Here is a 108,506-nt window from a genome sequence, read left to right as displayed (position 1 = left end):
GCCGCACTGGGGCATTCACGGCACGCCCAACCCCGCGCAGTTGGGCCGTGAGGAAACCAACGGCTGCATCCACATGACGAACTGGGACGCGCAACGTCTGGCCAAGCTCGTGAAACCGGGCTTCGAGGTCGACATTCGGCCCTGACTTCGGCTGCAAGGCAGGTTGCACGCAATGACACTCCTACCGCCTCGCCACAGCGTGTCCCACGCGGCAATGGCCTTGCTGCTGGCCTGCGCCAGCGCTTGCAGCGAGCGCCGCGCGTCAGTGCCGCCGCCAGTCCAACCTCAGGTGACCGCGCCGGCGGTGCGGGTCGAGACGCCCGCTGTGCCTTCGTCCTGGCCTGCAACGGCGGTCACACCCGCGTCAGGCCCGGTGGACGTCGCCGTCACGCCTGCCGACATCGCCGACCTGCAGGGCCGCGATTTGTCCATTCCGCTACCCGGCGTGTGGGCTGCCACCCTGACGGATACCTTCGGCGACGGCCGCACGAAAGGTGCCCATGAGGCGCTGGACATCCCGGCCCCGATGCGCACGCCGGTGCTGGCGGTGGAAGACGGCGTGGTGGCCAAGCTGTTCACCAGCCAGCGCGGCGGCCTCACGGTTTACCAGTTCGACCCCGCGTCGCGCTACGCCTACTACTACGCCCACCTCGACGGCTACGCGCCGGGCTTGGTGGAAGGCCAGTCGCTGCGCCGTTGCCAGTTGGTCGGCTACGTGGGCCTGACCGGCAATTCGCCGGCCGGTGCACCGCACCTGCACCTGGCGATCTTCAAGCTCGAGCCGAAGCCACGCTGGTGGCGCGGTGCGCCGGTGAATCCGTACAACGTGCTGCGCGGCTCGCGGCCTTGCTCTGCGGGCGGCTAAGCCAGCACCACTCGCTCAGTCCCTGACAGCTAAGCCAAGGCCGGGTTGCCGACGATCTGCCGCAGCACTCGCTCCTCCAGCTCCGCAAACCCCGCCGCCGTGCGCGAGCGTGGGCGAGGCAGCGAGACCGTCGCATCCAGCGCGATGCCGCCGCGGTCGATCAGCAGCACGCGGTCGGCCAGGGCCACGGCCTCGGCGACATCGTGGGTGACGAGCAGGGCCGTGAAGCCGTGATGGCGCCAGAGCTGCTCGATGAGGCGGTGCATCTCCAGCCGGGTCAGCGCATCCAGCGCGCCCAACGGCTCGTCAAGCAGCAGCAGGCGAGGGCGGTGCACGAGAGCGCGGGCGAGTGCCACGCGCTGGCGCTGGCCGCCTGACAGCGTCGCCGGCCAGTCGCTGCCGCGGCCGGCGAGGCCAACCTGGGACAGTGCCTCCATCGCGCGGTCCCTGGCATCGGGGCCGGCGAGGCCGAGCGCGACGTTGTCGACAACGCGCTTCCAGGGCAGCAGGCGGGCGTCCTGGAACATCAGCCGGCGCTCGCCCGCCGTCCCCGCTTCGACAAGGCCGGCGCTCGGCGAGTCCAGCCCGGCGATGAGCCGCAGCAGCGTGCTCTTGCCGCAGCCGCTGCGGCCCACCAGCGCGACGAACTCGCCCGGCGCGACGGTCAGGTCCAGGTCCTGCAGCACATGGCGTGTGCCGAAGGATTTGGCAACGCCGCGCAGTTGCAGCGCCAGGCCCTGCGAGGTGCTGCGCGCCGGCGTATCGGCAACCACGGGCTCACGCGGCAGCACGGGCGTGTCGAATTCAGTGAGCCACATGGTCAGTTCCCCTCGGCGGCATAGCCGCGGTGCCAGGGCAGCCAGGCCTTCTCCAGCCCGCGCGCGACGACGTCGGCCAGCTTGCCGAGCACGGCGTAGAGCAGGATGCCGACCAGCACGATGTCGGTCTGCAGGAATTCGCGCGCATTCATCGTCAGGTAGCCGATGCCGGCCTGGGCCGACAGCGTCTCGGCGACGATCAGCAGCACCCACATCAGCCCGAGCGAGAAGCGCAGGCCGACGAGGATGGACGGCAAGGCGCCGGGCAGGATGACCTGCCGGTACAGCTGGAAGCCCGACAGGCCGTAGCTGCGCGCCATCTCGATGAGGTCGCGGTCGACGTTGCGGATGCCGTGGAAGGTGTTGAGGTAGACCGGGAAGAACACACCCACGGCGACCAGCACCAGCTTGGCGGCTTCGTCGATGCCGAACCACAGGATGACCAGGGGGATCAGCGCCAGCGCGGGGATGTTGCGCACCATCTGCAGCGTCGTGTCCAGCAGCGTCTCGGCCGCGCGCCAGGTGCCGGTCAGCAGGCCCAGCAACAGGCCGAGGCCGCCGCCGATGGCCAGCGCCGAGAAGGCCCGCGCCGTGCTGACGGCGACATGATGTGCCAGCTCTCCCGAGCGCAGCAGCTGCCAGAAGGCGGCCAGCACCGCGGCGGGCTCGGGCAGGATGCGCGCAGACAGCACCCCGCTGCGCGAGGCGATCTCCCAGGCGACGAGGAGAGCTGCGGGCAGCAGCCAGGGGATGAGGCGGCGCAACATCGGTTCAGCTCGCGGAAACGGCCTTGGGCACGTAGCTGTTGGCCACGACTTCGCCGAACGGGCCGGTCAGCACGGGCGCGGTGAGCTTCTCGCGCACGCCCAGCGGCAGCAGCGGGAACACCAGTTCCGCAAAGCGGTGGGCCTCGTCCAGATGCGGATAGCCGCTGAGGATGAAGTACTCCAGGCCGATGTCCGAGTATTCCTTGATGCGGTCCGCCACCTGCTGCGGGCTGCCCACCAGGGCCGTGCCCGCGCCACCGCGCACCAGGCCCACGCCGGCCCACAGATTCGGCGCGATCTCCAGCCCCTGGCGCACATCGGCCTTGTTGAACTGGCCACCATGCAGCTCGGCCATGCGGCGCTGGCCGACCGAGTCCATGCTCTTGAAGCGCGCCTGGGCCGCGGCCACGGTGGCTTCGTCCAGCTCGGACAGCAGCTCGCCGGCGGCGCGCCAGGCTTCATCTTCGGTCTCGCGCACGATGACATGCAGGCGGATGCCGTAGTGCAGGCGGCGGCCTCGTGCCGCAGCGCGCTCGCGCACATCGGCGAGTTTTTTCTCGACCTCGGCCGGCGGTTCGCCCCAGGTCAGGTACGTGTCGACCTGCTCCGCAGCCAGGTCGTGCGCCGGGCCTGAGGAGCCGCCGAAGAACACCGGCGGGTAGGGCTTGTTGATGGGCGGGTAGAGCACCTTGCCGCCCTTGACGCTGAGATGCTCACCATCCAGGTCCAGCGGCTCGCCGGTGTGCGAGCGGGCCAGCAGTTCGCGCCAGATGCGGATGAACTCGGCGCTCTGCTCGTAGCGCGCCGCGTGATCGAGGAACTGCCCGTCGCCGGCCAGCTCGTCGGGGTCGCCGCCGGTGACAAGGTTGACGAGCAGGCGGCCGCCCGAGAGGCGGTCCAGCGTGGCGGCCATGCGGGCGCTCTGCGACGGCGCGACGAGGCCGGGCCGCAGCGCGACAAGGAACTTCAGGTGCTTGGTGGCGTCAATGAGGCTGGCCGCGACGATCCACGAGTCTTCGCAGCTGCGGCCGGTGGGCAGCAGCACACCCTCGTAGCCGAGGCTGTCGGCGGCAATGGCGATCTGCTTGAAGTAGGCATGGTCGGCCACGCGGGCGCCGCGCGAGCTGCCGAGATAGCGGCTGTCGCCGTGGGTGGGGATGAACCAGAAGATCTTCATGCTTTCACCTGTGCAATGGCATCGGCAACGCGGATGGGGCGGGGGATCAGCGCGAGCTCGGCGAAGGCGTCGGCCACCTGCTGCTGCTCGCGGACCAGGTCGGGCGTCAGCGGTCCGACGGGCGCGGCACCGCGGCGCTCGACCATGCGCTGCACGATGGCCACGGGCAGGCCGGCGAATTCGGCATAGCGCTGCACCGCGTCCTTGCGATCGGTGCGCACGCGCGTGTCGGTGTCGGTCAGGGCCTGGAACAGCGCCTTCACCAGGGCCGGCTGCTGGCTCAGCGCGCGCGACGCCAGATAGAAGGTGTTGTTGCTCGTCAGGCCGCGGCTGGTGGCCAGCGCGCGCAGCTCGCCGCTGATCTCGGCGGCGGCGTAGTAGGGGTCCCACACCGCCCACGCATCCACCGAGCCGCGCTCGAAGGCAGCGCGAGCGTCGGCCGGCGGCAGGTAGATGGGCTGGATGTCGGCCCAGGCCAGGCCAGCCTTCTTCACAGCCTGCACGGTCAGGAAGTGGGCGCTGCTGCCCTTCTGCAGCGCCACGCGTCGGCCCTTCAGGTCGGCCAGCGTCTTCAGCGGCGAGTCGGGCTTGACGAGCACGGCCGAGCTGTCCGGCTTGGGCGGCTCGGCGCCCACGTAGACAACGTCTTTGCCCGCGGCCTGCGCGAACACCGGTGGCGCGTCGCCGGTGGCGCCGAGGTCGACGCTGCCCAATGCCAGTGCCTCCAGCAACTGCGGGCCGGCGGGGAACTCGGTCCACTGGATGCGGGTGCCGGGCAGGCGCTGCTCCAGCAGGCCGTAGCTCTTCAGCAGGGCGAGGTTGAGCGAGCCCTTCTGGAAGCCGATCCGAAGTTGCTGGGGAGCCTCGGCCTTGGCGCGCGTCCAGACCGCGGCCGTCGTGGCCAGGATGGCGATGGCCGCACGGCGCGTGGCGTGGGCGCTCATCGCGCGGCCTCCGCAACGGTGGTGGCGGGCAGCGCGTCGGCGACGCGGATGGGCTTGGGAATCAGGCCGAGGGCGTGGAAGGCATCGGCGATCTTTTGCTGCTCGGCGGCGACGGCCGGGGTCAGCGGCTTCACGCCGAACTGGTAGCGCGTCAGGCTCTTCTCGACGACCTCGGGCTCCAGTCCCTGCAGCGGCGCGATGACAGCCGCTGCGGCCTTGACGTTGGCCTTTACATAGGCGGCCTGGGCCTGGTTGTCGTCAAACAGCGCCTGGATGACCTGCGGGTGCTGCTGTGCGAAGCCGCGCTCGGCCAGGTAATAGGCGTAGTTGTTGACCAGGCCGCGGCCGTCCTGCAGCAGCCGCGCGCCGCTCTGCTTCTCGACGGCGGCGAGGAAGGGGTCCCAGATCACCCAGGCATCCACCGCGCCGCGCTCGAAGGCGGCGCGTGCATCGGCCGGCGGCAGGTAGACGGGCTGCACGTCGCTGTACTTCAGGCCCTGCTTCTCCAGCGCCTTCACGAGCAGGTAGTGCACGTTGCTGCCTTTGTTCAGCGCGATCTTCTTGCCCTTCAGGTCGGCCAGCGTCCTGATGGCGGAATCCTTGGGCACGACGATGGCTTCGGCTTCGGGCGCGGCGGGATCAAAGCCGATGTAGACGAAGCGCGCGCCGGCGGCCTGCGCAAAGATGGGCGGCGCCTCGCCAACAAAGCCCACGTCGACGGCACCGACGTTCAGGCCCTCGAGCAGCTGCGGGCCGGCCGGGAACTCCACCCACTTCACGGCGACACCGAGGGAGCTGAGCTTCTTCTCGAGCGAGCCCGAGGACTTCTGTAGCGTCAACAGGCTGGCGGATTTCTGGAAGCCGATGCGCAGCGTTGTCTGGGCAGAAGCGTGCAGGCTGGTGGCCGCGATCAGCAGCGGCGCGGTCCAGCGAAGGACATGTCGAAGAGAGCGGAAAAGCATGAAGAGCGTCCTGTGCAAAAAGATCCCGGCGCTCGGGCGCACCCGATCAGCGCCCGAGCGCCGGGATGAAGTCGCCGGTCCCGTGCGGGAGGCGAGGAGACAAGCGGTGGTGAAGCTGGCCTTGCGGCGTCGACAGCTGAGTGGGCTCTGGCGAGTTCCGCATTCGTGGCGTCAGCGGAGCGAGGGCACGGTCCAGCCGTGCAATCAGATCGGGCTCCGGCACGAAGCCGCCGGCCTCATGACGGCGCAATTGAGCGTCAGTGGCGAACACGCCGTCCAGCACGTGGCGGGCGCCCAGGGCCGACAGCACGGGCTTGAGGGCGTAGTCCAGTGCCAGGAAATGAGCCGCGCTGCCACCCGTGGCCAGCGGCAGCACGACCTTGCCTCGCAGCGCATCGGGCGGGAGCAGATCGAGGAAGACCTTGAGCAGGCCGCTGTAGGCCGCCTTGTAGATGGGAGTGCCGACGACGACCAGGTCGGCCTGCTCGACGGCCTGCACGGCGGCGGCTATGGCCCGGTCCTGCAGGTCCGCCGTCAGCAGCGCTGCGGCGGGCAGCTCGCGCACGAGGATGTCGTCGTGATGCGTGGCGCGGCCTTCCAGGCGCGTCAGCGCGAACTGCGTGAGCCAGGCGGAGCGCGAGCGTTCGCTGGGGCTGGCTGAGAGGCTGGTGATGTGCATGGCGGCCGATATCGGTTGATGCCTTGCACGATAGGGAACCCGCCTTCCTCGCGGAACGAAGGAAAGCGGGGATGCTTATTCGCAGAGCGTTGGCGCGTGTTTGGCTGGCGGCCCGTGCACGACGGTTGCGCCACAGCACCGCGGGCCTAGCCGCCGCCGCGTTCAACAGGCGCGCAAGCCCCCTCGAGGGTGTCGATCAGCTTCGCGAGCTGCACCTGTCTGGCCCGTTCATCGCGCGCCGTCAGCAGCTTCAGGATCCATGCGTACTGGCGCGTGCGGCCGAGCGACTCGAACGCCGCGCTGGCGAGCGGGTGGCTCGCCAGCGCGACGGCCAGGTCGTGCGGAATGCCGGCGGTGCGCTGCGGCGCATAGGCGGCGGCCCAGCGGCCGTCGGCCCGGGCAGCATCGATCTCGGCCTGGCCCGTGGCCCGCATGCGGCCCGCGGCGGCCAGCACCGCCACCTTGTCCACATTGATCTGCGACCAGCGGCTGCCCGGGCGGCGAGGCACGTACTTCTGCAGGTAGTGGCGCTCGTCCAGCGCCCTGCGTTGGCCGGAGATCCAGCCGAAGCAAAGGCCCACGTCGACCGCCTCGTCGCTCGTCAGTGAGGGCAGGCCCGACCCCTTCCTGGCGATCTTGAGCCAGACGCCTCCCTGGAGATCGACATGCGCCTCCAGCCAGGCCTCGAATTCGGCGGCGTCGCGAAAAGCGATCACCGGTGCTTCAGCCATGGCCGTCGTCCGGCGCCTGCCGCCAGGCGAGCACGATGAGCAGGGTGAACGCAATGCCTGCCGCAATCGTGCAGGCGGCATGGGCGATCCCCTGGGCACGCGCCGCGCGCAGCGCCTGCGCGGCCACCCCGCCGCTGGCGTGGTTAGCAATCAACACCAGCACCGCGAGGCCGACGGCCGCACCGATGCCCGAGGCGGTGGAGACGATGCCCGAGGCCACGCCTTGCCGGTCGTCTTGGACACCCTGGGCAGCCGCGATGAACATGGCCGTGAACATGGCGCCATCGCCGAGGCTGACGACCACCATGCCAGGCAGCAGGTCCAGGTAGCCGGCGTCGGGCCGGGCGGCCAGGCCGATCATGAGCGCGCCGGCGGCGCCCACGAGCAGCGCGCCTGCCATCGTGCGGCGCAGGCCGAAGCGGGTGGCCAGCCGACCGGCTGCCGCCGACGCCCCGGTCACGACGGCCGTGGGCACCAGGAAGGCCAGGCCGGCGTGCAGGGCGTCGTAGCCGAGCACATCCTGAAAGAAGAGGGACAGGAAGTAGAGCAGCGTGCCGAAGGTGGCCATGAACAGTGCGGCGGTGACCGCGGCGAGTGCAAGCCAGCCGTTTCGCAACAGGGCCAGCGGCAGGATCGGGTCGGCGCTGCGCCGCTCGACGGCGACGAAGGCCCCGGCCAGCGCGAGCCCGGCGAGCAGGGCTGCGAGGATCCATGGCGATGTCCAGCCCAGCTCGGGCCCCTGGACCAGGGCCAGGACGATGAGCGTGACGCAGGCCGTGGCGCTGATTGCGCCGGGAAGGTCGAACGGCCGCGACAGGTCGAGCGGACCGTCGTGCGCGATCAGCGCGAAGGTGGCCGCCAGCGCCGCGCCGGCAAGGGGCACGTTGACGAGGAAGACGGCCCGCCACCCGAAGCCGCTGGTCAGCGCCCCGCCCGCCAGCACGCCGACCACCAGCCCAGCCGCGCCCGCGCCGGCCCAGAAGCCGAGTGCCTGGTTGCGGGCCGGGCCTTGTTTGAACAGCACGTTGATCAGCGCCAGGGTACTGGGGAACACGAGGGCGCCGCCGAGGCCCTGGAAGGCACGGGCCACCAGTTGTTGCGCCGTGCCGGTCGCCAGGCCTCCGGCCAGGGACGCCAGGCAGTACAGCAACAGGCCCACCGCCAGAACCCTGCGCCGGCCCAGCAGGTCCGACGCGCGGCCGCCGAGCAGCAGGAAACCGCTCGACGCAATCGCGTAGGCACTGATGACCGATTGCAGTGTCTGGGACGAGTAGCCCAGGTCCCGGCCGATGTCCGGCAGCGCAACCACCACGATGTACTGGTCGAGCGAGACGATGAACATGGCCAGCGACAGCAGCAGCAGGACGGCGCGTGTTCGCCGGCGTTCGTCGTGGCTGCTCACAGCCGCTCCCGCAGCACCAGCACGACGCTGCGTGGCTCGGTGCCGCGCCGCATGCCCAGCGTGATGCGATCGCCATCCGCCCGGGTGCGCAGCAGCGCCCGTGTCGCGGACAGCTCATCGGCCCGCGCCGCCCGGCCATCGAGGGTGAGGAGCCGGTCACCGACGGCAACCCCTGCTGCCTCCGCCGGGCCGCCGGGAGAGACGTGGGCCACGACGAAGTCCTCGTCGGCCGCGTTGAGCCACATGCCCGAGCGATCGAAGCGGCCCGCGTCGACAGGCGGCGGCACGATGGGCTTGAGGTACATGCGCTGGCGCGAGTAGTCGAAGCTGGTCACGAAGCGCTTGAGCAGCCCGCTGCCGATGTTGCCGTCGAAGTTGGCGTCGCTGAAGGAGCCGGCCCTGGCGCCTGACAGCGCCGCCACCGGCGCGGTGATGGTGACCGGCCCGAGCGACAGCGACGGCAGCCGCACGACCTCCGACATCGAGGGGCCGCCGACGCCCCAGCCGGTCATGGTGGAGACGGCGCCGGGGAAGCGTTCGCGCAAGCGGCGAGCGGCGACGAAGGGGCTCGTGAGGTCCACCTCGCTGCGCGAGCCGGTGTCGATGTCGAACAGCGCCGGGATGTCGCCCACGCGGCCTTCGACCTGCGGCAGGTGGTCGTAGAACTTGAAGGGGATGGCCGTGCCCGCGTCGCCGGCATCGAAGGCGTCAAAGCGGCTGAACGTCAACGTGCTGTGCTGGTAGTCGATGCGCAGCGCCAGGCGGCGCAGCAGCTCGAAGCCGACCATGCCGTCGACCCGGATGCCTTCGACAGCCGGGTCGTAGATGTCCATGGTGATCGCCGTCTGGTCTTGCATGCGGACCGGGCCGAGCGCGATCTCGCGCACCTTCGCATAGCCGCTGGTCGTCGTCTTCTCGCCGGCGCCCGCCGACGGTGAGGCGCCCTGGGCGTTCAGGCCCGCCTCGGCTACCACGCGGGACGAAAGGATGGTGTGGCCGCCCGTGTCGACGATGAAGGTGTAGGGGCCGTGGCCGTTGACGTGCGCCTCGACGTAGATGTGGTTGTTCAGCAGCCGGAACGGCACGCTGGCCCGGCGGGCGCCGTCGGCCAGGGTGACGCCCTGCGGCGGGTCGGGCGGCATGGCGTAGGCGGTGCGGGGCCGCCGCGGTGGCGAGCTGACGTCGAGCAGCCGCATCGTCGCCAGGCCGGACTCGCCGGTGCCGCCGTCGACGATGACGCGGCCAGCCACCTGCGCGCCGCCCTGGCGGACGTAGTCCTCGTAGGTCGTGCGGGTGTCGAAGAACATCTGGCGCTCGGCGATGCGGGCGAGCAGCCCGCTGCCGGCGTCGAACCAGGCGTCAAAACGCAAGCCGCCGCGAGGCGTCACGGCGAGATGCTCCAGGGCGCGGCCGTCCAGCGTCTCGCGGCCCAGCGCCTCGATGCGGGCGCCGCCGCGATCCCGGCGCCACCACAGGTTGGCCAGGCGGTAGGCTTCGTTGATCGCCAGGCGCACGCGGTCGCCGCCCTGCTGGGGCGTGCAGGCGCCCGAGATGTCGCGCATCCACGGCAGGCGGCCGTCGAAGCCGTTCGCCACCGTGATCGGGCCGAGTTCACTGTCCGTGACGAAGGCGCCGCTGGCGGTGTCGAACCGCGTGACGACGGTGCCAACCAGCCCCTGGCCCGAATAGGCGTAGCGCAAGGCCAGGCTGCCTGCCTTGGCGGGTTCACCTGTCGCCGCCCGGTGCGCGGCCAGCACGTGCTGTGCGGTGGCCGCACCCGACGCGCATGGCAGGGCCAGCAGGGCGGCGGCCGTCCACCAGGCGCGCAAACTCGAAAACATGGTCATGCAGGCATCCCTCAGAATGAGGCCAGTTTGTGGCCGATTGCATAGCCTGTCTTGAACCGAATTCACCTGCCAAAGGGAGCACCTGGCGGACCCGGCGCGCCCGGCGCCTGCCGCCCGCTGACCGCCGGGCCGATGCGCCATCCGCCGCGCGAGCGGCTGGGCCGGCACCGGCATGACGAAGCCTTCGTCGCCCTGGTGCTCGCCGGCGGCTATGTCGAGGCGGGCGACACGGGGCGGCACCACTTGCGGGCGGGGGATGTACTCGCCCACCGCCGCTGGGAGTACCACCTGGACGAAGTGGCCGGCAGTGGCGCCCAGGTGCTGATCCTGCCCTTGCCCACCGCCTGGGAAGCTGCCACCCATGCCGCCGCCAGCGATCCGGACGCGGTGGTTCGGCTGGCGGAACGGGACCTGCATGCGGCGCTGGACCTGCTGACCGCCAGCCTGACGGAGTTGCCGATTCCCGCTTCGGACTGGCCCGACCTGCTGGCGGCACGGCTGCGCCAGGATCCCGATGCACCGGTGGCTTCGTGGGCGCGCGAACTCGGCCTGCACCCGGGCAGCCTTGCGCGCGGCTTCCGCCAGGTCTTCGGCGTGACGCCGGCGGCTTACCGCCTGTTCCAGCGCACCCATCGCGCGCTCGGCCACATCGCCCGGGGCGACGCCGGCCTGGCCGCCGTGGCCGCCCAGTGCGGCTTCGCCGACCAGGCGCACTTGAGCCGCGCCATCCGCCGCATGACCGGGCTGGCGCCCTCCCAACTGCGCGGCACCCTTAGTGGTGGGGGCGACCGGCCGACGGGATGATGTCTTGCTGGCTCAGCGCACGCCCTGCAGCGCGGCGCCGCGAGCCCGCACGACGGGCCAGTTCGCGACGATCTTGGTGGGAGTCAGCTGGACCTCGCCCTTTTCCTCGGCAGCCAGCACGGCCTCCTCGGATTTGAGTGTGTGCGGCGTGACGTCGGGCTTCCAGCGCACCATGACCAGCACCCACAGCGGGCTGTAGGTCGCGTCGGCATTGGCGCCGCCCACGGGCCTCGGGATCGAGGGCAGCACGGTGGCCTGCTCGTCGCCCGGGAACTTGTAGGCCTTCTCGACGGGCATGCCGGGCTTGAGCGTCTGGGCCAGGGCGGGCACGTAGTTGATGCCCTGCTTCTTGGCGATGCCGGGGTCGGAGATGTCCGTGCTGACGTAATGCACGATCTCGCCCTCGAACCACGCTTCCTTCAGGGGCAGGGTGACTTCGTCGGCTGCCCAGCTGGTGGCTGTGCCCAGCAGCAGGGCAGCACTCAGTGCACGGATGACGGGTTTAGGCATTGCGGTTCCTCGTAGAAGGCGAGACGCGATTCTTGCGCACTGGCGGCAGCTCTGATCGAGCGCCTGGACCTCAAGATTGCCGGACGATCTCAACACCCACGTTGACGAGGATCAGTTGCCCACCCATCAAGCGGCGGATTTCGCATTGAGCCGCCTGTCATCGATGCCCGGCGGCCCGGGCAGCCAGCTGTGTCTGCAGCTGCGTTGATACAGCCGAGTGAACTCGCGCCCCTTCTGTGCCTTTGCAACAGCGTGGGCGGTGCCTATCGTGATTCATCGCTTTCGAGCCTCACGAAGGAGCACCCATGCAACGTACCGCCACCTTGTTCCAAAAATCTGCCGTCACCGGCTCGACGTCGCGCTTGGGCGCATGGCTGCTGAACCTGAGGGACGCGTTCACACGGGATGACGACGAGCGCTTTCTTAGCGAAGCCCGGGATCTCGCCGATCTGGAAAGACGGCTGCGACGCCTGGAACAGGGCCGCTCAGAGCGCTTTGGCCCGCTTCCTGGCGTTTTGTGAGGCCGCATCGATGCTTCGTGGTCCCTCCGACAGGAATCGAACCTGTATCTGCCGCTTAGGAGGCGGCCGTTCTATCCATTGAACTACGGAGAGCACCGTTGGCGCCGTGAAGGCGCCGGTCAGGCGGCGCGCATTCTCGCATGGGGTCTCGCGGGCTTTCTGGCAGCATCCGCCTACTCAAGGAGACACGCGACATGACGCACCAAGGAAGCTGCCACTGCGGCCACATCAAGTTCGAGGTCGAGGGCGAGATCGGCTCCGCCTTGTCCTGCAACTGTTCGATCTGCCAGCGCAAGGGATCGCTGCTGTGGTTCGTGCCGCGCAGCGCATTGAAACTGCTGACGCCGGAGCAGAACGCCAGCAGCTACACCTTCAACAAGCATGTCATCCAGCATCGCTTCTGCCCGACCTGTGGCATGCATCCCTATGGCGAAGGCAAGGGGCCGGACGGCTCGGCGATGGCAGCCATCAACATCCGCTGCCTGGAGGACATCGATCTGAAGGCCGTGCCCGTCACGGAGTTTGACGGGCGCTCGAAATAGGCCTTTAGAACTGCGCGACCAGATGGGGCTGGCCGGCCACCCGCGTCAGCACGCGGCGGGGCTGGTGCAGGGTGCCGCCACGCGTCGCGCGGGCCACGGCGGCTTGGACGGCGTCCAGCAGGGCGGTGAGAAGCGGGCGCTCGCCATTGCAACGCGAGCGGGGAATGACCAGGGCGAGGTCCATGGCCTCGCTGCCTTGCAGTTCCAGGCTGGCGTGAACGACCAGCGTGGACGGGGTACTGAGGGAGACGTCGAGATCGGCATCGACAAGATCGGCGGCGACCGGCAGATGGGGCAGGGTCTGCGCAGAAAGTGAGTCTGTGAACATGGCCGGAATCCTCGCGGAGGGTCTTGGCGCCCGCTGTCGGGCAGACCAGGGTGGGGCTGTAGGACGGCGCCTGATTGCTCAGGAATGCATCACCGGCAGGGCCTGCTTGACGGTCGGTTTGTCGAACAGTCGGCCGATCAGTGCCCGCGCAAAAAAGTAGTCGTTGCGCAGCTTGTCGCCGAGGGCATCAAGGCCGACGCGGCCCTGGCGGTCGCAGGGAATGTCCAGGCCGGCGCCCTGGTAGGTCAGCGGCTCGAAGTGCAGCAGATGGGTGAGCTCTGGCTCAGCCCGCAGGGTTTCGGCGATGGTCGCCTTGTGCGCGGACTGAGGAAGCGGCAGCGAAGCGGGTGCTGTTGGCGTAGTGAGCTGGACCTGGGTCATGGTGAACCTCCATCGGAATCAACAGGGGTTGATGAAACAACTTTGGTCTCAACGGGGTTTCAGATGTGTAGGCAGGCCGGGATGGCGCAGGGGTGCGCCATCGCGTCGCCTTGTAGGAGGCCGCTGGCTCTCAGCAGATACAAAGCCGGCCCGGATGCGGCTTTGTCTGACAGGCTGGAGCTCGTGGCGCATGGGCTGCGGGCCGAGCGCCGGGCCGCTCCCAAGCCGGCCCGCGGGCGATGTCCTTGCGGCTCAATGCCGCAAGCATCGCCGTCCCCTAGGGGGCTGAGGCCGGACACAGCGGACCCGGTGGGTCCGCTGTGCCTGCCGAAGAGCTGCGTCATTGACGCAGCGCGGTCTGCAAGACCGGTCAGGCTTGAACGCGTTCAGCGGCAAGACTGGACGAGGGGCTCCAAATCAATCCCATTTCCACTGCCAGATGAGATCGAGCGCGTTGTCGTCCCCACCTTGGGCCCGCAGCGTGAAGCGCTGGGCGATGCGGTAGATGAGCTGCCAGGAGCCCGTGGTGGCATTCAGGCCGCGTTCATAGCCGACATACCAGCGCCGCGAGATCTGCTTGCCCAGGCGCACGATGGTGGCCTTGGTGTCATCGTCGCTCTGCGACAGCGAGAGCTCATCCAGCCCCAGGTTGCGCAGCACCTTGCCTGTCGGGCCTTCGCCTTCGCCGCTGAGCAGGGCCAGGGCGGCGCGCTGCAGCAGGGCCGTGTCGGTGCGGCCCAGGCCATCGGGGCCGCGGCCGAGCAGCAGCCAGGAGAGCTTGTCGGTGTCGCTCATCTCGGGCGAGGAGTACAGGCTCACGCGCGGCGCCAGCGCCGTGCCGCCCACGTAGACGCCGACGCGCACATCGAGGTTGGGCCGCACGGCCAGCAGGTCCAGCGACGGGTTGTCGTAGGCGCCGGTGAAGCTGATGTCGCCGCGCTCGATGTCCAGCTTCTGGCCATAGGCCGCGTACTGGCCGCCATCGGCGTCGAGCTTGCCCGTGACGCGCAGCGGGCCGTTGTTCTGGCTGACCTGCAACTGGCCGCGCAGCGTCGTCGCCAGGCCCCGGCCGCGTACCTTGAAGTCGCGGCCGAAGTCCAGCGCGACGTTGACGACGCTGTTGCGCGCGGCCTTGGGTGCGGGCGGCGCGGTGGGTGCCGCGTCGCGCGGGCCGCGCAGCACGGTCACATCGTCGGCCAGCGCGGGCGCGTCGCCGCGGCTGAAGTCGAACAGGCCTTCGTCGGCGCGCAGCTTGCCTTCCAGCTTGAGCCCCTTGGCGTCGAGGTCCAGCGCCGCCTGGCCGCTGGCGACGAGGCGGCGGTCCACGCGCGACAGCACGCGCAGCTTGTCGGCCGTCATCTCGATGTGGGCCTTGGGCTGGGCACCCAACTCGGCCGTGCCGCTGGCGCGCAGCCAGCCATCGCCGCCGCGCGCTTCGAGCTTGGAGAGCTCGGCATGCTGGCCCTTCAAGTCGAGCGTGAAGCGGCCCTCGGTCACATCCACGCCGAACAGCAGATGGCGCAGCGCCAGGTTCTCGCCTTCGGCGCGGCCATTGAGGTCGGGGGCGCCCAGACGGCCGGAAAGCTGCACGGTGGCCGCCGCGCGGCCGCCCAGGCGCCAGCCGGCCGGCACCCAGCTGCCCCAGGTGGCGAGGTTGGCGATATTGGCCTGCAGCACGCCTTGCACGGGCGTCTGCGCGTCAGGCCAGAGCTTGGCCGGGCGCAGCGTCACCGCGCCGCCCAGGCTGCCAAGTTCGCTGCCGGCCACACCCTGCGCGAACTGCCACAGGCCGTCGCGCACATTCACCGCCAGGCGCAGGTCGGTCAGTCCCAGCGCACGCTGGCCAAACTCGTCGGTCACGCGCAGGTCGCCGCTCTGGCGTTCGATGAGCAGTTCGGCGGTGAGCCGATCATTCAGCAGCAGCGAGGCATGGCCCGTCACGCGCAGGTCGCCGCCCCAGCCGAAGTCGGGTTGCCAGCGCGCCATCAATGGCGCGGCGGCCACGTCCTCGAGCTGCAGTTCGGCGCGGGCCTCGGGGCGTTCGCCGCCGGTCCAGCTCAGGGCCTGCCAGCGCACGAAGGCGCCGCCCACCTCGGCGCGGCCGGGCTCGGCCTGCAGGCGTGGGCCGTCGCTGGCCCAGCGCAGGCCGATGTCCTTGGCCGCCAGCAGTGGCGGCGTGTTGGGGCGCAGCGGGCCGATGGCTATGCGCGCAACGCGGCCGCTCCAGGCCTGCCCATCCCAGCGGCCGCGGGCCTGGAGCTGGGCGTTCAGCGTCAGGTCTTGCGAGTCGCGCGCCGATGCATCTCGAATGATCTTGCCGCTGACCTCGGCCTTCACATCGTGGGCACTGCGCCGGCCTTGCAGGTCGAGCTTGGCGCTGGTCAGCTGGGCGAGCGGGTCGCGCAACTGGCTGATGTCCAGGACCAGCGCAACCGGGCCATCGCCGTCGGCGCCGGGCAGGGGCAGCTCCCAGCGCGCCTTCAGGGCGGCGATGCTGGTGCCCAACGCCTTGGCGGAGGCCAGCGACAGCTTGCCGCTGCCGCCGACCTGCCAGCCTTTGATGCCGCGCACCAGTTGGAAGCTGCCATCACCCTCGCCCTGGCCGGCGATCGGCTGCTGGTCAAACAGCGCCAGCAGCGGGTTCAGCTCGGCCAGCGCGCCGGCCTTCAGTGCGGCAGTGCCGGTGATGGCTTCGGCCCGAGCCTGGCCGCTGGTCTGCACGCGGTTGTTGCCCAGGCGCCCGTCGATGTCGAAGGCCGCCGGGTCGGCGGCGCGTTCGCGCTGCAGCTTGATCCGGCCTTCGAGGGGCAGGCCGGCGAACTGGCTGGGCAGCAAGCGGGCGTAGACGTTGCCACTGAGCGTGGCGAGGGTCTTGCCGCGCACGTCCACATCGGCCTCGGCACTGAGTCGTGTCGGGCCGGGCAGGCGAGCCCAGGCCGAACCGGGTGCGCCGCGCCACAGCAGATGCGGGTCGAACTGGCGTAGCTGAACCTTGAGTTGCGCGGCACCGGCGGTGTCGACGCGACCGCTGGCCTGCAGCGTGGCGTCGCCGCTGGCCAGTTGGGCGTCCTCGATCTGCCACTTCGTGCCCTCGCCCCGGGCTTTGGCCTTCACGCGCAGCGGGCGGTTCTGCACCGTGCCGGCGAGGTCAAGCCTGGCGCTCAAGGGGCCGGCCTTGCCGCCCGCGAGCGTGAGCGGCCCATCCAGGCGCGCCGGCGTGGCTCGCGCGTCCAGCGCTTCGGGGCGCAGGCCCTGCACGCGGGCGTCGAGCTGCCATCGGCCATCGGCCTCACGCGCTCCCTTGCCTTGCACTCGACCACCGCCGGGCAGTTCGGCGTCCAGCGCGGTCAGGCGCAGGCTGGTGGGCTGGTCAGGCCGGCCGGCGAGCGCGATGACCAGGCGGTTGACGGGCAGGGCGCCCTGGTCCCATCGGCCGGCAGCGGCGTTGTGCAGGTCGGCCTGCAGCGTGGCTTCGGCGTCGCGGGCGGGCGCCTTCAGCTGGGCGTCGCCGCTCAGCGCCGTGCGTGGCAGGCCAGGCATGAGGGCCGCCAGGTCGAGCTTGTCGGCCTTCAGTTGCAGCGCGTTGACGGGCCAGGGCGCAAAGGGCTGGACCTCGCCGTCGGCCTTCAGCGTCTGGTGGGCGGCTTCCAGTTCGGCTTTGGCCTTGAGCCTGGCCAATGGGCCGGTGACTGCAGCGACGGCTGACCACGGCAGGTCGGTCGCTTCGGCCTGCTGCACGCGCAGCGTCGCGTCGGTCTGCAGCGGCGCGGCACTCTCGATGCGGGCCTTGCCGGCCAGCGTCAGGTGTTGCCAGCGAGCAGCCTTGAGCTCGATGCGATGGGTGCCGCGGCGGGGCAGGTCCAGCTGGGCGTCAAGGCCGAGCAACGGTGCCTGATCGGGCGCCCAGCTCAGCTTGGCGATGCGCAGACTGGCGATCTGCACGCCTAGTGGCAGTGTGAGGTCCGGCGGAAGGACGATGGGCTTGTCGCTGGCCTGGCTGCGGATGACGACCTCGTCCACGGCCAGCTCGCGCGCCAGCAGCAGGCCGGCGCTGGGGCTGACGCCCAGGCCCTTCCAGCGCAGTCCGAGCAATTCGGCCGAGCCACCGGCCCAGGTGAGGATGAGGCGACGCGCGCTGAACTCGCCCATCAGTGAGCCCTCGGGGGCCTCGATCTGCACACCGGGCAGATGGGCCAGCAGCCAGGCGCCACCCGCAGGGCGTTGCAGCAGCCAGGCGACGAAGCCGGCGATCAGCACCAGCACCAGCGCCAGCGCGATCAGGGCGGCACGCAGGATGCGCAAGGATCGCCTCACAGCGTGATCCCCACGCTGTTCGACAAAGTCGCAGCGTCTAGCTTCACAGCGTGATCCCCACACTAAAGTGCAACCGCCACTTGCCGGTTTCCTGCGCACGCGCCAGGTCCACGCGCAGCGGGCCGACGGGGCTGCGCCAGCGCACGCCGGCGCCATAGCCGACGACGGCGCGGTAGTCCTGCCAGCGCGAGGCAGCATTGCCGGCATCGACGAAGACGGCGCCCCACAGGCTGGGGAAGCTCGGCATGATGGGGTGCGCGATTTCCAGGCTGCCGGTGGCCAGCACGCGGCCGCCGACGGTCAGGCCGTTCTTCTGCGGGCCCAGGCTGCGGTAGGCATAGCCGCGCACCGACTCGTCGCCGCCCGCCAGGAAGAGCAGCTTCTCGGGCACGCCGACCTGTTCCTTCGATACCACCTGCGCCACCTCGGCGCGCGCCGACGCGAACCAGCCACCGAAGGGCTTGTAGACGCCCAGCTTGAACTGCATGCGGCCGAAGGGACCGCTGTCGTCGGTGCCGCCGCCCTTCGCATAGCCGAAGCCGACAAGGGCCAGGGCCTGGTGGCCGTCGGTGGGCAGCAGGGTGCTGTCCAGGCGGCGGCGTATCCACTGCTGGTTGATGGAAAGGGCCAGGTTGGTGTTGACCTCGCTGCCGGCGGTCTCGCGCGCGCGCAGCAGCTCGACATAGCTCAGGCGCTCGTCGCGCGTCGACTCGTAGAGGCGGCCCAGGCGCACGCCCAGGTTGGTGGCGATGGTGTCGCCGGTGCGGTCCTGCTCGTACTGCAGTGAGGCGAGGTTGCGTTTCAGGTCGGGTTGGGGGTGGGAGCTCAGTTCCAGCTCGGCGCCGCGCAGGTCGCGGCTGAATTGCAGCTTGGTGCGGGCGCGCACGGGCAGGTCGAAGGGGCGACGGTGCAGATGCTCGACGCTGATGCTCTGGCCGGTGTTGCTGTGATAGCCCACCGCCACCGTGGCCTGTTGCAGGGCCGACTCGGTCAGCGTGACTTGCACGGGCGTGGTGCCGTCGGCGTTCGGGGCCTCGGGCAGCAGTTGCACGCGCACGGCGTCGAAGAGCTGGGTCTTGGCCAGGCGCTCCTGGAACTCGGCGAGCTTCTGCTCGGTGTAGTCATCACCGGTGTCGAAGCCGGCGAGGCGCTCGACGGCATTGCGGCTCTGGCGCTTGAGCCCTTCGATGCGCAGCGCACCGAGCTTGGCACGGTTGCCGCTGGCCAGCACGAGGTGGAGCTCGGCGGTCTGCGTGTCGGGATCGACGCGGGCGGCCGTCTCGGCCCAGCGCGCCAGCGGATAGCCGCCATTGCGCGCGCGCAGCAGCAGATCGCTCTTGGCCGAGGCCCATTGCGACTGCGTGAAGGCGGCGCCGTTCTTCAGCGTCCAGGCGCTGCGCAGGACTTCCCGCAGGGCCTGGGCCTGCTCGTCGGCCAGGCCTTCGGTGAACTCGAGCTCGAGCTTGTCGACCCTTGCCACCGGCCCCGGCTTGACGGTGAGCAACAGCCGCGTCTCGTCTGCCGGGTCGCGGTCCACGTCGGCCTTGGCGTTGAAGTAGCCCTCGGTTTCCAGCAGCGTCTCGGCCTGCGCGGGCGCCGCAGCGGCCAGGCGGGCCAGCTCCACCCGGCTCAGCGCCGCCTCGCTGGCGCGGTAGCGGGCAAGGTCGAGGTTCTGGGCCAGCAGCGTGCGCAGGCGCGCGGCCTCGCGGCTTTCGCCGTCGATGCGGATGTCGACGCTGTAGACGGCCGGCGCGTCGGCCGGGATGTCCGGCGCCGGTGGGGCGGGTGCCTGCGGGGGAGCCTGCGTGGCACAGGCATTCAGCAGCACTGCGACGAGCAGTGCAAAGAGACGCTTCATTTGCTGAGCAGCCGCATCGCGCCTTCGAGTCCGGAAAGGGTCAGCGGGAACATGCGCTGCTGCATCAGCTGCTGGATCAGCGCGATGCTCTGCCGGTACTGCCAGACGCCTTGCGGCTCGGGGTTGATCCACGCGTACTTGGGGAAGGCGTGGGTGAGCCGCTGGATCCATTCGGCGCCGGGCTCGTCGTTGTTGTATTCGACGCTGCCGCCGGCCTGCAGGATCTCGTAGGGGCTCATGGTCGCGTCGCCGACGAAGATGAGCTTGTAGTCGCGGTTGTATTTGCGGATCAGGTCGAAGGTGTTGAGCTTCTCGGCGAAGCGCCGCCGGTTGTTCTTCCAGACGAAGTCGTAGACGCAGTTGTGGAAGTAATAGAACTCCAGGTGCTTGAACTCGGTCTTGGCGGCGCTGAAGAGTTCTTCCACGCGGCTCACGTGTTCGTCCATCGTGCCGCCCACGTCCATCAGCAACAGCACCTTGACCTTGTTGTGGCGCTCGGGCTGCATGCGGATGTCCAGCATGCCGGCATTGGCGGCGGTGCCGTGGATGGTGCCGTCCAGGTCCAGCTCCAGCTCCGACCCTTCGCGCGCAAAGCGGCGCAGGCGGCGCAGCGCCACCTTGATGTTGCGCGTGCCGAGTTCCAGCGTGTCGTCGTAGTCGCGGTAGGCGCGCTGCTCCCAGACCTTGACGGCGCTCTTGTTGCCCCCAGAGCCGCCGATCCGGATGCCTTGCGGGTTGTAGCCGCTGTTGCCAAAGGGACTGGTGCCGCCGGTGCCGATCCAGCGGTTGCCGCCCTCGTGGCGCTCCTTCTGCTCCTCGAAGCGTTTCTTGAGCGTTTCCATCAGCTCGTTCCAGCCCATCTTCTCGATGGCAGCCTTCTGCTCGGGCGAGAGTTGGATCTCAAGCTGTTTGCGCAACCACTCCAGCGGCACGTCGGCCGTGAAGTCGGTCAGCATCTCCACGCCCTTGAAGTAGGCAGCGAAGGCGCGGTCGAACTTGTCGAACTGGGTTTCGTCCTTGACCAGGGACGTGCGGGCCAGGTGATAGAAGTCGTCGATGCTCGCCACGCCGCCGTTGTCGGGGCCGCCGATGACGCCGGCCTGCAGGGCTTCCAGCAGCGTCAGGTACTCGGGTACCGTCACCTTGAGCTTGGCGGCGCGCAGCGTGTAGAAGAACTGGATCAGCATCGGTGCGGACTCGGGGACTGCAGGTCGAAAACGATTATGCAGCGCGAGTCTCGCCGGAGTTAGGGATGCCGTCTTTCGGGCCGAGCGCCGGGCCGCTCCCTAGCCGGCCCGCGCTGGCGATGTGCTTGCGGCTCAATGCCGCAAGCATCGCCGTCCCCTCGGGGACCGGTCAGACGCGCCGCGTTCAGCGGGGTGCGGCTGGACGAGGGGTATCAGTTACAGGGCACCACGCGGAACTCGACACGCCGGTCCAGGGCATCCACCGCGTTGTCGCTGCCGCTGCCGACCAGGTTCTCGCGCCAGCCCATGCCGCTGGCCTTGACGCGCTGGGCCAGGGGCGAGGCTTCGGCCGCCAGGCGCTGCTGGATGAAAGTGGCACGTTGCAGCGAGAGCGCGTCGTTGGTCTGCTCCGAGCCGGTGTGGCTGGTGTGGCCGACGATGACCATGCAGACGCGGGCGCCGGCGCCCTCCTTGGCGATCTGCCTCAGCCACATCGGATAGGCGCCGCTGACCTTGGGGTCGGACCAGAACTCCGTGCTGCCGGGGTTGAAGAGGAACTTCACGTCCAGCTTGTTGGAGCGCAGCCCGTAGGCCACGATCTGGCCAAAGGCCCACTCGGCCTCGGCGGTGCGCCCGAGCTTGACGTTGTTGAGATAGATGCCGTTGAGCGTGCGCAGTTGTTCGCCCCCAGCCTGGGTGCGGGCCTCCTGGTACTTGGCCAGCGATTCCTGATAGCGCTCGGTGTTATAGAGGGAGCCGGCCTCGTTGATGACGCTGGCCACCGCGACGCGCTCCATGTACACGCCATTGGCCGCGCTGCCCGGCGCCGTCGACGACGTGCTGATGTAGCCGTCGATCACCCGGTCTTTCACCAGCACCGGGCTGTCCTGGTAGATCGCCAGCGGCGTGTGGTTGAGGCCGTCATCGCGGGCCAGTGCCGAGGCTTGCGCCACCACCTGGCCCGTCTTGATCTCCACCAATGCCAGGTTGATGTTCAACGGCCGCTTGATCGCGGTGCCCGGCTGCCGGGTCAGCGTACCGGTCAGCAGGTATTGCACCTTGGACAGGTTCTCGGTCTTGAAGGGCAGCAGGTCAAAGCCACCTTCCTTGCGCGCGGCCAGGCGCTCGCCAATGCGGCGCTCGAGCAGTTGCGTGGTCTGGGTCTGCTGGCCGCTGGCCGCGTCGATCATGGGGTCGACCACGACGTTCTTCCTGACGATCTTGGACTCCATCTTCGCCAGGAAGGCGGGCAGCTTCTGAGTCTGGTTCACCAGGCCATCGGTCGCGACGACGACAGCCTCGCTGAAGGAGAGCTCGTTGGTCGATACCGTGGGCTGTGTCGGCGCCGTCGCCAGGCAGCCGGCCAGCAGGGCCATGCAGCCCAGCATCGCGGCACGCCCCAGTTGCACTGAAAAATTGATGCGATTCGTGTGGCCAGCGCTACTCATCGACATTCCTTTTTCAGGTAAGCGGTCTCACTCGCCGTCAGCGGTTCCAGTGAGGCTTTTTGCAGAATATCACTGCACTTTGCGCCCTTCGCCTCGGAGGGCGCAGGAGCGGTCACGGCAGGGCGCGGCTTGGGTGCCGCCGGCGCCACGGCGATGGGCGTCGGCGCTGAGGCTGTGGGTGCCGGCACGGGAGCCGGTGGCACGGGGGCGGTGGAGGCGGGCGTGTCCGGTGCAGAGGCCGCCGAGGCAGCCTGGACTGGGCTGGAAGCGATCGGCGCTGGAGCTGGAGCCGCAGCGGCGGCCGACGCCGGCGCGGGTGGCGGCGCCAGCTCGGCGGGCGCCGGTGCCCAGAGCAAGGCATATCCGCCCCAGGCGGCCGCGGCCAGGCCCACCACGCCCGCCGCGCTCAGGAGGAGAGCGCGGCGCGGCGGGGCCGGCACGGACGCCTGTGCAGGCACGGCGCTGGACGCTGGAAGAGCTGTCGGCGGGGGCGGGGCAGGCAGCACCGGGGGCGGCGCCGCCGCAGGCAGCTGCGTGCGAGCCACGGCGGGCGGCGGCGGTGGTTCGGGGCGTGTCGGCTCCCGCGGCGCGAGCAACGGGCTGATCGATGCGACCTGAGTCGGGTCGAAATCCGGCAACAGCACCGTTTCGTCGCCGGTCGGGAGGCCCAAAGCCTGCAGCTCAAGCAGATCGATGACCTGCGTGTCGCCGGCAGTGAGCAGGGTCCGGAACTCGGCAATGGATTGCGGGCGGTCCTTGGGGTGGATGGCCAGCGCACGGTCGACGGCCGCGAGGAAGGCGTTGCCACAGCGACCCGCCGCCACGGTGGCCAGCGGTTGCAGCTGGTCGTTGAGCAGCCGCTCGACGGAAGCCACCGTGCGGCGGCCGCTGATGGCTGCGTAGAGCACGCTGGCCAGCGCGAAGATGTCGGTCCATGGGCCCTGGGTGACGCCAGGCATGTCCCCGTATTGCTCGATGGGCGCAAAGCCCGGCTTGAGCATGGCGGTCAGCGCATGCGTGAGATCGCCGATGACGCGGCGTGCGGCGCCGAAGTCCAGCAGCAGCGGCCCGTGGTCGGTGAGCAGGATGTTGTCCGGCGCGATGTCGCGGTGGTAGCAGTGCTCGTTGTGCAGCACTTCCAGCGCATCCAGCAGCGGCATCAGCCAGGCGCGCACCTCGGTTTCGGTCGACGGCCGGCCGAGCCTGGCCAACGCCTCCTTCAGCGTCTGCCCCTGGTAGTAGGGCATGGCCATGTAGGCGGTGCCGTTGCCCTCCCAGAACTGATGCACCTTGAGCAGCGCCGGGTGGTCGAAGCGGGCCAGCAGCTTGGCCTCGTTGACAAAACTCCTCAGCCCGATCGCAAAGGTCTCTGCATGGTTGGGCGACTTGACCAGCACTGTCAGCGAATTGCCGGCGCGTGCTGCCATCGACGAGGGCAGGTATTCCTTGATGGCGACCTGCCGCTCCAGGGCGACGTCGGTGGCGAGATAGACGATGCCGAAACCGCCTTCTCCCAGCACCCGGTCAATGCGGTAGTCGTGGATGCGCGTGCCGGGCGGCAGGGTGTGGCCCGGCGTCAGCTGGACCTCCACGGCGATGGTGGGCTCTACCGGGTCTTCTGGGGTTTTGCGCCCGGGTGGACCGCCAGCCGCTTCGCTCATTGCTGCGGGCGACCGGACGGCGGCGCTTCATGCAAGGCAGGCAGCGTGCAGCAGAACTGGATCAGCATGGAGCACAGCATGGAGCAGGGCCGGGATCGAAGTTCTGCGGATTATGCAGAGCCGACACCGTCTCGCCCGCCTGCTGGACGTCGGGCTTGTCCTAGGCGGTGTAGCGGGCCAGCCAGTTGAAGAACTCGCCGTACCAGAGCCGGCTGTTGCGCGGTTTGAGCACCCAGTGGTTCTCGTCCGGGAACCAGACCAGCCTCGAAGGCACTCCCAGCGATTTCAGTGTGTTGTAGTAGGCCAGGCCCTGGGCATCGGGCACGCGGTAGTCCAACTGGCCGTGCATGACGAGGGTCGGCGTCTTGAAATGCTTGGCAAAGGCATGCGGGCTTTGTGCCGCGACGCGGGCCGGATCATCCCAATAGGCCGCACCCAGCTCCTTGCGATGCCAGCTGTAGGCGTCGTCGGCGTACATGGCCTGCCAGTCGTAGCAGCCGGCGTGGCAGACGTAGGCCTGGTATCGCCCGGCCTTCACGTGGCCGTTCATCCAGGCCACCATGTAGCCGCCATAGCTGCCGCCAGCGGCGACGACGCGCTTGCGGTCGACCCATGACTTCTTCAGCAGCCAGTCAGTGCCGGCCTCGACATCCTGCAACTCGTACTCGCCCCAGTGGCCAGTGATGCTGTCCAGGAACTCGTGGCCGAAGCTGGATGAGCCGTGGTAATTCACGCAGGCGACGACATAGCCCTGGCTGGCGAACACCTGGTGGTTCCAGCGCCAGTGCCAGCTGTCACCGAAAGCAGTGTGCGGGCCGCCGTGGATGACGTGCATGACCGGCCACTTCTTCTTCGGATCGAAGCCCGGCGGGTAGGTCAGCCACATCTGCACGTCGTCGCCGCGCGCACCCTGGATCGTGACCTCCTCGTGGCGGCCGAAGTTGTGGGCCGCGAGGCGCTCGTCGTTCAGCGACTCGATGCGGCGCAGGCCATCGTCGGCCAGCACCGACAGCCGCGGCGGGAACTGCATGCCGTCGTGGTTGACGACGAGGAAGCCGGCCGACAGCGCGAAGCTGCCGACATGGCCTCCCTCGAAAACCCGTTCGGCGGTGCGGTCGCCCAGCGCGAACTGCCAGAGGTGGCGACGGCCACGCTCCTCGGCGGCGAAGTACACCGCCTGGTCGTCCTCGGCCCAGCGCAGCGGTGCGCTGACCTCATGGTCCCAATCCTCGCTGAAGACGGCCCAGCGGCCCTGCTGGTCCAGCACGGCGAGCTGGTTCGGATGGTTGTGGCCCAGGGCCTGGTGGCTGGCCAGGAAGGCGAGGTGAGCGCCGCCATGGCTGTAGCGCGGCGCGGCGAAGTCCCAGTCGCCGTCCTGCAGCAGCGTCTGGCCCTGGCGCGTTCTCACGTCGATCTCGGCCAGCGCAAAGCGGCCGTCCAGCTTCTTCTCGGCGGTGGGGTCGAACGCGAAGGCGATGCGCCGGCCATCGGGCGACACGTCGAAGCAATTCACATCCGGCTCGGCGCGGCTCAGCTCCCAGGCCGTGCCCTCGAACAGGTCGCGCACCTTGCCCGTCTCGACATCCATCACATGCAGGTGCGGCACACGGTCCATCGGCAGGTGGTGGTCCCAGAAGCGGTAGAAGGCCTCGTCGGTGACGTAGGCGCTTTCCTTGCGGCTCTTGAAGTCGCGCAGCCGCGCAGCCTGGGCTGCGCCCTTCAGATCGGGCCAGACCCAGGACACGAAGGCGATGCGCCGGCCGTCGGGGAACCACTTGAAGGACTCGACGCCCGTGGGCACTTGGCCGACGCGGCGCGCCTCGCCGCCGTCCGGCGGGATCACATAAAGCTGCGTCTCCTCGTCTCTCACGCCGGCCTGTTCGCGCTTGGCGGTGAAGGCGATCAGGTCGCCACGCGGGCTCCATTGCGGGTTGCCGTCCTTCTCGCCCGCTTCGGTCAGGCGGCGCGGCTCGCCGCCCAGTGTCGAGAACAACCACAGGCTGCTCTGCGCGCGATTGGCCTCCATCGAGTAGCGCGTGACGCCGGCGGCGGCCTGGGCACCATCGGGGCTGAGGCTGGGTTCGCCGATGCGATCCAGGGCCCAGAGTGCATCGACGTCAAAGGCCTTGGATTGTCTTTTCATGTTCGCTGTCGAGTCAGTTGCCAGTTCAGGTGCGCCTTGACCTCGGGCCATTCGCCCACGGTCAGGCTGTACATGACGGTGTCGCGCACCGTGCCGTCGCGGCGCAGCGCATGGTGGCGGATCACGCCGTCGCGCCTGGCGCCCAGGCGCTCGATGGCGCGCTGCGAGGCGTGGTTGAAGTTGTCGGTGCGCCAGCCCACGAGCTTGGCGCCCAGGGTTTCGAAGGCGTGGGTCAGCAGCAGCAGCTTGGCGGTCGTGTTGACGGCGCTGCGCTGCATACGCTGGGCATACCAGGTGTAGCCGATCTCGACGCGCTCGATGGCCGGCACGATGTCGTGATAGCTCGTTGACCCCAGCACCTCGCCGGTGGCGGCATCCAGCACGGCGAAGGGCAGGCGGTGGCCGGCGGCCTGCCCGGCCAGGGCCGCTTCGACGTAAGTGACGGCCTCGTCGGGCGCAGGCACGCTGGTGAAGCGCAAGTTCCACAGTTCGCCGTCCGCGGCCGCGGCCTGCAGGCCGGGCACATGGTCCAGCGTCAGCGGCACGAGGTGGATGGGGCCGGCGGCCAGCGTCACGGGCAGGACGGGTTTCATGGCTTGTCCTTCAGCATCAGCCGCCGCGCCAGTAAGCGGCCGCCGCCGCAGCCGGCGACGATGAGCAGCAGGCCGACGAGCTGCTGCGCATTCCAGTCGGTGCTGGCGATGAAGTCGATGCCGAACTGCCGGCCCAGCCACCAGCCGGCCAGCGCGCCAAGCACAAAGCCGACGGCATCCGCCAGCCCTTCGCGCATCGCGCGGTCGAAGTCTTGAGCCATCAGCGGCGCTCGGCCGTCCGGAGCCGCTGGGCGCCCCCTCGGGGGGCAGCGGGCGTAAGCACGCGTGGGGGCTGCATCATCTGTTATTGCGCTGCATGAAGACGAGCTTCTCGAAGAGCGTCAGATCCTGCTCGTTCTTCAGGAGCGCCCCCACCAGCGGCGGGATGCTGACCTTCTCGTCCTTGGCTTGCAGCGCGTCCACCGGGATGTCTTCGGCCAGCAGCAGCTTGAGCCAGTCGATCAGCTCCGATGTGCTGGGCTTCTTCTTCAGGCCGGGCAGGTTGCGCACGTCGTAGAAGTTCTTCAGCGCGGCGGCCAGCAGGTCCTTCTTCAAGGTCGGGAAGTGCACATCGACGATCTTCTTCATCGTCTCGGCGTCGGGGAACTTGATGTAGTGGAAGAAGCAGCGGCGCAGGAATGCGTCGGGCAGTTCCTTCTCGTTGTTGGACGTGATGAAGACCAGGGGCCGGTGTTTCGCCTTGATGAGTTGCCGGGTCTCGTAGACATAGAACTCCATGCGGTCGATCTCGCGCAACAGATCGTTGGGGAACTCGATGTCCGCCTTGTCGATCTCGTCGATGAGCAGCACGACCGGCTCGTCGGCCTCGAAGGCCTGCCACAGCACGCCTTTGACGATGTAGTTCTCGATGTTGCGAACGCGCTCGCTGCCCTCGATGCCGGCGAGCTGGCTGTCGCGCAACCGGCTGACGGCGTCGTACTCGTACAGGCCCTGCTGGGCCTTGGTGGTGCTCTTGATATGCCACTGCAGCAGCGGCATGCCTAAAGCGCCGGCCACTTCCTCGGCCAGCATGGTCTTGCCGGTGCCGGGCTCGCCCTTGATGAGCAGCGGCCGCTGCAGCGTCGCCGCGGCATTGACCGCGAGCATCAGGTCGGCCGTGGCGACGTACTGGTCGGAACCTTGGAATTTCATTGGGAAAACCGGGGCAAAACCCGAACTGAAGAGGGGCCGGACCAGTATAGGAGGCCTCCTATAATCGCCGCCGCTCCGGAACACGACACCAACCCGAACCTCTTGGGACCATGAAAAAACTGCTGCAGATCTCGCTCGCCCTGGCCACCGCCTTTGCTGCCCTCGCAGCCCAGGCCCAGGACGTGAAGGCCGGTGAGACCAAGGTCGCGATGTGTATCGGCTGCCATGGCATCGTCGGCTACCAGGCCAGCTTCCCCGAGATCCACAAGGTGCCGATGATCGCGGGCCAGAACGCCAAGTACATCGTCTCGGCCCTGCAGGCCTATGCCAAGGGCGACCGCAAGCACCCGACGATGCGCGGCATTGCCGGTTCGCTGAGCGAGCAGGACATGAACGACGTGGCCGCTTTCTACGAGCAGCAGGCCAAGCTGCCGGCGGTGGCCGACAGCATTCCGGCCGCGCCTGCCAATGTGGCCGAGCTGCTGACCAAGGGCGCTTGCGTGTCCTGCCACGGCGCCAACTTCAGCAAGCCCATCGACCCGAGCTACCCCAAGCTGGCTGGCCAGCACGCCGACTACCTGACCGTCGCGCTGAAGTCCTACAAGACCGAGAAGAACCCCGGGGTGGGCCGCAGCAACGGCGTCATGGCCGGCCAGGTCAAGCAGTTCAGCAACGCCGAACTGAAGGCCATCGCCAGCTACATCAGCACGCTGCCGACCGAACTGGCCACCGTGCCGCAGGGCAAGTTCCGCTGATCCGGCGCGACCGCCGCCCGACCGAGCCGCCTTCAAGGCGGCTTTTTGTTGCCCGCGGCAAAAGCGTGCAGGGCTGCACGATCGTTGCAAGGCCTTGCCTGCGTCACGCACGGATACTGGTGCGCATAGACGACGCTGTCATGTTGAAGAAGATCTCGACCTCCGACGTGAGGCTGGGCATGTATCTCCAGGCGATGGAGGGGGCCTGGCTCTCTCATCCGTTCTGGAAGACCAAGTTCGTGCTGACCGATGCCGCCGACCTTGCCGCCCTGCAGGCCAGCGGCGTGTCGGCCGTCTGGATCGACGTCAGCAAGGGCGGGGATGTGGCTGCGCCTGCGCCAATCGCCGCCGTGACCGTCGCTTCCCCGCCCACGCCGCCCGCCACAGCCGCCCCTCAGCCGCGCGTCAGCATGGAGTCCGAGCTCGACCGCGCCACCCAGGTGCTGGGCCGGGCCAAGGTGGCCGTCATGGCGCTGTTCAACGAGGCGCGGCTGGGCAAGGCCATCGACACCGAGGTCTGCCTGCCCATCGTCGACGAGGTCACGTCCTCGCTGGCGCGCAACCCGTCGGCCTTCCTCAGCCTCGCGCGGCTCAAGGACAAGGACACCTACACCTATATGCACTCGGTCGCCGTCTGCGGCCTGATGGTGTCTCTGGGCCGGCAGATGGGGCTGTCCGATGCCGAAGTGCGTGAAGCTGGCCTGGCCGGGCTGCTGCACGACGTCGGCAAGATGCAGATGCCCATGGAGGTGCTGAACAAGCCCGGTGCGCTGACCGACGCCGAATTCGACGTCATGCGCGGCCACCCCGAGCGCGGCTTCGACCTGCTCAAGGACGGCGCCAAGGTGCCGGCTTCCGCCCTGGACGTCTGCCTGCACCACCACGAGAAGATGGACGGCAGCGGTTACCCGCACAAGCTGGCCGGCGACCAGATCAGCCTGCTGGCGCGCATGGGCGCGGTCTGCGATGTCTACGACGCCATCACCTCGACCCGGCCCTACAAGAACGCCTGGGACCCGGCCGGCTCGCTGCAGCGCATGTCACAGTGGAAGGGGCAGTTTGACCCGAGCGTCTTCCAGGCCTTCGTGAAGAGCGTCGGCATCTACCCGACCGGCACCCTGGTGCGCCTGCAGTCGGGTCGCCTGGCGGTGGTTGTCGAGCAGAACGCCACTTCACTGGTCGCGCCGCGCGTCAAGGTCTTCTACTCGACCAAGTCGAGCATGCCCATCCCGTTGCAAGTCATCGACCTGGCCACGTCCACCGACCGCATCGCCGGCCGCGAGCCGCCCGAGGACTGGAATTTCACCCACCTGGACGAGCTCTGGAACCCGAACGCCAAACGGTAACGAAGGGGCTTTGACGGCCTCCTAAACTGCCAGCCCTGCAGTTGGGAGATGGCAATGAAGCGATGGCTGGGTGTAGCTCTTTTGGCATGGACCTGCGGTGTGTCCGCGCAGACGCTGCGTTGGGCCAGCCAGGGCGACCCGCAGACCATGGACCCGGACTCGCAGAACGAGAGCCTGACCAACATGGTCAACGGCCAGATCTACGAGCGGCTGACGAATCGCGATGCCAAGCTGAGCCTGGTGCCGGGCCTGGCCACGGAATGGAAGCAGACCGGGCCGCTCGCCTGGCGCTTCAAGCTGCGCCCCGGCGTCAAGTTCCATGACGGCACGCCGCTGACGGCGGATGACGTCGTCTTCTCGGTACAGCGCGCCAAGGAGCCCACCTCGCAGATCGCCGTCTGGGCCAATGCCGTTGGCACGGCCAAAAAGGTCGACGAGCTGACGGTGGACTTCCAGCTGACCACCTTCAACCCCATCTTCCTGCAGCACATCGACCAGCTGTGGATCATGAGCCGCAAGTGGTGCGAGGCACACAAGGCCACCAAGCCGCTGGACTTCAAGAACAAGGAAGAGAGCTTCACGGCGCTGAACACCAACGGCACTGGCCCCTTCATGCTGGCCAGCCGCCAGCCCGGCATCAAGACCGTGCTCAAGCGCAACCCGAACTGGTGGAACAAGTTTGAAGGGAACGTCCAGGAGGTCGTCTACACGCCCATCGCGACCGACGCGACCCGTCTGGCCGCGCTGGTGTCGGGCGAAGTCGATTTCGTGCTCGACCCCGCGCCGCGCGACATTGCGCGCCTGCGCAACACCGCTGGCGTCAAGGTCATCGAGGGGCCGGAAAACCGCCTCGTCTTCATCGGCATGGATCAGTCGCGCGACAAGCTGCTCTATGGCAACGTCCCCGGTGACAAGAACCCCTTCAAGGACGTGCGCGTGCGCCGGGCGCTGTACCAGGCCATCGACATCGACGCGCTCAGGACCAAGCTGATGAGCGGCCTGTCGGTACCCACCGGCGCGCTGACCCCGTCCGGCATCGCCTCCTTCGACGACCCGGCCCTGCAGGCCCGCCTGCCGCACGACCTAGCCGGCGCGAAGAAGCTGATGGCCGACGCGGGCGTTGTCGACGGCTTCGAGGTGACGCTGGACTGCCCCAACAACCGCTACATCAACGACGAGGAGATCTGCACGGCCCTGGCCTCGATGTGGGCCCAGCTGAAGATCAAGGTCAAGGTCAATGCCATGCCCCGCGTCATCTATTTCCCCAAGCTGGAAAAGTACGACACCAGCCTCTATATGTACGGCTGGGGCGGCTCGGTGACGGATGCCGAGAGCATCCTGACGCCGCTGTACCGCACGCGCGGCGACAAGGGTGTGGGCAACTACAACTTCGGCGGCTTCCGCAACGACAAGGCGGACGCGCTAGCGGCTCAATCGAGCGTCGAGCCGGACGCCAGGAAGCGCGAGCAGCAGATCCGCGGCGCGCTGGCCGAGCTGCGCGAGCAGGTCAACATCATCCCGTTGCACCACCAGGTGGTGCCGTGGGCGGCGCGTGCGAATGTCACGGCCATCCACCGGCCCGACAACTGGCTGGAGCTGGCCTGGGTGCAGATCAGCCGCTGATTTCGGCCCTTTAACGGCCCACCACCCGGTGGGCTGGCGCGGCACACTGGCCCAAGCCCAGATTCACGCCCGCGCCATGCTGTACCGCCTTGCTGCTTTTGCCCTGACCCTGCTGCTCGCCTCCTGCGGAGGCGGCGGTGGCGGTTCGGACACGCCTGTGCTGGACAAGCCGCCCACGTTGCGCGGCGTTGCCGCCACGGGCGCGCCCCTCGTCAATGCGCAGATCAGCGTCGTCGACGGACAGGGCAAGGCGGTTGGCACGGCCACCACCCATGGCGCCGACGGCAGTTACAGCCTGACGCTGAGCACCACCAGCCCCGCCGCGCCCCTGCTCATCCAGGCGCGCGGCATGGATGCTGCCGGCACCATGCAGGTCCTGCATTCCACCGTGCCAACCATCAGCGCCGCCATGGTCGGCCATGTGACGCCGCTGACCAATGCCGTTGTTGCGCTGGCCCTCGGCACCGAACCCGCCCCGGTGTTTACGGCTGCTGCCACCAGCGCCAGCCAGCTCAGCCAGATGGCCAGCGCCGCACCCGCTGCCGGCACCTTCCTGAAGACCCTGGTCAAGACCCAGGTCAGCGACCTGAAGATCACCGACGCCGCGGCTCTGGACCTGCTGGCGGATTCGACCTTTGCCGCCAACAAGGGTGCTCACGACCTGCTCATCGAGAGCGTGCGCATCGACCTCGCACGCTCCAAGCTCAACGTGCCGGTGCTGCAGATCGGCAACAAATTCCTCGCCGCACCGACGGCCGAAGTCGTCGTCGAGCTGCCCACGGCGCAGACCGAGCTGCTCAAGGCCAGCGGTACGCCGGCCACCGCCATCACCTCCACGCTGAAGGCCGCGACCAGCGCGACGACGCTGCTCAGCACCTTGTCTGGCCTGGACGACCTCGGCGCGGCGCTGAACCAGCTCATCGCCCAGGGGCGCGACGTCAGCACGCTGCTGAACTCCGTCCTCGTCACCGGCTACGACAAGCACAACGGCCGCAGCAAGGCCGACATCGCCGGCATCCTGTCGACCTATACGACGGGCAACCGCCAGTTTGGCCGCTTCCAGCTGCTGGGCTGCGCCGACGATGCACCGACCGCCGGCAACTGCGCCAAGGTGCTGGTGGGCGCCGTCATCAGCGATTCCACCGGTGCAGTCGTCGACCTTTTCAGCGACGCGGTCAGCTACAACAAGTCGGCCACGACGACCAACAAATGGAACCTGATCGGCAACGGCAAGAAGCTGGCCGTCGGTGTGTATCCGCTGGGCTTCCTGGCGCTGAATGCCGATGGCACGGCCAGCGGTGCCGTGGTGCCCAACCCGGGCATCGGCCTGCAGGTTGAGGTCCAGGCGCAGACGGCCGATCCCGTGCCCGGCATTCCGGCCACGCAGCTGCTCAGCTCGGCCACGGTGCAGCTACCCGGCGGCTTCAGCATTCCCTTCGGCTATTGCAACCGGCTCCTGCTGTGCGTGTCGTCCACGCCGGGCGCCACCAACCTGATCCCGACGGGCGGCGTGGGCGACATCGCCATCCAGCGTTCGGCGGTCGGCTGGATCGGCAGCGCGGACAGCGTGCGTGGTGCCAAGTTCATCGCCAGCTACACGATTTCCGGCGTGGCCGAGACGCGCAACGCCTGGCTGCGCGCCGACGTGCTCGGCGAGCCGGCTGCCACGCGCTTCCCGAGTGTTGACAGCGTGTCTGCAGCCAGCCCGGTGTCCGCTGCCTCGCTGCAGAGCGGCAGCCTGGTGATCAACTGGGCCGCCTGGGCCGCTGCCAACCCCGACCTGCGCCTCATCGAGATCAAGCGCGTCTTCACGCCGACCGCCGGCGGAGCGCCCACGGTGCTGGACACGAGCGTGCCGCTGCCGCCCAAGACGGCGGCGACGCTGAGCACGGCGTACACGCCGGTGGGCAGCGTCACATCGGAGCTGTGGCTGCAGGCCATGGACGCGCAGGGGCGACGTTTCCATACCCGTTACACCGGCAAACCGTGAATTGAGTCGCGGACCGGCTCGCAACCGGCGTTGTTGTGAAATGTGACAGCGACTGCGGACGGGGCCAAAGCTAAGCTTTCGGCACCGTTTCCCATCGCCGCCGACGTCTGCCGGCGACCGCCCTTGTGAAAAGCCGCCTAATTGCGCTGGCGTGGTTGTCCACGCTGGCCCTGACTCCAGCGGCTCAAGCCGCTCCAGCCGCCGCCGATGCCTCGGACGACCAGGCGCTCGAAGCGCTTCTGAAACGGGAAGTGCAGGGTCCGTCCCGCTATGCCCAGAGCCTGATGGACGCGCCGGCATCGGTCAGCGTGCTGGAGCGGGGTGTGTCCGATGCCCTTGGCCACCAGACCGTGGGTGACCAGCTGGCCCGCCTGCCGGGCGTCTACCTCAGCAACTCGCGCACCTACAGCGCCCTGGGGCTGCGCGGCTTCAACCGGCCGGGCGACTACAGCGCCCGCCTGCTGATGGCCATCGATGGCCAGCGCGTCAATGACGCGATCTTTGACCAGGGGCTGCCGCAGCTGGAGCTGCCCATCGTCGCCGAATGGGTCAAGCGGGTGGAGCTCGTCCACGGCCCCGGCTCCTCGATCTACGGCAGCAATGCGCTGCTGGGCGTCGTCAACGTCGTGACGCTGAATGGCGCTGACGCGCCGGGCCTGACGGCCCAGGGCAGTGTGGGCGAGAACGGCACGCGCCGCGCCGAGATGCATTACGGTGCTGCCGCGGCGGACAGTGATTTGTTCATCGGCCTCAACCTGCAGCGCACCGCCGGCGAGGACCTCTTCCTGCCCGAACTCGGCACGGCCGATGGCTGGGTGCGCGGTCTTGATGGCGAGCGGCAGGTGGCGCTGCTGGCCAAATACCGCAACGGCCCCTGGCGGGTCGCGTTGAACGCGGTGCGCCGCGACAAGGATGCCCCGACCGCACCCTACGGCACCGAGCCCGGTGTGCCCGGCACCCACTACACCGACAGCCTGGTGCTGGGCGAGCTCAGCTACGACGAAGGCTGGCAGGGCGATGTACGCCGCTCGGCGCGGCTCAGTGTGGCGGGCTATGAATTCCGTGGCCGCTATGTCTTCGGGCCGGCGCCTCAACTCGTCAACAAGGACGAGGCTCGCGCCCAATGGACGACGCTGGAGGCGCGCATGCTTTGGCGAGGCCTGCTCAACCATCAGCTGATGTTCGGCGCCGAGCTGCGCACCTCGCCCCAGGGCCTGCAGCGCAACTACGACGTCGACCCCTATGCGCTGCGCCTGGATTCGCACGTCACCCAGGACGCCGCGGGCGTCTACGCGCAAGACCAGTGGCGGCTTTCATCGGTGCTGCAGCTGACCACCGGCCTGCGCCTGGACCATGTGAGAGGCTTCGCGCCAGCCATGTCGCCGCGCGCCGTGCTGGCGCTGCGGCCCGACGAGCGGGAGTCCTTCAAGCTGATGTGGGCGCAGTCCTTTCGCACGCCCAATCTGTACGAGCGCTTCTACGACGACGGCGGGGTTTCCCAGCTGCGCAGCAACGACCTGAAGCCCGAGCGCCTCAACTCCGTCGAAGCTGCCTGGGAGTACGTGCTCCACAGCGGCCATGCGCTCAGCGCCAACGCCTACTACACGCGCATGAACCGCTTGATCGAGCAGCAGCCCGTCGGCAGCGAGAGCGAGGCGGTGGTGCAGTACCGCAATGTCGGCAGCGTCAGGTTGCGGGGCGTGGACGTTGGCGTCGAAAGGCGCGCGACGGACGGCTGGCTCTGGCACATCAGTGCGTCCTGGATGGACGGCCGCGACGACGCCGGCCAGCGCCTGAGCAATTCGCCCTCGTGGATGTTCAAGGGCGACCTCGTCTCACCGGTGTGGCAGCGCTGGCAGCTTGGCACGGAGTGGAACCTGCTCGGCCGTCGCAGCGGCCGCGTCGAGGTGCCGACCAGCGCCCTCGTCAACGCCCATCTGCGCTATCACGTCGATCCGCGCCAGAGCCTGGCCCTGCACCTGAGCAACGCGCTGGACCGCCGCATTTTCGACCCGTCGACCCCCGACACGTCGCTGAGCGCCATTCCTCAGCCCCGGCGCGCCTGGCGCCTGGACTGGCGCTTCACGCTCTGAGCCTGGCCATGCGCGGCAGTCGAGCAGCGGTGAAGGGATGGGCGGGCTGGCGTGCCGGCTGCGCGATCCTGCTCGGCCTGCTGTCGGCCCAGCCGGCCGCGGCGCAGAGCGCCAGCCCGGAAACCTTGAAAGCCGAGGTCGTCTACCGCCTGCTGATGTTCGTCACCTGGCCCGCCGACCGCGAGCTGGCGGGGCGGCCGCTGCAGCTGTGCACCGTCGGCGAGGGCCGCATGAACAGCGCGCTTCAGTCCCTGGCGGGTCGACCGATCCGGCACCTCACCGTCGATGTGCGCCATCAGGCCCGCGCCGACCAGCTCGCCGGCTGCCATCTGCTCTACCTGCCCACGCCGCAGCCGGCGCTGCGCCCGGTGTTGGCCGACCTGCCGGTGCTCGTCATATCGGATGTGGCGGTGATGCTGGAGCAGGGTGCCATGATCAACCTGCAGATTGAAGACGGCCGCATCGTCTTCGACGTGGACCTCGACGCCGCGCGCCGCGTCGGCCTGGCCATCAGCACCAAGCTGCTGCGCCTGGCCCGCTACGTTCGCCACCAGACGACATCGCCGTGAAGCCGCAATTTGCCGATGCCTTCGATCGCCTGCGCGAACTCGTGGTCGCGCTGGCCGCCTTGCTGGTCTTCGCACTGCTGCTCAGCGTGCTGCAGTACTGGCGATTGCATGACCGCCAGCTCGAGGACCTGCGCACCCAGGCCGACATCGTCGCGCAGACGGTCTCGGCGGCGCTGGTCTTCGACAGCCGCAGCGATGCCGGCGAAAGCCTGGCTGCCCTGCAGCAGAGCCCGTCCATCGTGCATGCCCGCCTGCTGAAGGGCGATGGTGCCGTCTTCACGCAGTTCTCGCGCACCGCGGCCGAGGTCACCTGGTTGCACGAGGCCGCCGGCACGGCGAGCGTGCAGGTGCCGGTCATGGCCGACGGCCGGCGCGTCGGCATGCTGGTCGTGGAGGCCAGCCGCCTGCCGATGTGGATGGACGTGGGCCAGTTCCTCGCCGCCACCATGGGCACCCTGCTGGCCACCGCCGGGTTGGCCTGGTGGCTGTCCAAACGGCTGCGGGTGCAGATCAAGGAGGTCGAGCGCCGCACTCGCTATCTCGCGCGCTTCGACGCACTGACCGACCTGCCCAACCGTGAGCACCTGCGCGGGCTGCTGGAGCGTGTGCTGCACCAGCACGGCCGCACCACCTTGCTGATCCTGGACCTCGACGATTTCAAGCGGATCAACGATCAGCATCGCCACGCCGCCGGCGACGCCGTGCTGCAGGCCATTGGCCAGCGGCTCAGGCTGCTGCGCCGGCCCGGCGACCAGATTGCCCGCCTGTCCGCCGACGAATTCGCACTGCTGCTGGTGCCGGGCCTGGAAGACGAGGCGCTGCGCAGCCATGTCGCCCAGTTGCAGGCCGAACTCACGCAGCCGGTGCTGCACGACGGCCATTGGCTGCATCTGCATGTCTCCAGTGGCGGCGTCTCGTTGCCCGAGCACGCGCGTGATGCGAGCGAGGCCTTGCGCAGTGCCGATGCAGCGCTGCGGCATGCCAAGCAGATCGGCAAGGACAGCTTCCAGCTCTTCACGCCGCAGATCGGCGAGGCCCTGCGCCTGCGGCTGGCGCTGGAGCACGATATACGCGAAGGCCTGGCGCAGGGGCAGTTCTGCCTAGCCTACCAGCCGCAATATGACGCCGCGCGCCGCATCCACGGCTTCGAGGCGCTGGCGCGCTGGCACCACCCGCAGCGGGGCTGGGTGCCGCCGGCCGAATTCATCCCGGTGGCAGAGAACTCGGGCCTGATCGTCGAGCTCAGCCTGGCGCTGCTGGCCGTGTTGCGCCGCGACCTCGACGGCCTGCGCGCCCGAGGCCTGGCCTGCCCGCCGGTGGCCGTCAACCTGTCCTGGGAGCAATGCCGCAAGCCCCAGCACCGCGAGCGCTTCCTGCAGCAGCTCAAGACGCTGCAGCTGGGGCCGGACGAGATCGAATTCGAGTTGACGGAAAGCGCCGGCTTCGAGGACATCGACAAGCCGGATTCCTTCGTCTTCACCTTGCAGGGCCTGGGCTACAACCTGGCCATCGACGACTTCGGCACGGGCTACAGCTCGCTGGCCTATCTGCGCCGCATCCGCTGCCGCAAGCTCAAGATCGACCGCCTCTTCGTGCACGGGCTGTCTGGCAATGCCGACTCCCACATGTTGGTCGAATCCATGGTGCGCGTTGCGCACGCCATGCGCATGGTCGTCGTGGCCGAAGGCGTGGAATTGCCGGCGGACGAGGCGGCTCTGATCGCAATGGGCTGCGACCTGATGCAGGGGTTTGGCTTCTGCAGGCCGGTGCCGCCGGACGAGATGCCAGGATTGCTGTCGGTCGACTGATCCGGCAGGCCGTTGCTCCCATCGGGTCGTCTGTCCGGCCGATCTGCGGTTCGTCGCCTGGCCGTTGTCGATCTCAAGCGTGCTCAACAGAATTGCGCGCACCGCCACCCCTCCGACCTGCAAGGATGCGCAATTGAACAAGCTGCTACGCAACGATCAGGGCCGCCTGCGCAGCGGCTGGTGGATCCTTCTCTTCATGGCCATCTTCCTGGCCAGCCAGTGGGTGTACCGGCCGGTGTCTCACGGCTTGCAGCAGATCGGCGTCGCCAAGGCGTGGCTGTCGCCGCTGCCGGTCGTGTTTCTGCTGGGGGTGACGTGGATCTGCATGCGGCTGCGCCGGCAGCGTCTGGCGGGCGTGGGGCTGGCGCTGGATGGGTCGTGGGGGCGGCAGTTGCTGTTGGGCGTGGCTTTCGGGGCCGCGCAGATGGCGGCGGTCACGGCGTTGATCTTGCTCGCGGGCGGCGTGCGCTTCGAGCTGGACCCGGCGCGCAGCCTCGCGGCGCTGGCTTATGGCGCCTGGGTATTCCTGTGTGTGGCCGTGCTGGAGGAGCTGCTGTTCCGCGGCTTCGTGCTGCAGCGCCTGGTGGAGGGCCTGGGGGCGCGCTGGGCGCTGGCGCTGATGGCCGCGCTCTTCGCCGTCGCCCACCTGGGCAACCCAGGCATGGACGGCATCACGGTCGCGACGGCGACGCTGGACAACGCGCTGGGCGCCCTGCTGCTCGGCCTGGCCTGGCTGCGCACCCGCAGCCTCGCCCTGCCCATCGGTATCCACTTCGGCTGGAACTGGATGCAAGGCTCGGTGCTGGGCTTGGACGTGAGTGGCCTGGCCCAGGCCGGATGGCTGCACCCCCAACTGCTCGACCGGCCGCAATGGCTCAGCGGCGGCGCCTTCGGACCGGAGGCGAGCGTCTTCGCGGTGGTGGTTGACCTGGCCGCGGTGCTGTTGCTGTGCCGGTGGAAGGGCATGGCGCGCAGGCCGTCCGCGGTGGCGGCTTGAGCGTCAGCGCTCGGATTTCATCGGCCCCGATGCCGCCAACCCACGCTCGCAGGCAGCCTTCTCACTTGCGCTGCTGATGGCCACGCACCGCGCTGCGCCCTCGTTCACACGACCGGGCACGCTGCCGACAGGCGCCGATGCGGGAATGGCAGCGAGGGGCATGACGTTCTTGTTCCTGAGCGGGATGGAGATCTGCGGAATCACCCGTTCCTCGGGGCGCTGGTTGCCGGGCTCCTTGGCGTTCTCGGACGCCGTGATGGCCGCGTTGCGGGTCGGAACCTGTCTTGAGGCTGCGGTCATGGGCGCCGAAGCCGGTGCAGACGCCGGCAGTGGCGCGGCCGGTTGAGCGCATGCAGCACCCGCGACGACCGTTGCCAGGATGCCGCCGAGGAGGGAGTCGAAGACGAATCTCATGGGGCACCGCACCGGCAGTTGCTATGTGGCAAGTTTGGTTCCGTGGTTGGGCGGCGTATGTAGGAGGCCGCTGCGAAACGCTGTGCGTGACGCCCGGTTGCACGAAATGATGTGTACGGCCCCTCGTGCGGCCCGTTTCCTGGCTAGGCTCATGGGCGCACCGGCTTCCGGATAAATCCAATGAAACGCAGAGACATCCTCCAATGGTCCGCCTCGGCGGGCGGCCTGAGCCTGATTGGCGGCACGCCTTCACCAGCATCGGCGGCGCTGCCCGTTCCCAAGCCCACGCTGCCGCAGAAGGCGGACCTGCTCAGCGCGGCGGCGCGCCGGCTCCAGCTCGTCAGCCAGCAGGCGCTGTACCTCTGGACAGAATCCCACCTCAACCTCGCCGGCGTGCCGATGGCGACCGTGGTGCCGGCGGGCGAGCTGCCGACGCTGGAACATCAGCTCAAGACGTCGGCGCTGGCAGTTGAGGCGGTCACCAATCTGGCGGCCTCGATGGCGCCCAGCGGGCTCGCTGCCAGCAGCCTGCAGACGCTGGATGGCTTGAGGAGCCGGCTCGCGGCCGCGCAGGCGAGCTTCGACAGCGTCTCAGCTGCCAACGCTGGCGTGCTGAGCCTGCCCGCGGCCGTGCTCTCGCTGCTGGCCAACCTCACGGCGGCCGTGGGCGACATCGCGACGCAGCTCCGGCAGATCCACTACCAACTCACCGTGCAGGTCACCACGGCGCCCCAGCCCAAGACGGTGGCGCAGTACGACGCGCTGTTCGTGACGCTGGACAAGCCGGCGATAGCGAGCCTGCTGCATGACGACGACACCTTCGCGTACATGCGTGTGGGCGGGCCCAACCCCATGCTGATCCGGCAGGTGGCTGCGCTGCCGGCCAAGTTCCCGCTGAGCGATGCGCAATACCGCCAGGCGATGGGTGGTGAGGGCAACAACGACAGCCTGCTCGACGCCGCCGGCAGTGGCCGGCTCTACCTGCTGGACTATGAAAGCCTGGGCGGCATGGCGCCGGCCGGCCCGGTGAACAAGCCGCTGACGGGCGCCGGCTACGGCTATGCGCCCATCGCGCTGTTCGCGCGCCCCCAGGCCGGCCGCTCGCTGGTGCCGGTCGCCATCCAGTGCGGGCAGGACCCGGCCCTCAGCCCCCTGGTGCTGCGGGCCACCGATCCGGCCAACGCCAACGCCTACTGGGCGTGGCAGTCGGCCAAGACCGCGGTGCAGGTGGCCGACTTCAACTATCACGAGATGTTCGTGCACCTGGGCCGAACGCACCTGATGTCCGAGGCCTTCGCGATGGCCACGCAGCGCCAGCTCGCGGTCGTGCACCCGCTGAACCGGCTGCTCGCGCCCCACCTCGAGGGCACGCTGTTCATCAACGATGCGGCCGCGCTGGTCATCATGGGGCCGCTCACCACGGGCGACACCATCCTGGCCGCGTCCATCGAGACGCTGCAGCGCGAATGCGGCCGTGATCGCCTGGCCTTCGACTTCTACGACAACATGCTGCCGAACGATCTGCGCGCACGCGGCGTGGATGACGCCGGTCGGCTGCCGGACTACCCCTACCGCGACGACGCGCTGCTGGTCTGGAATGCCATCCAGCAATGGGTGAGCGAATACCTCGCCGTGTACTACGCCAGCGACGCCGACGTGACGAGCGACTACGAACTCAAGGCCTGGGCCAGCGAGCTGGCCGTGAGTGGCAAGGTCAAGGGCTTCCGGCCCATCACCACGCGCAGCCAGCTCGCCTTGGTGGTGACGGCCATCATCTTCAATGCCAGCGCCCAGCACGCGGCCGTCAACTTCCCGCAGTCCTCGTTGATGACCTACGCCCCGTTCTACGCCGGCATGGGCGGCGCGTGGGCGCCTGCCGGCGCGGTGGGGCAGAGCGAGGCCACCTGGTCGCAGATGCTGCCCAGCCGGCTGGCGGCGCAGGAGCAGATCCTGCTGTTCCACATCCTCGGCGGCGTGTACTACCGCATGCTGGGTGAATACCGCGACAACGCCCCCCCGTATCCGCCAGTGCTGCTCGACCCCGCCATCACCCGGCCCGGCGGCCCGCTGGAGCGCTTTCGCAGCGCGCTGGCCGGCGTCGAGAACACCATCCGGCAGCGCAACCTGGCGCGCACGCGGCCGTATGAACACCTCCTGCCGAGCCGCATCCCGTCGAGCACCAACATTTAGCGTGACGCGAGGCGGTCGCGGGCGTCGCGTCAGTTCGACCCGTGCCCGTAGCTGAAGGCGCGCGTGATCGTCCAGGCATTGCCCTGCTGGCGCCACAGCATGGTGAACTCGGCGCGGCCCTCGCAGGGATGCGTCGTGCCGCCCGGCTTGTAGTGGCAGAAGCGATGCTCGCCGCGGGCCAGCGCACCGAAGCCCTTGATCGGCCACACCTTCAGCGTGCCCGGCACCAGTTCGCGCTGGAACTTGCCGCAGACATGGGCCCGGGTCTGCGCGATCATCACGTCGCGCGTCCACGTGACGCCGCCGAGGTCGTGATAGAACTCCACGGCAGGGTCGAAGAAGCTCGCGTATTTGTCGAGCTGGCCGGGTGCCTCGCAATGGTTGAAGGCCTCAAAGGCCGCGGTGTCGAGCACGGCGATCGTGGCACTGAGATCGGCCTCGGCCGGCGAGGGCTCCGCCGCGTGGGCGGCCATGGCGACGCCAGCGAGCGCGCACACGAGAAAGCGGTGGCGTAGAGAGTTCATCGGTCTGCCTTGGGACGCGTGAAGAAGGCCGCATCCTCGCGATGGCCTGCCGGTGCCGCCATCGTGCTGCGACAGTCGGTGGCAGGGCGCCGACAGGCCGTCGATGGGGCACGACGAAACGTGCCGTGCAACGCTCCATCCGTTCGGCAGCGCCACCAAAGCGCCTCGCGCTATGGCTTGGCTCCGAGCACAACCGGCACCGTGTCGATCAGGCGGCGAGACACCACCATGGGCGAGGTCGATTCAAAGAACTTTCTGAAGTGCGCGGTCTGGATGTGCTGTGCGTAAGCTTGCTCGTCTGCATAGATCTCGAAGACGCGTATGTGGTTCGGCCGGTCCCGTTCGGCCACGGCGTAGAGGGCCAGGACTTTGGGCTCGGTCCGCACAGCGGCTTCGACGCCCTCCGCGATGGCTGCCTTGAAAGCCTCGAGTTGCGCCGGATCAATCTCAAGCTCGGCGATTCTGATGAAGGGCATCTTCGACTCCACGGCGTTTGCGACGCTCGAAAGGACCAGCATGGAAAGTGTCGATGCGACGGCAATCGCGGCGGCGCGCGTGCTCATGAGTGACGGCTTGCGATTCCACACGGCGTCCATCCCTTCTGTCGGCGTTCTGCCTGCGCGTTCAGCGCTCGGAACTCATGTCAGCGGGCGGCCCTCAGCGGACTGAAATCGTAGGTGGCCACCCGCGATGCCATTGGAGAAGGAAAGTCGCGGCTGATGTGCCGCCACTTCTACAAGGTCTGGGTCTTCAAGCGCTCAAGAGGCGCTAGCGTTCGACGGCGCCCGGAAGTTTGGACACCAGCGTGTCGATCGCCAGGCGCAGACGCAAGGGCATGTGCTGGCTGACCGGCCAAAGCGCATGGCATTCAACCGACGCATGCGGGCGCTCCTCGAAGAGCGCGACGAGGCGACCGTCTTGCAGACTGTCCCGAACGAGCCAATGCGGCAGCCAGGCGATGCCGAGCCCGGCCGCAGCCGCGTCGGCGACGACGGCAAGGTCATCGAAACGGAAACGGGAACTCAAGGTGACCTCGATCAACTTGCCTTCGGCGTCCGGCAGCGTCCAGGGCTGCACATAGTCGGCCCGCCAGTACAGCAGGGCGTCATGCCCATCGAACGACAGGGTGTCGGCGGGATGGCCGCGAGCCGCGAGGTAGTGCGGCGAGGCGCACAACACCTTTCTCTGGCTGCTCAGCCGGCGACTGCGAAGCTGCCCCGTCGCCGGCCCCAACTTGCCGTTGCGGATCGCGAGGTCGATGCGCTCGGCAACGATGTCCGTCGGGCGGTCACTGAAGCACAGGTCGAGTTCCAGCTTCGGGTGTTCGCGCGCGAGTTCCAGCAGGATGGGTGCCACGCAAAGCCGACCGAACAGCACGGGCATCGCGACGCGCAGCCGCCCGCTGACCTCGTGCCGGCCGGATTCAAGCAGCGCCTCCGCTTCGCGGAGCTCATCCATGGCGCGAACGCAGCGCTCGTAATAGATCTGGCCGTCTTCGGTCAGGCTCAGCGCCCGCGTCGTGCGGTGAAAGAGCCGCACGCCCAGCCGGGTTTCGAGCCGTGCAATGGCCTTGGCGACAGCGGAACGCGTCAACGCCAGCCGCTCTGCGGCGCGCGCAAAGCCACCGGCATCCACCGTTTCCACAAAAACCGCCACGCCGTCGAGTCTGTCCAGCATCGTTCTATTGTCGAATTTTCGGAATCATAACCAAGACGTTAATGCGCCACTGGCGAATTAATGGAAACCGTAGCATGCCGCGAGCGCCCCGCCACGGGGACCGGCCTGATCCGTTCTTCTACAAAAGACCACTCATGAAACTGCTTTGCCTCGACATCCCCCAGCCCGGCGCCACGCTGGAACAGTACCAACCGCACCTGCAGGACGAAGCCCGCCACGGCTGGCAGCTCTACAAGAGCGGCATCGTCCGTGACATCTATTTCCGCCAGGACCGCCCGGGCGTCGCCATCCTCGCCGAGGCCGAGTCCGTGGAAGCCGCCAGGAAGGCCCTGGCCGAGTTCCCGCTGGCCAAGGCCGGCCTCATCGGCTGGGACGTCATTCCGCTGGGCCCCTTCCTGAACTGGGAAATGCTTTTCGCCGCCGGCAACGCCTGATTCCTCATGCTCCAAGCCGTCTCGTTTGCGAATCGAGCGATCCAGCTCTCAGGGCACCTTCACCTGCCGGACGACTTCCGGGAAGACAGGCAATACCCCGCCCTCGTCGGCATTCACCCCGCCGGCGGCGTGAAGGAACAGACGATAGGCCTGTATGCCAGGAGGCTGGCGGCGCATGGCTTCGTCGTCATCGTCTTCGACGCCTCCTACCAGGGCGCGAGCGGCGGTGAACCCCGCCTGCTGGAGGACCCGTCGGCGCGCGTGGAAGATGCCCGCGCGGCTGCCGACTTTCTCTCGACGCTGCCCTACGTCGACGTGGAGCGCATGGGGGTCTTCGGCGTTTGCGCCGGCGGCGGATACGCGCTCGCCGTTGCCCAGTCGGAGCGCCGCTTCAAGGCGGTGGGCGTGGTCAGCGCCACGCCGATGGGCGAGGCAGCCAGGACCATTGTTGGCAACCCCATCCCTGTTGCTGCCTTGATAGGAACACTGCAAGCGGCGGCGCAGCAACGCACGGCCGAAGCCAGGGGTGCAGAGCCTCTCTACGCTCCGTTCGTTCCCGAACGGCTGGAAGACATCGACGACAACACGCCGACCTTTCTTCGCGAAGCCTACGACTACTACCGCACACCGCGGGGCCAGCACCCCAACTCCAAGGGCCGCTTCCTGATGACCAGCCTCGACAAGATGCTGGCCTTCACGGTCTTCCACCTGATTCCGGATCTGCTGACCCAGCCGCTGCTGCTGATCGCCGGGAGCATCGCCGACACCAAGGTCTACAGCGAGCAGGCGTTCGCGCTGTCGAAAGGCCCGAAAGAGCTGTTCGTCATCGAAGGCGCCACCCACGTCGCGCTCTACGACCGGCCTGAGTACGTGGATCAGGCGATCGCCAAGCTCGTCTCCTTCTTCAGCAACCTGTGATCACAGCCATCGCCCATGACCCGACAAGCCTCTGAACTCAAGCCCATCCTCTTCGTCGTCACCAGCAACCCGGTCAAAGGGGCGACAGGCATCCCCACCGGCTTCAACCTGGCGGAGGTCACCCACCCGCTGGAGAAGCTGCAGCAAGCCGGCATCCGCGTCGAGATCGCCTCCATCCAGGGCGGCGCCGCGCCGCTCGACGGGCTGGAGGACATGAAGGACCCGGTGGTCGCCCGCTATTGGGCGGATGCCGATTTCCGCCACGCCATTGCCAACACGCTGCGTATCGATGACGCCGACCCTGCACGCTACTCGGCGGTCATGTTCGCGGGCGGCCACGGCACGATGTGGGACTTCCCCGACAGCGCCGGCGCGCAGAAGCTCATCCGCGAGATCGACGCGGCTGGCGGCATCGTCTCCGCCGTGTGCCACGGCCCGGCGGCCCTGGTCAATGCACGCCGTGCCGACGGCAGCCTGCTGGTGGCGGGCAAGCGCGTGGCGGCCTTCACCGATGGCGAGGAAGAGGAAGTCCAGTCCACCCACGTCGTGCCCTTCCTGCTGGCCTCCACGCTCAACGAGCGCGGCGCGTTGCATCAGGACTCACCCAATTGGTCCAACAAGGTGGTGGTTGATGGCCGGTTGATCACGGGCCAGAACCCGCAGTCCGCCGCCAGCCTCGGCGAAGCGCTGCGCGACGCGCTGCTGGCGTGATCGGCGGCCGGGGCGCGACATGAAGCTGATCTGCGTCGAAGAGCACGTGCTGGATGCTGCCATCGGTGCGGCGTCGCAAAGCCTCGTGCGTGCCGAGGCGCCGTATCTCCCCGACTGGGGCAGCCGCGTCATCGACGGCCAACAGGTGGCCGCGCCCGGCCGCCCGCATGTCGTCGCGCCCAGCGAGTCGGCGCGCAAGGCGCTGGACATGGGCGCGGCCCGCCTGGTCGACATGGACGCGGCAGGCATCGCCATGCAAGTCCTCTCCTACGGCGGCTTCCCGCAGCTGCTGCCGGCCGCCCAGGCCATAGCCCTGAACCGCGCTGCCAACGACAAGCTGGCCGCGGCCGCGCAAGCCCATCCCTCGCGATTCGCCGGGTTTGCCACGCTGCCCTGGCGGGCGCCCGAGGCCGCCGCGCGCGAGCTGGAGCGGGCCGTGAAGGAGCTGGGCCTCAAGGGTGCGCTCATCAACGGGCGCCCCGGCGAGACCTTCCTGGACGACCCGCGCTACGCCCCCGTGCTGGCTGCGTTCGACGAGCTGAACGTGCCGCTGTACGTTCACCCCGGCCTGCCACTGCCGGCCGTGCAGGCGCCGTACTACGGTGGCTTCGAGCGCGAACTCAGCGCACGCCTGTCGATGTTCGCCTGGGGTTGGCACAACGAGGCCGGCATCCAGGTCGTGCGCATGCTGCTCGCCGGGGTGTTCGACCGCTACCCCCGCTTGCAGGTCATCAGCGGCCACTGGGGCGAGATGGTGCCCTTCTTCCTGCAGAGGCTGGAGGACTCCATTCCCCAGCAGGCGTCAGGCCTGAAGCGCCCCATCGCGCGGACCTACCGCGAGCACGTCTACGTGTCGCCCAGCGGCATGCTCACCTTGCCGCACTTCCAGTTCATCCATGCGCTGATGGGTGCGGAGCGCATCCTGTACTCCATCGACTACCCCTACCAAAGCCTGGACGGCGCGCGCGGCTTCATCGAGGGCCTGCCCGTCAGCGACGCGGACAAGGCCCTGATCGCCCATGGCAACGCCGAGCGCCTGCTTGGCCTGGAGAGCTAGGCCCAGGACAGTCGAACAAGCGCACGAATCGGCGCGGGGCTCGAAGAGATGGACTGCGTGGTGTCGCGATAGGAGCTGATGGCGCCGATCGACCCATTCATGGCCGAAGGTCGACTTGGCCGGCCGGCTGAAGCACCGGCATCATGCCCACAACAAAGTCGATGAAGGCTCTGACCTTGGCCGGAACGTGGGTCCGGCTGGGGTAGTAGACATAGAGGGGAAATGTCTCGTCAGCCCAGTCCGGCAAGACGGGCTCCAGCGTGCCCGCTCGCAGATGCGAATCGACCCCGAGGTCGATCACCTGGGCGATCCCGTGGCCCGCGAGACAGGCCCCAATCTTGATTCCGGCGTCCGTGACCGTCAGGTTGCCGCGAACGGCCACCTTCACTTTCTCATCGCCACGCCAGAACTCCCACTCGAAGGGCCTGCCGGTGGCGGGATCGATGGCGACGATGCACTCATGATCGTCGCCCACCAGATCCTGCGGCGACCTGGGTCGACCGCGGCGCGCCAGATAGGACGGCGCGGCAACGGTCAGAACGCGCGGGCTGTAGAGCCTGCGGCAGACCAGGGTCGAGATGGATGGAGGCCCAAACCTGACGGCGAGATCAAATCCGTCGCTCACCAGGTCCGAGAGACCGTTCTTGGTCTCCAACCTCAGTTGAAGAGACGGGTGGGCCTTTAGAAACTGCGCCAGCTCCGGCGCCAACACGAGGCCGGCAAACCGGGCATCGCAGGCGACGCGCAGCGTGCCGTTGACGGCCGAGGCCTGGTCAGAGGCGGCGGCCGTCGCATCCTCTATCCCCTGCAGCAGGGGCAGCACCTTGGAGAGCAACGCATGCCCGGCATCCGTCACTTCAACGTGTCGGCTTGTGCGATGCACGAGCTTGGCGCTGAGACGGTCCTCCAAGCGCTGGATCGAGCGGCTCACCGCGGGCTGCGTCTTGCCCAGCCGAGAGGCAGCACGGCCGAAGCTCTTCGATTCGGCGACCGCATTCAGCGCCAGCAGGCCGATGACAAGCGCTCCATCAAGGTCATCCATGGTCGATGTGTTCTGGTAATGGCAGCGATAACCAGTTCGCTGTAGCCGGGCGCGGAAGGATTCCTCACTATACGAATCGTTCGCCCATTGATGAAAGCCTGCGATGACCCAGACCCAAGCCGTAGCCACTCTGATCGAGGACTATTTCAATCTGGCCTATGAGCCGAAGAGCCGTGACTTCAACAAGGTCTTCCACCCGAACTGCTTCGTGCAGTGGCTTGACGGGGGGCGGTTGAACATGCTGTCCTCACAGGACTATGCGGCGCTCATCCATGGAAGGCCGAGCCCCCAGTCGACGGGTGCGCCGAGGGACGAAGCAATCCTCTCGGTCGAGCACATCTCGGACAGCCTTTCAACAGCGAACGTGAGGGTGCGGATCGGTCAGAAGCTGTTCAACGACCACTTCGTCCTGCACAAGGTGGAGGGCAGCTGGCTGATCACGGTCAAGGCATCCTTTGTGGCGGGCACCTTCGACTGAAGCGTCTCTTGACGCTATGCCTGGCTGCTCTGTGCCGAGTCCTGGGCCTCGACGAAGGCGCGGCGGAATACAAGTGGCTCTGCGATGCCGTCGATGGGCGCATGGGATGCACCGGTGCCTGCAATGACGAGGGTGCCAAAGTTGAGCATTCGGCCCATGAGGGACTGATTGACCTGAATGCTCTCCACCTTGTTGATATTGATCTCGATCGTGTGGCGGCGGATGAATCCGTGCTTGACGATCACTCGCTTGGTGGTCACGGCCAGCTCGGTTGACCTGATGCGAACGTAGGCGGCCGCCCAAAGGATGAGCCCAAGGCCAAAGGCGGGCAGCAAGAGCAGGCCGAACAACAGCAAGTGCCAAACCGACCAGAGGCTGGTGCGCCCCAGATGGACGACTCGCTCGCCGGGCACGAGAACCTGATCGACGTAACGTGACATGGCGAGATCCGGTGAGTTGGCATCGCGGATTGGACGCGAGTCCTGCCGATTGATGCAAGGAACATGCATCGCGCTCTTGCTTCTCGAGCTGGCGGACGCTGTGAGATTGCCGCACCTGGCAGTGCGTCCAAGGCCGCTGCGCGGCCTTGCCGAACTCACGAAAACCTGGCGGAAGCGGTGAGATTCGAACTCACGGAAGGCTCACACCTTCGACGGTTTTCAAGACCGTTGGATTAAACCACTCTCCCACGCTTCCAGCGGGACGCGCATTCTACGGTGCCTTGGCTCAGCCGCCCGGCTGCTGCGCCTGTTCGCAGTCCACCTGGATGATCTCGCGCTGCAGGCCGTCCACCCGCGCCGCCGTCAGCTTGCCACCCCAGACGCAGCCCGTGTCCAGGCCAAGCAGGTGCGGCTGGTCCAGCAGCCCCAGCGTCGACCAATGGCCGAAGGCGATGGGCGTGTCGGCGGTCTTGCGGCCCGGCGCGTCGAACCAGGGCATGAAGCCTTCAGGTGCCGCGCCGGCGCCGTCCTTGGTCTTGAAGTCCATCTCGCCGTCGGCGCTGCAAAAGCGCAGCCTTGTCAGCGCGTTGACCGTGAAGCGCAGCCGCGCGGTGCCGGCGAGGTCGGGGTCCCAGCGCGCCGGCTCGTTGCCGTACATGGCGTGCAGGAAGTCGGGCAGGGCGGGGCCCCGCAGCACGGCCTCGACGTCGGCTGCCAGGGCCAGCGTGTCGTCGCGGCTCCACTGCGGCACGACGCCGGCGTGCACCATCAGCCAGCCGGCCTCGTAGACGGCCATGCGCTGCTGGCGCAGCCAATCCATCAGCGCCTCGCGGTCGGGCGCGGCGAGGATGTCGTCCAGCGTGTCGCCCCGGTGCGGGCGGCGCACGCCGTGGTGGGCGGCAAGCAGATGCAGGTCATGGTTGCCCAGCAGGCAGGTCGCCGTCTCGCCCAGGCCGGCCAGGCGGCGCAGCGTCGTCAGCGAGGCCGGGCCGCGGTTGACGAGGTCACCCAGCAGCCAGAGGCGGTCGCGTGACGGGGAGAAATCGATCTGCTGCAGCAAGCGCTCCAGCGCGTCGCAGCAGCCCTGGAGGTCGCCGATCAGGTAGTTCATGTGCGGATTGTCCCGGTCCTGGGGCTCTGCGCGGCAGAGGGCGTGGCCCGCGTTGAGACTGGCAGGGACGCAGGTTAGGCGCGAGGAGGCCGCGGGTGCTGACCCGCAACGACGAGCAACAACACATGCGCCCCTGCCAGTCTCAACCCGGAGGGCCGGGGCGATTTGCGGGGCCATGCATCGTTGCCGGCTCGTAGTGGGGCTCGCCCCACGGCCTCGCCGACGCCTAGCCTGGCCCCGCAACTCGCCCCGGCGCGAGCTACGCCCTCTGCCGCGCAGACCCCAAAGCGAGGGATCGCACGGTGGGTTTGGTCATGGCCTTCTGATAGTCTCCCGGGCTTCGTTTTTGCCTTGCGCCACCTGGGGTTTTCCCCGGGGTCTGGCGCCTTCGATGGATACCGCTCTCGTTCTCTTTCTGATCCTGATCAACGGCCTGTTCGCGATGTCGGAGATGGCGCTGACCGCCAGCCGCAAGGCGCGGTTGCAGGTGATGGTGGAGAGTGGCGAGGGCGGTGCGCAGGCCGCGATGGACCTGCATGACAACCCGACCAAATTCCTGTCGACGGTGCAGATCGGCATCACCGGTATCGGCGTGCTGAACGGCATCGTCGGCGATGCGGCCTTCTCCGGCCCGCTGTCGCGCTGGCTGACTGAGAGCTTCGGCTTGAACCCGCATGCCACCGACATCGCCGCGACGGCGCTGGTCGTCATCATCATCACGCTGCTGACCATCGTCTTCGGCGAGCTGGTGCCCAAGCGCATCGGCCAGATCTACCCCGAGACGGTGGCCCGCCTCGTCGCGCCGACGATGAACTTCATCTCCATGGCCGCGCGCCCGCTGGTGAAGGCGCTGAGCTTCATGACCGAGGCGACGCTGGGCCTGCTGGGCTTGCGCAACAAGGGCCAGCGCGGTGTGACGGAAGAGGAGATCGCCGCCAGCCTGGAAGAAGGCCGCGACGCCGGTGTCATCGAGGAGCATGAGCACCAGATGGTGCGCAACGTGTTCCGCCTGGACGAGCGCCAGGTCGGCTCCATGATGATTCCGCGGGCCGAGATTGCCTGGCTGGAGGTTGATGCGACGCCGGCCGAGGTGCTGGCCGTCTTGCGCGAGCATGGCTTCAACCGCTATCCGGTCTGCCGCGGCGGCCTGGGCGAGGTGCTGGGCGTGGCCAATGCGCCGGCGCTGCTGGCCGGCATGCTGGAGGGCTTGCCGCTGGACCTGATGGCGGGCCTGGAGCCGCCGCTGTTCGTGCCCGAGACGTTGTCGGGCATGGAGCTGCTGGAACATTTCCGCGTGTCGGACGCGCCCCTGGTCTTCGTCGTCGATGAGTACGGCGAGGTGCAGGGCGTGATCGCCGTGCGTGACGTGCTGGAAGCCATTGCCGGGGAGTTCAATGCCCCGAGCGATGGCGACGCCTGGGCGGTGCAGCGCGAGGACGGGAGCTGGCTGATCGACGGCCTGATCCCGGTGCCCGAGCTGAAGGACCGCCTGGAGCTGAAGGAACTGCCCGAAGAGGACCGTGGGCGCTACAACACCCTGGCCGGCATGATCATGCTGTTGCTGGGGCGCTTGCCGCGCACGACCGATGTCGTGGAGTGGGACGCGTGGAGATTCGAGGTCGTGGACCTCGATGGCAAGCGTGTAGACAAAGTGCTGGTCAGTCGTCTGGCCGAGGAAACTGGAGAGAGAGAAACATGAGCAACCCCCCGATGTACGGCGAAATGCAGCCGCTGGATCGTGACGTCCACAAGAACCTGAAGCTGGACACCGACCAGTCCGTCGTGAGCCGCGTGGCCGATCAGAACTCGGTCTTCCTCGCCGCCGTCGAGTTTGCCGACGCCTGCAAGGAATACCCGATCGTCTTCGTGCGCGCCGGCAGCCCCGGCCCGGATGGCAAGCAGCCCGTCGCGCCTCTGGCCGTGCTGGGCCTGCGCGCGGGCTCCAACCTCTTCGTCGAGGGCGACAAGTGGACCGGTGGCTACGTGCCCGCCTATGTGCGCCGTTATCCCTTCGTGATGGCCCGCATGGACGAAAGCTCGAACAGCATGGCCGTCTGCTACGACATGAAGTGGCCGGCCTTCAACGAGACGACCGGCGAGGCCCTGTTCAAGGACGGCCAGCCGACCGAGTTCCTGCTGAACGCCAAGGCCTTCCTGGAAAACTTCGAGCAGGAAGCCGAGCGCACCCGCCTGATCTGCAACCTGCTCGTCGAGATGGACCTGCTGCAGGACATGCGCTTCGAGGCGACCTTGCCCAACGAAGAAAAGCTCGACGTCGAGGGTTTCATGGCCCTGGACGAGAAGAAGTACGCCGAGCTGGCCGACGACAAGGTGCTACAGCTGCATCGCAACGGCCTCATCGCGATGATCGAGATGCACCGCCTGTCGTTGACCAACATGAACCGCCTGGTGGGCAAGTACGTGGTCTGATCCCGCAGCGCCTTCGCTCCCGAGGCCACGCCGCGCGTGGCCTTCTTTCTTGCCGTGGTCCCCGAATACCAGGGCGCGGTCGTTGTCGCACTTCTCGGCGACAGGGAAATCCCTGATCCCCCCGATTTAGATGTATCGGTCTGTGAGCTTCAATGAAATGCGTCATTTCAATCCCTAGACTCCGCCGCTCGGTGCGTTGGGCACCAAGGATGTAGTCGATGACGCCCATGTTCGAAGAAAGCCGCCGCACGCCGCTGAATCCCTTCGGCGGACCGCCGCTGGAGCTCAACAGCGATTTCGGAGCGTTGGAGGGTGACGCCTACGAGCTCGTCGAGCGACGCTATGGCGATCGCGGCCTGGCGGTGAAGCGGGAGACCTACACCAGCCGCAAGGAAGATGGCGACATCATCTGCACGGCGCGCAACGGCGACAACATCATCGGCACGCTGTCGGTGCGTTTTGACGGTGCCGGCGGCCTGCACGCCGACCTGCTCTTCGAATCCGAGCTGGCCGAATGGCGTTCCGCCGGCGTCAAGCTCTGCGAATTCGGCCGGCTGGCTGTGGACAAACATGCCTTCGAGCCCAAGCGGGTGCTGGCCCAGGTGTTTCACCTCGGCTATCTGCACGCCCATCGTCGCGCGCGTTGCGATCGCCTCATCATCGAGGTCAACCCGCGCCACGTCGCCTTCTACCGTCGCTGGCTGGGCCTGCTGCCCTACACGGCGGCCCGGCACAACCCGCGCGTGAACGCGCCGGCTGTGCTGATGAGCATCGATCTGGCGACCGTGCGCGAGCAGATCGCCCTGTGGGGCGGCCGGCCCGAGCTGCTGACCCAGGCCCGTTGCCTTTATCCGTTGGCTTGGGACGAGGCCACCGAGGCCTCCATGCTGGCCAAGTTGAGCTGAGCGGTCAGCAAGGTCCGCCCTGGCGCCATGCCAGCCAGCTGCTCCGCGGCAAGCGGCGCAGTGGCGAATTCCTGCTGCAGGCGCTGCAGCAGATCATCACGATCCGGCGGCGGCGCACCGCAGGACGTGCGTGCCGCGATGGCACGATCCAACGCCCCTTCCAGACCATTGCATTGCACCGAGAACGAGGTGTGGTGAGGCTGACCATGCTGGTCGGTCCAGGTGGCCACGACGCGCAGCACCGGTCCGATCGTGCGTGTCACCCATTCAAAGCGTATGCCGGCGGTGCGTGTGCGGCTGCGCCGCATCAGCCGGCCCGTGCTGCTACCGCCCGGCCGGCGTGCGCGCTCCAGGCGCATGTCGTTCAGGAAGCGCCCGGCCGCGCCCATGGCGGTGGCTTCGGTCATGGAGGAAGTGCCCATGAGGTCAATCGTCATCGCAGAACTCCGAGTTGCTGAATAAACCCGCCGGTCTGTGGCAAACGGGATGCCAGCTCAAAGCAATGGCTCCACCAGGCGGGCAAAGCCCTGCAGCAGGCGCTGGCCCAGGCCGCGCTTGGCCCATTGCGTCGCGTCGATGTGCTGAGATACCTGCAGGTCGCGGGCGAACAGCGCCTGCATCTGCTGGCCGAAGTCGTCGCCGAGGACGATGACGTCGACCTCGTTGTTGCCGACGATGCTGCGCCAGTCGAGGTTGCTGGAGCCGACGCTGGAATAGACGCCGTCCACGACGGCCGTCTTGGCGTGCATGACGGACTCCGTCATTTCGTGGATCTGCACGCCGGCTTCCAGTAGCTGGGCATAGCGCGAACGCGCGGCGTGCAGCACCATGGCGACGTCGCTGCGGCCCGGCAACACGAGGGAGACAGCGACGCCGCGGCGGGCCGCGTCGCACAGGGCCCGGATGAGCTCGGGCCCGGGTGCGAAATAGGCCATGGTCAGCTGCACGCTGCGCTGCGAGGCATCGATGGCGTGCAGCAGCGCCGTGTAGCTCGGGTTGATGCCGTTCGCCGGATCGCCCGCCACCAGCTTGACGACGCGCTGCCCGGGTGTGGCCACGCGGGGCGGCGGGGCGGGCGCCAGTTCGCCGGGGCAACCCTGCAGGGCCCAGGATTCGCGGAACAGCACGGCCAGGGCCGACACCACGGGGCCGCGCAGCTCCACCTGGGTGTCGCGCCAGCCCTGCTTGTCGGCGTCGGCCGGCGGCTGTATTGGCGCACCCGTCGCGCTGCGCGCTGTCCCGCCAGGCGGGAGCGGAGCCCCTTCGGGCGGCCGGGCGGGGCCCCTGCGCCGGGCGCTGCTGAAGGAGCCTTCGGCGTAGACGTTGCTGAGGTTGATGCCGCCGGTGAAGGCCACGTCGCTGTCGGCGGCCAGCATCTTGCGGTGGTTGCGCTGCAGCACGCCCCAGTGGCCCGGTCGCTCCAGCGGATTGATCGGGTTGAAGGCGCACACGGCGACGCCGCCCTTGCGCAGGCGGTCGAAGAAGGCGCCGTCCGTGCCCATCGAACCCAGGCTGTCGTACATCAGTGCCACGCTGACGCCCTCGGCGGCCTTGCGCAGCAGCAGCTCGCCGATCTCGGCGGCCACGCCCTCGTCCTCGATGATGTAGAACTCCACCAGCAGGCGGTGGCGGGCGGCGGCGATGGCCGCCTTCATCGCTGCAAAAGTGGCGGGGCCGTCGACCAGCAGCCTGGCCGTGTTGCCGCGCAGCAGCTGGGTGTCGCCCCTGGCTGCCAGCGCGCCGAGATGGCGTTCCAGCAGCGCGCCATTGCCCTCGTCGCGCACCCGGGCCAGGTCCCTGGCCTCGACGGCATCGGAGACGGGGCCGTCACGGCCCTGCAGGGTGACGCGGTCTGCGGTCAGGCGCGCCGACGCTGGCTGCACCTGACGTTCCTGTTCCAGCAAGGTGCCGCAGGCCACCGTGCCCGCCAGGGAGAACACCACCGCGAGGGCCCAAGCCCAGCCGCCGAGGTGCCAGCCGCGAGATTGCTTCATGAGGCCCGCCAATGCACCAATGTTGAGCTTGCAGGGCAGGCGGTGTGCCCGCCCAGGCCCAGCTTGCGGAAGCCGGTGAGGTCAAGCGGCTGCAGGGGGCGGAGCAACCGGTAGAAGTTGCAGCAATGCTGGCGGCACGACCTCAGGCGTCGGTGGGCGTCGGGCGACCGCCTTCGCCTTCCCAGGTTTGCACGGCGACCGGTGCTCGCGCCGAATGGGCCCTGCGACGGCGGTGGTGGTGGCCATGGCAGGCTCGCCAGGCCAGCACGAGCACGGCACCCAGTGCCAGCGCGTCCAGCAACCGCGTCAACGAGAGACCGGCGGGATCATGGCAATCAGCGTCTTGTAACAAGGGGTTGCTCATGGGCGGGCATAACGTTACGGTGGGCGGCCAGCTGAGGGCAGCTGGCATGCCTGACGGGGATTACTGGTGGATACACGCCCCGGCCGGGCAAAGTTTTTCTGACGGGGGTGGAATGTGTTGAAAATGACTGCTCCCGTAGCGCCTGGGTCACCGTAACAAAGCTGGAAGGAAACGATGCCGCATGCCCTGGTAGTGGACGATGACCACGATTCAGCCGCCTCCCTGCGCGAGTTGATCGCGGGCGAGCAGTTCACCGTGGCGGTCGCTCACAACTTGCGCGATGCGCGCAAGCAGCTCTCGCTGCAGCAGCCCGACATCCTGCTGCTGGACCTGCGCCTGCCCGACGGCAATGGCATGGACCTGCTGGCCGACCCCAAGCTGGTGGCCAATTCGGAGGTCGTGCTTTGCACTGGCCACGCCAATCTGGAGACCTCCATCCAGGCGCTGCGCCTGGGGGCGGCCGACTATCTCGTCAAACCCGTCAACCTCAAGCAGTTGCAAGGGGTGCTGTCGCGCATCATGAAGCCGGCGACCCTGCAGGCCGAGGTGGAGGATCTGACCGCCAATCTGGACGAGTCCGGTCATTTCGGCCATCTCTGGGGCCGCAGCGCGCCGATGAAGCGCATCTACGAGCAGATCTCGCGCGTGGCGGGTACCAGCGTGTCGGTCTTCATCACGGGCGAGTCGGGTACCGGCAAGGAGGTGGTGGCGCAAACCGTGCACGACCTCAGCCGCCGTCGCAAGCGCCCCTTCCTGGCCGTGAACTGCGGGGCCATCAGCCCCAACCTGATCGAGAGCGAGATCTTCGGCCACGAGAAGGGCAGCTTCACCGGTGCCGAGCGCCAGCACCAGGGCTTCTTCGAGCGCGCCAGCGGTGGCACTCTCTTCCTGGACGAGATCACCGAGATGCCGCTGGAGCTGCAGGTCAAGCTGCTGCGCGTGCTGGAGACCGGGCGCTTCATGCGCGTGGGCAGCACCACCAGCCAGGAGACCGATGTGCGCATCGTCGCGGCCACCAACCGCCTGCCCTACCAGGCCGTGGCCTCGGGCAAGCTGCGCGAAGACCTGCTCTATCGCCTGAACATCTTCCCGATCGCGCTGCCGCCGCTGCGGGACCGCATCGCCGACATCCCGCTGCTGGCCAACCATTTCCTGGCCGCCATCAGTGAGCAGGAGGGCACCGTGCGCCGCTTCTCGCCCGAGGCGCTGGCGACCTTGGTGGGTTACCCCTGGCCGGGCAATGTGCGCGAGCTGCGCAATGTCGTGCAGCGCGCTTATGTGATGGCCCAGGGCGAGCTGATCGATGAGACCTGGCTGCCCGGCAGCGAAGAGACGGGAGTCACTTCGACTTGGGGAGGCCAGGGGCCGCAAGACCTGCCAGTGGCGCCGCCGGTCGGTATCCCGCCGTCGCCAGCGCGGCTGCCCGAGATGCTGAACGCCGATGCCGACATGCCCTTCATCACCCTGCCCATCGGCTCCAGCGTGGCGCAGGCCGAACGCGCGCTGATGCTGGCCACGCTGCGCCACTTCAACCACCACAAGGAACGCACCGCTGCGGTGCTGGGGATCAGCCTGAAGACGCTGTACAACCGGCTGAAGGAATATGCAGCCGAAGGCAGCGCGGCTGCGGATCTCGGCGGCCCCCCGCAGCGCGACTGAGCGCGGGCACGGCGCGCGGATTGCCCCAACTGCATTCCGACACTCTGATGAAGGAAGCACCATGGGTCACGCAGATTGGGTTGACGATGCGGCCGACGCTTCGCGGCATGGCCTGCAGAAGGCGCAGAACGCCGCGCGGCGCGGCCTGGACCATCTGGCCGACGGCGTGAGCGAAGCGCGCGACGCCATGGCGCCGGTACTGCGCAACATGCGCTCCGGCGTCTCGCAGGCCCGCGAGCGGACCGTGGGCTATGTGCGCGACGAGCCGGTGCGCTCCGCCCTCGTTGCGGCGGCGGTCGGCACACTGGTGTTTGCGCTGTGGCACCTATTGAGCTCGCGCAGCAGCCCCCGCTGATGCCCCGCTAGCACCCGCGCCATCTGCGCCGCCTCGGCCAGGCGCAGCGGCGTGCGCGTGCGCAGGGCCTCGTCGAGCAGCCGCGTCCAGCAGCGCACCACGGCGCGGTGATCCGCGTCGCCCGGATGCAGCTCCAGGCGCAGCAGCGGCGCCTCGCGGGCGCGGCGCGCCTGCAGGCTGTTCCAGGCCAATGACAGCCCGCGGCGCCAGGCCGTGCGTGTGCTGAACACCAGGCTGGGCGCCGGCAGCACATGCCGGTGTGGCAGGGCGATGACCTCGGTCAGCGTGCAGGTGTGGCGAAAGCCTGCGTCGGCAACGGCTTGCAGCGCCGGTGGGGCGAGCAGCCAGGCCGGCGCGACGAAGCCGTCCATGGGCAGACCGTGGTCGCCGGCCCAGGTACGGCCCTCGCGCAGCCGTTGCATGGCCTGCGCGTGGGACAGGGCGGCAAACTCGCCCTCGCCCGCCGTGTAGTGGCGGCGCAGCAGATAGTCGCCCAGGCCGCGCAGCGGCGGGCCTTCGTCGCGGTGGGTGAGGCCGTGCAGCAGCAGTTCATGGCCGGCGCCGGCCATGCCGCGCAACCAGCGCAGATAGCGCGGCGGCACTTCCGCATCGCCGTGCATGCGGGGCACCACGAGCAGGGACAGCGGCAGCCGCACGCCGGCATGGCTGGCACAGCGGCGCAGTTCAGCCAGCACGCGCAGGCAGCCGTCCCAGCGCGCCGGTGACACGTCGTGCAGCACGACGCACACGGCGCCGGCCGCTCGGGTCGGCGCCGTCAACGCTGGCGTGCCAGCCGATTGGCCAGCGGCAGAGCCGGGTTGCGGGCCGGCGCAACCAGTGTGGGCTGGCGGCCGAGCAGGGCGGTGTAGCGCCGCGTCATCTGCGCCATCACGTGCGGCCAGTCCTGCGCTTGGGCGCGCGCCAGGGCGTTGCGGCGCTGAACCGCCTGGTTGCCGTCCAGGCTGGCGTCCATCGCTTCAGCCCAGGAGCCGGCCCGCGGCCGGTCCACCAGCAGTCCCGCGTCGCGCGCCAGTTCGGCCAGGCCGCCGGCACTGGCGACCACCACCGGCGTGCCGCAGGCCATGGCCTCGAGCACACCCAGGCCGAAGGTCTCCTGGTCGCCAGCGTGCACGTAAGCATCACAGCTGGCCACCATGCGGGCCAGTTGCCGGCTGTCGTGTTCCGGCGGCAGCACCAGCACCTGTTCGCCAAGCGGCGGCGCCGGCCCGTCGCCCACGGCCAGCAGCACATGGCCGCGGCCCAGCAGGGCGACCGCATCGGCCAGCAGCTGCAGGTTCTTCTCCAATGCGAAGCGGCCGGTGTAGATGAACAGGCGCGTATCCGGCGCCAGGCCGTGGTCGCTGCAAAACTGCAGCCGCCAGGCGGCGTCGCGCGCGCAGGGCGTGAAGGCCGAGCAGTCCACGCCCAGGGGCTGCAGCGTCACGCGCGGCACGCCCCAGGACTGCAGCAGCTGCACCATGCCGCTGCTGGGGGCCATGACGAGATCGAAATGGCGGTACAGGTTGACCAGATAGCGCCGGGCCCAGCGCTCGGCGCCGCGCCCCAGGCGCGTGCCTTCGGGGCCGCCCGCCAGGCGCGCCGCCAGCTGGGGCAGGTTGCTGTGGCAGAAGGCCACGGCCGGGATGCGCAACTGCTCCGCCGCGGCCAGCGACGCCCAGGCCAGTACATAGGGGTCGGCGGATTCGACGATGTCGGGCGCGACGAATTCGATCTGCCGCAGCGCGCGGCCCCGGCCCAGCACCATGCGGTAGCCGCCGCTGCGGGGCAGGGGCATGCCGCCGCAGTCCACCATGCCGGGGCCCTGGGCGCCGGGCGCGATGACCGTGTGCCGCCAGCCCAGCGGGCGCAGCCGCTCATGCTTGGCCGTCAACACGCGCCGCACGCCGCCCGTGGCGCCCCAGAACATCGATACATCCAGCAGATGGGGGCCCGCACCAGGAGACGTCTCCTGGACCTGCTGCTCGGGCACGGCGTGGTTCGCATGCATTGCGGCGCGGAGGCAATCGGCATGCCTGGCACGTCGCCTGCCTGGGCACGACATGCCCAACCCGCCGTCATCCCGGGCCCCGGAGGTTCGCCAGGCGCGCCAGGCCGGCCTGCGCTGGCTCAGCGATACGGGTCCCGGCATCCGCCGCGAGCCGGCGACTTCCGGCGGCTTCCAATACCGGGACGCCTGCGGCCGGCGTGTCCGTGACGACGCCACGCTCGCGCGCATCCGCAAGCTGGCCATTCCACCGGCCTGGCAGCAGGTCTGGATCAGCCCGCATGCCGACAGCCATCTGCAGGCCACCGGCCGCGATGCGCGCGGGCGCAAGCAATATCGTTATCACGCCGACTGGATGGCCGACCGCGGCCAGACCAAGTTCGACGGCCTGCTGCGCTTTGGCGCTGTGCTGCCACGGCTGCGCCGACGCGTGCAGCGCGCGCTGGCGGGGCAGGGCGAGCCCACCCGCGAGCGCGTGCTGGCCACTTTGGTGCGCCTGCTGGACACCACCTGGCTGCGCATCGGCAACAGTGCCTATGCGCGCGAGAACGGCTCCTACGGCCTGTCGACGCTGCGCAACCGCCATGCCGGCGTGCAGGGTGACGCCATCCGGCTGTCCTTTGTCGGCAAGAGCGGCGTGCGCCACTCGGTCAGCGTGAGCGACCGCCGTGTCGCCCGCATCGTGCGCCGCTGCCGCGAGCTGCCCGGCCAGGAGCTGTTCCGCTATCTCGACGAGGGCGGCCAGACCCATGCCGTCGACTCGGCGGACGTCAATGCCTGGCTGGCCGAGGCCGCCGGCCGGCGCGTGACGGCCAAGGACTTTCGCACCTGGCATGGCAGCGTGCTGGCCCTGCAGTTGACGCTGCAGGCCTGTGCCGAAGGCGCCGAGCCCTGCCGGCCGCAGCAACTGCTGGCCGCCGTGGCCAAGCGCCTGGGCAACACCCCAGCGGTTTGCCGCAAGGCTTACATCCACCCGCGCGTGCTGGCTCTGGGCGACGCGCTGAGCGATGAGGCGGCCCGCGCCGCGCTGCGCGCCCAGCCGTGGGCGGCGGCGCCTTCGGCCCGGTCCGGCCTGAGCGCCGCCGAGCGCCAGTTGATGGCCCTGCTGCGCTCCCGGGCGGCCGCTCGGTCGACCTGAGCAGCAAGGGCCAGGAAGGGGCGGGCATTCCACTTGCCATGACGGCGGAATGCAACAGCCGGAGTGAAGCGTCGTGCGCATCGCCTATGTCACCGAGACCTTTCCGCCGGAGATCAACGGCGTGGCCCTGACGGCCGAGCGCGCCCTGCGGCATCTGCGCGACGTCGGGCACGAGGTGCAGCTGATCCGGCCGCGCCAGCCGGGTGAAGCGGCCCGCCGTGACGAGCGGGAATGGCGCTGCGGCGGCGGTCCGATCCCGATGTATCCCGAGCTGCGCTACGGCTTGGCCACGTCGGCGGGGCTGCGCGCGCTGTGGCGCGAATGCGGCGGTCCGCCCGACCTCGTGCATGTGACGACACCCGGCCCGCTGGGCTGGGCCGCGCTGCGCGCTGCGCACGCCGAGGGCGTTCCCCGCAGCGCCGACTTCCGCACCAACTTCCACGCCTATTGCGGCCACTACGGCCTGGGCTGGCTGGAGACCGTCGTGCTGGGCTATCTGAAGCGCCTGCATGGCATGGCCGACCTCAACTTCGTGCCGACCGCGGAGCTGCAGCGTGAACTCGCCGCCCACGGCTTCGAGCGCCTGCGGCTGCTCGGCCGGGGCGTCGACGCCAAGCTGTTCTCGCCTGATCGCCGCGACCTGCGGTTGCGCCGCGAATGGCGCATCGGCAACGATCATCGCGTCATGCTCTATGTCGGCCGGCTGGCACCGGAGAAGAACGCGAGCCTGGCGTTGCAGACCTTCGAGCGCCTGAGCGCCCGCCGTCCGGGGCTGCGCATGGTGGTGGTCGGCGACGGCCCGCTGCGCGCGAAGCTCGAGCGCACCCACTCGACGGCGCGCTTCGTCGGCATGCAGACGGGCCTCGCGCTGGCCCGCCACTACGCCAGCGCCGACGTCTTCCTCTTTCCCAGCCAGACCGAGACCTTCGGCAACGTGACGCTGGAAGCCCTGGCCAGCGGCCTGGCCGTCGCCGCGTTCGACACCGGCGCCGCCGCCCAGCATGTGCGCGACGGTGTCAGTGGCTGCCTGGCACCGGTCTGCCAGGGCCTGGACGCCGCCGATGCCTTCCTGGATGCGGCCACCCGCGCCCTGGATGCCTCCGCGCCCGACGGCCTGCTGCGCATGGAAGCGCGGCTGGACGCCCTCCAGGCCGACTGGGGCAGCGTGCAGCGCCGCTTCGAGCAGCAGCTGCTGCAACTGGCTGCGGCCGCCCGGACCGTGCCGCGCTATGCCGCCCTGGCTTGATGCCGATCGCCTGCGCAGCGCCGAGCTGGACCTGCGCGTAACGGCTGGCCTGATGCTGTGCTGGAGCGCCTGGTGAGCTCCGTTGCTGCCACGCGGCACGCCGTGCCATCGCCGACGACGCCGCGGGCGTTCAGCTGCGCCTGCGGCCGGCCGGTGTTCTTCCGCAACAGCGAATGCCTGGCCTGCCACCGGCCACTGGGTTATGCCCCCGCTCGGGGCCAGTTGCTGGCGCTGGAGGCCGCACCCACACGCTCAGGCCGCGGCGGCTGGCGCGAGGCTGGCGTGCCGGCACGCCGCGCGCCCCGCTACGCGCGCTGCGCCAACCTGGACAGCGCGGCCGCGTGCAACTGGCTGCTGGACGTCACGGAAGTGATGGCCGGCTTGACGCTGTGCCGCTGTTGCCGGCTGACGCGTACCGTGCCTGACCTGTCCCAGCCCGAAGCCGGCCTTTGGTGGGGGCGCATCGAAGCGGCCAAGCGCCGCCTGGTGTCATCGTTGATCGGCCTGGGCCTGCCGGTGCTGTCGCGCGCCGAGGATGCCGAGCACGGCCTGGCCTTTGACCTGCTGCTGGCGCCCCCCGAAGGCCCGGCCGTCATCACCGGCCATGCCGATGGCGTCATCACGCTGGACGTGTCCGAGGCCGACGACGCGCGCCGCGAGGCCCGGCGCCATCAGCTCGGCGAGCCCTACCGCACGCTGCTGGGCCATCTGCGCCACGAGACCGGCCACTACTACTGGCAGCGCCTCGTCGAGCCGACGGACTGGCTGCCCGTCTGGCGCGAACTCTTCGGCGACGAGCGCGAGGACTATGGCCAGGCGCTCCAGCGCCACTACGCCAACGGCGCGCCCCCCGACTGGGGCCAGCGTTTCGTCAGCGCCTACGCCAGCGCCCACCCCTGGGAGGATTGTGCCGAGACCTGGGCGCACTACCTGCACCTGGTCGACACGCTGGACACGGCCCGCAGCTTCGGCCTGGATGGCGAGCGCGTGGAGTTGAACTACGAGCGCTTCGACGCCAACCTGGTGGCGGATGCCGGTTTTCTGCAGCTCATCAACAGCTGGATGGAACTGACCGGCGTGCTCAACGAGCTGTCACGCAGCATGGGCGTGGCCGACTTCTATCCCTTCGTGCTGTCGGCGCAGGCGGTGCGCAAGCTGCACCTGGTGCACCGCGTCGTGCAAGGTGCTCGGTCATGAGGTTGGGCCGCCCACTGCTGTGCGCATTTTTCGCGCCCGGGCAGCGGTCTCGGCGCGGGGCCGCTGCCAGGCCTTAGTTGCGGCCGCGGCGCGGAGCTCGCGTGCCGTCCGCGGGCCGTGAAGACGGTTGCGTCATGCGGGCATGGCAGTGCCCGCAGCAGCTCTCAGCGCCAGTGCGGCGCCAGTGCGACCGGTGCCGGCCGGGTGTGCAGCTCAGGCAACTGCGGCGGCGGCGAGGGATGGGTACCCACCCGCGCATCCAGGCGAGCCAGCACCTCGTCGACATTCAGCGGCTTGGGCCACAGTTCGCAGAAACCCCAATCCTCGACCGGGAAGTTGACGTCGGCCGTCACGGCCACGGCCGGCACCGACTCGCAGCCAGGCAACGCCCGCAGCAGGCCGAGCAACCGGCTGCCGTGGCAATCGGGCAGGCCCAGGTCGAGCAGCAGCAGGGCGGGGTGCAGGCCGGCCGCCATGCAAAGCGCCTCTTCGCCCGTGGTGGCGACGAGGAGCTCCAGCTGAGGCCGTCTTTCCAGAATCGCGGCCATCAACAGCGCATTGACCGGGTGGTCCTCGACATAGAGAACGGGTCGGCGGGCTGGGCTGGGCATGGGTCCTCCGGAATGAAAGCTCAGGCCTGGTGGCAATCCGCGTGCCCGGCGCCGCGATGCAAGCCGGGCACCGCCCTTGCCACTGACGGGCTCTCGCCAACCAGGGCCCATCTATGTCCACTTCCGCCGCCACCACCGACGCGCCGCGCAGCTTCGGCGTCTTCAAGCCGGTCGGCCACGTCGTCATTTCATTCCCCGAGGCGGGCCAAGCCGCCCGCGCCGGCCAGGCCATGGCCGGTTTCGGCCTGCCTGACGGCGCGGTGCGCCACTACAGCGACCAGGAGATGCTCAGGCAGATCGACGAGGACATCGCCCACGCCAGCCCGCTCGCCTCGGTGGGACAGGAGATGAATCTCGTGCTCGCCCACCGCGCGCTCGCCGCCAAGGGCTACCACTGGCTGGTTGTCCGTGTCGCCAATGACGACCAGGCCATCCAGGTAGCCCGGGCCGCCCAGGGCTGCGGCGCCGAGCGTGCCCAGCACTATGGCCACTTCATCATCGAAGAGCTCATCGAGCGGCCCGGCAACATCGCCCAGGTCGCCGAATCGCCCGACCGCGGCCTGGATGCGCAGACGCCCTCGGGCAAGGAAACCGAAGCGGCCCAGTTGAAGAAGAAGGACCCACGATGACGACAGTCGACAAGACCCTCCAGACCCAGCGCGCCATCCAGAAGCGCCAGGACCAGGCCGATGCCGGGCAAGCCAAGCACGGCAAGAAGGAAGAAGAGAGCGGCGCCATGCAGGCTGGCGCCCGCAAGCAGCCCGAAACCCTGCCCGCCCAGCATCTGCAAAAGCCCGGCCGCGAGGCCGACCTCGAACTCGCGCCGCGCTTCCTGGCACCCGACTACCGCGGCAGCGGCAAGCTGCAGGACTTCGTCGCCCTCATCACGGGCGCCGACTCCGGCATCGGCCGCGCCGTGGCGGTGCTGTTCGCGCGCGAGGGCGCCGACGTGGCCGTGGCCTACCACTCCTCCACTGAGGACGCCGAGGAGACCCGCCGCTGCATCGAGGCCGAAGGCCGCCAATGCCTGCTGCTGCAGGGCGACGTGAAGGACAGCCGCTGGTGTGAGGACGCCGTCGACCAGGTCATGGAGCGCTTCGGCAAGATCGACGTGCTCGTCAACAACGCCGCCTTTCAGGAGCACGCCTCCTCGCTGGAGGATCTCGACGACGAACGCATCATGGAGACGCTGGACACCAACATCGGTGGCTATCTGCGCATGGCCCGCGCGGTGCTGCCGCATCTGAAGGCAGGCGGCTCCATCATCAACACCGGCTCGACGACCGGCCTGCGGGGCAGCGCCAAGCTCATCGACTACTCGGCCACCAAGGGCGCCATCCATGCGCTGACCAAGTCGCTGGCCAGCAACCTCATCGAGCGCGGCATCCGCGTCAATGCCGTCGCGCCGGGGCCGGTGTGGACGCCACTGAATCCGGCCGATTCGCCCGCCGACAAGGTGGCCGAGTTCGGCAAGCAGACCGACCTGAAGCGCGCCGCCCAGCCGGAAGAGCTGTCGCCGGCCTATGTCTTCCTCGCCGCGCCAGTGTGTGCTGGCTACATCACCGGCATCGTGCTGCCCGTGACCGGCAGCGTCGGCGCCATCTGAGCACGCGGCTGGCAAGCCCTGCTGCAAGTTCTTCCACCGCGCGCAACGCGCGAGCGGCACCCCGTTTGCCTGATGCCGGTGACTTCACCTCGACCAGGAGCACATCATGAATCTGATTGTCTGGCTCATCTCCGGGGGCATCATCGGCTGGATTGCCAGCCTGCTGATGCGCACCGACGGCGAACAGGGCGTCATCCTCAATGTCCTGGTCGGCATCGTCGGCGCAGCCATTGGCGGCTGGCTGATCTCGCCCATGGTCGGCATCCCGAGCATCAATCAAGACGCTCTCAGCCTGGGTGCTCTCGTCGTGTCCCTGCTGGGCGCGGTCGTGCTGCTGGCGATCGTCAACCTGATCCGCCGCGGCACCCTGCGCTGAACCGTCACCCGCTTTCCAACCCTAGGACCACCATGGCCACCACCACTGCCAATACGCCCTTCCCGACCTCGTCGGTCTCGCCCGCCACGCCCGCGCCTGCCGCAGCCGTCGTCAACGACACGGCCGCCAAGGCCGGTGAGGCCATCGACAAAGGCGCAGCCGTCGGTCACGACGTGCTGAACCGCGTTGTGCAAGGTGCGCACAGCGCCATCGACCGCGTGGCCGAGACGGCCGCCCCCGCCGTGCAGCGTTTGCAGGACGGCGTGCAGGCCGCTAGCGAATCGCTGAGCCAGCGCGCCAGCGATGCGCGCGACCTGGGCGATGAATGGGCCGAGAGCCTGCGCAGCACCGTGCGCGAGCATCCGCTGGCCGCCATCGCGACGGCCCTGGCCGTCGGCGTGCTGGTTGCCCGGCTCGCCCGCTGAGGCGGCCTTGGCCGACTCACCGCAAGACCAGCCCGCCCCACTGCTGGAGCAACTGCAGTCGCTGTGGCGCGAGTTGCCTGGCCTGGTCAGCGACCGGGTCGAGCTGCTGTCGCTGGAGCTGCAACGCGCGGTCCAGGCGCTGGCCCAGATCGTTGCACTGATGGTGGCCGTGGCCATCCTCGGTGTGACGGCCTGGCTGGTGCTGTGGGCCGGCGTCATCCGCCTGCTGGTCGCGGCCGGGCTGCCGCTGGAGGTGGCCCTGCTGCTGGCCATCGCCGTCAACGGGCTGGCCATCGTGCTGGCGCTGCAACGCGTGCGCAGCCTGTTGCCCAGGTTGCGCCTGCCCGCAACGCGGCGCCACCTGATGCTGGCTCCCGACCCGCAACCCAATGAGGCCAGCGATGAACGCGCCGCTGCCTGAACCCGATATCGATGCCCGCATCCTGGATGTCGAGCACCGGCTGATGGCGCGCGAGGCCAGGCTGCACGCGGGTGTCGAAGGTCTCACGGGCCAGCTGCGCCACCGCTTGCAACCCAGGAAGCTGCTGCTGCCGGTGGGTGGCGCGCTGCTCGCCGTTGCGGCGCTGCTGGCGTTGCGCCGGCGCCCTCACGCCGAGCCCGCAACGCCGCGCCCCGCCAGCGCGCTGCGGAACATTCCCTGGCTGCGCCTGCTTGGCCTGGCCTGGCCGTTGCTGCCCGAGCGCTGGCGCGGCCGCGTCAGCCCCGCTGCGGCGAGCAGCTTCGTGACGCTGGGGCTGCCGCTGGTCGAGACCTTGCTCGGCACGCATCGGGCCGAGCCACTGGCCACCGTTGCCGAGGTCGACCTGGCGCAGCTCAGCGGCCGCTGGTTCGTGGTCGGTGAATTGAAGGCGCACGGTGCGCCGGCGTTGCAGCCGCCGGAGTTCGGCCTGCTGCCGCGCGACGACGGGCGGCTGGATCTGCTGGAACGCCGGGTCGACGGCAATGGCACCCACGGCAGCGAGGCCTTGGTGGAGCCGGTGCCGGGCGGCCACGGCGCCCGGCTCAGGATCAGCCACTGGCCCGAGGCGTTGCGCTGGCTGCCGCTGGCCTGGCTCGAGCATGGCGTGCTGCATGTCGATCCGACTTATGACGAGGCGCTGATTGGCAGCACCGGGCGGGACGCGCTGTGGTTGCTGTCACGCCGACCGACGCTGGCCGCGGAGCGCCGCCAAACGCTGGTGCAGCTCGCGCGGGATCGCGGCTTCGCGGTGGAAAAGCTGCGCTTTTACGACGCTGGCTGATCCGCGGGCACGGCGGCACACGCCTTGCCTGCGATGGGTGCGGGGCCGTCCCGCGTTTCACAGCCGGAGGTTTTCATGGCACGCAGCAGCCTGCTAGGTATCGATTCCGCCGCGGCCGAGCCCGCCGGCCGTGACAAGGCGAGCCTGGGGCCCAGCGACAGCTCGGACAGCGGCAGCGACGTGGCGGGCATGGACGGTGAAGACGACGGCACCGACCCCGGCCTGCCCGTCGACGTGGCCCTGCGCGACGACCAGGTGGCGCCCTTGCCGCTGGGCGAATCGCTGCCGTCCAGCGAAGGCGAGACGGGGGTGCGCGACGGCGCCGACATCGGCGTGGACCGCGTCTTCACGCCGGGCGAAGCCGATGACGCTGAAGCGTTGCTCACGGCCATCGACGAAGCGCCGCAAAGCGAAGACGACGAGGACGATGAAGATGAAGAGGAGGAGCAGGAGCAGGAGGGTGAGGCCAGCCTGGTCAACACCCCTGCCAAGCCTCGCCAGCGCGCCACCAAGGCCGCGCCGACGCAAACCGACAGCGAGGAGCGGCCCGGCGATGCCGATGCCGAATCCTCGCACCGCCCCGGCCGAAGCTAGGGCGGCTGCACGCTCAGACGGCGGCGCGAGCCTGGTCGCGTAGCGTGCGCACCTGCAGGTGGTTGCGCTTCACGCCTTCGTACTGGCGCTCCACGACCATGCGCACATCGGGCGGCAGGGCCTCTTCCAGCGCCTTGCGATAGGCGCTCATCGCGCTGTCCTCACCGCGCTCGGTCTCCTCGAGGATGGCCTTGTCGGTGTAGCCGGCCAGCGTGCCCTTCACGGCCACCCAGCCGCGGTGCATTGCACCGGCGGCGGTACCGCTGTCCTCGGCCTTGCCGCCCAGGCGCACGACCTGCGACTGCAGTTCGGTGGCAGCCTGGCGGCACTCCTCGGCGCGGCGCTCGAAGGACTGCTTGATTGCCGGGTCCTTCAGGTATTCCGCCGAGGCGTGGAAACCGTATTCACCGTCCTTGCAGGTTTCGATCAGGTCGTTCAGTGTGTCGATGATGTCGTCGTTGCTCATGGCAGATCCTTTCAGGGTTCGATGAAGACGCGCCGGCCGTCCGCAGGCATACCGTGCGTCCAGCCCTGGCATCGGCATTTGGCATGCCCGCGCCTGCCGCGGTGGCTGAGTTGTCGTTACGGCGTGTGGCCGGCCGTGGGCGGCGGGTGGGCGATGCGTGCCGCCGCGAGGGCCGCCTGCAGCGCGGCCAGCAGCTCGGCTGGCGCGCAGGGCTTGTGCAGGGTGATGAACTCGCCTTCGCCAATGGCCGAGTTGTTGAAGCCGGTGATCAGCACCACCGGCAGGCGCGGGCGGTGCTCGCGCAGCCGGCGCGCCAGCGCGACCCCGTCCATGGCGCCGGGCATGACGACGTCGCTCAGCACCACATCCGCCCCGGCCCCGTCGTCCAGCAGGCGCAGGGCGGCGCCCACCTCGGCGGCGCGCAACACGCGGGCACCATGGGCCATCAGCAGTGCCGCCGTCACGTCACCCAGGGCCTCGTCATCCTCGACCAGCAGCACCGTGGCGCCGGCAATGCTCTGCGGGGCCGTGTCGGCAAAGGCCGGCATCTGGTTGTCCTGGGCGTTGCTCGCCACCGGCAGCAGCAGCGACACCGTGGTGCCCACGCCCGGCGTGCTGGCCAGGCGCGCGGTGCCGCCGGCCTGGGTCGCGAAACCATGGACCTGGCTCAGCCCCAGGCCGCTGCCCTGACCCACCCCCTTGGTCGTGAAGAAGGGCTCGAAGGCATGCTCGACCAGGGACGGATCCAGCCCCATGCCGTCGTCCCCCACGGTCAGCAGCACATAGTCCCCCGGCGGCAGGCCTTCCTTGTCGTGCGCCTCGGCATTGCTGGCCCGCAGCCGCAGCTCGCCGCCCGTCGGCATCGCGTCGTGGGCATTCAACGCCAGGTTGACGAGAGCGAGATCCAGCTCGTTGGCGTCCACCCGCACCGGCCAGACGTTGGCCGCCACCTGCACCTGGATCTCGATGCGCCGCCCGAGCACGCTGCGCATCAGCTCCTGCACCTCGGGCAGGTAGCGGGCCAGCGACAGGGTCTGCACCCGCACCGGCCGGCGGCCGGAAAAGCGCAGCAGATGCTGGGTCAGCGCGCTGCCCTTGTCGACCGAGCGCTGCGTGGCGCGCAGCGGCCCCTGCAGCTCGGCGGCGCTGGGGTGGCGCTGCATCAGGTGCATGCTGTTGCTGATGACGCCCAGCAGGTTGTTGAACTCGTGCGCCACGCCGCCGGTGAGCCGGCCCAGGGCGACGACGCGCTGGCTCTGGGCGCCCCGCTGCTCGACATGGCGCGTGCGCTCCACGGCCTGGGCCACGCTGAGTTCCAGCTCGGCGCGGCTGGTCTCCATGTCGCGCGCCGCGCTGGCCAGGGCCTCGGCCACCTCGTCGCACTCGGCCATGCCGGTCGGGGCGGCCTGCACCGGCCGGCCGGCCTGCAGGTCCTGGGCGAGGCGCTTGAGAGCGCCTATCGGCCGCTCGATGCGGCGGGACACCCAGATGGCGCCGGCCATGGCCAGGGCCAGCAGTGCCAGCGCGCCCACCGCCACGCGTTGCACGGCCTGGGGCACGCGGCCGGCGAATTCCTCGCGCGGCATGGCGCTGACATAACTCCAGCCGAGGGCCGAGGTGCTGAAGTAGCCGGCCGTGGCGCGGCCGTCCAGCGAGATCGATTCGAAGCCGCCTTCGCGCGCCGCCGCCATGCGCTGACGCAGGTCGGCGCGGCCCTCGCGGCCGACATAGGCCGCGCCGCCGGGCAGCCGGGCCACGAGGCGGCCGCTGCTGTCCATGACCGCGCCTATCCAGCCCGGGTGCGGCGACTGCGCCTGCAGGACGCGCTGCAGCTCCGAGGGCCGCACCGTGACGACCAGGTTGTAGACCAGGCGGCCGTCGCGGGTCACCGGCTCCACCCAGGCGGCATGCGGCTCCGGGGGCACGCCCGTGGGAGTGGGCGCAACGGGTTGCAGCGGCAGCATGACGGGGGTGGCACTCAGCGCCTCAGGCGCGCTGGATTCGGCGCTGGCGCCGTCGCCCGGCCGGGTGCTCAGCAGCAGCTTGCCCGGTGCCCTCAGCTCAACCCAGCCGCTCAGCCCCTGCATGGCTCGCCGGGCCAGGCGCTCGAAGGCCAGGCGGCTCTCCTCGCGCAGCGGCCCGGGGCCGTCCAGCGCGGGTGACTGCGCCAGCACCTGGGCGATGGCCGCGCGGCGCGACAGCTCGCCGTCGACCAGCAGGGACAGCGCGCGGGTCGTGTCGCGCAGCGTGCGCTCATGCGCGTCGCGTTCGGTCTCGTAGATGCTGGCAATGAGCCAGGCGACGCCCAGCATGCCGGGCAGCAGCACCGACAGCACGAGCAACAGCAAGCGGGAACGAATGGTGACCGGCATGGCGGGTCCAGGTGCGGCAGGCGTGAGCGGATTGCACGGACGCAACCATAGCGCTGTGGCCCGCCCCGGCCACGAAGAAGTATCAGGCCGCCTTGGCAATTGGCGTGCCCGACTGCATGCGGCTGAGCCACCGCCCCTAGGTGTAGTGCTTGCGTGAGCGGGATTTCGATGGCGGCCCGCGCAGCAGCGAGCCCAGCGACGGCGACGGTGCGTGCCGGTCGCCCTCCAGGAAGCGCCGCAGCAGCGCCAGGCCCCGCCGGCGCTGGCACACGCTGCGCAGCCCGATCAGCAGCGGCACGGCGATGAGGGCGCCGACGATGCCCCACAGCCAACCCCAGAACAGCACCGACAGGAAGACCGACACGGTGCTCAGCGACAGCCGGCGCCCGACGATGACCGGGCTGACGATGTTGCTTTCCACCGCATGGATGGCCATGAAGGACAGCGTGGGGCCGAAGATTTCCGGCCCGGTCTCGAAGGTCGCGATGCCGGCGAGCAGCAGCAGCACCATCAGCGCCATCGGGCCGAGGTAGGGAATGAAGCACAGCAGCGCGGCGATGCAGCCCCACAGCGTCGGGTTGGGCAGGCCCAGCAGCCATAGCACCAGGGCCAGGATGACGCCCACGACCGCGTTGATGATGCCAACGGCGGCGAGGTAGTGGCTGATGTCGCGCTGGGCTGCGCGCACGCCACCCAGCAGCAGCGCGCGGGTGCGCCGGCGCGGCAAGGCCTCGATGCTGCGGGACAGCAACCATTGCTCGGAAGCGAGCAGGAAATAGGTCAGGATGACCGTGGCCGCGGCTGCCAGCAGGAAGGACAGGCCCCGTGTCAGCACCAGGCCGGTCAAGGCCACGCCTTCGGTAGCCAACCTTTCCTTCAAAGGGTCCGATGCTGGTGTCGCCGCCACCCGGCCGAGCCGCGTGGCGGGCTGCGGCGGGCTCAAGCCCGGAATGGCGGCCCGCAGCTTCTCCAACTGCTCCAGCAGCTGGGCGACGGTGGTGGGCGCGGCCTGCCACCAACTGGCGGCCGGGCGCGCCAGGCTGCTGGCCACGGACACGGTGGACAGCAGCAGCGCCAGCACCAGCAGCAGGGCGCCGATGGAGGGCGGCACGCCGCGGCCGTGGAGCCAGCGCACGGCAGGCGCCAGCGCGAAGGTCAGCATGACGGCGATCAGCACCGGCGCCAGCAGCGGCCGGGCCTCGCGCACGGCGAAAACCAGGGCGACAAAAAAAATGCCGCGCAAAGCCCAGGCGCTGCGCGGCGGTTGGGACGGCTCGAGTCGCGGATCGGGCGCCGTCATGGGGTCCCCGACCTAGTGTGGAGTCACCCTGGCGGCCGCCGTGGCTGGGGTCTGCATGGCGCTCACTTCTCCGGCGGGCGCACGATGATGTTGTTGCGCACTTCCTTCACGTCGGGCGTGCTGCGGGCGAGCTGGCCGGCGCGATCTTTCTCGGCCTGCGAAGTGGCGAAGCCGGCGAGCTGCACGGTGCCCTTGAGTGCCTCGACCTGGATGCGCATGGCGCTGACCTGGCTGTCTTCGGCGAAGCGCGCCTTCACGCGGGTCGCGACGGTGGCATCGTCGACATACTGGCCCACGGTGCTCTGGCCGCTGGTGACCGCGCAGCCGCCGGTGCCGAGGGTGGCCAGCGCGACCATCGAGACGATGAGGATCTTCTTCATGCGTTCTCCTATTGCGAGGGATCTCGCGCCCGGCCAAGGGCAAGGGCTGTGCCTGCGCGGGGTTGAAAGGCGAAAAGGGCTGCAGCGGCCGGCGTCGAACATGCCGTATCAGGCGGCACGCTTTGCCGAAATTGCCCGTTCGGGGAGGCCGCCCCGGTAAATCTTGCAGCGGCGCGGCGCCGTGGGCGGGGCGTTCCATGGGCTTCACGCTTGCCATGCGCCGCTATTCCCTGGGGGCGGAGCCAAACTGTTTCGGGATGCGACAAGCAATGCTCGCCGGCACGGAGGTTGCATTGACTGAAGTTCCCGCGCGCCGTCCACGCACGGCGCGGCAAAAGCGACGTTGCCAACAGGAGCACCCGTGCCCTCCATGGACCTCCGTGCCGACCACCGGCAGACCCAGACCCTGTCCCCCCGACTCCAGCATGCAGTGCGTCTGCTGCAGATGTCCTCGCTCGACTTTGCTGCGATGCTCAGAGACACCCTGGGCCGCAACCCTTTCCTCGAGGCCGAGGAGGGCGAGGCCGGTGACGGGGAGGGCAGCACGGCGCTGCCGCTGGCTACCGGCGCCGAGGCCGGCCCGATGGAGCAACCGTCGGCCCTTTCCAGCCTGATGGAGGAGGGTGTTTCGGCCGATGCCGGCACCGAGCTGCCCGCTGCGGCCAACGATCCCGACACCAGCGGCGGGCCCGAGGATGGCAGTGACCGGGACCTGTGGGCGACCGACAGTGCCGGGCAGCGCCGCGCCGAGGACGGCGAACTCAGTGCGCTCGACATGATGGCCGTCGAAACCTCGCTGGCGACGCATCTGCACGGACAACTGAACGTGCTGCCGCTGTCCGATCGCGACCTTGCGCTGGCGCGCACCATCGTCGAGTCGTTGGACGATGACGGCTATCTGCGCACGCCGCTGGAGGAGCTGATCGACGTCACCGGCCTGGAGCCGGCACCCGAGTTGCAGGAGATGCAGTTCGCGCTGAGGCTTGTGCAGTCGCTGGACCCGGCGGGCGTGGCGGCGCGCGACGTCGGCGAGTGCCTGCTGCTGCAGCTGCCCGGCATCGACTGCGCCGACACGCGGGCCCTGGCCCAGGACATCGTCACCAACCACCTGCCGGCGCTCGCGGCGCGCGACGTGGCTTCGCTGGCGCGCCAGTTGGGCGAGTCGCCGGCGTGCGTCGAGGCGGTCTGCGACCGCATCCGCCGCCTGGACCCGCGGCCGGGCTGGCGCTTCGGCTCCACGCAGGTGCCGTATGTCGTGCCCGACGTGATCGTGAAGAAGGTGCGCGGCCATTGGACCGTGCAGCTCAACCCGGCCATCGTGCCCCGCGTCAGGCTGAACCAGGTCTATGCCCAGCTCTTCCAGCGCCACCGCACGGCGGCCAACGCCGAGCTCGGTGCCCACCTGCAGGAGGCGCGCTGGACGCTGCGCAATGTCGAGCAGCGCTTCTCGACCATCCTGGACGTGGCCGAGGCCATCGTCAGGCGCCAGCACAACTTCCTGGACTACGGTGCCATGGCGATGAAGCCGCTGGGCCTGCGCGAGATCGCTGAGGAAGTGGGCATCCACGAAAGCACCGTCTCGCGTGTGACCAACAATAAATACATGGCCACGCCGGTGGGCGTGCTGGAGCTGAAGTACTTCTTCAGCCGCGCCATGATCAGTGCCAATGGCAGCGCCTGCTCCGGCACGGCGATCCGCGGCCTCATCAAGGACATCATCGAGGCCGAGAGCCCGGATGCGCCGCTGTCGGATGCCGAGATCACGCGTCAACTGGCCCAGCAGGGCCTGGTGGTGGCGCGGCGCACCGTCACCAAGTACCGCCAGATGCTGAAGATCGAGGCGGTGGACCGCCGTCGACGTGTGGCTTGACACGCCCCTCGTCCGGTCTCGCCCTGCTGAACTCGGGCGTGCCCAGCCGGTCCCCCAAGGGGACGGCGATGCGTGCCGGGTTGACCGGCGCGCACATCGCCTAAGCGGGCCGGCTTGGGAGCGGCCCGGCGCTCGGCCCGAATGCACCCGCTGAGATGACTTAGCGCGGCGCCACGCGCCAGATGGCATTGCCCACGTCATCGGCTACCAGCAGCGCGCCGCGAGCATCGACGGCCACGCCGACCGGGCGGCCGCGGGCCTCGCCCTCTGCGCTCAGAAATCCCGTCAGCACGTCCACGGGCAGGCCCTGCGGATGCCCGTTTGCAAAGGGGACGTAGACGACCTTGTAACCGGCGAAGGGCTTGCGGTTCCAGGAGCCGTGCAGGCCGACGAAGACGCCTTCGGACGGGCCACCGGGAAGCAGCTTGGGCACGGGGCTGGTTCCTGCAGCAGCCAGGCCCAGCGCGGCGACGTGAGCGCCCAGCGCATAGTCGGGCACGAGGGCTTTGGCGACGAGATCGGGTCGCGGCGGCTGCGCGCGGCTGTCCACATGGGCGCCGTACCAGCTGTAGGGCCAGCCGTAGAAGCCGCCATCGCGCACCGAGGTCAGGTAGTCGGGCACCAGGTCGCTGCCGAGCTCGTCGCGTTCATTGGCCACGGTCCACAGCACCGGTGCGCCGCCGGGCGCGGCCATCCAGGCCATGCCGTTGGGATTGCGCAGGCCGGTGGCGAAGAGGCGTTTGGCGCCGCTGCTGCGGTCGATCTCCCAGATGGCGGCGCGACCTTCCTCGGCCTCGATGCCATGCTCGGCCACATTGCTGTTGGAGCCGACCGTCGCGTAGAGCTTGCTGCCGTCGGGGCTGGCGATGAGGCTCTTGGTCCAGTGGTGGTTACGCGTGCCGGCGGGCAGGTCGGTCAGCTTGCGGCCGGGGCCGCTCAGGCTCGTCTGACCAGGCATGTAGCTGTATTCCCAGACCGCATCGGTGTTGGCCACGTAGAAGCGATCACCAACCAGGGCCATGCCGAAGGGCGAGTTCAGGTCCTGCAGGAAGACGGTCCTGACCTCGGCGCGGCCGTCGCCGTCGGCGTCGCGCAGCAGCGTGACGCGGTTGGCGCTGGGCGTGGCTGAACCGGCCTTGGCCATCAGCTTCTTCATCACCCAGCCCTTGAACCCCTTGCCCTCGTCCGGCCGTGGCGGCGCGTTCGTCTCGGCCACGAGCACGTCGCCGTTGGGCAGCACATGCAGCCAGCGTGGGTGCTCCAGCCCGCTGGCGAAGGCTTGGGCCAGCAGGCCTGGCGCGGCGATCGGTGCCTCGCCAGCCGCCCAAGGGCGGGTCGAGGCGACGTGGGCGGTTGGCACCAGGGTCTGCACCGGTTCGACCAGGGTGGGCCGGGGGCCGACGTCAGCACCCTGAGGCAGGCGGGCGCTCTCGCCGCAAGCAGTGAGGGCCGCAGCGGCCAACAGCAATAGGCAGCGTGTGTTCATACGCAGGTCTGGCAAGCCAGATGCCCGACAGATGCCCGGCGGATTTGTGGCGCAGATGGCCGCGGCCGTGCCGCTGGCTTGAGTGGCCCTCAGTGCGGCGCCGTGGCGTCGCCCGGCGCCGAGATCTCGCGCAGGGCGCGGTCGATGTGACCGGACTCGCGTACCGCCAGGTCGCCCAGGGACACGATGCCAATCAGGCGCCCGTTCTTGTCGACCACCGGCAGGCGGCGCAGCTGGCGGGCGCCCATCAGGCGCTTGGCGTCCTCGGCATCCTGATCGGCGGTGCAGGTCTGGACCTCGGGGCTCATGATGTCGGACACGCAAGCCTGGTCGGGATTGAGGCCGTCGGCGATGGCGCGCACCGTGATGTCGCGATCGGTCAGCATGCCGAGCAGGCGTTCACCGTCGCAGACGGGCAGGGCGCCGACGTCCAGTTCCTGCATGCACTGCGCCGCGCGGCGCAGGCTTTCCTGCGGCTGGATGGTGCGCACCTGGGTGGACATGATTTCGGCGATGGTCGACATGATGGTCTCCTGAGTGGGGTGGACATTCGGCAAGGCGGGCGCCGGGCATGCGGACCCCTTGGGCGCTGCTGGCCCACCGCGGGCCCGGCACTGCCGAGCCCGCGTCGCCGCAGTCAATGGAAGAAGAGATAGACCAGCAGCAGCACGATGCCCGGGACGCCGAGCAGCCACGCGAGAAGATATTTGCCCATGATGATCTCCGGTGAGGTGGGGTAGGCAAAGCTTCGCTGCAACGGCAGCGGTGGGACAGCGGACGAGGCGCGACAGGCGCGTAGGAAGAGCGGCAGCCGACCTGGTCGATGTTGTCAGCGGGCGCGCCATGTCGCGGCCCGCCGGCTTTGCTGAGCCGCGACGTAGGACTGGACCCACCCGCCGACCCGGCCCAGGCCGGCCCGGGTGCACTGCCTGGCTCGTTAGTCTGACGCCAGTCCCCTAGGCAAGTCGTCACGGGGGTCGTCACAAAGGAGCACACCATGAACACCGATCAAGTCAAGGGCAGCGTCAAGGACATCGCGGGCAAGGCGCAACGCAAGCTGGGCGAGGCCATTGGCAGCACCGAGCAGCAGGTCAAGGGCGCCGCGACCCAGGTCGAGGGCAAGGTCCAGAAGGCCGTGGGCGATGCCCGCGAGGTCGTCAAGGACGCCCGCGACCAGCGCAAGATCTGATTGCGCCGCACGCCATGCCCCCGCCGCCGGGCCTCAGGGTCCGGCGGCGCTTTTTCTGTCGAGAGGTACACCATGCGTTCTTCCAAGATTCCGTTGCGCAGCGGCGCGACGGCCACCCTGATCGTGGGGGCCCTGCTGGCCGCTGGCTGCTCGTCGATGAGCGAGCGTGAACAAGGCACCGCCAAGGGTGCCGGGGCCGGTGCTGTGGCCGGCGCCATCATTGGTTCGGTGACCGGCGGCAGCGCCGGGCGTGGGGCCGTCATTGGCGGCGCTGTCGGCGCGGTTGCCGGCAACCTGTGGTCCAAGCGCATGGAGGACAAGCGCGCCGCCCTGGCCCAGGCGAGCCAGGGTACCGGCGTCGAGGTCGCGCGCACTGATGACAACCGCCTCAAGCTCAACGTGCCCAGCGACGTGTCCTTCGACACCGGCCGCGCCGACATCAAACCGCAGATGCGCCCGGTGCTCGACGAGATCGGGCGCAACCTGGACCCGGGTGTGCATGTGACTGTCGTCGGCCACACCGACAGCACCGGCAGCGATGCCATCAACGAGCCGCTGTCGCGCGAACGCGCCGCGGCCGTGCGCGACTATCTGTCGGCCCGCGGCGTGTCGAGTTCGAGAGTCAACGTGGCGGGACGCGGCTCGCACGAGCCGGTGGCCGGCAACGACACCGAGGCCGGCCGTGCCGCGAACCGCCGCGTGGAGATCTTCCTGGCTGAACAGGGCTAGAGCCAGGAGCCACCAGGCCGTAGTGGGCGCACCGCGGTTGATCAATGAGGGTTGGTGCTAGGCATCCTCGGGCGGCAAATCGACCACCCTTCGCGCTCTTCGACCGATTGGAAGATCCATGCGCAAGAGCGTTGCCGTCGTTGTTGCCGGCCTGGTGGCCGGTGCCCTGGATATCGTGGCGGCGTTCGCGAGCTATGCGGCGCAGGGCGCCACCGTCGAAGGCATCCTGAAATACATCGCCAGCGGGCTGCTGGGTGCCTCCGCTTTGCAGGGCGGCATGGCGATGGCAGGGTTGGGGCTGCTGTTCCACTTCTGCCTGACCACGGCGATGGCTGCGGTTTACATGGCTGCGGCGTTGCGGTTGGGCGCGCTGACGACGAGCCCCTGGCTGTGGGGCAGCGTCTACGGCCTGCTCACCTGGGTGGCGATGGTCTACGTCGTCGTCCCGCTGTCAGCGGTCAACGGCTGGCAGCTTCCGCACGGGTGGAACATCGTCAGCGGCCTGCTGTCGCACATCTTCTATGTCGGCGTTCCCATCGCCCACATCACGCGCCATGCCTTGCGCCCGCAGGCGGCCTGAGCGTTCTGGTTCGCGCCGGCTCAGTCGGGCCGATGCCAGGCCACATCAGGCGTCGCCTGCGGCTGCATGACGCTGCCCGGGGCTGACGCGAAAGAGGGCAGGCGGGCGGTAGCGAGCTTCTCGACATAGTCGGCCAGCGCGGGCCAGTCGAAGAAGCGCGCGTCGGGCTCCCGCAGGGGTGAGCGACGCCAGACAGTTTCGCCGCCACTGTCGAAGAGCAGGCCCTGGCAGCCTGCGCGGTGGCCGGCCTCGACGTCATCCAGCCTGTCGCCCACCATCCAGGAGCGCGCCATGTCCAGGCCGTGGCGGTGGGCGGCGCGGATCAGCATGCCGGGTGCCGGTATGTGGCACAGGCAGGCCGGGCGGCCTTCGTCGTCGGGTGCGTGGGGGCAGACTTCCACGCCCTCGATGCGCACGCCGAACTCCTGCTGCAGCCGTTGCAGCAGCGCCTGCTGCAGGCGCGCGAACTCCGCCCTGGTGAAGCGGCCGCGCGCCAGGCCGCTCTGGTTGGTGACGATGACCAGGGCCAGCCCCGCGCGTTGCAGCCTGGCCAGGGCTTCGCCTGCGCCGGGCATGAAGCGCAGCAGCAGCGGGTCGGCGTTGTGGGGTGCGCCCTCGACGAGGGTGCCGTCCTTGTCGACGAAGAGGCAGGGCCTGAGTGGCGCGCGGGCCGGCGCCGGCTGCTGCAGGTCGCGCAATGTCAGACCGCTCAAGGCATAGGGTGCATAGCTCATGGGCGCACCTCGGGCTCGGCAAGGGCGGAGGTCGGGAAACGGCAGTCGCTCATGTCGGGGGTCCGGGCTGAAGAAGGTGCGGCACCGCTCCCGGCAATCGGCGTGCCCGCCCCGGAACGACGCTGCGCAGCGCTTCATGACGGCGGCAACATGAGCCTGCTTGCCCTGGCGACGCGACGCGTCCCGGCGTCCTACACAGCGATGCGGCGCTGTTCCCTGACCCGCCGCAGGCCGGCCGGCGTAGCTTGTCGGGACACAGGAGATTCCATGGCCACATCCGCCCGCTCTATCGCTTCCCTGACCCTGAGTTTCGGCCTGGTCAACGTGCCCGTGCGCCTGTTCTCGGCTACCGAGGCGGGCGCTGACATCCGCTTCAACCTGCTGGCCAAGGACGGCGCGCGTCTCAAGCAGCAATACGTCAACGAGCGCACGAAGAAGATTGTCGAGCGCAAGGATATGGTCAAGGGCTATGAGGTCGAGGACAACCAGTTTGTGCTCTTCACGCCGGAGGAGCTCAAGGCGCTGGAAGAGGGCAGCAGCCATGTCATCGAGATCGTCAGTTTCGTGCCGCTGGCTTCCATCGACCCGCTGTTCTACGACAAGAGCTATCTGCTCGCGCCGGACAAGCGCGGCGACAAGCCCTACGCCCTGCTTGCCGAAGCCTTGCGCCGCTCAGGCCGCTGCGCGCTGGCCAAGTGGTCCTGGAAGGCCAGGCAGTACGTGGTGCAGGTGCGCGCCAATGATGACGGGCTGATCCTGCAGCAGCTGCGCTATGCCGCCGAGGTGCGCTCGCTGGCCGACCTCGACATCCCCAAGGCCAGCATCTCCAAGCCGGAGCTGCAGCTGGCCCTGCAGCTGGTGGATCAGATCGCGGCGGACAGCTTCGAGCCGGGGCTGTTCCACGATGAGGAGAAGGACCGGGTGCTGGCAGCCATCGAAGAGAAGGTCAAGGGCCGCAAGATCGTCGCTTCCACGCGCGAGGAGCATGGGCCGACAGGCGGCGGCCAGGTCATCGACCTGATGGACGCACTGCGCGCCAGCCTCGGCAGCAAGCCCGCCGTGAAGGCCGGCGGCAAGACGTCTGCCAAGGTCACGCCAATGCCGGCGCGCAAGGCGGCCACGCGCGATGCCGCCGAACCCGAGGCTGCAGCCCCCAAACGGCTGCGGGCGCGCAAGTAGCGCCTGACCCATGAGCAAGCCCCGCCCCGCCACCGCCGAGGCGCCATTGGCGCGCTACAACGCCAAGCGCGATTTCAGCGGCACGGCGGAGCCCAAGGGGAGGCTGGGACGCCGCAAATCCAAGGCCTTGGGCTTCGTCATCCAGAAGCACTGGGCCTCTCACCTGCACTACGACTTCAGGCTCGAACTGGACGGCGTCATGGTCAGCTGGGCCGTGCCCAAGGGGCCGAGTTTCGACCCCGCCAAGAAGCAAATGGCCATCCATGTCGAGGACCACCCGGTCAGCTACAACAGCTTCGAGGGCGAGATTCCCAAGGGGCATTACGGCGCCGGCACCGTCATCATCTGGGACCGCGGCAGCTGGACGCCTGTCGGCGAACCGCGCGAGGGCCTGGCCAAGGGCAAGCTGATCTTCGAATTGCATGGCGAGAAGCTGGCCGGGCTGTGGGAGCTGGTGCGCATCTCCAAGCCGGGCGAGAAGAAGCAGGACCAGTGGATCCTGTTCAAGAAGCGCGGCGATGCCTGGGCGCGGCCGACGGCCGAATACGACGTCATCAGCGCCCTGCCGGACAGCGTCGTGGAAAAGCCCCTGGGCCCCGTGGAGGAGCGTGAACCGCGGGTGCGCGCACAGCCGCAGACGGCCGGCCCCGATCTGTCCCGCGCAAGGAAGGCGCCGTTCCCGAAGACGCTCGAGCTGCAGCTGGCAACGCTGATTGCCGCCGCGCCCGCAGAGGGCGACTGGGTGATAGAGAACAAGTTCGACGGTTATCGCATGGGCGTGCGCATCAGCAAGGGCAAGGTCGCGCTGATCACGCGCAATGGCAATGACTGGACCGCGAAGCTGGCGCCGCTTGTCGATGACCTCGAGAAGCTCGGCATCGATCAGGCCTGGCTGGACGGTGAGATCGTCGTGTTGAACGAGCATGGCGTGCCGGACTTCAACCGGCTGCAGAACGCCATCGACAACGCGCGCACGCAGGACATCGCCATGTTCCTGTTCGACCTGCCCTTCCTCGGCGACACCGACCTGCGCGAAGTGCCGCTGCGCAGCCGGCGCGCGGTGCTCAAAGAGCTGCTCGAAGGCCGCACCTCGGCCCGCGTGCGCTTCAGCGATGAGCTGCCGGCGGCGCCGTCGCAGGTGCTCGCCGCGGCCTGCCAGCTGGGCCTGGAAGGCGTGATGCTGAAGAAGGCCGACTCGCCCTATGTCTCCCGGCGCAGTGACAGCTGGCTCAAGCTGAAATGCCAGCGCCGCCAGGAATTCGTCGTCATCGGCTTCACCGACCGCACGAACTCGCCCCAGGAAGTTGGAGCCCTGATGCTGGGCTATCACCAGGACGGCAAGTTGCGCTCGGCCGGCTCTGTCGGCACCGGCTGGGCCTCGGCACAGGGGCGCGAGCTGCACCGGCAGCTGAGCAAGCTTCAGACGAAGACACCGCCGCTCGACCCTGCGGCGGTCGAGCCGGGCCGTTGGTCGCGCCGGGCCCGGGGCAGCGAACACTGGGTGCGGCCGGAGATGGTGGTGGAAGTGGCCTTCGGCGAGTGGACGCCCGATGGCCATATCCGGCATGCGAGATTCGTTGGTGTGCGCGCCGACAAGGCGCCCAAGGCGATCCAGCGCGAGCAGGCCGCGGCGGTACGGCCTTCGCCCAGGACGAGCGTCAAGATCAGCCACCCCGACCGGGTCATCGACACCTCGACCGGGCTACGCAAGATCGACCTGGTGCACTACTACGAGAGCGTCGCAGACCGCATCCTGCCGCACCTGAAGAACCGCCCGGTCTCGCTGGTGCGAGCACCCCAGGGCATCAGCGGGCAGCTGTTCTTCCAGAAGCATTCGGACAAGGAGATCCCGGGCATCACGACTCTCGATCCGGCGCTGTGGCCGGAACACGAGGCGCTGATGAGCGTCGGCAGCGTGGAAGGGCTCATCAACGCCGCCCAGCTCAATGTCGTCGAGTTCCACACCTGGAACTCCAAGGTCGGGCGCATCGACCAGCCGGATCGCGTCGTGTTCGACCTGGACCCGGGCGAGGGCGTCAGTTGGGCGCATCTGCAGGAGGCGGCCGCCCTCACGCACACCATGCTCGAGGAGCTGGGCCTGAAGGCCTGGCTCAAGACCAGCGGCGGCAAGGGCCTGCACGTGGTGGTGCCGCTGGCGCCCAAGCTGGACTACGACACCGTCAAGGCCTTCTCGCAGGCCGTCGTGGCCCACATGGCCGAGACCCTCCCGCAGCGCTTCGTCGCCAAGAGCGGCGGCAAGAATCGCGTTGGCAAGATCTTCATCGACTACCTGCGCAACGGCTTCGGCCAGACGACGGCGACGGCGTTCTCTGCGCGGGCCCGGCCGGGATTGGGCGTCTCCATGCCCGTCAGTTGGGAGCAGCTCGGCTCACTGAAGAGCGGCGCGCAGTGGACCATCACGACGGCGCGCGAGTACCTGTCCTTCGAGAAGGAGGACCCGTGGCGCGACTACGTCAAGTCGCGGCAGACGCTGGCCACGGCGAGAAAGCGGCTCAAGCTGCCGTAGGCTCCCCCATCAGCACGCGCTTCAACGGCGCCCCGCTGACGGTTTCCTGGCCGAGCAGCATCTCGGTCAATGCGTCCAGGCGGTCACGCTTGTCCTCCAGCACGCTGCGGCATTCGGCCTGGGCACTCTCGAGCAGGGCGCGGGCCTCGTCCAGCAGCGACTTCTGTACGTCGGGGCCGATGAGTTCCTTGGGCACGCCGGCCATGCTGAGCAAGCCGAAGGTCTTGCCAAAGCCCATGGAGCCGATCATGTTGGTGGCGAGCTCCGACGCGCGCTTGAGGTCGTCGGCCGCGCCGGAGGAGGTGTTGCCAAAGGCGATCAGCTCGGCCTCGCGGCCCGCCAGCATCATCGCCAGGCGGGAGCGCAGCTCGCGTTCGCCGTACAGCGGCTCCTCGTGGGTGCGGGTCACATAAGTCACGCCCAGGGCCGGGCCGCGCGGCTCGATGCTGACGCGCTCGACGCTGCCGGCTTCCAGCACATGGGCCACCAGCGCGTGGCCGGATTCATGGAAGGCGATGCGGCGCAGCGTCTCGGGCGTGATGACGTCCTTGCTGTTGCTCACCTCGCCGCCGAGCTGGTGGGTCTCCAGCGACTGGTAGACACGCTCTTCGCTGACATGGGCTTCACCCGCTTCAGCGGCGTAGGCGGCAGCGCGGTTCACGCAGTTGGCGATGTCCGCCGGTGACATGCCGGCGGCCGTGCGCGCGATGGACGGCAGGTCCATGCCGGTCGCCGCCTTGATCTGGCCCAGGTAGAGGCCGAACAGCTGCTGGCGTTCGGGCACCGTGGGCATGGCCGTGCGCACGATGAGGTCGAAGCGGCCAGGCCGGCGCATGGCCTCGTCGATGTTGTCGATGTGGTTGGTGGCACCGACGATGACGACGTTCTCCAGCGAGGAGAAGCCGTCCATCTCCACCAGCAGGCGGTTGATGATGCGGTTCTGCTCCTGCTCGCCGCCACCCCCGCCGGCTTCCTTGCCGTTGCTGCGCCGGCCGATGCCGTCGATCTCGTCGATGAAGACGATGCAGGGCGCTGCGTCGCGGGCCTTCTTGAAGAGCTCCTTCACCTTGCCGATACCGGCGCCGTAGAACATGGAGCTGAAGTAGGACCCGTCGACGCTGATGAAGCTCGCACCGCATTCGCCGGCGAGGGCCTTGGCCAACAAGGTCTTGCCGGTGCCCGGCGGGCCGTCGAGCAGCACGCCGCGCGGCGCCTTGGCGCCCACGGCGGCGTATTGCTTGGGATCCTTCATGAAGGCTGCCACGCGGCGCAACGCCTTCTTGGCCTCTTCGGCGCCGATGACGTCGTCGAAGCGGGTCTTGGGCTTGTCGGCCAGGCGGGTACGCTGGCTCAAGGGGCCGCGCAGCTGCAGATAAACCAGCGGGCCGGCGATCAGCAGCATGACCAGCAGCGGCGCCAGCGCGCTCCCGGCCCGCTCCAGGGACTGGAACAGGCGCTGGCCGCCGGTACGCGCGTCGACGTCGATGTCGGTCAGCGCAAAGCCCTGGGCCACGCTGAGTTCGCCCAGGCGTGAGCCGATCTCGTTCTTGCAGCCCAGGCCGCAGTCGATGAGCCGCGTGCTGAATTGATGGCCGGCGCGGTCGGTGTAGAGCACCAGGCCGCCGCTGACACCGACGGCCGCAACGTCCTTGGCCTGCAGGGCGCGCTCGAACTCGGAAGCTTCACGCGGGTGGGCCAGCCATTGTTCGGGCGCCTTCTCGAAGGCGAGGGCGGTCGCGTTCTTGCGGGCCTGCACCTCGCTGGTCGTGCGCTCGTGCAAGGTCGACAGGCCGAACAAGGCCAGCAGCGCCGTGACGACGATGGCGGCAATGATGAGTTTCTGACGCAAGCCCGGCGTAGGGGTGTTGCTGGCGCTGTCCATGGTGTGCGGGCGACTTCGGGAACTGCAATCCATGCAGACTAACGGCCCGATGCCTGCGCCGCGCGTGCGTTATCGAGGTTGGGCTGAGGTCGTTTGCAACAGCTGTTCCAAGTGCGGAAAACTGCCCAGAATGCAAAAAGGGCCTGATCGCGAGATCAGGCCCTTGGTGCTTCTTCTTGTTCTGGTGCCGGCAAGAGGAGTCGAACCCCCGACCTTCGCATTACGAATGCGCTGCTCTACCAACTGAGCTATGCCGGCCTCACGCGTCCCGCAGGCGGGATCAGCGAAGCCCGAGATCATAGCGCAACTGCATTGAGCCGCCAAGATCGGCTTGCTTTTCGGGCGTCAGGACGCAAACTCCGGTGCATGAAAAAGATCAGGAATCTGCTGCTGGGGGCGTGGATGCTGGGTGCCACGGCGCTGACCCAGGCCGAGGATGGTCGCTTCGACGTCGCCACCCGCGAGGGCGTCGTCACGCCGGTGTTCTGGCAGGCCGCCGAAGGTGCGCGGGCGACGGTGCTGCTGTTTCCTGGCGGCAGCGGGGGCTTCGGTCGCATCGAAGCGGGGCGGCCGACGAGCCGCAATTTCCTGGTCCGCTCCGCCGGGGAGTTCGCCGCGCGCGGCTACAACGTCGCCATCTTCGGCAAGCCGAGCGACACGCCCGATCTGGGCTACAGCGAGCGCATCTCGGATGCCCACATGACCGACATCCGCGAAGTGCTGAAGGCCGTCAGGCAGAAGTCGCCATTGCCGGTCTGGTTGGTCGGCACCAGTCGTGGAACGGTGTCGGCCACGGCGGCGGCCATCCGATTGCAGGGGGAGATCGCCGGCCTGGTGTTGACGTCCAGCATCGTCGCCTGGGACAAGCCGGGCGCCGTGCCGCGCCAGGAGTTGTCGGCCATCCGCGTGCCGGTGCTGGTGCTGCACCACGCCAAGGACCAGTGCCGGCAGACTCTGCCTCATGACGTGGGCTACATCCCGCGCGGGCTGACGGCTGCGCCAGTGAAGAAGCTGGTCATGGTGGACGGCGGTGCCGGTCCGACGGGCGACGCCTGCGAAGCCCTGCACTGGCATGGCTTCATCGGCATGGAGGCCGAGGCCGTGGCGCTGATCGCCGGCTGGGTGGACCAGCCGGTGCCTTGATCACTTTGCACTGCGGCGCATGCAACCAGGTGTTCCGGGCCGAGCGCTGGGCCTGCCATGGGCCAGAGGCCCATGGCCTTCCGTAGGCACAAGCAGTCCGCAGGGACTGCTTGTGTCCGACTCCAGTTCGCCGAGCCGGCTCGCCTGGCGATGTGCTTGCGGCTAAATGCCGCAAGCATCGCCGGCCCCTCGGGGGACCGACTGGACTGGCCCGCGTTCAGCGGGGCCAGACCGGGCGAGGGGCTTACTGTTCGCGGTGATAGGCCGCGATACGCTCGACCTCGTTCTTGGAGCCCAGGGCCACGGCCACGCGTTCGTGCAGCTTGGTCGGCTTCAGGTCCATGATGCGTTCACTGCCGGTGGTGGCCACGCCGCCGGCCTGCTCGACGAGGAAGGCCATCGGGTTGGCCTCGTACAGCAGGCGCAATTTGCCGGGCTTGTCGGGCTCGCGCTGGTCCCAGGGGTACATGAAGACCCCGCCGCGGGTCATGATGCGGTGCACGTCGGCCACCATGCTGGCGACCCAGCGCATGTTGAAGTCCTTGCCACGAGGCCCCGTGGAGCCGGCCAGGCACTCGTCGATGTAGCGGCGCACCGGCGGCGCCCAGTGGCGCAGGTTGGACATGTTGATCGCGAATTCCTTGGTGTCTTCCGGAATCCTGACCTGGTCCTGGGTCAGCACCCAGGAACCGGTCTCGCGATCCAGCGTGAAGACAGCCACGCCGTCGCCCACCGTCAGCACCAGCATGCTCTGCGGTCCGTAGACGCAGTAGCCGGCCGCCGCCTGCTGCTTGCCGGGCTGCAGGAAGTCTTCCTCGCTGACGCCACGCGAATGGCCCACCTTGCGCAGCACGCTGAAGATGGTGCCGATGGACACGTTGACGTCGATGTTGCTGGAGCCGTCCAGTGGGTCGAACAGCAGCAGGTATTCACCCTGGGGGTAGCGGTTGGGCACGACGTAGATGCCGTCCATCTCCTCGCTGGCCATGGCCGCGAGGTGGCCGCCCCATTCATTGGCCTCGATCAGCACCTCGTTGGCGATGATGTCGAGCTTCTTCTGCACCTCGCCCTGCACGTTCTCGCTGCCGGCGGTGCCGAGCACGTCGCCCAGCGCCCCCTTGTTGACGGCGATGGCGATGCGCTTGCAGGCGCGCGCCACGACCTCGATCAAGAGGCGCAGTTCCTGCGGGATGTGGCCGTGCTCGCGCTGCTGCTCGACGAGGTATTGGGTCAGGCTGGTTTGACGAGACATCGATCAGCCTCCCGAAGCCAGCGCGCGTTCGACGATTTCGCGCACGTCGCTCGACAGATCAGGCTTGGCGGCAACGCGCGCGACGGCCTCGCGGGCGGCGCTGCGGTAGGGCTCGGCCAGCACGGCCCAGCGGTCCATCGCGCGGGCGAGGCGGCTGGCCAGTTGCGGGTTGATGGCGTCGATGGCGAGCACCTGTTCGGCCCAGAACACATAGCCGGCCGCGTCGGCGCGGTGGAACGCAGCCGGGTTGAACATGTACAGCGAGGCCAACAGGCTGCGCGCGCGGTTCGGGTTCTTGAGTGTGAAGTCGGCATGCTTGGTCAGCGCCTTGGCACGCGCGAACACACGGCCATCGGCCTCGGGCGCGCGCGCTTGGAGCGAGAACCACTTGTCGACCACCAGCGCATCGTCCTTGAACAGCGCGTGGAAGCGCTGCAGGGCCGGTGCGGCCAGTTCGGCGTTGGCGTTCACCAGCGCGGCCAGCGCGCCGAGACGCTCGGTCATGTTGGACGCGTCCTTGAAGCGCTGGTAGGCCTTGCCCGGCCAGACGGTGTCGCCCGTGGCCTGCGCATCCAGCACGAGCATGGACAGGGCCAGGTTGGCCAGCGCCCGCTTGCCGGACGAGACCGGGTCGGGCGTGTAGCCACCGCTGATCTGGTTGGCCTCGAAGGCCGCGGCCCAGTCGTCGCGCAGGGCGGCGGCGAGCTGGGTTTGCGCGGCCATGACGGCAGCGTGGATGGCCTGTGGGTCGACGACGTCGAGCTGCTCGGCGATATAGGCCTCGCCGGGCAGGGTCAGGGCCAGTTCCTTGAAGGCCGGGTCCAGCTCGGGATGGTTGAGCAGGACCCGCATCGCGTCGATGAAGACGGGGCTCAGCACCAGCGGCTGGCCCGCGCGCAGCGAATGCAGGATGCGGTTAAGCGCCAGGCGCTGGCCGGCTTCCCAGCGGTTGAAAGGGTCGCTGTCGTGGCGCATCAGCACGATCAGGCCGGCGTCGGACAGGCCGTCCTCCAGCACCACCGGCGCCGAGAAGCCGCGCATCAGCGAGGGCACGGGCTCGCTGTCGATGTTCTCGAAGACGAAGGTCTGTTCGGCCTGGTCCAGCACCACCACACCCTCGGTGTCGCCGTTGGCGTTCACGGGCAGGGCGGCGCCGTGGCGGTCCAGCAGGCCCATGACGATGGGGATCACCTGGGGCTGCTTGTCGCCCTGGCCCGGCGTGGCGGGTGTGGTCTGCGTGAAGCGCAACGTGAAGGTGCGGGCGGCGGCGTCATGCTCGCCGCGAGCGGTCACGCGCGGCGTGCCGGCCTGCGAGTACCAGCGCTTGAAAGTGTCCAGGCGCGTAGCGAGGCCCGAGCCGGGGTTGGCGTCGGCAATCGCCTGCGCGAAGTCGTCGCAGGTCACGGCCTGGCCGTCGTGGCGCTCGAAGTAGAGCTTCATGCCCGCCTCAAAGCCCCTGCGGCCGACCAGCGTCTGGTACATGCGCACGACCTCGGCGCCCTTCTCGTAGACGGTGGCCGTGTAGAAGTTGTTGATCTCGCTGTAGCTGTCCGGGCGCACCGGGTGGGCCATGGCGCCGCTGTCCTCGGGGAACTGCGCGGCGCGCAGCTGGCGCACGTCCTGGATGCGGCAGACGGCACGGGCCGACGGCGTGCCGGCCATGTCCATCGAGAACTCCTGGTCGCGGAAGACGGTCAGGCCTTCCTTGAGCGACAGCTGGAACCAGTCGCGGCAAGTGACGCGGTTGCCGGTCCAGTTGTGGAAATACTCGTGGGCGACGATGGACTCGATGCGGTTGAAGTCCGCATCCGTTGCGGTGGCGGGCGAGGCGAGCAGGGCGCTGGTGTTGAAGATGTTCAGGCCCTTGTTCTCCATCGCGCCCATGTTGAAGTCGGACACGCCGACCACCATGAAGCGCTCCAGGTCCAGCGGCAGGCCGAAGCGGGCCTCGTCCCAGACGATGGAGGCGATCAGCGAGTTCATCGCATGCTCGGTCTTCTCCAGGTCGCCGCGGCGCACGTAGACCTGCAGCAGGTGGTCCTTGCCGGCGCGGGTGCGGATGCGCTGCTCGCGCGCCACCAGGTCGCCGGCGACGACGGCGAACAGATAGCTGGGCTTGGGGAAGGGGTCGGCCCAGACGGCGAAGTGGCGGCCGTTGTCGAGCGTGCCGCTGTCGACCAGATTGCCGTTGGACAGCAGCACCGGGTAGAGGGTGGCGTTAGCGCGCAGCGTGACCGTGTAGACGGCCATCACGTCGGGGCGGTCCAGGAAATAGGTGATGCGGCGGAAGCCCTCGGCCTCGCATTGCGTGAAGAAGCTGCCGCCCGAGGTGTACAGGCCGGAGAGGGCCGTGTTCTTGTCTGGGCAGGTGGTGTTGCGGATCTCGAGCGCGAAGTCGGCATCGGGTGCGCCTTCGATGATGAGCTCGTTACCTTCCTGGCGGAAGGAGACGCTCGCGCCGTCGATCAGCACGCGCAGCAGGTTCAGTTCCTCGCCGTGCAAACGCAGCGGGCCGTGGGGCACGGCGCGGTTGCGCTCGATCTGCATCTTGCTGGTGACCAGGGTCTTGGCCGGGTCGAGATCGAAGGTCAGGTCGACCTTGCGGATCCAGAACGCCGGTTGCTGGTAGTCCAGGCGTTGGATCAGGGTGGCATTGCCTTCACGCATTGGGGCTTCCTTGGAAATCGGTCAGTTCAGTCGAAGCGCTGCGCGCCAGCCGGAACGCGGGCGCGCAGTGCTTCAGGGAGGGCATCAAACGCCCTGTTTCAGCGACTCCGTGATGAACGGGTCGAGATCGCCGTCCAGCACCTTCTGCGTGGCAGACGTTTCGTAGTTGGTGCGCAGGTCCTTGATGCGGCTCTGGTCCAGCACGTAGGAGCGGATCTGGTGGCCCCAGCCGACGTCGGTCTTGGTGTCTTCCAGCTTCTGCTGTTCTTCCTGGCGCTTGCGCATCTCATGGTCGTACAGGCGCGAGCGCAGGCGCTTCCAGGCGACGTCGCGGTTGCTGTGCTGGCTGCGGCCGTCCTGGCACTGCACGACGATGCCGGTCGGGATGTGCGTCAGGCGCACGGCCGAGTCGGTCTTGTTGATGTGCTGGCCACCAGCGCCCGAGGCGCGGAAGGTGTCGGTGCGCACGTCGGCCGGGTTGATGTCGATCTCGATGCTGTCATCCACCTCGGGGTAGACAAACAGCGACGCGAACGAGGTGTGGCGGCCGCCGGAGCTGTCGAACGGGCTCTTGCGCACCAGGCGGTGCACGCCGGTCTCGGTGCGCAGCAGGCCGAAGGCGTACTCGCCCTCAACCTTGATGGTCGCGCTCTTGAGGCCTGCCACGTCGCCGGGCGTCTCGTCTTCCAGCGTCGCCTTGAAGCCCTTGCGCTCGCAGTACTTCAGGTACTGGCGCAGCAGCATGCCGGCCCAGTCGCAGGCTTCGGTGCCGCCGGCGCCGGCCTGGATGTCGATGAAGCAGTTCAGCGGGTCGGCCGGGTTGTTGAACATGCGGCGGAACTCGAGTTCCTCGACCTTGGCCTGCAGCGCGGCGGCGTCCTGTTCGATGGCCAGCATGCCGGCTTCGTCGCCTTCCTCGCGGCTCATCTCGAACAGCTCGGTGTTGTCCGCCAGCGAGCTGGTCAGCGTCGTGATCGTGTCGACGACGGCCTCCAGCGTGCGCTTTTCCTTGCCCAGTTCCTGGGCACGCTTCTGGTCGTTCCAGACGTTGGGATTCTCGAGGGAGGCGTTGACCTCGTTCAGTCGCAGTGCTTTGCGGTCGAAGTCAAAGATACCCCCTTAGCGCGTCGGTACGCGCTGTGAGGTCGGCCAGGTTGTTGCCGATTTGGTTGATGTGTTCGATGTCCATGACGGTCGCTTGGTTCTTGGCGAAACGCGGATTTTCTCATGGGTGAGAATGGCCGCCATGACAGCTCCGCTGCGCGACGACTATTGGCGCCGCACCCGCCGCCTGACGGTGTGGTTGCTGCTGGCGTGGGCAATCGTCGGTTTTGTGCCTGTGTTCTTTGCGCGCGAACTCAGCGTCGAGGTGTTCGGCTGGCCGCTGGCCTTCTGGCTGGCGTCGCAGGGCGCGCTGCTGGGCTTTTGCGCCATCGTCATCGTCTACGCGAGACAGATGGACAAGTTGGAGGCCGAGTTCAGCGAGCCTCGGTCCTGAACAGGCGCCGGGCTTCGGCCTCGCCGACATAACGCGCGTAGAGCTGCTGGATCCAGCCTTCGCGCCTCAGCAGGGTGATCTGGGCCTGCAGCAGCTGAACGTCGTCCTCGGTGACGGTGGTGCGGTTCAGGTAAAGGCCGATGGGTTCGGTGCCGGCCTCCGGCAGGTCGACGACGATGCTCTGCGCCGGCAGTGCGCCATCCCGCTTGAGCTTGGCATGGATCATGTTGGGAATGATGGCTGCCTGGATGCGCCCGGCCGTCAGCTTGGCCGCCAGGTTGTTGAAGTCGGGCGAATACTCGGCCTGGCGCGAGGCCAGCAGCGGTGCGATCCGTTCCTCCAGCACATCACCTACGCGCACGCCTCGGACGATGCCGAGCTTGAGGTCGGGCCGGCCGACAAAGGCCTCCAGCGAGCGCGGCCCGCGCTCCGACGCGACGATCAGATCCAGTTCCGTGAAGGCATAGGGCAGGAAGTGCCCGACCCGGTCGCGGTCGGCGGCGCGCATGGCCGAGGTCAGCACGTCGATGCTGCCGTGCTCGAAGTCCAGCAGCACGCGCGCACGAGGCGCGTAGCGCAGGGTCAGCTTGCAGCCACTGCGCCGGGCCAGCTCGTCCAGCAGATCGGGCACGACGCCTTGGATATGGCCGTCGCGCAGGAAGGCTGAATAGCCGAGGTCGGAGATGCCGACGCTGAGTTCTCGCGAGCAGCTCGCCTGCGCGCCTGCGGCAGCCAGCGCGAGCAGCAACCCGATGGCAGGCTGCCTCATGTCTTCGACAGGAAGGGCTCAAGCACGGCGGCCAACGCTTCGGGTTGGTCGTGGTGCAGCATGTGGCCGGCGTCCTGCAGCACGGCCTTCTCCAGCTGTGGCACCAGGGCCAGGCGGGCCTCGAAGTCTTCGCGCGGGTAGCGAGTGCCCCAGAAGCGCGTCAGCTGGTCGTCGCTGCCCTCGACCCACAGCGTGGGCGCGGCGATGCGCTGCCAGCAGGCCAGCACCTCGGCCTTGCGGTAGAGCATGGGGTTGGCCAGCTTGTGGGCCGGGTCGGCATTGAGCTGGAAGCCCTCGGGAGTTTCACGCGACCAGTGCTGAGCCAGCCAGGCGGCCTTGGTCGCCGGCAGGCGGGGGTTGTTCTTGCGCAGCCGCTCGGCCACGTCGGCCAGCGTCGCATAGGGCCGCAGCGAGGGCGGGTCCTTCAGCTCGTCCAGCCATTTGGCCAGCCGCTCGGGCGCGGCGGCGGGCGAGATGTCGGGCATGCCAAAGCCTTCGAGATTGACGAGGCGACGGATGCGCTGCGGACGAACCCCGGCATAGCTCATGGCCACATTGCCGCCCATGCTGTGGCCCAGCAGGTCCACCGGCGCGCCCGGGCTCAGCGCATCGAGCAGGGCGTCGAGGTCGCCGAGGTAGTCCGGGAACCAGTAACTGTCGGCACCCGTCGTCGCGCTGAGGCCGAAGCCGCGCCAGTCCAGCGCAATGATCTCGCGCTCCTGCTGCAGGGCGTCGACGACGAACTGGAAGGACGCGCCGACGTCCATCCACCCATGCACCATGACCAGGGGCGGGCGGCCCGGCAAGGGCTGACCCCAGCGCAGGATGTGATGGCGCAGGCCGCGCAGGATCAGAAATTCGCTGCGGTGGGCGCGGCGCGGGGAATAGACATCGGGCATATCCGCACTGTAGGACACGGCAGTGCGCTGACAATGGCCACCATGCCCGCACCCCGCCACGACATCCGCGCCGCCGAGCCGCGCGATCTGAAAGCCATCGTCCAGTTGATCAGCGAGCTCGCCGAGTTCGAGAACCTGACCCATCTGTTGCAAGTCACGCCAGAGAAGCTCGAGCCGCATCTGTTTGGCGATGCTCCCGCGGCCGAGTGCCTGGTTGGCATGGTGGACGGTGAGGTGGTCGCCTTTGCGCTGTTCTATACCAACTTCTCGACCTTCCTGGCCAAGCCCGGCCTCTATCTGGAAGATCTGTATGTGCGCCCAGCCCACCGCCGCAGCGGCCTGGGCAAGGCGCTGATCATCGAGCTGGCCCAGACAGCCTGCGAGCGCGGCTATGGCCGTTTCGACTGGACGGTGCTGGACTGGAATGAGGACGCCATCCGCTTCTATGAAGGCCTGGGCGCCGACGTCATGCCGGAGTGGCGCATCTGCCGCCTGACCGGCGACGCGCTGGAGCGCTATGCCGACGGCGACCGGCCGAGCATGTGGTCTCCCTCAGCTTGGCTCGGGCTCTGACCTGACCGCCCGGTTTCTGCCCCGGGCAATCCATTAGCCCGGGCATTGCCGGGCTGGCTAGCATTCGCCCCCTTGTCTCAACCGGGGGTGGCCCATGGCGGAAGACCGATACGAGCAGCTGCACGGCGCCTTTCGCTGGCAGGTGCCCCAGGACTTCAACATCGCCGAGGCCTGCTGCGGGCGCTGGGCGCGCGACACGCCCAACGCCACGGCCATTTATTTCGACAGCGAAAGCGGCTGCCGAGCCCACTACAGCTACGCGCAATTGCAGCGGGCCGCCAACCGGCTGTCCAACGCGCTGCTGGACCAGGGTGTACGCCGCGGCCATCGTGTGGCCATCGTGCTGCCGCAGCGCTTCGAGACGGCCGTCGCCCACATCGCGATCCAGCAGATTGGCGCGGTCGCCATGCCACTGTCCATGCTTTTCGGCGCCGAGGCGCTGGAGTACCGGCTGCAGGACAGCGGTGCCGTGCTCGCCATTGCCGCCTGCGAAGCCCTGCCGGCCCTGCGCGAGGTCAAGGCGCGCTGCCCGGCGCTGCGCCGCATCCTGGTCGTGGGCGAATGCCCGGTGGATTGCGACGAGCTGCCGTGGATGCAGGCCCTGCAGGCCGAGGAGGCGCGCTTCAAGCCAGTGGCCACTCAGGCCGACGACCCGGCCATCCTGATCTACACCAGCGGCACCACCGGCAACCCCAAGGGTGCACTGATCCCACAGCGGGCGTTGATCGGCAACCTGGCTGGCTTTGTCGCCAGCCAGAACTGGTTCGGTTTCGATCCATTTCCCGATGTCACTGAGACGATCAGGCCCTCTTCCCTGGGGAAGAGGGAGCGGGAGATGGGGGGCGGCAATGAAGGGCCTCGGCCCAGCAAAGGGCTCCAGAAGACGGACGCCGTCTTCTGGAGCCCTGCCGACTGGGCCTGGACCGGCGGCCTGATGGACGCCTTGCTGCCTACGCTCTACTTCGGCCGCCCCATCGTCGCCTGGCAAGGCCGTTTCTCGGCTGCCAAGGCCTTCGAGCTGATGGCGGCCTACGGCGTCACGCATGCCTTCCTGTTCCCGACGGCGCTCAAGGCCATGATGAAGGCCGAGCCTCGCCCGAAGCGCCATGCGCTGAAGCTGCGCGCACTGATGAGCGCCGGCGAGGCCGTTGGCGACGCGGTGTTCAACTGGTGCCGCGATGCGCTGGGTGTGCCCGTCAACGAGATGTTCGGCCAGACGGAGATGAATTACGTGGTCGGCAATTGCCAGGCCCTGTGGCCGGCCAAACCCGGCAGCATGGGCCGGGCCTACCCGGGCCACCGCGTGGCGGTCATCGATGACGAGGGCCGGGAATGCGCGCCCGGCGAGACCGGTGAGGTGGCCGTGAACGCGCGCGACCGCCATGGCGCGCCCGACCCCGTCTTCTTCCTTGGCTACTGGAACAACGAGGCCGCGACGAAGGCCAAGTTCACGGGTGACTGGTGCCGCACTGGCGACCTCGCCCGCAGCGACCGGGACGGCACGCTCTGGTACGAAGGCCGGGCGGACGACGTCTTCAAGGCGGCGGGCTATCGCATCGGCCCCGGCGAGATCGAGAACTGCCTGCTCAAGCATGCGGCCGTGGCGAATGCGGCCGTCGTGCCCAAGCCGGATGCCGAGCGCGGCGCGCTGGTGAAGGCCTATGTCGTGCTGGCCGAGGGCCATGCTGGCAGCACCGCGCTGGTGGAGGCCCTGCAGGCCCATGTGAAGGCGCGCCTAGCGCCCTACGAGTACCCCAAGGAGATCGAGTTCATCGACGCGCTGCCGATGACGACGACGGGGAAGGTGCAGCGGCGCGTGCTGCGGCTGCGCGAGCAGGAACGGGCCACGGCCGGCACGGCGTCGCCGTAGCGCTGCCGGCGCCGCCGGGGTTCAGTCCTTCAGGGGTGAAATGCCTTGCACCGGCCCGATCAGGCGTTCGAACAGGCTTTTGAGCCGCTCGACCCGCGCACGGTCACGCATGAAGGCGCGGAAGTCCTCGGGGCTGGTGTTGTATTTGTCGATCGACTGGTAGCCGGTTGGCGGCGCGACATCGTCGCGGATCGGGAACCGCTGCGGGTTCGAGGCCACCGGCAGCGACAGCGTCCAGCTGACGTACAGCTTCGCTGCGGCGGGATGCTTCGCATCCTTGAAGATCGCGCCGGTCTGCGCCCAGGTCAGGAAGGGGTCGCGGGGCGGCAGCACAAAGCGGAGGCTGGACGACTCCACCGGCACGAGGTTGCCTGACGTCCCGGTTGACACGGCGTACTTGCCGGCTTCGACGGCGTCGCGCGGCGTCTGCGTGCCGCGCACCCACTGCACGCCGTTGGCCTGCAGCTTCTCGATGAAGCCGATGCCGTACTTCTGGACGATCTTGTCGAACACGTACAGCACCGCATCGTCGTCGTGCGGGTAGGTGATGACGATTCGGTTCTTGAACTCCGGCTTCAGGAAATCGGCATAGTCGCGCGGCGCGTTCTCTGCCGTGACCAGGGTCTGGTTGTAGCTGTTCGCGAAGGTCAGCATGAACAGGCCCGTGAAGCGCGCCTGCGGATCCTTGTAGGCTGCCGGGACGTGGTCCCAGCCCGTCGGCTTGTACGGCAGCAGCAAGCCGCGCGCTGCCCAGTCGTCGAAATCGTGCAGCGTCTGCAGGTGGGCGACGTCGACCTTCAGGTCCTTGCGCAGCAGTTCCTCCTCGATGCGTGCATCGTGGTACTTGCTGAGGTCGACGACGAGGTTCAACTTCATGCCCGGAAACTGGCGCTCGAAGGCCGCCTTGATGCCAAAGCCCTGCGTGACCTCGTCGCCGCCGGCGTATACCGTCAGCGCGCCGCCTTCCTTCAAGGCGGCCTGGTAAAGGTCTTGCAGCGTGTGGCCGGCGCCGTCGCGCTCTGCGACGACGGTGGCGGGCGCCGCAGCCTGGGCTTGTGCCGGCAGGGATGCGGCAGGTGCCAGTGACACCGCCAGGGCCAGCCAGGCCAGCTTGCGCGCGAGGGCGGTGCTCATCGCTTCATCTCGCGCCTGTCGACGTGGGAGCCGACCATCGGTGGGATGCCCGGCGGCTGGGCTGAGGACCTCAGGGTCGGAGTGGGGGATGGTCGTGCTTTCATCGGGGCTCCTTGGCGGCGGATGGTCGATGGCGGCACTCTATTGATTCGAAATCAGCCGATAAAGCCGGTTTCGATCAATTGGTTGTCAACCGAATCGATTCAATGAATGCCCCTCAGGGCTTCAAAGTGCGGCGCCGCTGCTGCGCCCGCGAGCGCAAGGACGACCCGGTTCAGGTGGCGCGGTTGCGCAGCTTCAGCAGGCTCAGGCCCAGCAGCACGAACAGCCCGCCCGAGATGCGGTTGAACAGCCGCAGATGTCGCGCCTCGGTCAGGAAGCGGCGCAGCTGGCGGAACAGACCGACATAAAAGGCGTGGGACACCAGGGCCAGGGCGGTGAAGGTGATCGTCAGCAGCACGGTCTGCATGACCAGGGACTCGCCAGGCACCAGGAACTGCGGGAACAGCGCCGTGAAGAACAGGATGGCCTTGGGGTTGGTGACGGCCACGCCCAGGCCTTGCAGGAAGAGCTTGCCCGGCGTCGTTGGCTGATGGGTAGCGGCCGACGCATCCAGCCGCAGCGGGGCGCTGCGCCATTGCTTGATGCCGAGGTAGATGAGATAGCCCGCGCCGACGATCTTGACGACCAGGAAGGCCGAAGCCGATACCGCCAGCAGCGCGCCCATGCCGGCCGTGGCCGCACCGGACACGACGAAGAGGCCGGCCGCATTGCCCAGCGAACTGAACATCGTGTGGCGCGGCCCGACGGCGACAGAGTTCGAGATCGCGAGCAGCACGCCGGGGCCCGGCGAGAAGCAGGTCAGCAGGGCGACGCCGCAGAACAGCAGCCAGGTCGAGAAGGGCATGGCGGGATCGGGAGATTCAGAGCCGGCCAGTCTAGGGACAAGCGCAAGACCGCGTGCGTTGGTGGTGCAATCGCCAGATCAGCGTCCAGGTCTTGCCGCCGTCGGTGCTGCCTTCCCCGTCCCCATCGAAGCTGTCGGGTTCGATGTCGTAGAAGCGCATGCGCTGGGCCTCGAACTGCTCGCCCGCCGAGTCAGAAATCAAACAGTTCGGCCGGCGCGGCGGCTTGGGCGGGCGAGAGCAGGGCGGCAAACAGGGCAGCGGCGAGGAACTGGCGCATGACAGGTGTGGGCAGTGATGGAGGCACCGGCCTGGGCGTGCAGCGCCGGCAGCGGTGTTGCAGAAATTGCTGCGCGACACCGGTTTGTCGAAAACGATGCCCAGCGTTCGTCGTAGCGTGGGCACCCCCGCGGGCGCCTGTTCGCAACTTCGAGGACCGCCATGCCGCTCCAGATCATTGACCGACCCGCCGTCACCGTCGTGGGCCTGCAGATCCGCACGACGCCGATGTCACCCGATATCCCGGCCCTGTGGCCGCGCTTCGTAGCCCGCATCCCCGAGATTGGACAGGCCACCGAGGCAAGGACCACCTACGGCGTCATGGACAACCAGTCCGACGCCGGCTTCGACTACCTCGCCTGCGTTGCCGTCGAGCCGTCGGCCGCCGTGCCGGCGGGCATGACGAAGCTGACGTTGCCAGCCGGGCGCTATGCCTTTTTCAGCTTCCCGCTGTCGGGGCTGGGTGAGGGCTTCGGCGACATCTTCGAGCGCCAGCTGCCGGCTTCGGACTATGTCCAGGCCGCCGGTCCGCTGTTCGAGCGCTATGGCCCCGACTTCTGCCCAGACGAGCCCGACTCGCTGGTCGAGGTCTATCTGCCCGTGGCATCCAAGGGCGGTTGAAGAAGGGAGGGTATGAGGATTGCTCCGGCTGTGCGGCCGCGCAGCCGACCCGTGGCCTGAAACTCGGCCCGAACTTCGCGCAGGCGCCGCGCGATGCCGCTCACTTGCACTTGTAGGGCTTGCCGACCATGCCGATCGCCCGCGGGGCGACGCTGCCGTTGAACTGGTCCATGTCGGCAATGCGTGAGCGGAAGATTTCGACGCAGGTGTTGCCGCGGCGCATGACGGTGCGGCGGTCCCCGAGTGCGCCGACAGCCTGGGAGCGGTTCTCGCCGGTGCTTTCCTCGACCCAGGCGCCTGCCCCGCCGGTGGCGTCAGCGATGCGGTCCTCGAACGTCGGCCGCGCCGTGTTGCTGCGCGGGTCGCTCAGCGCCGGGTTGCGTGCGGCGGCTGACGACGCGGCATAGCCGGGCGGCAGAGTCAAACGCAGCGCCGTGCGTGGCGGCTCGGCCGGTGCCGTGGTGGCAGGAACGGTTTCGGCCGGCGCGGTGGGCGCAGGGATGGCGGCGCCAGGCGCCTCGGTCCTGAAGGGCAGGGGCGCGATGTCGGGAAGCTCGGGCTCCGGCTTGCGCGGCACTGGGGCGATGGACGGCGCAGGCGGCGGCGCCTGCTGCAGGCGTGGCGCCAGCAGGCGCACCGTCGTCACGCGCCGCTCGCCGGGGTGGTGCAGCGGTGGCGGCCGGTGCAGCCACAGCGCGGCCAGCAAGGCCAGGTGCAGCCCGCCAACCAGGCCGCGCGCGATCCAGCGGTGGTTCATGCCTTACAGCTTGACGCTGAGCTTGCTGCTGGCCGGTGGCAGCAGCCGGGCCGCGTCGGGCCAGCTCTCCTGGCCGGTCAGCAGCGTGCAGGGGCGGCCCTTCTCGCCGGGCTTGGCGTCTGGGTCGCGCTCGCCCACTGCCTGAGGCAGCGGCAAGCCGAGCAGTTGGCCACTCTCACGCCACTCCAGCTCCCAGGTGGGCGTGGCCGAGCACACGCGCACGGCTTCGATGCGCGGGAACAGCCAGCGCAAGTACCAAGGCAGCAGTTCCTCGCGCAATGTGCGCGCGACGCGCAAGGTCTGGCGCACCTTGGCCATCGTCAGCTGTTCGGGCGGAACGGTCAGCTCGATGGTGCCGCGCACGGCCATCTGGCCCTTGGGCGCGTTGGTCGCGAAGTCGGCCGTCTTGGCCTCGGCCTCGGGCAGCAGGGGCAGGTCGAAGCGGCCCTCGCCGTCGACCGGGATCGGGTGGTCGGCCTCGTCGCTTCGCACCACCATGCGTAGCTCAGGCAGAGGCAGTTTGGTCTTCTCGGCGTCGACCTTGAAGTCCATGCGGAACAGCCCCTCGCCGTGCTTGCTCAGCTTGGTCAGCAGCTCGTTGATGCGCGCATAGGGCAGCACGCTCTTGTCGCGCTTGAGGTCGGTCTGGACGGGCGGCAGGACTTCGGTCTGCGCGTGGGCGGCGCAGGCCGCGAGCAGCAGGCAAGGGATCAGAAAGCGCATGGGCAGGAAGCAGGTCAGGGTTCTTCGGGCGGCTCGGGGCCGGGTTCCCAGGCGAGCAGATCGCCCGGCTGGCATTGCAGGGCGTCGCAGATGCGCGCCAGCGTGTCGAAGCGCACGCCGCGCACCTTGCCGCTCTTGAGCAGGGACAGGTTCGCCTCGGTGATGCCCACGCGCTCCGCCAGCTCGCGCGAGCGCATCTTGCGGCGCGCGAGCATGACGTCGAGGGTGACGACGATGGGCATCAGACGAACTCGGCGTTCTCGTCGGCGACTCGCGCGGCTTCGTGCAGCACTTGGGCCAGGGCCAGCAGCAGCAGGCCGAAGAGCAAGGCGAGATAGTGATCACCCGACAGGCCGAACCACAGCTGACGCTCGCCCTTGGGATTGCCCCAGGTCAGGGCGAGGATGGCCAGCGTCTGGCCCAGCGGCTGGGCGGCGGCCAGTGCGCATAAGCCCAGGCCGAGGCGGCGCAGGTGCTGGGCCGGCCGGCGCGCCAGCAACTCGCCCTGGGCGAAGCAGCCGAACAGCGACCACATCTGCCACAGCGCGAACAGGCTTGCCAGCGTGGGCAGCATGGAGGCTGCAAGACCCCACAGCCGCGTGCCCATGTCGAGCTGTATGCGGCTGAGGTTCCAGGTGCGTGCTGCCACGTCAGCCACCCAATCGGCCTCCGCCCAGAAGATGAAGGGCAGGGTGCCGATGACCACGACGCCGAGCAGGCAGAGCAGCCGCACCACCCAGGCCAGGCGGCGGATGCGCCGTAAACCATCGGCAGAAAAGGAGTCGGGCATGGTGGCCTAGGGCAAACACGGAAAACTTACTGTAAAACAATAATTGCTTGCTGTGATGGAGTAAGTTTTACCTCCCCGAGAATGAAGGGATGAGCAAGAAGACCGCCCATGTCAGCGAAACCCCGGCAACCCAGGCGCTGAAGCGTGCCGGCGTCGCCTTCACCGAGCACGTCTACGACTACATCGAGCACGGCGGCACGGCCGAGTCGTCCAAGCAGCTGGGCGTCGAGGAGCACGCCGTCGTGAAGACCCTGGTCATGCAGGACGAGAAGGCCGAGCCGCTGATCGTGCTGATGCACGGCGACCGCACGGTCAGCCTGAAGGAGCTGGCACGGCAGATCCCCTGCAAGAAGGTCGAGCCCTGCAAGCCCGAAGTGGCGCAGCGCCACAGCGGCTACCAGGTCGGCGGCACCTCGCCGTTCGGCGTGCGCAAGGCCATGCCGGTGTTTGTCGAGGCTTCGATCCTGGTGTTGCCGAAGATCTGCATCAACGGCGGCCGGCGCGGCTACCTCGTCGGCATCGAGCCAAAGGTCCTGACCGAGCTGCTGGATGCGCGGCCGGTGACCTGCGCGAACTGAACCGGCGCGGGCGCGCGGCTTGCCCGGCAGGCGGCCATGTGGGCCACCGTCCTCCAGACCCTGCAGTCCGAGTTCTCTGATGCGCCCGATGTGGAGCAGGTCACCCGCCTCACGACGCGGCTGCTGCTCGCGGCGCTGCTGGGTGGTGTGCTCGGTTATGAGCGCGAGCAAAAGGGCAAGGCGGCCGGCATTCGGACGCACATGCTGGTGGCCATGGGCGCTGCCTTGTTCGTGCTGGTGCCGCAGCTCGGCGGCATGTCCGTGGCCGACATGAGCCGGGTCATCCAGGGCATCGTCACCGGCATCGGCTTCCTCGGCGCCGGGGCCATCATCAAGCACCGCACCGAGGAAGACACCCAGGGCCTGACGACGGCGGCCGGCATCTGGATGACGGCAGCGATCGGCGTGGCCTGCGGCCTGGGCCGGGAGACGACGGCGCTGATCAGCGCGCTGCTGGCCCTGGCGGTTCTTGCGGTGCTGCCGCGGCTGGTCGGCCGGGGCAGGCGCTGAGCGTTCGCGGTCTCGTCCTACGGGATGCCTGGCGGGCGCTCGCGAAACTGCCTTCGATGTCGACGCGAACCTCCGCCATGAACGGTCGCGAGACGCTGGACCTGGCGTACTCCCAGCTGGAGGCCCTGCTGCCCAGGCGTGCCGCGCGCTGCCTGGCTTGGTTGCACAGCCCCCGGGCGGTGTGGGTGCGCATCCCGGCTGGCCTGCTGTGCATCGCCGCGTCGGTGTTCTGGTTTCTGCCCATCATCGGCATCGAATGGTTGCCGCTGGGACTGCTGTTGCTCGCGGAGGACCTGCCGTTCCTGCGCAAGCCGGTTGGGCGCTTCATCCTGTTCCTGCTGGAGCAGGGGCGGCGGCTGCAGGTCTGGTGGCGGGCCCGGCAGCATTGACACGGCCGGGCTGCACGACAATGCCGCCCCATGCAAACCGTCCTCCCTCTGCTGGCCGCCCTCGTTGGCTACCTTGTCGGCTCGCTGTCCTTTGCCGTCATCGTCAGCCGCGCCATGGGCCTGTCGGACCCGCGCTCCTATGGCTCGGGCAACCCTGGCGCCACCAACGTGCTGCGCTCGGGCAACAAGGCCGCGGCCATCCTGACGCTGGTGTTCGATGCGCTCAAGGGTTATCTCCCCGTGCTGGCCGTGCTGATCTGGGGCCCCAGGTACGGCCTTGGCGAGGGCACGGCGGCGCTGGTGGGCCTGGCAGCCTTCCTTGGCCATCTGTGGCCGGTGTTCTTCAGGTTCCAGGGCGGCAAGGGTGTGGCCACGGCGGCCGGCGTCATCTTCGGGCTCAACCCCCTGCTAGGGGTTGCGACGCTGGCGACCTGGCTCATCATTGCCTGGTTCAGCCGCTATTCGTCCCTGGCCGCCATCGTGTCGGCCGCCTTCGCGCCGATGTATCAGTTGCTCATTTGGGAAGCCGGCCCGGCCGCGCTGGCCCTGATCATCATGGGCTTGCTGCTGGTGTGGCGCCACTCGGCCAACATCAAGAAATTGCTGGCCGGCACCGAGAGCAAGCTCGGGCACAAGGCAGAGAAAGCTGTGCCGGCATCGCATCCCGTCAAATCCACCAAGCACCGGAAGAAAGCATGACCGCCTCCACCCCCGTTGAACGTTTCGACATCGGCGCCCGCCTGTCGGAGATGGCCGTGTACAACGGCGTCGCCTATCTGGCCGGCCAGGTGCCCGAGGACGCCAGCGCCGACGCCACCGGCCAGACGGCCCAGGTGCTGGCCGCCATCGACAAGCTGCTGGAGCGCGCCGGTACCGACAAGAGCCGCATCCTGCGCGCCCAGATCTACCTGGCTGACCGCGCCGACTTCCCCGGCATGAACGCCGCCTGGGACGCCTGGGTGTCGGCCGGCCACACGCCGCCGCGCGCCACCGTCATCGCCGGCCTGGCGCGGCCAGAGTGGAAGGTGGAGATCGTCATCACGGCGGCGGTCTGAAGGGCTACGCCGGTGCGCCCTGTGCGCGCCGGCGCCAGAACTCCGCGTCGATCAGCTGCTCCGCCCCGGTGCGTGCGTTGATCAGCCAGAACTGACGCCCGTCGGCGCTGATGCGCGCCACCTCGCCCACCTGCCGCCCGGCGGCCACGCGCCGCCCCAGCGCATTGGCGGGAAAGCCCGGCTCGCGCGCCAGTTCCTGCAGAGGCAGGGCGTCCCGGGTGTCGCCGGCCAAGCGCAGCCGCTGCACCAGCGGCGCCAGCAGCGGGCTGGCCGCATCGGCGGGCGACACGAACAGCACCAGCTTGGCCTGCGCCCGGCTCAGCGCGACGTTGAGCAGGCGCTGTGCCTCGTCGCCGTGCAGGAAGGGCTGGGCGCCATCCGCGGGGTCGAACAGCACCACCGGCGCCTCGCTGCCCTGGGCGCGGTGCACGGTGCTGACCCGCAGCGCCTCCGGCAGGCCGCGCGCACGCAGCCGCTGGCGGATCAGCGCCCGCTGCGCACGGAACGGCGTCAGCACGATCAGCTCCTCGGCCTGCCATGAGCCGCTGGCCAGCGCACGCTCCACCAACTCTGCAATGGCTTCGGCCGACTCGCGCCGCACCGGCCCGCGCTCCGCGGCCGACCAGCCGCCATCCGTCTTCAGATGGTGGACATGCACATGCACGTTGGCGCCGATGTCGCCCAAACTGCGTTGGCGAGCAGCCTGCCAGCTGGCCGAAGCCTCGGCGTCTGCCGCCACGCGCAGCGCGCCGTCGTAGAACAGCTGGCTGACCAGCTCGCCGATCGGCGGCGCCATGCGCGACTGTTCGTCCAGCAGCGCGACGGACGGCCCGCGCGGCATCTCCGTAAACGCCGAGCGGCCCAGCCAGCGCCGGGCCAGACGGTCGTCGCTGCGCAGCACGGGCGACAGCTGCTGGGGGTCACCCGCAAACAGCCGGGCGCGGCCCAGCGGCATCAGCACGAGGGCATGCGCCAGGCTCACCTGGCTGGCTTCGTCGAACACCAGCAGGTCGAAGGGCGGTGCGCCATCGGGCTGCAGCTCGCGCAGCGTCTTCAGCGTGAAGGCTGCGCGCGTCGTCGTCATGCTGGCCAGGCGGCAGCGTTGCAGCACCTTCAGCGAAGCGGCGCGCAGCTCGTCGCGCAGTGCGGCGACGCGGTCGGCCCAGGCCTTGAGCGCGAGCGAATCACGGGCTGATGGCCGCTGGCCTTCGGCGCGGGCCAGGCGGGTGATGAGATCGCGGTCCTGCGTCGGGATCAAGTGTTCGCGGCCTTCGTAGGCCGTGGCGGCGAAGCGTGTGCCCAGGCGCTGCACTTCGGCGCGCAGGTGCTCGCGGCGGCCCTTGTGCAGGGCCTTGTCGACGGCCAGCGTGGCCTGGTCCACCGCCTGGTTGGTGGTGGACAGCAGCAGCACGCGAGCGTGCGGGTGGCGGTCCAGGTACTCGGCCAGCAGCACGCCCAGCGTCGTCGTTTTGCCCGTGCCCGGTGGCCCCCACAGGAAACCGCTGCTGTGGCCCGCCAGCGCTAGCGCTGCGCGTTGCGCCGGGCGCAGCCAGCGGAAGGGCTCGCCGGTCAATGCCGTGCCGCCGTGCAGAGGTTGTGGGTTCGACAGGTCGGGCAGGCAGGCCAGCGCCTGTTCGGCCCAGGGCGTGTCCCACCACGCATCGGCCACGGCGTTCAGGAAGCGCGTCGGGTAGAGGCGGAGCAGGTGCCCGGCCGGCGGCGGCGGGCCGCTGGCGTTCTGCAGCACGAGCTGGTCGTCCTCGGCCAGCACGGCCAGCACGCTGGCGCCGCCTTTGCTCGGCGCGCCCCACCACGCAGAGGCGCCGTCCAGGCTGTCGTCCAGCAGCGCCTGCGCCGAGGCCACACCCGGCCGCTGGCCCTCGGCGAACACATAGCCCGGCTCCAGCGTCACCCGCCACAGCACGCCGTCGCGCTCGCTGTGCAGCACCTTGAAGTCGTAGTACTCGGGCGTGGCCGAAAGCTCGGCGTTCAGCGCCGCGCGGAGGTCGGCGAGGCTCATTGCAGGGGGGCGGATTCGGGGAGGCGGCACTGTAGCGGCCTCCTCGCTCAGAAGGTGTTTTTCGGCGGCTGGAAGTTGGCGGGCAAGGCCGTGGGGGTCAGCTCCAGTGCGAACTTTTCGTCCGAGCCGGCGCGGGTCATCTCGATGCGGGCCTTCTGACCCCAGGCCGACATCACGCTGGGGTGGCCGAGTTCCACGCCCGGCTCGCCGTGGCTGATGTGCGTCTTGATGAGCGCCGAGTCGCCGGCCTTCTTCGGCCACAGCGTGATCGATAGCGGCTCCTTCACCCAACCTGGCTCGTCGCCGGCCATGGCTTCGAGCCGCAGCATCACACGCTCGCCGTCGCGGCCGATGACGCGTGCCTCGACGGTCGACTTGTCGCCACCCTGGCTGCGCTCCACCTTCAGCTGCAGCTCGATGAAGCCGGCGCCGGCTGCGAGAGGTGGGCTTTCCGCCGCATAGGCCAGAGTGGAGACGGTGGCCACGCCGGCTGCGAGCAGCAGCGCGCGGCGGCGGTTCAGGGGTAGGGGGCGGTGCAGCATCGCGATCCTTTCGACGAGAGGGTGGGAGCTGCCCCAGCGGCTGGCCAGCGGCGCGCCGTGGGGCGTGAGATCGTGGGCGGCGAGCAGGGCTCCCGTGTAGTCGGCCAGCGCGCCGGGCCGGGCCGCCAGCACGGCGGCATCGCAGGCCAGTTCCTGGTCCGCCTGCATACGGCGCGCGGCCCACCAGGCCAGCGGGTTCCACCAGTGCAGCGCCGTCAGCGCGCAGGCGAGCAGGTTCCAGAGGTTGTCCAGTCGGTCGCGATGCACCTGCTCGTGGGCCAGGATCAGCTCGCGCTCGGCAGGCGAGAAGCGCTGTTCGAAATCGACGGGCAGCGCGACGCGCGGCCGCAGCAGGCCGACGAGGGCGGGGCTGCTGCCGGCCGGCAGTTGTTGGCCAAGGCGCGTCAGCCGCCATTGCCGCCAGAACTGGGTCGCGGCGAAAAGCGATGCGCCGCCCAGCCACAGCGCCAACCAGGCTGCCGCGTGATCCGGCGGCGGCGCTGGCAGCGCAGGCGCGGCCAGCGTCTGGGCACTGCCCGTGGCCTGCAGCACCACGCGCAGCGGCTCCTGAGCCGGCCGGGGCAGCAGCAGCGTCAGCAACAGCGCCGGCACCAGCAGCCAGGCCGCGTAGGCGCTGCCTGCGCCCAGGCGCCTCAGCAGCAGCGGCCGCAGCGCGGCGATCAGCATGACGCCTACGCTCAGCAACAGAGCCTGCTGCAGCAACACCACCAGCAGCCGCTCACTCATGCCCCTGCTCCTTCAGCAGCGCCTTCAGCGCCGCGATGTCGTCCGCGTTCAGCTTGCGTTCCGACGCGAACTGCGCCACCAGCGGCGCCAGGCGCCCGCCGAACAGCCGGTCGATCAGCGACAGGCCGGTGTCGGCCACCCAGGCGTCCTCGGGTACGGCAGGCGCGTACAGAAAGCGCCGGCCGTCGCGTTCGGCCGTCACGGCGCCCTTGCTCAGCAGCCGGTTCAGCAGCGTCTTCACGGTGGCAAGCTGCCAGCCTTGCCGGGGCCCGAGCACCGCGGCGATCTCGTCGGCGGCCTGGGGAGCGCGCTGCCAAAGCAGGCGCATGACCTGGGCTTCGGCGTCGCTGATGGGGGTGGGTGGCCTGGTCATTGATTACGAGCGTAAACGATGGCGAATGATTACGCGTGTAAACGATGTCGTCAAGCCCTTTGTCACAGCCATGCCATATCGCCCGCCTAGGCTCGCGGCCTACAGCCGCCGTTGCGGCCGGGAGCCCTCGTGAGCCACATCGAAGACGAACTGGTGAAGCGCATTCACCGCGACCTGCAGGACGATTTCGACGAGGAACTGGAGCTTGAGCTCGAGGACCGAGAACACGGTGTGATGGCCAGCGACGCGCCGGCCGGTGAAGTCATCGAGCGGCGGCGTTACTTCCGCGAGCTGTTCCGCCTGCAGAGCGAACTGGTCAAGCTGCAGGACTGGGTGCAGCACACGGGCCACAAGGTCGTCATCCTGTTCGAGGGCCGCGACGCGGCGGGCAAGGGGGGCGTCATCAAGCGCATCACGCAGCGGCTGAACCCGCGCGTGTGCCGAGTGGCCGCGCTGCCGGCGCCCAACGACCGCGAGCGCACGCAGTGGTACTTCCAGCGCTATGTGTCGCACCTGCCGGCGGCCGGCGAGATCGTGCTGTTCGACCGCAGTTGGTACAACCGCGCCGGTGTCGAGCGCGTGATGGGCTTCTGCACCGACGAGCAGTACGAGGAGTTCTTCCGCTCGGCGCCCGAGTTCGAGCGCATGCTGCAGCGCTCGGGCATCCAGCTGATCAAGTACTGGTTCTCGATCAGCGACGACGAGCAGCGCGTGCGCTTCCTGGGCCGCATCCACGACCCGCTCAAGCAGTGGAAGTTGAGCCCCATGGACCTGGAGTCGCGCCGGCGCTGGGAGGCCTACACCTCGGCCAAGGAGGTGATGCTGGAGCGCACCCACATCCCCGAATCGCCCTGGTGGGTCGTGCCGGCGGATGACAAGAAGCGCGCGCGGCTGAACTGCATCCATCACCTGCTGGGCCAGATGCCCTACCAGGAGGTACCGCACGCCGACATCGATCTGCCCGCGCGCGAACGCCGCGAGGACTACCTGCGCAACCCCGTGCCGGACGACATCATCGTTCCCGAGGTTTATTGAGCCGGTCTAGCATGGGGCCATGAAGTGGCCCCCGCTTTCGCTGCTCGTCGTCGTTGCGCTGACCGCGCTGGCCTCCTGGGCCTGGCGCGGGCATGTTGCAGCGCAGGACGGCGAACTGCTGAAGCAGCGCGCCAGGCCGGGCGATATCCGCATGATCTCGTCCGAGACCTGCCCCTATTGCCTGGCGGCGCGGCGCTGGATGACTCAGGAGGGCGTGCCCTTCAGCGAGTGCTTCATCGAGCGCGATGCCCAGTGCCTGAGCGACTACCAGGCCCTGGGCGCCGTCGGCACGCCGACCCTGGTCGTGCGCGGCCAGCGCGTCATCGGCTTTGACCGGGCACGGCTGAAGGAGATTCTGGAATAGGCCGAGCCGAGTCGGCAGTACTGGCTCAGCAGTACTGGCGACTCGGCTCGACGGTGGTGGGAAAGGACGTCATTCGCATGTTCAGACGGCGCCCCGGCTCAGCCGCGCTTTGCGGTGGTCTTGGCGGCAGCCAGGGTCTGGCGGGCCAGCGTGGCTTCGCTGAAGCCGATGACCACGACGCGAGGCAGTTGAGCCACTTCACGCTGGGCGTAGCCGGTCACGACGACGCGCGGCAGCTGGGCGATCACTTGAGTTTCAGCGCGGACGGCCTTGCCGGTGACGACAACGCGTTCCAGCTTGACGGTGGGCTGCGGGGCGGCCTGGGCGGCAATGGCGGAGAA

General features: G+C 68.8%; 110 protein-coding genes and 3 tRNA genes (1 of these 113 running past the window's edge). 52 read left to right on the top strand and 61 right to left on the bottom strand.

The annotated features are described in order from the left end of the window. Both ACXJLH_RS13445 and ACXJLH_RS13440 read left to right on the top strand, forming a co-directional pair. Positions 1 to 145: the final stretch of a L,D-transpeptidase family protein gene (locus ACXJLH_RS13445; protein ID WP_457444607.1), read on the top strand. The gene continues 884 nt to the left of window position 1, outside the view; the window shows 145 of its 1,029 coding nt (coding positions 885–1,029); the start codon falls outside the window, past its left edge; its stop codon occupies positions 143 to 145. A 27-nt stretch (positions 146 to 172) separates the two neighbouring features. After that, a complete protein-coding gene (locus tag ACXJLH_RS13440; protein WP_457444606.1) occupies positions 173 to 865 on the top strand; it encodes a M23 family metallopeptidase in 693 nt (230 codons plus the stop codon). 29 nt (positions 866 to 894) lie between these two features. Here ACXJLH_RS13440 and ACXJLH_RS13435 read toward each other — a convergent pair whose 3' ends face one another. The 9 genes from ACXJLH_RS13435 to ACXJLH_RS13395 all read right to left on the bottom strand — a co-directional run bounded on the left by ACXJLH_RS13435 (position 895) and on the right by ACXJLH_RS13395 (position 10,192). Next, the gene (locus ACXJLH_RS13435) at positions 895 to 1,683 is read right to left on the bottom strand and encodes an ATP-binding cassette domain-containing protein (protein WP_457391746.1); all 789 of its coding nucleotides are present in this window, start codon (positions 1,681 to 1,683) and stop codon (positions 895 to 897) included. 2 nt (positions 1,684 to 1,685) lie between these two features. Then, entirely contained in the window at positions 1,686 to 2,450 is a 765-nt protein-coding gene (gene ssuC, locus ACXJLH_RS13430; protein WP_056198904.1) for an aliphatic sulfonate ABC transporter permease SsuC, read from the bottom strand. 4 nt (positions 2,451 to 2,454) lie between these two features. Next, positions 2,455 to 3,627, bottom strand: coding sequence for an FMNH2-dependent alkanesulfonate monooxygenase (ssuD, locus tag ACXJLH_RS13425; protein WP_457444604.1), 1,173 nt, complete (start codon positions 3,625 to 3,627; stop codon positions 2,455 to 2,457). Next, entirely contained in the window at positions 3,624 to 4,571 is a 948-nt protein-coding gene (locus ACXJLH_RS13420) for an aliphatic sulfonate ABC transporter substrate-binding protein (RefSeq protein ID WP_457444602.1), read from the bottom strand. Before ACXJLH_RS13420 ends, ssuD begins: the two co-directional genes overlap by 4 nt. Further along, positions 4,568 to 5,533 carry a sulfonate ABC transporter substrate-binding protein gene (locus tag ACXJLH_RS13415; protein ID WP_457444600.1) on the bottom strand — a complete coding sequence of 322 codons (966 nt, stop codon included), beginning with the start codon at positions 5,531 to 5,533 and terminating at the stop codon, positions 4,568 to 4,570. The genes ACXJLH_RS13420 and ACXJLH_RS13415 overlap by 4 nt, the downstream gene beginning before the upstream one ends. A 46-nt stretch (positions 5,534 to 5,579) precedes the next feature. Continuing rightward, positions 5,580 to 6,212: an NADPH-dependent FMN reductase gene (gene ssuE, locus ACXJLH_RS13410; protein WP_082532737.1), complete on the bottom strand. Its 633-nt coding sequence runs from the start codon at positions 6,210 to 6,212 to the stop codon at positions 5,580 to 5,582. 146 nt (positions 6,213 to 6,358) lie between these two features. After that, the gene (locus ACXJLH_RS13405) at positions 6,359 to 6,943 is read right to left on the bottom strand and encodes a YdeI/OmpD-associated family protein (RefSeq protein WP_056198890.1); all 585 of its coding nucleotides are present in this window, start codon (positions 6,941 to 6,943) and stop codon (positions 6,359 to 6,361) included. Continuing rightward, positions 6,936 to 8,345, bottom strand: coding sequence for an MFS transporter (locus tag ACXJLH_RS13400; protein ID WP_457444598.1), 1,410 nt, complete (start codon positions 8,343 to 8,345; stop codon positions 6,936 to 6,938). The genes ACXJLH_RS13405 and ACXJLH_RS13400 overlap by 8 nt, the downstream gene beginning before the upstream one ends. Next, positions 8,342 to 10,192 carry an aspartyl protease family protein gene (locus tag ACXJLH_RS13395; protein ID WP_457444597.1) on the bottom strand — a complete coding sequence of 617 codons (1,851 nt, stop codon included), beginning with the start codon at positions 10,190 to 10,192 and terminating at the stop codon, positions 8,342 to 8,344. The genes ACXJLH_RS13400 and ACXJLH_RS13395 overlap by 4 nt, the downstream gene beginning before the upstream one ends. A 132-nt stretch (positions 10,193 to 10,324) precedes the next feature. On the opposite strand from ACXJLH_RS13395, the gene ACXJLH_RS13390 reads away from it, so the two are divergent. Then, positions 10,325 to 10,996 carry an AraC family transcriptional regulator gene (locus ACXJLH_RS13390; protein WP_457444595.1) on the top strand — a complete coding sequence of 224 codons (672 nt, stop codon included), beginning with the start codon at positions 10,325 to 10,327 and terminating at the stop codon, positions 10,994 to 10,996. Positions 10,997 to 11,008: 12 nt separating this feature from the next. On the opposite strand, the gene ACXJLH_RS13385 is transcribed toward ACXJLH_RS13390, so the two are convergent. Then, positions 11,009 to 11,506, bottom strand: a complete 498-nt coding sequence (locus tag ACXJLH_RS13385) for a DUF7482 domain-containing protein (protein ID WP_457444593.1) — start codon at positions 11,504 to 11,506, stop codon at positions 11,009 to 11,011. Between the two features lie 305 nt (positions 11,507 to 11,811). Here ACXJLH_RS13385 and ACXJLH_RS13380 point away from each other — a divergent pair, with 305 nt between their 5' ends. Then, positions 11,812 to 12,027 carry a hypothetical protein gene (locus ACXJLH_RS13380; protein WP_457444591.1) on the top strand — a complete coding sequence of 72 codons (216 nt, stop codon included), beginning with the start codon at positions 11,812 to 11,814 and terminating at the stop codon, positions 12,025 to 12,027. Positions 12,028 to 12,045: 18 nt separating this feature from the next. Here the strand turns inward: ACXJLH_RS13380 and ACXJLH_RS13375 are convergent. Next, positions 12,046 to 12,120 (bottom strand) — tRNA-Arg (locus ACXJLH_RS13375). Positions 12,121 to 12,221: 101 nt separating this feature from the next. Here ACXJLH_RS13375 and ACXJLH_RS13370 point away from each other — a divergent pair. Then, positions 12,222 to 12,569 (top strand): GFA family protein, encoded by a 348-nt coding sequence (locus tag ACXJLH_RS13370; protein ID WP_056198875.1) that lies wholly within the window; start codon positions 12,222 to 12,224, stop codon positions 12,567 to 12,569. A gap of 4 nt (positions 12,570 to 12,573) precedes the next feature. On the opposite strand, the gene ACXJLH_RS13365 is transcribed toward ACXJLH_RS13370, so the two are convergent. From ACXJLH_RS13365 to ACXJLH_RS13315, 11 genes are all read right to left on the bottom strand, one after another. Continuing rightward, positions 12,574 to 12,897 (bottom strand): hypothetical protein, encoded by a 324-nt coding sequence (locus ACXJLH_RS13365; protein WP_457444589.1) that lies wholly within the window; start codon positions 12,895 to 12,897, stop codon positions 12,574 to 12,576. Between the two features lie 78 nt (positions 12,898 to 12,975). Then, a complete protein-coding gene (locus ACXJLH_RS13360) occupies positions 12,976 to 13,278 on the bottom strand; it encodes a hypothetical protein (RefSeq protein ID WP_235532010.1) in 303 nt (100 codons plus the stop codon). A 417-nt stretch (positions 13,279 to 13,695) separates the two neighbouring features. Next, positions 13,696 to 17,592, bottom strand: coding sequence for a translocation/assembly module TamB domain-containing protein (locus tag ACXJLH_RS13355; protein ID WP_457444587.1), 3,897 nt, complete (start codon positions 17,590 to 17,592; stop codon positions 13,696 to 13,698). 43 nt (positions 17,593 to 17,635) lie between these two features. Then, positions 17,636 to 19,450: an autotransporter assembly complex protein TamA gene (locus ACXJLH_RS13350; protein ID WP_457444585.1), complete on the bottom strand. Its 1,815-nt coding sequence runs from the start codon at positions 19,448 to 19,450 to the stop codon at positions 17,636 to 17,638. After that, entirely contained in the window at positions 19,447 to 20,637 is a 1,191-nt protein-coding gene (locus ACXJLH_RS13345; RefSeq protein ID WP_457444583.1) for a vWA domain-containing protein, read from the bottom strand. The genes ACXJLH_RS13350 and ACXJLH_RS13345 overlap by 4 nt, the downstream gene beginning before the upstream one ends. 212 nt (positions 20,638 to 20,849) lie before the next feature. Continuing rightward, complete coding sequence (locus ACXJLH_RS13340; protein WP_457444581.1) at positions 20,850 to 22,085, bottom strand: OmpA family protein; 1,236 nt, start codon at positions 22,083 to 22,085, stop codon at positions 20,850 to 20,852. Then, the gene (locus ACXJLH_RS13335) at positions 22,082 to 23,746 is read right to left on the bottom strand and encodes a serine/threonine protein kinase (protein WP_457444579.1); all 1,665 of its coding nucleotides are present in this window, start codon (positions 23,744 to 23,746) and stop codon (positions 22,082 to 22,084) included. Before ACXJLH_RS13335 ends, ACXJLH_RS13340 begins: the two co-directional genes overlap by 4 nt. Before the next feature lie 160 nt (positions 23,747 to 23,906). Continuing rightward, entirely contained in the window at positions 23,907 to 25,889 is a 1,983-nt protein-coding gene (locus ACXJLH_RS13330; protein ID WP_457444577.1) for a S9 family peptidase, read from the bottom strand. Continuing rightward, positions 25,886 to 26,482 carry a GNAT family N-acetyltransferase gene (locus ACXJLH_RS13325; RefSeq protein WP_457444575.1) on the bottom strand — a complete coding sequence of 199 codons (597 nt, stop codon included), beginning with the start codon at positions 26,480 to 26,482 and terminating at the stop codon, positions 25,886 to 25,888. Before ACXJLH_RS13325 ends, ACXJLH_RS13330 begins: the two co-directional genes overlap by 4 nt. Beyond that, entirely contained in the window at positions 26,479 to 26,703 is a 225-nt protein-coding gene (locus ACXJLH_RS13320) for a hypothetical protein (protein WP_457354506.1), read from the bottom strand. Before ACXJLH_RS13320 ends, ACXJLH_RS13325 begins: the two co-directional genes overlap by 4 nt. A gap of 76 nt (positions 26,704 to 26,779) precedes the next feature. After that, positions 26,780 to 27,634, bottom strand: coding sequence for an AAA family ATPase (locus tag ACXJLH_RS13315; protein WP_457391716.1), 855 nt, complete (start codon positions 27,632 to 27,634; stop codon positions 26,780 to 26,782). 110 nt (positions 27,635 to 27,744) lie between these two features. On the opposite strand from ACXJLH_RS13315, the gene ACXJLH_RS13310 reads away from it, so the two are divergent. The 8 genes from ACXJLH_RS13310 to ACXJLH_RS13275 all read left to right on the top strand — a co-directional run bounded on the left by ACXJLH_RS13310 (position 27,745) and on the right by ACXJLH_RS13275 (position 38,815). Beyond that, a complete protein-coding gene (locus ACXJLH_RS13310) occupies positions 27,745 to 28,389 on the top strand; it encodes a c-type cytochrome (protein WP_056198843.1) in 645 nt (214 codons plus the stop codon). 140 nt (positions 28,390 to 28,529) lie between these two features. After that, the gene (locus tag ACXJLH_RS13305; RefSeq protein ID WP_457444573.1) at positions 28,530 to 29,735 is read left to right on the top strand and encodes an HD-GYP domain-containing protein; all 1,206 of its coding nucleotides are present in this window, start codon (positions 28,530 to 28,532) and stop codon (positions 29,733 to 29,735) included. A gap of 54 nt (positions 29,736 to 29,789) precedes the next feature. Next, positions 29,790 to 31,358: an ABC transporter substrate-binding protein gene (locus tag ACXJLH_RS13300; protein ID WP_457444572.1), complete on the top strand. Its 1,569-nt coding sequence runs from the start codon at positions 29,790 to 29,792 to the stop codon at positions 31,356 to 31,358. Positions 31,359 to 31,434: 76 nt separating this feature from the next. Next, positions 31,435 to 33,348 (top strand): hypothetical protein, encoded by a 1,914-nt coding sequence (locus ACXJLH_RS13295; RefSeq protein WP_457444570.1) that lies wholly within the window; start codon positions 31,435 to 31,437, stop codon positions 33,346 to 33,348. A 125-nt stretch (positions 33,349 to 33,473) separates the two neighbouring features. Then, the gene (locus tag ACXJLH_RS13290) at positions 33,474 to 35,441 is read left to right on the top strand and encodes a TonB-dependent receptor plug domain-containing protein (protein WP_457444568.1); all 1,968 of its coding nucleotides are present in this window, start codon (positions 33,474 to 33,476) and stop codon (positions 35,439 to 35,441) included. 8 nt (positions 35,442 to 35,449) lie between these two features. Then, a complete protein-coding gene (locus ACXJLH_RS13285; protein ID WP_457444567.1) occupies positions 35,450 to 36,010 on the top strand; it encodes a YfiR family protein in 561 nt (186 codons plus the stop codon). Beyond that, a complete protein-coding gene (locus tag ACXJLH_RS13280; protein ID WP_457444565.1) occupies positions 36,007 to 37,818 on the top strand; it encodes a putative bifunctional diguanylate cyclase/phosphodiesterase in 1,812 nt (603 codons plus the stop codon). Before ACXJLH_RS13285 ends, ACXJLH_RS13280 begins: the two co-directional genes overlap by 4 nt. 133 nt (positions 37,819 to 37,951) lie before the next feature. Continuing rightward, a complete protein-coding gene (locus ACXJLH_RS13275; protein WP_457444563.1) occupies positions 37,952 to 38,815 on the top strand; it encodes a CPBP family intramembrane glutamic endopeptidase in 864 nt (287 codons plus the stop codon). A 3-nt stretch (positions 38,816 to 38,818) separates the two neighbouring features. Here the strand turns inward: ACXJLH_RS13275 and ACXJLH_RS13270 are convergent, their stop codons facing one another. Beyond that, positions 38,819 to 39,229, bottom strand: coding sequence for a hypothetical protein (locus tag ACXJLH_RS13270; RefSeq protein ID WP_157281694.1), 411 nt, complete (start codon positions 39,227 to 39,229; stop codon positions 38,819 to 38,821). Between the two features lie 180 nt (positions 39,230 to 39,409). Between ACXJLH_RS13270 and ACXJLH_RS13265 the strand changes: the two genes are divergently transcribed. Next, a complete protein-coding gene (locus ACXJLH_RS13265) occupies positions 39,410 to 41,419 on the top strand; it encodes a lipoxygenase family protein (protein WP_457444561.1) in 2,010 nt (669 codons plus the stop codon). Positions 41,420 to 41,448: 29 nt separating this feature from the next. Here the strand turns inward: ACXJLH_RS13265 and ACXJLH_RS13260 are convergent, their stop codons facing one another. The 3 genes from ACXJLH_RS13260 to ACXJLH_RS13250 form a co-directional block, all read right to left on the bottom strand. After that, positions 41,449 to 41,943, bottom strand: coding sequence for a nuclear transport factor 2 family protein (locus tag ACXJLH_RS13260; RefSeq protein WP_457444559.1), 495 nt, complete (start codon positions 41,941 to 41,943; stop codon positions 41,449 to 41,451). A gap of 170 nt (positions 41,944 to 42,113) precedes the next feature. Next, the gene (locus tag ACXJLH_RS13255) at positions 42,114 to 42,506 is read right to left on the bottom strand and encodes a putative quinol monooxygenase (RefSeq protein WP_457444557.1); all 393 of its coding nucleotides are present in this window, start codon (positions 42,504 to 42,506) and stop codon (positions 42,114 to 42,116) included. 205 nt (positions 42,507 to 42,711) lie between these two features. Then, positions 42,712 to 43,620 (bottom strand): LysR family transcriptional regulator, encoded by a 909-nt coding sequence (locus tag ACXJLH_RS13250; RefSeq protein ID WP_457444555.1) that lies wholly within the window; start codon positions 43,618 to 43,620, stop codon positions 42,712 to 42,714. Between the two features lie 134 nt (positions 43,621 to 43,754). Between ACXJLH_RS13250 and ACXJLH_RS13245 the strand changes: the two genes are divergently transcribed. From ACXJLH_RS13245 to ACXJLH_RS13230, 4 genes are read left to right on the top strand one after another with little or no spacing between them, the layout of a single operon-like run. Next, complete coding sequence (locus ACXJLH_RS13245) at positions 43,755 to 44,054, top strand: superoxide dismutase (RefSeq protein ID WP_457324435.1); 300 nt, start codon at positions 43,755 to 43,757, stop codon at positions 44,052 to 44,054. A 6-nt stretch (positions 44,055 to 44,060) separates the two neighbouring features. Then, a complete protein-coding gene (locus ACXJLH_RS13240) occupies positions 44,061 to 44,972 on the top strand; it encodes an alpha/beta hydrolase (RefSeq protein ID WP_457444553.1) in 912 nt (303 codons plus the stop codon). A gap of 15 nt (positions 44,973 to 44,987) precedes the next feature. Continuing rightward, the gene (locus ACXJLH_RS13235; RefSeq protein ID WP_457354478.1) at positions 44,988 to 45,683 is read left to right on the top strand and encodes a type 1 glutamine amidotransferase domain-containing protein; all 696 of its coding nucleotides are present in this window, start codon (positions 44,988 to 44,990) and stop codon (positions 45,681 to 45,683) included. 19 nt (positions 45,684 to 45,702) lie between these two features. Continuing rightward, entirely contained in the window at positions 45,703 to 46,740 is a 1,038-nt protein-coding gene (locus ACXJLH_RS13230; RefSeq protein ID WP_457444551.1) for an amidohydrolase family protein, read from the top strand. Positions 46,741 to 46,837: 97 nt separating this feature from the next. Here the strand turns inward: ACXJLH_RS13230 and ACXJLH_RS13225 are convergent, their stop codons facing one another. Further along, positions 46,838 to 47,782 carry a LysR family transcriptional regulator gene (locus ACXJLH_RS13225; protein ID WP_056198794.1) on the bottom strand — a complete coding sequence of 315 codons (945 nt, stop codon included), beginning with the start codon at positions 47,780 to 47,782 and terminating at the stop codon, positions 46,838 to 46,840. 103 nt (positions 47,783 to 47,885) lie between these two features. Between ACXJLH_RS13225 and ACXJLH_RS13220 the strand changes: the two genes are divergently transcribed. Next, positions 47,886 to 48,260, top strand: a complete 375-nt coding sequence (locus tag ACXJLH_RS13220) for a nuclear transport factor 2 family protein (RefSeq protein ID WP_056198791.1) — start codon at positions 47,886 to 47,888, stop codon at positions 48,258 to 48,260. Between the two features lie 14 nt (positions 48,261 to 48,274). Here the strand turns inward: ACXJLH_RS13220 and ACXJLH_RS13215 are convergent, their stop codons facing one another. The 3 genes from ACXJLH_RS13215 to ACXJLH_RS13205 all read right to left on the bottom strand — a co-directional run bounded on the left by ACXJLH_RS13215 (position 48,275) and on the right by ACXJLH_RS13205 (position 49,811). After that, positions 48,275 to 48,700: a PH domain-containing protein gene (locus ACXJLH_RS13215; protein WP_457444549.1), complete on the bottom strand. Its 426-nt coding sequence runs from the start codon at positions 48,698 to 48,700 to the stop codon at positions 48,275 to 48,277. A 166-nt stretch (positions 48,701 to 48,866) separates the two neighbouring features. Next, positions 48,867 to 48,956: transfer RNA gene (locus tag ACXJLH_RS13210), tRNA-Ser, on the bottom strand. Between the two features lie 30 nt (positions 48,957 to 48,986). After that, positions 48,987 to 49,811, bottom strand: coding sequence for a symmetrical bis(5'-nucleosyl)-tetraphosphatase (locus ACXJLH_RS13205; protein ID WP_457444547.1), 825 nt, complete (start codon positions 49,809 to 49,811; stop codon positions 48,987 to 48,989). 391 nt (positions 49,812 to 50,202) lie between these two features. Here ACXJLH_RS13205 and ACXJLH_RS13200 point away from each other — a divergent pair, with 391 nt between their 5' ends. The 3 genes from ACXJLH_RS13200 (at position 50,203) to ACXJLH_RS13190 (ending at position 53,146) form a co-directional block, all read left to right on the top strand. Further along, entirely contained in the window at positions 50,203 to 51,510 is a 1,308-nt protein-coding gene (locus ACXJLH_RS13200) for a hemolysin family protein (protein ID WP_056198781.1), read from the top strand. After that, positions 51,507 to 52,241: a SapC family protein gene (locus ACXJLH_RS13195; protein WP_457354441.1), complete on the top strand. Its 735-nt coding sequence runs from the start codon at positions 51,507 to 51,509 to the stop codon at positions 52,239 to 52,241. Before ACXJLH_RS13200 ends, ACXJLH_RS13195 begins: the two co-directional genes overlap by 4 nt. A 218-nt stretch (positions 52,242 to 52,459) precedes the next feature. Further along, positions 52,460 to 53,146, top strand: a complete 687-nt coding sequence (locus tag ACXJLH_RS13190; RefSeq protein ID WP_457354439.1) for an N-acyl amino acid synthase FeeM domain-containing protein — start codon at positions 52,460 to 52,462, stop codon at positions 53,144 to 53,146. On the opposite strand, the gene ACXJLH_RS13185 is transcribed toward ACXJLH_RS13190, so the two are convergent. The 3 genes from ACXJLH_RS13185 to ACXJLH_RS13175 form a co-directional block, all read right to left on the bottom strand. Next, positions 53,089 to 53,583, bottom strand: coding sequence for a hypothetical protein (locus ACXJLH_RS13185; RefSeq protein WP_056198770.1), 495 nt, complete (start codon positions 53,581 to 53,583; stop codon positions 53,089 to 53,091). The genes ACXJLH_RS13190 and ACXJLH_RS13185 overlap by 58 nt on opposite strands. Before the next feature lie 57 nt (positions 53,584 to 53,640). Next, complete coding sequence (locus ACXJLH_RS13180) at positions 53,641 to 55,140, bottom strand: phospholipase D-like domain-containing protein (protein WP_457444545.1); 1,500 nt, start codon at positions 55,138 to 55,140, stop codon at positions 53,641 to 53,643. Positions 55,141 to 55,282: 142 nt separating this feature from the next. Next, positions 55,283 to 55,504: a hypothetical protein gene (locus tag ACXJLH_RS13175; RefSeq protein ID WP_157281688.1), complete on the bottom strand. Its 222-nt coding sequence runs from the start codon at positions 55,502 to 55,504 to the stop codon at positions 55,283 to 55,285. 174 nt (positions 55,505 to 55,678) lie between these two features. On the opposite strand from ACXJLH_RS13175, the gene ACXJLH_RS13170 reads away from it, so the two are divergent. Together ACXJLH_RS13170 and ACXJLH_RS13165 are read left to right on the top strand one after the other, a co-directional pair. Further along, positions 55,679 to 57,163: a sigma-54-dependent transcriptional regulator gene (locus ACXJLH_RS13170; protein ID WP_457354435.1), complete on the top strand. Its 1,485-nt coding sequence runs from the start codon at positions 55,679 to 55,681 to the stop codon at positions 57,161 to 57,163. A 61-nt stretch (positions 57,164 to 57,224) separates the two neighbouring features. Next, positions 57,225 to 57,518, top strand: a complete 294-nt coding sequence (locus ACXJLH_RS13165) for a hypothetical protein (RefSeq protein ID WP_457444543.1) — start codon at positions 57,225 to 57,227, stop codon at positions 57,516 to 57,518. Here the strand turns inward: ACXJLH_RS13165 and ACXJLH_RS13160 are convergent. Beyond that, positions 57,413 to 58,297, bottom strand: a complete 885-nt coding sequence (locus tag ACXJLH_RS13160) for a DUF2334 domain-containing protein (protein ID WP_457444541.1) — start codon at positions 58,295 to 58,297, stop codon at positions 57,413 to 57,415. The two genes, ACXJLH_RS13165 and ACXJLH_RS13160, sit on opposite strands and share 106 nt — an antisense overlap. Continuing rightward, complete coding sequence (locus tag ACXJLH_RS13155) at positions 58,294 to 59,526, bottom strand: glycosyltransferase (RefSeq protein ID WP_457444539.1); 1,233 nt, start codon at positions 59,524 to 59,526, stop codon at positions 58,294 to 58,296. Before ACXJLH_RS13155 ends, ACXJLH_RS13160 begins: the two co-directional genes overlap by 4 nt. A gap of 52 nt (positions 59,527 to 59,578) precedes the next feature. Between ACXJLH_RS13155 and ACXJLH_RS13150 the strand changes: the two genes are divergently transcribed. From ACXJLH_RS13150 to ACXJLH_RS13140, 3 genes are all read left to right on the top strand, one after another. Further along, positions 59,579 to 60,661: a DNA topoisomerase IB gene (locus ACXJLH_RS13150; protein ID WP_457444537.1), complete on the top strand. Its 1,083-nt coding sequence runs from the start codon at positions 59,579 to 59,581 to the stop codon at positions 60,659 to 60,661. A 73-nt stretch (positions 60,662 to 60,734) separates the two neighbouring features. Continuing rightward, a complete protein-coding gene (locus ACXJLH_RS13145) occupies positions 60,735 to 61,907 on the top strand; it encodes a glycosyltransferase family 4 protein (RefSeq protein ID WP_457444534.1) in 1,173 nt (390 codons plus the stop codon). A gap of 72 nt (positions 61,908 to 61,979) precedes the next feature. Then, on the top strand, positions 61,980 to 63,104 hold the full coding sequence (locus ACXJLH_RS13140) for a zinc-binding metallopeptidase family protein (protein WP_457444532.1): 1,125 nt from the start codon (positions 61,980 to 61,982) through the stop codon (positions 63,102 to 63,104). A gap of 164 nt (positions 63,105 to 63,268) precedes the next feature. Here ACXJLH_RS13140 and ACXJLH_RS13135 read toward each other — a convergent pair whose 3' ends face one another. Beyond that, the gene (locus ACXJLH_RS13135; RefSeq protein WP_056198749.1) at positions 63,269 to 63,715 is read right to left on the bottom strand and encodes a response regulator; all 447 of its coding nucleotides are present in this window, start codon (positions 63,713 to 63,715) and stop codon (positions 63,269 to 63,271) included. 113 nt (positions 63,716 to 63,828) lie between these two features. Here ACXJLH_RS13135 and ACXJLH_RS13130 point away from each other — a divergent pair, with 113 nt between their 5' ends. The 7 genes from ACXJLH_RS13130 (at position 63,829) to ACXJLH_RS13100 (ending at position 67,978) form a co-directional block, all read left to right on the top strand. Continuing rightward, a complete protein-coding gene (locus ACXJLH_RS13130; RefSeq protein ID WP_457444530.1) occupies positions 63,829 to 64,344 on the top strand; it encodes a hypothetical protein in 516 nt (171 codons plus the stop codon). Next, entirely contained in the window at positions 64,341 to 65,321 is a 981-nt protein-coding gene (locus ACXJLH_RS13125) for an SDR family oxidoreductase (RefSeq protein WP_457444528.1), read from the top strand. Before ACXJLH_RS13130 ends, ACXJLH_RS13125 begins: the two co-directional genes overlap by 4 nt. 106 nt (positions 65,322 to 65,427) lie before the next feature. Beyond that, positions 65,428 to 65,697: a GlsB/YeaQ/YmgE family stress response membrane protein gene (locus ACXJLH_RS13120; RefSeq protein WP_056198742.1), complete on the top strand. Its 270-nt coding sequence runs from the start codon at positions 65,428 to 65,430 to the stop codon at positions 65,695 to 65,697. A 32-nt stretch (positions 65,698 to 65,729) separates the two neighbouring features. After that, the gene (locus ACXJLH_RS13115) at positions 65,730 to 66,122 is read left to right on the top strand and encodes a DUF883 family protein (protein ID WP_457390181.1); all 393 of its coding nucleotides are present in this window, start codon (positions 65,730 to 65,732) and stop codon (positions 66,120 to 66,122) included. A gap of 7 nt (positions 66,123 to 66,129) precedes the next feature. After that, positions 66,130 to 66,543: a phage holin family protein gene (locus tag ACXJLH_RS13110; protein WP_457354418.1), complete on the top strand. Its 414-nt coding sequence runs from the start codon at positions 66,130 to 66,132 to the stop codon at positions 66,541 to 66,543. Continuing rightward, on the top strand, positions 66,524 to 67,384 hold the full coding sequence (locus ACXJLH_RS13105; RefSeq protein WP_457444526.1) for a lipocalin family protein: 861 nt from the start codon (positions 66,524 to 66,526) through the stop codon (positions 67,382 to 67,384). The genes ACXJLH_RS13110 and ACXJLH_RS13105 overlap by 20 nt, the downstream gene beginning before the upstream one ends. A gap of 75 nt (positions 67,385 to 67,459) precedes the next feature. Next, positions 67,460 to 67,978: a hypothetical protein gene (locus ACXJLH_RS13100; RefSeq protein ID WP_457444525.1), complete on the top strand. Its 519-nt coding sequence runs from the start codon at positions 67,460 to 67,462 to the stop codon at positions 67,976 to 67,978. Positions 67,979 to 67,991: 13 nt separating this feature from the next. On the opposite strand, the gene ACXJLH_RS13095 is transcribed toward ACXJLH_RS13100, so the two are convergent. The 4 genes from ACXJLH_RS13095 to ACXJLH_RS13080 all read right to left on the bottom strand — a co-directional run bounded on the left by ACXJLH_RS13095 (position 67,992) and on the right by ACXJLH_RS13080 (position 72,496). After that, entirely contained in the window at positions 67,992 to 68,444 is a 453-nt protein-coding gene (locus ACXJLH_RS13095) for a PA2169 family four-helix-bundle protein (protein WP_056198727.1), read from the bottom strand. 116 nt (positions 68,445 to 68,560) lie between these two features. Beyond that, complete coding sequence (locus tag ACXJLH_RS13090) at positions 68,561 to 70,816, bottom strand: hybrid sensor histidine kinase/response regulator (RefSeq protein WP_056198725.1); 2,256 nt, start codon at positions 70,814 to 70,816, stop codon at positions 68,561 to 68,563. A gap of 136 nt (positions 70,817 to 70,952) precedes the next feature. Continuing rightward, the gene (locus tag ACXJLH_RS13085) at positions 70,953 to 72,116 is read right to left on the bottom strand and encodes an AI-2E family transporter (RefSeq protein ID WP_457444522.1); all 1,164 of its coding nucleotides are present in this window, start codon (positions 72,114 to 72,116) and stop codon (positions 70,953 to 70,955) included. A gap of 62 nt (positions 72,117 to 72,178) precedes the next feature. Further along, complete coding sequence (locus ACXJLH_RS13080; protein ID WP_457390186.1) at positions 72,179 to 72,496, bottom strand: BON domain-containing protein; 318 nt, start codon at positions 72,494 to 72,496, stop codon at positions 72,179 to 72,181. Positions 72,497 to 72,857: 361 nt separating this feature from the next. Between ACXJLH_RS13080 and rpoN the strand changes: the two genes are divergently transcribed. Continuing rightward, on the top strand, positions 72,858 to 74,366 hold the full coding sequence (gene rpoN, locus ACXJLH_RS13075; protein WP_457444520.1) for an RNA polymerase factor sigma-54: 1,509 nt from the start codon (positions 72,858 to 72,860) through the stop codon (positions 74,364 to 74,366). Positions 74,367 to 74,526: 160 nt separating this feature from the next. Here rpoN and ACXJLH_RS13070 read toward each other — a convergent pair whose 3' ends face one another. After that, the gene (locus tag ACXJLH_RS13070; RefSeq protein ID WP_457444519.1) at positions 74,527 to 75,852 is read right to left on the bottom strand and encodes a PQQ-dependent sugar dehydrogenase; all 1,326 of its coding nucleotides are present in this window, start codon (positions 75,850 to 75,852) and stop codon (positions 74,527 to 74,529) included. A gap of 89 nt (positions 75,853 to 75,941) precedes the next feature. Continuing rightward, positions 75,942 to 76,376, bottom strand: coding sequence for a CBS domain-containing protein (locus ACXJLH_RS13065; RefSeq protein WP_457325023.1), 435 nt, complete (start codon positions 76,374 to 76,376; stop codon positions 75,942 to 75,944). Between the two features lie 473 nt (positions 76,377 to 76,849). On the opposite strand from ACXJLH_RS13065, the gene ACXJLH_RS13060 reads away from it, so the two are divergent. From ACXJLH_RS13060 to ACXJLH_RS13050, 3 genes are all read left to right on the top strand, one after another. After that, the gene (locus ACXJLH_RS13060; protein WP_056198702.1) at positions 76,850 to 77,041 is read left to right on the top strand and encodes a CsbD family protein; all 192 of its coding nucleotides are present in this window, start codon (positions 76,850 to 76,852) and stop codon (positions 77,039 to 77,041) included. A 72-nt stretch (positions 77,042 to 77,113) separates the two neighbouring features. Next, on the top strand, positions 77,114 to 77,770 hold the full coding sequence (locus ACXJLH_RS13055) for an OmpA family protein (protein WP_457444517.1): 657 nt from the start codon (positions 77,114 to 77,116) through the stop codon (positions 77,768 to 77,770). A gap of 118 nt (positions 77,771 to 77,888) precedes the next feature. Beyond that, positions 77,889 to 78,350, top strand: coding sequence for a hypothetical protein (locus ACXJLH_RS13050; protein WP_457325025.1), 462 nt, complete (start codon positions 77,889 to 77,891; stop codon positions 78,348 to 78,350). A gap of 20 nt (positions 78,351 to 78,370) precedes the next feature. Here ACXJLH_RS13050 and ACXJLH_RS13045 read toward each other — a convergent pair whose 3' ends face one another. Continuing rightward, positions 78,371 to 79,084: a D-glycero-alpha-D-manno-heptose-1,7-bisphosphate 7-phosphatase gene (locus ACXJLH_RS13045; RefSeq protein ID WP_457325026.1), complete on the bottom strand. Its 714-nt coding sequence runs from the start codon at positions 79,082 to 79,084 to the stop codon at positions 78,371 to 78,373. 267 nt (positions 79,085 to 79,351) lie between these two features. Between ACXJLH_RS13045 and ku the strand changes: the two genes are divergently transcribed. Together ku and ligD are read left to right on the top strand one after the other, a co-directional pair. Beyond that, positions 79,352 to 80,263: a non-homologous end joining protein Ku gene (gene ku / locus ACXJLH_RS13040; protein ID WP_457444515.1), complete on the top strand. Its 912-nt coding sequence runs from the start codon at positions 79,352 to 79,354 to the stop codon at positions 80,261 to 80,263. A gap of 10 nt (positions 80,264 to 80,273) precedes the next feature. Next, a complete protein-coding gene (gene ligD / locus ACXJLH_RS13035; RefSeq protein WP_457444513.1) occupies positions 80,274 to 82,790 on the top strand; it encodes a DNA ligase D in 2,517 nt (838 codons plus the stop codon). Here the strand turns inward: ligD and ACXJLH_RS13030 are convergent. Together ACXJLH_RS13030 and ACXJLH_RS13025 are read right to left on the bottom strand one after the other, a co-directional pair. Next, positions 82,777 to 84,672, bottom strand: coding sequence for an AAA family ATPase (locus tag ACXJLH_RS13030; protein ID WP_457444511.1), 1,896 nt, complete (start codon positions 84,670 to 84,672; stop codon positions 82,777 to 82,779). The genes ligD and ACXJLH_RS13030 overlap by 14 nt on opposite strands. A gap of 182 nt (positions 84,673 to 84,854) precedes the next feature. After that, positions 84,855 to 84,930: transfer RNA gene (locus ACXJLH_RS13025), tRNA-Thr, on the bottom strand. Between the two features lie 108 nt (positions 84,931 to 85,038). Between ACXJLH_RS13025 and ACXJLH_RS13020 the strand changes: the two genes are divergently transcribed. Then, positions 85,039 to 85,815 carry an alpha/beta hydrolase gene (locus tag ACXJLH_RS13020; protein WP_457444509.1) on the top strand — a complete coding sequence of 259 codons (777 nt, stop codon included), beginning with the start codon at positions 85,039 to 85,041 and terminating at the stop codon, positions 85,813 to 85,815. 244 nt (positions 85,816 to 86,059) lie between these two features. On the opposite strand, the gene ACXJLH_RS13015 is transcribed toward ACXJLH_RS13020, so the two are convergent. From ACXJLH_RS13015 to prfB, 3 genes are all read right to left on the bottom strand, one after another. Then, positions 86,060 to 87,067 (bottom strand): class 1 fructose-bisphosphatase, encoded by a 1,008-nt coding sequence (locus ACXJLH_RS13015; protein ID WP_457444507.1) that lies wholly within the window; start codon positions 87,065 to 87,067, stop codon positions 86,060 to 86,062. Between the two features lie 3 nt (positions 87,068 to 87,070). Then, positions 87,071 to 89,734 (bottom strand): aminopeptidase N, encoded by a 2,664-nt coding sequence (pepN, locus tag ACXJLH_RS13010; RefSeq protein ID WP_457444505.1) that lies wholly within the window; start codon positions 89,732 to 89,734, stop codon positions 87,071 to 87,073. Between the two features lie 84 nt (positions 89,735 to 89,818). Then, positions 89,819 to 90,923 (bottom strand): peptide chain release factor 2 gene (prfB, locus tag ACXJLH_RS13005; protein ID WP_157281678.1). Its coding sequence is split into 2 segments (ribosomal slippage): positions 89,819 to 90,841 and positions 90,843 to 90,923, totalling 1,104 coding nucleotides; the frame shifts between segments, so codons are not numbered across the junction. Between the two features lie 57 nt (positions 90,924 to 90,980). Here prfB and ACXJLH_RS13000 point away from each other — a divergent pair. Then, a complete protein-coding gene (locus tag ACXJLH_RS13000; protein ID WP_457323661.1) occupies positions 90,981 to 91,232 on the top strand; it encodes a DUF4212 domain-containing protein in 252 nt (83 codons plus the stop codon). Here ACXJLH_RS13000 and ACXJLH_RS12995 read toward each other — a convergent pair. Next, on the bottom strand, positions 91,213 to 92,001 hold the full coding sequence (locus ACXJLH_RS12995; RefSeq protein WP_457323662.1) for a substrate-binding periplasmic protein: 789 nt from the start codon (positions 91,999 to 92,001) through the stop codon (positions 91,213 to 91,215). The genes ACXJLH_RS13000 and ACXJLH_RS12995 overlap by 20 nt on opposite strands. Continuing rightward, positions 91,998 to 92,918, bottom strand: coding sequence for an alpha/beta fold hydrolase (locus ACXJLH_RS12990; protein WP_457444503.1), 921 nt, complete (start codon positions 92,916 to 92,918; stop codon positions 91,998 to 92,000). The genes ACXJLH_RS12995 and ACXJLH_RS12990 overlap by 4 nt, the downstream gene beginning before the upstream one ends. 15 nt (positions 92,919 to 92,933) lie before the next feature. Here ACXJLH_RS12990 and ACXJLH_RS12985 point away from each other — a divergent pair, with 15 nt between their 5' ends. Continuing rightward, positions 92,934 to 93,473, top strand: a complete 540-nt coding sequence (locus tag ACXJLH_RS12985; protein WP_200955294.1) for a GNAT family N-acetyltransferase — start codon at positions 92,934 to 92,936, stop codon at positions 93,471 to 93,473. Positions 93,474 to 93,567: 94 nt separating this feature from the next. Continuing rightward, positions 93,568 to 95,343 (top strand): acyl-CoA synthetase, encoded by a 1,776-nt coding sequence (locus ACXJLH_RS12980; RefSeq protein WP_457444501.1) that lies wholly within the window; start codon positions 93,568 to 93,570, stop codon positions 95,341 to 95,343. Between the two features lie 21 nt (positions 95,344 to 95,364). Here the strand turns inward: ACXJLH_RS12980 and ACXJLH_RS12975 are convergent, their stop codons facing one another. The 3 genes from ACXJLH_RS12975 to ACXJLH_RS12965 form a co-directional block, all read right to left on the bottom strand. Beyond that, complete coding sequence (locus ACXJLH_RS12975) at positions 95,365 to 96,477, bottom strand: ABC transporter substrate-binding protein (RefSeq protein WP_457444499.1); 1,113 nt, start codon at positions 96,475 to 96,477, stop codon at positions 95,365 to 95,367. Positions 96,478 to 96,751: 274 nt separating this feature from the next. Next, complete coding sequence (locus ACXJLH_RS12970; protein ID WP_457444497.1) at positions 96,752 to 97,384, bottom strand: LysE family translocator; 633 nt, start codon at positions 97,382 to 97,384, stop codon at positions 96,752 to 96,754. 31 nt (positions 97,385 to 97,415) lie between these two features. Beyond that, positions 97,416 to 97,586 (bottom strand): hypothetical protein, encoded by a 171-nt coding sequence (locus ACXJLH_RS12965; protein ID WP_157281674.1) that lies wholly within the window; start codon positions 97,584 to 97,586, stop codon positions 97,416 to 97,418. Positions 97,587 to 97,823: 237 nt separating this feature from the next. Here ACXJLH_RS12965 and ACXJLH_RS12960 point away from each other — a divergent pair, with 237 nt between their 5' ends. Further along, positions 97,824 to 98,282 (top strand): GyrI-like domain-containing protein, encoded by a 459-nt coding sequence (locus ACXJLH_RS12960; protein ID WP_457444496.1) that lies wholly within the window; start codon positions 97,824 to 97,826, stop codon positions 98,280 to 98,282. Positions 98,283 to 98,382: 100 nt separating this feature from the next. Here the strand turns inward: ACXJLH_RS12960 and ACXJLH_RS12955 are convergent, their stop codons facing one another. From ACXJLH_RS12955 to ACXJLH_RS12940, 4 genes are read right to left on the bottom strand one after another with little or no spacing between them, the layout of a single operon-like run. Then, entirely contained in the window at positions 98,383 to 99,039 is a 657-nt protein-coding gene (locus ACXJLH_RS12955; RefSeq protein WP_056198658.1) for a hypothetical protein, read from the bottom strand. A 3-nt stretch (positions 99,040 to 99,042) separates the two neighbouring features. Further along, positions 99,043 to 99,762 (bottom strand): hypothetical protein, encoded by a 720-nt coding sequence (locus ACXJLH_RS12950; protein ID WP_457444494.1) that lies wholly within the window; start codon positions 99,760 to 99,762, stop codon positions 99,043 to 99,045. 14 nt (positions 99,763 to 99,776) lie between these two features. Next, entirely contained in the window at positions 99,777 to 100,004 is a 228-nt protein-coding gene (locus tag ACXJLH_RS12945) for a helix-turn-helix domain-containing protein (protein ID WP_056198653.1), read from the bottom strand. Next, a complete protein-coding gene (locus tag ACXJLH_RS12940) occupies positions 100,004 to 100,552 on the bottom strand; it encodes a DUF2975 domain-containing protein (protein WP_056198651.1) in 549 nt (182 codons plus the stop codon). Before ACXJLH_RS12940 ends, ACXJLH_RS12945 begins: the two co-directional genes overlap by 1 nt. Before the next feature lie 89 nt (positions 100,553 to 100,641). On the opposite strand from ACXJLH_RS12940, the gene ybaK reads away from it, so the two are divergent. Genes ybaK through ACXJLH_RS12915 form a run of 5 tightly spaced genes read left to right on the top strand, consistent with a single transcriptional unit; the run spans position 100,642 to position 103,084 of the window. Continuing rightward, the gene (gene ybaK / locus ACXJLH_RS12935; protein WP_457444493.1) at positions 100,642 to 101,130 is read left to right on the top strand and encodes a Cys-tRNA(Pro) deacylase; all 489 of its coding nucleotides are present in this window, start codon (positions 100,642 to 100,644) and stop codon (positions 101,128 to 101,130) included. Positions 101,131 to 101,166: 36 nt separating this feature from the next. Then, positions 101,167 to 101,640, top strand: a complete 474-nt coding sequence (locus ACXJLH_RS12930; protein ID WP_457354353.1) for an MgtC/SapB family protein — start codon at positions 101,167 to 101,169, stop codon at positions 101,638 to 101,640. Positions 101,641 to 101,696: 56 nt separating this feature from the next. Next, positions 101,697 to 102,029 carry a hypothetical protein gene (locus ACXJLH_RS12925; protein WP_056198643.1) on the top strand — a complete coding sequence of 111 codons (333 nt, stop codon included), beginning with the start codon at positions 101,697 to 101,699 and terminating at the stop codon, positions 102,027 to 102,029. Between the two features lie 30 nt (positions 102,030 to 102,059). Then, positions 102,060 to 102,728 carry a glycerol-3-phosphate 1-O-acyltransferase PlsY gene (gene plsY / locus ACXJLH_RS12920; protein WP_457354351.1) on the top strand — a complete coding sequence of 223 codons (669 nt, stop codon included), beginning with the start codon at positions 102,060 to 102,062 and terminating at the stop codon, positions 102,726 to 102,728. Then, the gene (locus ACXJLH_RS12915; protein WP_056198641.1) at positions 102,725 to 103,084 is read left to right on the top strand and encodes a RidA family protein; all 360 of its coding nucleotides are present in this window, start codon (positions 102,725 to 102,727) and stop codon (positions 103,082 to 103,084) included. The genes plsY and ACXJLH_RS12915 overlap by 4 nt, the downstream gene beginning before the upstream one ends. 4 nt (positions 103,085 to 103,088) lie before the next feature. Here ACXJLH_RS12915 and ACXJLH_RS12910 read toward each other — a convergent pair whose 3' ends face one another. The 3 genes from ACXJLH_RS12910 to ACXJLH_RS12900 are packed head-to-tail and all read right to left on the bottom strand — an operon-like array spanning position 103,089 to position 106,766. Further along, complete coding sequence (locus ACXJLH_RS12910) at positions 103,089 to 105,104, bottom strand: DEAD/DEAH box helicase (protein WP_457444491.1); 2,016 nt, start codon at positions 105,102 to 105,104, stop codon at positions 103,089 to 103,091. A 47-nt stretch (positions 105,105 to 105,151) separates the two neighbouring features. Next, the gene (locus tag ACXJLH_RS12905) at positions 105,152 to 106,393 is read right to left on the bottom strand and encodes a M56 family metallopeptidase (RefSeq protein WP_457444489.1); all 1,242 of its coding nucleotides are present in this window, start codon (positions 106,391 to 106,393) and stop codon (positions 105,152 to 105,154) included. Then, on the bottom strand, positions 106,386 to 106,766 hold the full coding sequence (locus tag ACXJLH_RS12900) for a BlaI/MecI/CopY family transcriptional regulator (protein ID WP_056198634.1): 381 nt from the start codon (positions 106,764 to 106,766) through the stop codon (positions 106,386 to 106,388). The genes ACXJLH_RS12905 and ACXJLH_RS12900 overlap by 8 nt, the downstream gene beginning before the upstream one ends. A 129-nt stretch (positions 106,767 to 106,895) precedes the next feature. On the opposite strand from ACXJLH_RS12900, the gene ppk2 reads away from it, so the two are divergent. Together ppk2 and ACXJLH_RS12890 are read left to right on the top strand one after the other, a co-directional pair. Continuing rightward, positions 106,896 to 107,801 (top strand): polyphosphate kinase 2, encoded by a 906-nt coding sequence (ppk2, locus tag ACXJLH_RS12895; protein WP_457444487.1) that lies wholly within the window; start codon positions 106,896 to 106,898, stop codon positions 107,799 to 107,801. A 19-nt stretch (positions 107,802 to 107,820) separates the two neighbouring features. After that, positions 107,821 to 108,165 carry a glutaredoxin family protein gene (locus ACXJLH_RS12890; RefSeq protein ID WP_056198630.1) on the top strand — a complete coding sequence of 115 codons (345 nt, stop codon included), beginning with the start codon at positions 107,821 to 107,823 and terminating at the stop codon, positions 108,163 to 108,165. A gap of 98 nt (positions 108,166 to 108,263) precedes the next feature. On the opposite strand, the gene ACXJLH_RS12885 is transcribed toward ACXJLH_RS12890, so the two are convergent. Next, the coding region (locus ACXJLH_RS12885; protein ID WP_457444485.1) for a hypothetical protein at positions 108,264 to 108,506 on the bottom strand (243 nt) is incomplete at its 5' end.

This window comes from Roseateles sp. P5_E4 (assembly GCF_054049255.1).
Note: the sequence above shows the minus strand (reverse complement) of the source record. Positions and strands in the feature narration are given on the sequence as shown.

Excerpts from the sequence above, each read along its gene's own strand:
- ACXJLH_RS13440 (WP_457444606.1), top strand. The coding sequence starts at position 173 with ATGACACTCCTACCGCCTCGCCACAGCGTGTCCCACGCGGCAATGGCC.
- ACXJLH_RS13435 (WP_457391746.1), bottom strand. The coding sequence starts at position 1,683 with ATGTGGCTCACTGAATTCGACACGCCCGTGCTGCCGCGTGAGCCCGTG.
- ssuC (WP_056198904.1), bottom strand. The coding sequence starts at position 2,450 with ATGTTGCGCCGCCTCATCCCCTGGCTGCTGCCCGCAGCTCTCCTCGTC.
- ssuD (WP_457444604.1), bottom strand. The coding sequence starts at position 3,627 with ATGAAGATCTTCTGGTTCATCCCCACCCACGGCGACAGCCGCTATCTC.
- ACXJLH_RS13420 (WP_457444602.1), bottom strand. The coding sequence starts at position 4,571 with ATGAGCGCCCACGCCACGCGCCGTGCGGCCATCGCCATCCTGGCCACG.
- ACXJLH_RS13415 (WP_457444600.1), bottom strand. The coding sequence starts at position 5,533 with ATGCTTTTCCGCTCTCTTCGACATGTCCTTCGCTGGACCGCGCCGCTG.
- ssuE (WP_082532737.1), bottom strand. The coding sequence starts at position 6,212 with ATGCACATCACCAGCCTCTCAGCCAGCCCCAGCGAACGCTCGCGCTCC.
- ACXJLH_RS13405 (WP_056198890.1), bottom strand. The coding sequence starts at position 6,943 with ATGGCTGAAGCACCGGTGATCGCTTTTCGCGACGCCGCCGAATTCGAG.
- ACXJLH_RS13395 (WP_457444597.1), bottom strand. The coding sequence starts at position 10,192 with ATGACCATGTTTTCGAGTTTGCGCGCCTGGTGGACGGCCGCCGCCCTG.
- ACXJLH_RS13390 (WP_457444595.1), top strand. The coding sequence starts at position 10,325 with ATGCGCCATCCGCCGCGCGAGCGGCTGGGCCGGCACCGGCATGACGAA.
- ACXJLH_RS13385 (WP_457444593.1), bottom strand. The coding sequence starts at position 11,506 with ATGCCTAAACCCGTCATCCGTGCACTGAGTGCTGCCCTGCTGCTGGGC.
- ACXJLH_RS13380 (WP_457444591.1), top strand. The coding sequence starts at position 11,812 with ATGCAACGTACCGCCACCTTGTTCCAAAAATCTGCCGTCACCGGCTCG.
- ACXJLH_RS13370 (WP_056198875.1), top strand. The coding sequence starts at position 12,222 with ATGACGCACCAAGGAAGCTGCCACTGCGGCCACATCAAGTTCGAGGTC.
- ACXJLH_RS13365 (WP_457444589.1), bottom strand. The coding sequence starts at position 12,897 with ATGTTCACAGACTCACTTTCTGCGCAGACCCTGCCCCATCTGCCGGTC.
- ACXJLH_RS13360 (WP_235532010.1), bottom strand. The coding sequence starts at position 13,278 with ATGACCCAGGTCCAGCTCACTACGCCAACAGCACCCGCTTCGCTGCCG.
- ACXJLH_RS13350 (WP_457444585.1), bottom strand. The coding sequence starts at position 19,450 with ATGAAGCGTCTCTTTGCACTGCTCGTCGCAGTGCTGCTGAATGCCTGT.
- ACXJLH_RS13345 (WP_457444583.1), bottom strand. The coding sequence starts at position 20,637 with ATGCTGATCCAGTTCTTCTACACGCTGCGCGCCGCCAAGCTCAAGGTG.
- ACXJLH_RS13340 (WP_457444581.1), bottom strand. The coding sequence starts at position 22,085 with ATGAGTAGCGCTGGCCACACGAATCGCATCAATTTTTCAGTGCAACTG.
- ACXJLH_RS13335 (WP_457444579.1), bottom strand. The coding sequence starts at position 23,746 with ATGAGCGAAGCGGCTGGCGGTCCACCCGGGCGCAAAACCCCAGAAGAC.
- ACXJLH_RS13330 (WP_457444577.1), bottom strand. The coding sequence starts at position 25,889 with ATGAAAAGACAATCCAAGGCCTTTGACGTCGATGCACTCTGGGCCCTG.
- ACXJLH_RS13325 (WP_457444575.1), bottom strand. The coding sequence starts at position 26,482 with ATGAAACCCGTCCTGCCCGTGACGCTGGCCGCCGGCCCCATCCACCTC.
- ACXJLH_RS13320 (WP_457354506.1), bottom strand. The coding sequence starts at position 26,703 with ATGGCTCAAGACTTCGACCGCGCGATGCGCGAAGGGCTGGCGGATGCC.
- ACXJLH_RS13315 (WP_457391716.1), bottom strand. The coding sequence starts at position 27,634 with ATGAAATTCCAAGGTTCCGACCAGTACGTCGCCACGGCCGACCTGATG.
- ACXJLH_RS13310 (WP_056198843.1), top strand. The coding sequence starts at position 27,745 with ATGAAAAAACTGCTGCAGATCTCGCTCGCCCTGGCCACCGCCTTTGCT.
- ACXJLH_RS13305 (WP_457444573.1), top strand. The coding sequence starts at position 28,530 with ATGTTGAAGAAGATCTCGACCTCCGACGTGAGGCTGGGCATGTATCTC.
- ACXJLH_RS13300 (WP_457444572.1), top strand. The coding sequence starts at position 29,790 with ATGAAGCGATGGCTGGGTGTAGCTCTTTTGGCATGGACCTGCGGTGTG.
- ACXJLH_RS13295 (WP_457444570.1), top strand. The coding sequence starts at position 31,435 with ATGCTGTACCGCCTTGCTGCTTTTGCCCTGACCCTGCTGCTCGCCTCC.
- ACXJLH_RS13285 (WP_457444567.1), top strand. The coding sequence starts at position 35,450 with ATGCGCGGCAGTCGAGCAGCGGTGAAGGGATGGGCGGGCTGGCGTGCC.
- ACXJLH_RS13270 (WP_157281694.1), bottom strand. The coding sequence starts at position 39,229 with ATGAGATTCGTCTTCGACTCCCTCCTCGGCGGCATCCTGGCAACGGTC.
- ACXJLH_RS13265 (WP_457444561.1), top strand. The coding sequence starts at position 39,410 with ATGAAACGCAGAGACATCCTCCAATGGTCCGCCTCGGCGGGCGGCCTG.
- ACXJLH_RS13260 (WP_457444559.1), bottom strand. The coding sequence starts at position 41,943 with ATGAACTCTCTACGCCACCGCTTTCTCGTGTGCGCGCTCGCTGGCGTC.
- ACXJLH_RS13255 (WP_457444557.1), bottom strand. The coding sequence starts at position 42,506 with ATGAGCACGCGCGCCGCCGCGATTGCCGTCGCATCGACACTTTCCATG.
- ACXJLH_RS13250 (WP_457444555.1), bottom strand. The coding sequence starts at position 43,620 with ATGCTGGACAGACTCGACGGCGTGGCGGTTTTTGTGGAAACGGTGGAT.
- ACXJLH_RS13245 (WP_457324435.1), top strand. The coding sequence starts at position 43,755 with ATGAAACTGCTTTGCCTCGACATCCCCCAGCCCGGCGCCACGCTGGAA.
- ACXJLH_RS13240 (WP_457444553.1), top strand. The coding sequence starts at position 44,061 with ATGCTCCAAGCCGTCTCGTTTGCGAATCGAGCGATCCAGCTCTCAGGG.
- ACXJLH_RS13235 (WP_457354478.1), top strand. The coding sequence starts at position 44,988 with ATGACCCGACAAGCCTCTGAACTCAAGCCCATCCTCTTCGTCGTCACC.
- ACXJLH_RS13230 (WP_457444551.1), top strand. The coding sequence starts at position 45,703 with ATGAAGCTGATCTGCGTCGAAGAGCACGTGCTGGATGCTGCCATCGGT.
- ACXJLH_RS13225 (WP_056198794.1), bottom strand. The coding sequence starts at position 47,782 with ATGGATGACCTTGATGGAGCGCTTGTCATCGGCCTGCTGGCGCTGAAT.
- ACXJLH_RS13220 (WP_056198791.1), top strand. The coding sequence starts at position 47,886 with ATGACCCAGACCCAAGCCGTAGCCACTCTGATCGAGGACTATTTCAAT.
- ACXJLH_RS13215 (WP_457444549.1), bottom strand. The coding sequence starts at position 48,700 with ATGTCACGTTACGTCGATCAGGTTCTCGTGCCCGGCGAGCGAGTCGTC.
- ACXJLH_RS13205 (WP_457444547.1), bottom strand. The coding sequence starts at position 49,811 with ATGAACTACCTGATCGGCGACCTCCAGGGCTGCTGCGACGCGCTGGAG.
- ACXJLH_RS13200 (WP_056198781.1), top strand. The coding sequence starts at position 50,203 with ATGGATACCGCTCTCGTTCTCTTTCTGATCCTGATCAACGGCCTGTTC.
- ACXJLH_RS13195 (WP_457354441.1), top strand. The coding sequence starts at position 51,507 with ATGAGCAACCCCCCGATGTACGGCGAAATGCAGCCGCTGGATCGTGAC.
- ACXJLH_RS13190 (WP_457354439.1), top strand. The coding sequence starts at position 52,460 with ATGACGCCCATGTTCGAAGAAAGCCGCCGCACGCCGCTGAATCCCTTC.
- ACXJLH_RS13185 (WP_056198770.1), bottom strand. The coding sequence starts at position 53,583 with ATGACGATTGACCTCATGGGCACTTCCTCCATGACCGAAGCCACCGCC.
- ACXJLH_RS13180 (WP_457444545.1), bottom strand. The coding sequence starts at position 55,140 with ATGAAGCAATCTCGCGGCTGGCACCTCGGCGGCTGGGCTTGGGCCCTC.
- ACXJLH_RS13175 (WP_157281688.1), bottom strand. The coding sequence starts at position 55,504 with ATGAGCAACCCCTTGTTACAAGACGCTGATTGCCATGATCCCGCCGGT.
- ACXJLH_RS13170 (WP_457354435.1), top strand. The coding sequence starts at position 55,679 with ATGCCGCATGCCCTGGTAGTGGACGATGACCACGATTCAGCCGCCTCC.
- ACXJLH_RS13165 (WP_457444543.1), top strand. The coding sequence starts at position 57,225 with ATGGGTCACGCAGATTGGGTTGACGATGCGGCCGACGCTTCGCGGCAT.
- ACXJLH_RS13155 (WP_457444539.1), bottom strand. The coding sequence starts at position 59,526 with ATGCATGCGAACCACGCCGTGCCCGAGCAGCAGGTCCAGGAGACGTCT.
- ACXJLH_RS13150 (WP_457444537.1), top strand. The coding sequence starts at position 59,579 with ATGCCCAACCCGCCGTCATCCCGGGCCCCGGAGGTTCGCCAGGCGCGC.
- ACXJLH_RS13135 (WP_056198749.1), bottom strand. The coding sequence starts at position 63,715 with ATGCCCAGCCCAGCCCGCCGACCCGTTCTCTATGTCGAGGACCACCCG.
- ACXJLH_RS13130 (WP_457444530.1), top strand. The coding sequence starts at position 63,829 with ATGTCCACTTCCGCCGCCACCACCGACGCGCCGCGCAGCTTCGGCGTC.
- ACXJLH_RS13125 (WP_457444528.1), top strand. The coding sequence starts at position 64,341 with ATGACGACAGTCGACAAGACCCTCCAGACCCAGCGCGCCATCCAGAAG.
- ACXJLH_RS13120 (WP_056198742.1), top strand. The coding sequence starts at position 65,428 with ATGAATCTGATTGTCTGGCTCATCTCCGGGGGCATCATCGGCTGGATT.
- ACXJLH_RS13115 (WP_457390181.1), top strand. The coding sequence starts at position 65,730 with ATGGCCACCACCACTGCCAATACGCCCTTCCCGACCTCGTCGGTCTCG.
- ACXJLH_RS13105 (WP_457444526.1), top strand. The coding sequence starts at position 66,524 with ATGAACGCGCCGCTGCCTGAACCCGATATCGATGCCCGCATCCTGGAT.
- ACXJLH_RS13100 (WP_457444525.1), top strand. The coding sequence starts at position 67,460 with ATGGCACGCAGCAGCCTGCTAGGTATCGATTCCGCCGCGGCCGAGCCC.
- ACXJLH_RS13095 (WP_056198727.1), bottom strand. The coding sequence starts at position 68,444 with ATGAGCAACGACGACATCATCGACACACTGAACGACCTGATCGAAACC.
- ACXJLH_RS13090 (WP_056198725.1), bottom strand. The coding sequence starts at position 70,816 with ATGCCGGTCACCATTCGTTCCCGCTTGCTGTTGCTCGTGCTGTCGGTG.
- ACXJLH_RS13085 (WP_457444522.1), bottom strand. The coding sequence starts at position 72,116 with ATGACGGCGCCCGATCCGCGACTCGAGCCGTCCCAACCGCCGCGCAGC.
- ACXJLH_RS13080 (WP_457390186.1), bottom strand. The coding sequence starts at position 72,496 with ATGAAGAAGATCCTCATCGTCTCGATGGTCGCGCTGGCCACCCTCGGC.
- ACXJLH_RS13070 (WP_457444519.1), bottom strand. The coding sequence starts at position 75,852 with ATGAACACACGCTGCCTATTGCTGTTGGCCGCTGCGGCCCTCACTGCT.
- ACXJLH_RS13065 (WP_457325023.1), bottom strand. The coding sequence starts at position 76,376 with ATGTCGACCATCGCCGAAATCATGTCCACCCAGGTGCGCACCATCCAG.
- ACXJLH_RS13060 (WP_056198702.1), top strand. The coding sequence starts at position 76,850 with ATGAACACCGATCAAGTCAAGGGCAGCGTCAAGGACATCGCGGGCAAG.
- ACXJLH_RS13055 (WP_457444517.1), top strand. The coding sequence starts at position 77,114 with ATGCGTTCTTCCAAGATTCCGTTGCGCAGCGGCGCGACGGCCACCCTG.
- ACXJLH_RS13050 (WP_457325025.1), top strand. The coding sequence starts at position 77,889 with ATGCGCAAGAGCGTTGCCGTCGTTGTTGCCGGCCTGGTGGCCGGTGCC.
- ACXJLH_RS13045 (WP_457325026.1), bottom strand. The coding sequence starts at position 79,084 with ATGAGCTATGCACCCTATGCCTTGAGCGGTCTGACATTGCGCGACCTG.
- ku (WP_457444515.1), top strand. The coding sequence starts at position 79,352 with ATGGCCACATCCGCCCGCTCTATCGCTTCCCTGACCCTGAGTTTCGGC.
- ligD (WP_457444513.1), top strand. The coding sequence starts at position 80,274 with ATGAGCAAGCCCCGCCCCGCCACCGCCGAGGCGCCATTGGCGCGCTAC.
- ACXJLH_RS13030 (WP_457444511.1), bottom strand. The coding sequence starts at position 84,672 with ATGGACAGCGCCAGCAACACCCCTACGCCGGGCTTGCGTCAGAAACTC.
- ACXJLH_RS13020 (WP_457444509.1), top strand. The coding sequence starts at position 85,039 with ATGAAAAAGATCAGGAATCTGCTGCTGGGGGCGTGGATGCTGGGTGCC.
- ACXJLH_RS13015 (WP_457444507.1), bottom strand. The coding sequence starts at position 87,067 with ATGTCTCGTCAAACCAGCCTGACCCAATACCTCGTCGAGCAGCAGCGC.
- pepN (WP_457444505.1), bottom strand. The coding sequence starts at position 89,734 with ATGCGTGAAGGCAATGCCACCCTGATCCAACGCCTGGACTACCAGCAA.
- ACXJLH_RS13000 (WP_457323661.1), top strand. The coding sequence starts at position 90,981 with ATGACAGCTCCGCTGCGCGACGACTATTGGCGCCGCACCCGCCGCCTG.
- ACXJLH_RS12995 (WP_457323662.1), bottom strand. The coding sequence starts at position 92,001 with ATGAGGCAGCCTGCCATCGGGTTGCTGCTCGCGCTGGCTGCCGCAGGC.
- ACXJLH_RS12985 (WP_200955294.1), top strand. The coding sequence starts at position 92,934 with ATGGCCACCATGCCCGCACCCCGCCACGACATCCGCGCCGCCGAGCCG.
- ACXJLH_RS12980 (WP_457444501.1), top strand. The coding sequence starts at position 93,568 with ATGGCGGAAGACCGATACGAGCAGCTGCACGGCGCCTTTCGCTGGCAG.
- ACXJLH_RS12975 (WP_457444499.1), bottom strand. The coding sequence starts at position 96,477 with ATGAGCACCGCCCTCGCGCGCAAGCTGGCCTGGCTGGCCCTGGCGGTG.
- ACXJLH_RS12970 (WP_457444497.1), bottom strand. The coding sequence starts at position 97,384 with ATGCCCTTCTCGACCTGGCTGCTGTTCTGCGGCGTCGCCCTGCTGACC.
- ACXJLH_RS12960 (WP_457444496.1), top strand. The coding sequence starts at position 97,824 with ATGCCGCTCCAGATCATTGACCGACCCGCCGTCACCGTCGTGGGCCTG.
- ACXJLH_RS12955 (WP_056198658.1), bottom strand. The coding sequence starts at position 99,039 with ATGAACCACCGCTGGATCGCGCGCGGCCTGGTTGGCGGGCTGCACCTG.
- ACXJLH_RS12950 (WP_457444494.1), bottom strand. The coding sequence starts at position 99,762 with ATGCGCTTTCTGATCCCTTGCCTGCTGCTCGCGGCCTGCGCCGCCCAC.
- ACXJLH_RS12945 (WP_056198653.1), bottom strand. The coding sequence starts at position 100,004 with ATGCCCATCGTCGTCACCCTCGACGTCATGCTCGCGCGCCGCAAGATG.
- ACXJLH_RS12940 (WP_056198651.1), bottom strand. The coding sequence starts at position 100,552 with ATGCCCGACTCCTTTTCTGCCGATGGTTTACGGCGCATCCGCCGCCTG.
- ybaK (WP_457444493.1), top strand. The coding sequence starts at position 100,642 with ATGAGCAAGAAGACCGCCCATGTCAGCGAAACCCCGGCAACCCAGGCG.
- ACXJLH_RS12930 (WP_457354353.1), top strand. The coding sequence starts at position 101,167 with ATGTGGGCCACCGTCCTCCAGACCCTGCAGTCCGAGTTCTCTGATGCG.
- ACXJLH_RS12925 (WP_056198643.1), top strand. The coding sequence starts at position 101,697 with ATGTCGACGCGAACCTCCGCCATGAACGGTCGCGAGACGCTGGACCTG.
- plsY (WP_457354351.1), top strand. The coding sequence starts at position 102,060 with ATGCAAACCGTCCTCCCTCTGCTGGCCGCCCTCGTTGGCTACCTTGTC.
- ACXJLH_RS12915 (WP_056198641.1), top strand. The coding sequence starts at position 102,725 with ATGACCGCCTCCACCCCCGTTGAACGTTTCGACATCGGCGCCCGCCTG.
- ACXJLH_RS12910 (WP_457444491.1), bottom strand. The coding sequence starts at position 105,104 with ATGAGCCTCGCCGACCTCCGCGCGGCGCTGAACGCCGAGCTTTCGGCC.
- ACXJLH_RS12905 (WP_457444489.1), bottom strand. The coding sequence starts at position 106,393 with ATGAGTGAGCGGCTGCTGGTGGTGTTGCTGCAGCAGGCTCTGTTGCTG.
- ACXJLH_RS12900 (WP_056198634.1), bottom strand. The coding sequence starts at position 106,766 with ATGACCAGGCCACCCACCCCCATCAGCGACGCCGAAGCCCAGGTCATG.
- ACXJLH_RS12890 (WP_056198630.1), top strand. The coding sequence starts at position 107,821 with ATGAAGTGGCCCCCGCTTTCGCTGCTCGTCGTCGTTGCGCTGACCGCG.